We start from the raw sequence: 108,978 nt of genomic DNA, 5'->3' as shown, positions 1-108,978 counted from the left end.
GCCCATCGCCACGTTGGAGCGGGTGCTGGCCCAGGTGCGGCCCGACCTGGTGGTGGCCACCAGCGCACCGCGTGCCGAACGCGCGGCCTTCGTCGCGGCGCGACGACTGGGCGTGCCGGCGGTCTGCCTCGTCGACCTGTTCGCCGCCTACGAGATCGAGTGGCTGCGCGAGCCGGGCTTCGCCGACCGCATCTGCGTGCTGAACGACAGGGTGCGCGATCGCCTGCTGGCTGCAGGCCGCAGCGAGGAGGAGGTGACGGTCACCGGCAACCCGGCCTTCGACGGTCTGCTCGATCCGGCCGTGCGTGAACGCGGCGCCGCCCTGCGCAAGGCGCGCGGCTGGGAAGGCCGCCGGGTCTGGCTCTGGGCTTCGCAAGTCGAGCCCGAGAGCCACCCCTGCCAGCCCGGCCGTGGCGACCCGCTGCTGCCGCGGCGCATCGCGCAGGAGCTGCAGCGCATCGCGCAGGCGCGGCCCGGCATGGCGCTGGTGATCCGCCCCCACCCTTCCGAAGGCGAGTTGCGCATCGAACTGGCGCAGCGGCAGTGGCTGTCGCCCCGCGGCGAGAACCTGCACGAGCTGCTGCACGCCTGCGACGGCGTGGTCGTGCTGACCTCCACCGTGGGGCTGGAGGCCCGCATCGCCGGCTGCGCCCTGGTGCAGGTCACCGGCTCGCTGTACACGCCGGATGCGCCCTACCTGGCCTACGGCATCGCCGATGCGGCCGTGCCGCGGGAGGGCTTGGCCGCGGCCATCGATGCCGCGCCGCCACGGCGGCCGGCGGCCGACCAGGCGCCGGCCACGCCGCGCGTGCTGGAGGCGCTGGCGCCGTGGCTGTGACGGCGTCGGTCGAATTGACGCCGGGCGAGGCGATGGCCTGGTTCCAGGCCATGCCGTGCGGCCAGCGGCTGCGCAGCCTGTCGCCGGATTTCGGCCAGGCCGACACGCGCCGCGCGCCGGGCCTGGCCTGCGTGCACGTGGGCTTCGAACAAGGGACCTCCCGCTGGCTGCACACGCTGCACTTGCGGGAAGTGCCGGGCTTCGGCTGGGCGGCGATCTCGCCCTACGGCTACGGCGGGCCGCTCTGCAACAGCGACGAACCGGCCTTCGTCGAGAAAGCATGGAGCGCTTATCAAGCCTGGGCCCGCAACCGCTCGGTGCTGGGCGAGTTCTGCCGCTTCCACCCCGAGACGCAGCAGCAGCGCTACTTCCTGGGCGACGTGCGCGCCAACCGCGCGACCGTGAGCATCGACCTGCAGGTGCAACCGCTGGAGTCCCAGTTCAACACGCTGGCCCGCCGCAAGCTCAAGCGGGCCGCGCAGGTGCCGGTGCGCTGGTCGCGCGATGCGCAGGACTGGCGCACCTTCGGCGATTTCTACCGGCGCGCGATGGCGGCCATGGGCGCGCACGAGCGCTACCACTTCGGCGACGCCTACTTCGCGGCGATCGCCGCGCTCGAGGGCGTCGAGCTGTGCATCTGCGGCGAGGGCCGCGAGTGGCTTTCCGCTGGCGTCTACCTGTTCCAGCAGCCTGGCCCGCAGGACGCGGGGCCGGGCGGCACGCTGGAATACCACCTGGGCGCGAGCAGCGAGGCCGGCCACGCGACCGGCACCGCCTACCGGCTGCAGCACGCCGCCGCGCTGGAAGGGGCGGCGCGCGGCCTGGCCCACCTCTACCTGGGCGGCGGGACCAGCACCGACGACGACAACCCGCTGCTGTTCTACAAGCGCGCCTTCTCGCGCCGCGAGCGCACCTTCCACGTGGGCAACGCCGTGCACCACGAGGTGCTGTACGGGGCGTTCGCGCAGTCGCGCGGGTACCATCGCGACAGCGCGCCGCCCAACCTGCTGTTCGACTGAAAGAGAGCGTCCTGCCGCCATGGCCCTCGATCCCCGCTGGGAAGAGATCTTCCGCACCCGCGCCTGGGGCAAGTACCCGCCGGAAGAGTTCATCCGCTTCATGGCGGGCCACTTCTACCGGCACCCGGCCCGCCACGAGGTCCGCGTGTTCGAGGCGGGCTTCGGCACCGGCGCCAACCTCTGGTACGCGGCGCGCGAGGGTTTCAGCGTCTTCGGGCTCGAAGGCTCGCAGGCCGGGTGCGAGCTGGCCTGCGCGCGACTGGACGCCGAGGTCCCGGGCTGGCGCGACCACGGCGCGCAGCTGCGCTCGGGTGACATCTGCAAGCCGCTGCCCTGGGTGGCCGACAGCTTCGACGCGGTGCTCGACAGCGATGCCGCCACCTGCAACAGCCACGAGGAGGCGCGCGGCCTCTACCGCGAGCTGCACCGCATCGCCAGGCCGGGCGGGCGCCTCTACGTGCGCACGCCGGCCGCCGGCACCTGGGGCGAGGGCACGGGCACGCCGCACGGCCGCGGCCAGTGGCAGTGCGACCAGGGGCCGTTCGCCGGCACGGGGGTGGTCCGCTTCGCGACGGAAGACGACGTGCGGGACCTGCTCTCGGACTGGAAGATCGAGCAGCTCGAGGAAGTCTCGCGCTCCATGGGCAACCGGGCCCACGTGGTGCGCGAGTGGGTCGTCGACGCGGTCAAGGACTGAAAAGCGCCATGGCCGCAACCATCGCCACCATCTGCGCGCGCGGCGGCAGCAAGGGCCTGCCGGGCAAGAACCTGCGGCCGCTGGCCGGCAGGCCGCTGATCGTCCACACCATCGAACAGGCGCTCGCGTGCCGCGGCATCGGGGCCGTGTTCGTGTCGACCGACGACCAGGCCATCGCCGAGGTCGCGCGAGAGGCGGGGGCCCAGGTGCCGTACCTGCGTCCGGCGGAACTGGCCACCGACGAGGCGCCCAAGCTGCCGGCCATCGAGCACCTGGTGGCGCACCTGGAGCGCGGCGGCCTGGACGTGAAGACCGTCGTGGACCTGCAGCCGACCTCGCCGCTGCGCACGCCGCAGGACATCGAGTCCGCAATCGCAGGGCGTGGCGATGCCGACCTGGTGGTGAGCGTCACCGAGCCCTCGCACAACCCGTACTACACGCTGGCCGAGTCCGATGCACTGGGCCGGCTCCACCTGAGCAAGCCCGCCAACTTCGCGCGGCGCCAGGACGCGCCCGCGGTGTGGGGCCTGAATGGGGCGATCTACGTGTGGCGGCGCGCGGCGCTGCCGAAGGCCATCGCGCAGGGGTTCTGGAGCGTGGGCGTCCAGGCCTACGTGATGCCTCGTCGGCGCTCCATCGACATCGACGACATCGAGGACTTCGAGCTGGCTCAGTGGCTGATGCAGCGGATGCAAACGACGGGAGCACGCGATGGCAACTAGCGCGCACCGCACCTTCGTCATCGCCGAAGCCGGGGTGAACCACAACGGCGACCCCGCGATGGCCATCGCCTTGGCGGACGCCGCGCTGGCCGCCGGCGCCGACGCCGTCAAGTTCCAGACCTTCCGTGCCGAGGACGTGGTGAGCGCCTCCGCCCCGACGGCCGACTACCAGCGCACCAACACCGGCGCCACCAGCCAGTTCGACATGATCAAGGCGCTGGAGCTGGACGAGGAGGGCCACCGCCGCGTGGCGCGGCACTGCGAGCGCATCGGCATCGAGTTCTTCTCCACGCCGTTCTCGCCGCAGGCGGTGGACCTGCTGGTCGGGCTGGGCGTGCGGCGCATCAAGCTGCCCTCGGGCGAGATCACCAACCGGCCCCTGCTGCAGAAGGCGGCCGCCACCGGCCTGCCGCTGCTGCTGTCCACCGGCATGTCGACGCTGGACGAGGTCCGCACGGCGGTGGGCTGGATCGAGCAGGGATGGGCGTCGCGCGGCGCGCAGCCGTCCGCTTCGCCCGCGCTGGTGCTGCTGCATTGCACCTCGGCCTATCCGGCGCCGGCCGAGGCGCTGAACCTGCGCGGGACCGCGGCGCTGGCCGCGGCGTTCCCGGCATTGCCGGTCGGCTACTCGGACCACAGCCAGGGCATCGAGGCGGCGCTGGCCGCGGTGGCGCTTGGCGCCACGGTGATCGAGAAGCACCTCACGCTGGACAAGGCCCTGCCCGGGCCGGACCACCGGGCGTCGGCCGACCCGGCGGAGTTCGCCGCCATGGTCGCCGCGCTGCGGCGGCTCGAGCCCATGCTGGGCGATGGCATCAAGCGCCCGCACCCGGTCGAAGAGAACACACGTGCGGTGGCGCGCCGCAGCGTGGTCACCACGCGTCCCCTGCCGGCCGGCCACGTGCTGGCCGCGGACGACCTGGCCTTGCGCCGCCCGGGCACCGGCATCGCGCCGGACCGGATCGAGGCCCTGCCGGGCCGCCGGTTGCGCGAGGCGGTGGCCGGCGACGTGCCGCTGCAATGGTCGATGCTGGAGGAGGGCGCCTGATGCGCCGCATCGCCTACCTCACCGGCACCCGCGCCGACTTCGGGCTGATGGCGTCCACGCTCCGGCGCCTGCAGGCCACGCCCGGTGTCGAGGTCTCGGTCCTCGTCACCGGCATGCACCTGAGCCCGGCCTGCGGCGACACGGTGCGCGAGGTGCAGGCTTCGGGGCTGCCCATCGCCGCCAGCGTGCCGGTCAACATCGACGAGCGCACGCCCGAGGCCATGGCCACGTCCGTGGGCGTGGCCCTCGAGGGCCTGACACAGGCGCTGGCCGCGCACCGCCCGGACCTGCTGCTGGTGCTGGGCGACCGCGGCGAGATGCTGGCCGGCGCAATCGCGGCGCTGCACCTGGGCATCCCCATCGCTCACCTGCATGGCGGCGAGCGCTCGGGGACGGTGGACGAGCCGATCCGCCATGCCATCACCAAGCTGAGCCACCTGCACCTGGTCGCCAGCGAGGAGTCGCGCGAGCGGGTCGTGCGCATGGGCGAAGCGCCCGGACAGGTGCACGTGGTCGGCGCGCCCAGCCTGGACGACATCGTCGGCCGCGCCCCCGTGGACCGCGCGGCGCTCCTGCAGCGTCTCGGCCTGCCGGCCGGTGCGCGCTATGCGCTCGTGCTGTTCCATCCGGTCGTGCAGGAAGCCGAAGATGCCGGCCGGCAGACGCGCGCCTTGCTGCGGGCACTGGGCGACGAAGTGCTGTCGCAAGGCCTGCATGCGGTCTGGCTGGCGCCCAACGCCGATGCGGGCTCGGCCGCGATCGTCGACGAGATGCGGCAAGCGGGCGCGCAGCGGCTGCGTTGCATCACGCACCTGCCGCGGGGCGACTACCTCGATGCACTGCAAGGCGCGCAGCTGCTGCTGGGCAATTCTTCCTCCGGGATCATCGAGGCCGCCTCGTTCGGCACGCCGGTGGTGAACGTGGGCACGCGCCAGCGCCTGCGGCAGCGCAATGCCAACACGATCGACTGCGGCGCCGACGCGCCCGAGATCGCTTCCGCGCTGCGCCAGGCCCTGGCCCACGGACGCCACGAGCCCCGCAACGTTTACGGCGACGGCCACGCTGGCGAACGCATCGCCCACCTGCTGGCCACCTGCGCGCTGCCCCGCAGCCTGCTGGACAAGACCAATGCCTACTGACGCCGCCAGCCCCCTCGCGATGCGCCTGCGGGTGCCGCTGTCGCTGACCTGGAAGGACGCCGTGCAGCGCATGGACCGGGAAGGCGAGGGCATCCTGCTCGCGGTGGACGGGCAGGGCGCCCTACGGCGCACGGTCACCGACGGCGACCTGCGCAGGGCCCTGCTCGCTTCGGCGGCGCCGGGCTCGACGCTGGCGGACCTGCCCTCGAATCCGCCGATCAGCGTGGGCGAGGACGCCGATGCGACGGCCGTGCGCCAGCTGATGGAGCAGCACCGCATCAGCCACGTGCCGGTGGTCGATGCCCAGGGCCGTCCCGTGGACCTGATCCACAGCCGCGAGCTGGCCGGCCGCATCTGGCTGTCGTCGCCCCACCTGGGCGAGGAGGAAACGGTCTTCGTCGAGGAAGCGTTCCGCACCAACTGGATCGCGCCGCTCGGGCCCCACGTGGACGGCTTCGAGCGCGAGGTGGCGGCGTTCACGGGCGTGGGGCATGCGGCCGCGCTGAGTTCCGGCACGGCGGCAATCCACCTCGGGCTGCTGCTGCTGGGCGTGCAGCCGGGCGACACGGTGTTCTGCTCCTCGCTCACTTTCGTGGGCAGCTGCAATCCCATCCTGTACTGCGGCGCGCGGCCGGTGTTCATCGACAGCGAGCCGGGCAGCTGGAACATGTCGCCGGCGGCGCTGGAGCGCGCCTTCGAGTGGGCCCGGCGCGAGAACCGCATGCCGCGTTGCGTGGTCCTGGTGAACCTGTACGGCCAGAGCGCGGACATGGACGCGCTGCTGCCGATCTGCCGCCGCCACGGCGTGCCGGTGCTGGAGGACGCGGCCGAATCGCTGGGCGCGCGCTACAAGGACCGCGCCAGCGGCAGCTTCGGCGATGTCGGCGTGTTCTCCTTCAACGGCAACAAGATCATCACGACTTCCGGCGGCGGCATGCTGGTGTCCGACGACGCGGCGCTCATCGCGCGCGCCCGCAAGCTGGCCACGCAGGCGCGCGAGCCGGCGGCGCACTACGAGCACCGCGAGGTCGGCTTCAACTACCGGATGAGCAACGTGCTGGCGGGCATCGGCCGCGGCCAGCTCAAGGTGCTGCCGCAGCGCGTGCAGCGGCGCCGGGAGGTGTTCGAGACCTACCGGCAGGCCTTCGAGGGCGTGGACGGCCTGGCGTGGATGCCCGAGCCGGCCGGCTCGCTGTCGACGCGCTGGCTGACCTGCGGGGTGCTGCACGGTCCCGGCGCGCAGGCGCGGCGGGACGCCGTGCTGCGCCGGCTGGAGCGCCATGCGATCGAGGCCCGCCCGGTGTGGAAGCCCATGCACCTGCAGCCCCTGTACGCGCAGGCCCCGTACTTCGAGCACGAGCCGGGCACGGACGTTTCGGCCGGCCTCTTCGAGGCAGGCCTGTGCCTGCCCTCCGGTTCCAACCTGAGCGCCGCGCAGCTCGATCGGGTGGTCGACCACCTGCGGCACGCGCTGGCCGCCGGCGCTTCGGATGCACTGGCCTAGGCGCGCCGGCGCGGTGGCGCTGGACCTCGCGCTGGTGGCGCTGGCCTGGTGGGGCGCGTTCTGGCTGCGCTTCAACCTGGAGGTGCCCGACGAGTTCGCCACCCTGGCGCTGGAGGGCGCGGGGGTCTGCCTGCTGGCGTATGCCGCCGCCTTCGCGGCCACGCGCGTCTGGCGCCACGTCTGGAGCTACATCGGCTTGCCGGAGCTGCGGCAGCTGGTGCTGGGCATCGCACTGGGCGCCACCATGACCGCAGCGGTGGTGCTGGCGTTGCGCCTGCCGTACTTCCCACGGTCGGTCCTGCTGCTGCATCCCGTGCTGGCGCTGGTGCTGCTGGGCGCCGCCCGTGCGGGCTGGCGCACGCTGGTGGAGCGGCAGTTCGCCGCCGGCGGCGCGCGCCTGCTGATCGTGGGCACGCTGCAGGACGCGGCCGATGCGCTGCGGGCCCTGAAGGGCTCGCAGCAGTGGCTGCCGGTGGGCATCGTCAGCCCGGTCGCAGCCGAGGTGGGGCGCTCGATCCAGGACGTGACGGTGCTAGGCGGCCTCGACGCGATGGCTCGCGTCTGCGCCAGCGTGGAGGCCCGCACGGCGCTGGTGGCCAGTCCGCCGGGCTCGGCGGAGCGGCGGCAGGCGTTGCTGGGGGCCGCCGAGGCGCGCATCCCGCTGCTGACGCTGCCGCGCCCGGAGGAATGGCTCAAGGCGCAGGGCGCGGGGCCGCGCAAGGTCGAGCTGGAAGACCTGCTGGGCCGCGCGCCGGTGCAGCTGGACGTGGCCGGGCTGTCGGAGCTGATCTCCGGCCAGACGGTGCTGGTGACCGGCGCCGGCGGGTCCATCGGCGCCGAGCTGTGCCGGCAGATCGCGCGCTTCGGGGCCGCGAAGCTGGTGTGCGTCGACGTCTCGGAGTACGCGATCTACCAGCTCGAGCAGGCGCTGCGCGCCAGCCATCCGCAGCTGCAGGGGCTCTACTACACCGGCAACGTGCGCGAGCCGTTGCGGCTGTCGGCCATCGCGAAACGGCATCGCCCGGCCGTGGTGTTCCATGCCGCCGCGTACAAGCACGTGCCGCTGATGGAGCAGCTCAACGAGGTCGAGGCGCTGCGCACCAACGTGTGCGGAACGCTCAACGCCGCGCGGGTGGCCGGGGAATGCGGTGCGCGCCGCTTCGTGATGATCTCCACCGACAAGGCGGTGAATCCCACGAACGTCATGGGCGCGAGCAAGCGCCTGGCCGAGCTGATGGTGCAGGCGGTCGCGCGGCGCTATCCGCAGACGGGCTTCGTGTCCGTGCGCTTCGGCAACGTGCTGGGGTCCAGCGGCTCGGTGGTGCCGCTGTTCACGTCGCAGATCGCGCGCGGCGGCCCGGTGACCGTGACGCATCCGGAGATCGTGCGCTACTTCATGACGATCCCCGAGGCCGCGCAGCTGGTGCTGCAGGCCGGGCTGATGGGGCGGTCGGGCGAGATCTTCGTGCTGGACATGGGCGAGCCGGTGCGCATCGTGGAGCTGGCGCGGATGCTGATCCGGCTGTCGGGCCACACCGAGCAGGAGGTGCCCATCACCTACACGGGCCTGCGGCCCGGCGAGAAGCTGTACGAGGAACTGCTGGCCGACGACGAGACCACCGTGCCCACGCCGCATCCCAAGTTGAGAGTGGCCAAGTCGGGCGGCGCCCTGCCGGACGTGGAAGCGGTCGGGTGCTGGATCGAGGCGGCCGGTGCCGTGCCGGGGGAAGACGAGGTGCGGCAGTGGCTGCGGACGCAGGTGCCGGAGTACTCGCCGCCCGGGAGTCCGGTCGAAAGGGCCTAGGCCGAGATCCCGGTCTTCACCAGCACGTCGCTCACCAGCTCCAGCCGCACGAGTGGGTTGTCCAGCTCCATCAGGCGCTGCTTGAGCCCCACCGGCAGGGGCAGCAGCTCGCACCAGCGGTTGGCCACCCAGCCGCAATCGTCCAGCCGCCAGGGCTGGGCCACGGGCATCTGCTCCGGCGTCGGGGCGCGTTCCTGCAGCGAGTGAAGGACCTTGCCCAGCGCGGTGGAGGTGACCTGCAGGTCTTCGGGCACGGGGACCACCTTGTCGGCTTCCAGGCGCTCGACGTCGGCGATCCACAGGCCGTGCTTGAGCTGGTCGCTGGACCGGATGCGAAAGCGCTGCTGCCCGACCGCGCGCACCATCATCAGGCCCGGCCGTGGGTGCTCCATCGCCGCGATGGTGGCCAGCGTGCCGACGGTGGAGAAAGCTTCCTGGCCCGCGCCGGGTTGCCGCACTTCATGGCCCTGCGTGAGCGAGACCACGCCGAAGGGCGCGCCCGCCTTGTGGCAGCGGCCGATCATGTCGAGGTAGCGGACCTCGAAGATGCGCAGCGGCAGGAGCCCGCCCGGAAACAGCACGGTGCCCAGCGGGAACAGCGGAAGCGACTGCAGGGTGAGGACTGTGGCCAAGCAGAGGTACCGGAGTGACGCCGCTATCATCCCACGCGAACAACAAGGCGGGGTCGATGGCGCACGAAATCCTTTCTTTCCTGCTGGACGTGGTCGCCGGCCTGCTCGGCGGCGCCTTCCTGCTGCGCCTGTACATGCAGCACCAGCGCGTGCCGTTCGGCAACCCGATCGGCCGCTTCGTCTTCGCGGTCACCGACTGGCTGATCCTGCCGCTGCGCCGCGTGCTGCCCTCGGTGCGCCGCGTGGACACCGCGAGCCTGGTCGCGGCCTACCTGGTCCAGCTGGCGCAGTACTCGGTGCTGTGGGCCCTGTTCGGCGGGGGCGGCTACGGTGCGGTGCCGGTCGTCGCGCTGTTCGGCCTGCTGCAGCTGGCGGTGTCGGCGCTCACCGCGCTCTTGATCGTGTACGCGATCCTGTCCTGGGTGCAGGCCGATTCGCCGCTGGCCGACGTCATCGACCGGCTGTGCGCGCCGCTGCTGCGGCCCTTCCGCCGCCTGATCCCGCTGGTGGGGGGCATCGACCTGTCGCCGCTGGCCCTGCTGGTGCTGCTGCAGGTCGTGGCCATGGTGCTGCGCGCCGTGGCGCGCTCGGCGCTGGCTTTCTAGATCACCGCGTCGGCGGGCTGGCGCTGCAGCATCGCCAGCGTGTGCGCCACCTTCTGGCGCAACTCGCGGCGGTCGCAGATGAAGTCGACCGCGCCCTTCTGCTGCAGGAACTCGGCGCGCTGGAAGCCCTCGGGCAGGGTCACGCGAACGGTGGACTCGATCACGCGCGGGCCGGCGAAGCCGATCAGCGCCTTGGGCTCGGCGATGACCACGTCGCCCATGAAGGCGAAGCCGGCGCTCACGCCACCCATGGTGGGATCGGTCAGCACGCTGACGTAGGGCAGGCCCTTCTTGGCCAGGCGCGTGAGCGCGGCGTTGGTCTTGGCCATCTGCATGAGCGACAGCAGGCCTTCCTGCATGCGCGCTCCGCCGGTGGCGGTGAAGCACACGAAAGGCACCTTCTGCTCGATGGCGCTCTCGACGCCGCGGGAGAAGCGCTCACCCACCACGCTGCCCATGCTGCCGCCCATGAAGTCGAACTCGAAGGCGGCCGCGACCAGGCTGATGCCGTGCACCGCGCCGCCCATGACGACCAGCGCATCGGTCTCGCCGGTGTTCTCCAGCGCTTCCTTCAGCCTCTCGGGGTAGCGGCGGCTGTCCTTGAACTTGAGCGCGTCGACCGGCAGCACCTCCTGGCCGATCTCCCAGCGGCCTTCCGGGTCCAGGAAGCCGTTGAGGCGCGGGCGCGCGCCGATGCGGTGGTGGTGGCTGCAGCTGGGGCAGACGTTCTGGTTGTGCTCCAGGTCGGTCTTGTAGAGCACCGTCTCGCAGCTGGGGCACTTGACCCACAGGCCCTCGGGCACGCTGCGGCGCTCGGTCGGGTCGGTGGGTTGGATCTTGGGGGGCAGCAGTTTTTCGAGCCAGCTCATGCTTTGCGTTCCATCTGTGGGAAGGATTCTAGTGATCCAGGGCCTGGCGGATGCCGCGCAGGAAGGTGCCCACCTCGGCCGCCATGCGCTCGCGCGGCTGCTCCTCGATGAGCTGGATGAGCCGGGTGCCGATCACCACGGCGTCGGCCACGCGGCCGATGGCCTGCGCGGTGGCGGCATCGCGGATGCCGAAGCCCACGCCGACGGGGATCTTCACGTGCTCGCGGATGCGGGGCAGCATCTGTTCGACGGCTGCCGTGTCCAGGTGGCCGGCACCGGTCACGCCCTTGAGCGAGACGTAGTAGACGTAGCCGCTGGCGATCTCGGCCACCTGCTGCATGCGTTTGGCGGTGCTGGTGGGCGCGAGCAGGAAGATCAGGTCCAGGCCGGCCTTCTTCAGGTCGGCCGCGAACTGGGTGCATTCCTCCGGCGGGTAGTCGACGACCAGCACGCCGTCCACGCCCGCGGCGGCGGCGTCGCGGATGAAGGCGCCCGGGCCCTGCACCAGGTCGTAGCGCTCCACCGGGTTGGCATAGCCCATCAGGACCACCGGCGTCTGCGTGTCGCGCTCGCGGAAGGCGCGGACCATCGCGAGCACCTGCACCATGCCCACGCCCAGCGCCAGCGCCTTCTCGCCGGCCTTCTGGATCACGGGGCCGTCGGCCATCGGGTCGGAAAAAGGCACGCCCAGTTCGATGACGTCGGCGCCCGCTTCGACCATCGCGTGCATCAGTTCGGGCGTGATGTCGGCGAACGGGAAGCCGGCGGTGACGTAGGGGATGAGGGCCTTGCGCTTTTCCGAGGCGAGGCGGGCGAAGGTGGCGCAGATGCGGCTCATTTGCCGCCCTTCAGCTTCAGGCCGCGCATCGAGGGCCGGTCGTAGAAGTCCACGCCCGCCAGGTCGGCCACGGTACCGATGTCCTTGTCGCCGCGGCCGGAGAGGTTGACCAAGAGGTGCTGGTCGGGCCGCATCGTGGGCGCCAGCTTCATCGCGTACGCCACCGCATGGCTGGACTCGAGCGCCGGGATGATGCCTTCGGTGCGGCACAGGTAGTGGAAGGCTTCCAGCGCTTCCTGGTCGGTGATGCCGACGTACTCGGCCCGGCCGATGTCCTTGAGCCAGGAGTGCTCGGGGCCGACGCCGGGGTAATCCAGCCCGGCGCTCACGCTGTGGGTTTCGGTGATCTGGCCGTCGGCGTCCTGCAGGATGTAGGTGCGATTGCCGTGCAGCACACCCGGGCTGCCGCGCTGCAGCGAGGCGGAGTGCTTGCCGCTCTCCAGGCCTTCGCCGGCGGCCTCCACGCCGATCAGGCGCGTGGACTCGTGGGGGATGTAGGGATGGAAGATGCCCATCGCGTTGCTGCCGCCGCCGACGCAGGCGATCACGGCGTCGGGCTGGCGGCCCGCCATCTTCGGCATCTGCTCCAGGCATTCGTTGCCGATCACGCTCTGGAAGTCGCGCACCATCATCGGGTAGGGGTGCGGACCGGCCACGGTGCCGATAATGTAGAAGGTGTCCTCGACGTGGGTGACCCAGTCGCGCATCGCCTCGTTGAGCGCGTCCTTGAGCGTCCTGCTGCCGGACTCCACCGGCACCACGCGCGCACCCAGCAGGTTCATGCGGTAGACGTTGGGGCTCTGGCGCTTGACGTCGTCGCTGCCCATGTAGACCACGCACTCCAGCCCGTAACGGGCACAGATGGTGGCCGTGGCCACGCCGTGCTGGCCGGCGCCCGTCTCGGCGATCACGCGCGGCTTGCCCATGCGGCGCGCCAGCATGGCCTGGCCGATCACGTTGTTGATCTTGTGCGCGCCGGTGTGGTTGAGGTCCTCGCGCTTGAGGTAGACCTGCGCGCCGCCGAGCTCGCGGCTCATGCGTTGCGCGTGGTAGACGGGCGAGGGCCGGCCGACGAAGTGCGTCAGCTCGCTGCGGAATTCGGCCAGGAACTCCGGGTCGTGCTGCCAGCGCGCATAGGCCTCGCGCAGCTGGTCGATCGCGTGGGTCAGCGTCTCGCTGACGAAGCTGCCGCCGTAGGGGCCGAAGTGGCCGGACGGGTCAGGTTGTTGATAGGAGGGCATTGGGGGACCTTGCAAGAAGCACGTCGGCGGCGCGCACGGCCGCGACGAACTGATGGATCTTTTCGGGGTCCTTGACGCCGGGCTGGGAAGCTCCCCCCGCAGCTGACGCCTCGACCCCCGAGCTCACATCAACGGCCAGCGTCCTGCAACGCGGCCGCACTTGCACGATGCCATCGGTCACGTTTGCAGGCGTCAGTCCACCAGACAAGACGAGGTGAGCGTTGACGCTTGGTGGAAGCCGTGACCAATTGAATGCCTTGCCGCCGCCGCCGTAACCTTCGACGTGCGCGTCGAGAAGGAGGGCCCGGGCGTGTTCGTGGAGGGCCGCGAATTTTACCAAGTCGAACGGCTGGGCCTCGTCCAGCGGGATGCGGGCCGCGCGCATCCAGGGCCGGGCGCCGTTGCCGCTGGCGGCCAGGCACTGCCCGGGCGTCTCGTCGCCGTGGAACTGCAGCATCGCGTGGGGCACGAGCTCGCAGGCGGCGGCCACGTTGGCGGGCGTCTCGTTCACGAACAGCAGCACCGGCGACACGAAGGGCGGCAGGCGGCGCGCGAGTTCGGCTGCGCGCTGCGCGCTCACGTAACGGGCGCTCTTCGGATAGAGGACGAAGCCGACCGCGTCGGCGCCGGCCTGCACCGCGGCATCGACGTCCTGCTCACGGGTGAGGCCGCAGATCTTGATCCGCGTGCGGAGGTTCATCGGGTGCTGCGCGGCGCTCATGGCAACCAATCATACGCAGCGGTCCTTTGCGGCAGGCCCCAGCGGGCGTCGTAGACCGGGCCGAGGAAGTACAGGCCGTCGGGAGAAAAAGTCGGGGCCGCCGCGTCGCGGTCGCGCGCCGCCAGCACTTCGTCGATCCACTGCGGCGGGCGCTGGCCCTGGCCGACCACCAGCAGGCAGCCCAAGATGTTGCGGATCATGTGGTGCAGGAAGGCATTGGCCTCGAACTCGAAGCGCCAGTAGGGGCCGCGCCGCGCGATCTCGATGCGGCGCATGGTCTTGATTGGCGACCTGGCCTGGCAGGCCGAAGCGCGGAAAGAGGTGAAGTCGTGCTCGCCCAGCAGGCGCTGGGCGGCGTCCCGCAGGGCCGATTCATCGAGCGGGCGGAACACCCAGCCCGCTCGGCCGCTCTCCAGGCTGGGCCGCACCGGCGATTCGAGCAGGACGTAGGCGTAGCGGCGGGCGAGGGCGCTGGCGCGCGAGTGGAACTCATCGGGCACGGGCTGGGCCCACTGCACGGCGATGTCGGAAGGCAGGAAGCTGTTGGTGCCGCGCACCCAGGAGAACGATTCGCGCTGGACCTCGGTGTCGAAGTGGACGACCTGCATCAGGCCGTGCACGCCGGCATCGGTGCGGCCCGCACACACCGTGGACACGGGTCGTGCGGCGAACTGCGTAAGGGCGGCCTCCAGGTGGTCCTGGACGGTGCGGCCCGACGGCTGGCTCTGCCAGCCGTCGTAGCCTTGTCCCAGGTAGCTGATGCCGAGGGCCCACCTCACGGCCGGCCTTTGCGGGGCAGCGGGATCAGCCGATCTCCGCCAGGAACTTCTGCGCCTTGCTCTTCAGGTCACCGGACGCTTCGGCGATGACTTCCTGGGCCAGGCTGCGGGCGCCGTCGGCGTCGCCGATGGCGTTGAACTCCTGCGCCAGCGCGAGCTTGGTGGCCAGCGGGTCTTCGCCGTCGCCACCCAGGTCCAGCTCGAGGCCGGCCGTGCTCATGGAATCGCCGGCGTCAGTGGATGCTGGCGTGGCCGCTGCGGGAGCGGGGGATGCGCCGGGCAGGTCGAGCGAAAGCGAGCCGAGGTCGAACTCGATCATCCCCGAGTCGGCCGGTGCCGGCGCGGGCTTGGCGGGAGCGGACGTCGGAGCGGCAGGCGAAAGTCCGACCGGTTCGGTCCTCGTGAAGCTCAGGCTGTTGTCGGGGACCGACAGGGTCGGCGCATCGAGTCGGACCGCGTCCGGTGCGGCCGGGGTGGGCGCACTGGCGAAGTCCATGTCGAGGGAGGGCACGGCAGCGAAGCTGTCGGGCCCCAGCGTTGCGCCCGGGGCCGAGGTGGACGGGGCGCTGGGCGTGTCGTCCAGCGAGAAGTCCAGGTCCAGGTCCATGGCCGAGGCGCCGGTGTCCGGTGCTGCGGCCTCGGGAGCCTTGCGGGTGGCGGCCATCGCGGCCGAAGCGCCCACCGCTGCCGCAGCCGTGGCGGTGGCCGCAACGGCGCCGCCGCCGGACGGCTGGCCGCCAGGCTGGTACATCGGGTTGGTCGCGTCCAGTTCCAGGCCGAGTTCGCAGATGTGGGCCCACTCCGGACCTTCACCCCGCGTCAGGCTGAAGGCTTCGCCGGCGAGCTGCTCGAACGCCTTGGCGTCGCGGCGCTTGGCGTAGATCTCCAGCAGCTTGGAGTGGATGGCGATCCGCTGCGGATTGATGCGCAGCGCTTCCTTGAGGATCTCCTCGGCCTGCAGGTCGCGGCCGTAGGCCAGGTACACGTCGGCTTCGGCCACCGGGTCCACATCGCCGGCAGCGTCGAGCTGGCTGGGCGAGTACACCATCGAGGAGCCGGTCGGCGTGCCTTCGGCCGTGTCGACGCGCTGTCCGCCGCTGGCACCGAAGAACGAGTCGGGCTGCAGGCGGCTTTCCAGGAAGGAGCTGTCGATCTGCGCGGACTTGTGGCGCTGTCGCATCCGCCAGGCGCCGATGCCCAGCAGCAGGGCGAGCGCGCCGCCGAATGCGGCGGGGACGAGCGGGTTGGCCAGCAGCTCGTCGACCAGGCTGGGCTCTTCGATCGCAGGCGGCGGCGTGACCGGGCGCTTGGGCGCGGTGGCGGCAGCCGGCGCCGAGGCGGCAGCGGTGACGGGCGTTGCGACCGGGGTGTCCGTGGTCGGGGCCGAAGCCGGGCTGGACGGGGCGGCCGCCGCGGGTGCGGAGGCCGGAGCCGTGGGCGTGATGGCCGCGACCGGAGCGCTGGCGGGGGCAGCGGCGGCAGCGGGCGTGCTTGCGGCGGCCAGTGGCGCAGTGGCCACGGGCGCTGAGGCCGCGGCAGTGGCGGCCGGCGCGGCGGCGGTCGTCGCCGACGGCATCGTGATCGAGGGCAGGGCCGGGCCGGAAGCCGGCTTGGCCGGCGCGGCAGCGACGGACGGCGTTGGCGCGGAGGCTCCCGCCTTGGGAGCGATGGCCGCACCGGCGGGCACGGAACCGGTGAGCTTGTTCAGGTCGCTGAGGTTGCGGTTCAGCTCGGCGACGCGGTTCGCGGCGTCCTGGGACGCGCGGTTCTGCGCCACCTGGTCGGCGTTGGCGCGGCCCTGGACGCCGCCCTTGGACAGCGTGAGCTTGTCGGGTGCAGCGGCGGCGGGGCGCTTCTCGTCGAGCTGGGCCTGGACCCGGCCGGTCGCCTCGCGGCCAGTGCCGGCGGTAGGGGCCGTGGGCAGTCCTTCGGCCAGGCGACGGCGGAATTCGTTGAAGTCGCGGCTCTGCACGACCAGCGTCTGCCGGGCTTCGGCGGCCGGGATGGCCTCGGCCTGTTCGGCGGTCGGCAGGCTCAGGACCGAGCCGGCGCGCAGGCGGTTGACGTTGCCGCCGACGAAGGCGTCGGGATTGGCGCGCAGCAGCGCCAGCAGCATCTGGTCGAGCGAGACCGTGTTGGACTTGTTCGCGGCCGCGATGCGTCCGGCCGTCTCGCCGGACTGGACCGTGACCTGCTTGCCGTCGCCGGACACCGCCGGTGCGGCGGCTGCGGGGGTGGAAGTGCCGGAAGATGCGGCCGGCGCAGGTGCGGCGGTCGCAGGGGCAGCCGGCTGGGCCGCAGCCGCGGGAGCCGCCGGGCGCGTGCTGCGCTGGGGGGCCGCAGGCGTCGGCACGGCACTGCCCGAGCGGGCCGGCGAATTGGATGGCGTGACCTGCGCTGTCATCGGCGTCTGGCCCTGCCGCATGCCCGGCGGGTCGAACAGCATCGTGAAGTCACGCACGATGCGGCCGGAGGCCCAGTTGGTCTCCAGGATCAGGTCGACGAAGGGTTCGTTGACGGGGCGGTCGCTCGCCAGCCGCAGGTAGTAGCGGCCGTCGGGACGGCGCTGCAGGGAAACGTTGACGCCGGACAGGGCCGGGCTGAACTCCATCCCCGCGGCCCGGAAGGCGTCCGGCGATGCGACGCTGGCTTTCAGGCTGGCGACTTCATCGGCGGTGATCTCGGGAACGTCGATCTCCACCCGCAGCGGCTCGCCCAGGGCGGACTGGACCGTGACTCGGCCCAGCGCAAGCGCCTGCGCGGGGGTCGAGGGCAGGCTCAACAGCGCGGCAGCGGCCAGCGCGACGGCAGTGGCTTGCCACTGTCGTTTGTTCGTCGTTGTTGAGGCCCCCACTGCTCGGTCTGCAGGCAGTTTTGTTCTCTTCATGCGGACATTCGCCTTGAGACGGAAATAGCTAAAAGGACCATAACATCAATGTCTTAGGGTGACAAGCTGAGACAAGGCTTAACGTCCGGAGCCTCGATTGCACCTCAACAGGACCCACTGTCCTGTTGCCCCTCGACAACGAGCCGTAACGAGACGAAACGGCCCGGTTCAGTCCTTCTTCAGGCGTCCAGCAGGATGCGCAGCATGCGGCGCAGCGGCTCGGCGGCGCCCCAGAGCAGCTGGTCGCCGATGGTGAAAGCGCCGAGGTACTCGGGACCCATCGCCATCTTGCGCAGGCGACCCACCGGGATGCCCAGCGTGCCGGTTACCGCGACGGGCGTCAGGTCCTGCAGCGTCGCCTCGCGGGTGTTGGGCACCACCTTCACCCACTGGTTGTCGGCCGTGATCAGGGCCTCGATGTCCGCCAGCGGAACATCCTTCTTCAGCTTGAAGGTGAGGGCCTGGCTGTGGCAGCGCATGGCGCCCACGCGCACGCAGAAGCCGTCGACCGGCACGGCCGCGGTGTCGAAGCCAGCGCCCTGGCCGAGGATCTTGTTGGTCTCGGCGCCGGCCTTCCATTCCTCGCGAGAGACGCCGTTGCCCAGGTCCTTGTCGATCCAGGGGATGAGCGAGCCGCCCAGCGGCACGCCGAAGTTCTCCATCTCGGCAGCGGACATCGACTGCTGGCGACCGAGCACCTTGCGGTCGATCTCGAGGATGGCGGACTTGGGATCGTCCAGCAGGGCCTTGACCTCGGCGTTGATCGTGCCGAACTGGGTCAGCAGCTCACGCATGTGCTGCGCGCCGCCGCCCGAGGCGGCCTGGTACGTCATGCTGCTCATCCACTCGACGAGCCCGGCCTTGTAGAGCGCCCCGACGCCCATCAGCATGCAGCTGACGGTGCAGTTGCCGCCGATCCAGTTGCGGCCGCCCTTGCCCAGCGCGTTGCGGATGACTGGCAGGTTCACCGGGTCCAGGACGATGACCGAGTCGTCCTTCATGCGCAGCGTCGAGGCCGCGTCGATCCAGTGGCCGTTCCAGCCCGCCGCGCGCAGCTTGGGGAACACCTCGCTCGTGTAGTCGCCGCCCTGGGCGGTGATGACGATGTCGCACTTCTTCAGCGCCTCGATGTCGAACGCGTCCTGCAGGACGGTTTCGTTCTTGGCCTGGGCGGGCGCCTTGCCGCCGGCATTCGAGGTGGAGAAGAACATCGGCTCGATCAGGCCGAAGTCGCCTTCGGCCTGCATGCGGTCCATCAGGACCGAGCCGACCATGCCGCGCCAGCCGACCAGGCCGACGAGCGGTTGTTGTGCCTTGGAGAGTGCCATCGTCATACGCCTTTAGAGAAGAAGAATCCTGGTTCCCCCGGCTCGTCCGGCCGGGGGAGGCGCGCGACGAACCGGAGCTGGCTAGCCCTTGGTGGTTTTCTTGGTAATCGCGGCCACGACGGCATCGCCCATTTCGCGGGTGCCGACCTTCGTGGTGCCTTCGGAGTGGATGTCCGCGGTGCGCAGCCCCGACGCGAGCACGTGCTTCACCGCGGATTCGATCCGGGCGGCGGCTTCGGGCTGGTTCAGGGAGAAGCGGAGCATCATGGCGGCGGACAGGATTGTAGCCAAAGGGTTCGCGACGCCCTTGCCCGCGATGTCCGGCGCGCTGCCGTGACTGGGCTCGTACAGCCCCTGGTTGCCGGCGTTCAGGCTGGCCGACGGCAACATGCCGATCGAGCCGGTGAGCATGGCCGCTTCGTCCGAGAGGATGTCGCCGAACATGTTGCCGGTGACCACCACGTCGAAGAACTTGGGCTGCTTGACCAGCTGCATGGCGGCGTTGTCCACGTACATGTGGTCCAGCTTCACGTCGGGGTAGTCCTTGCCCACCTCGGTGACCACATCCTTCCACAGCTGGAACGTCTCCAGCACGTTGGCCTTGTCCACGCTGGTGAGGTGCTTGCCGCGCTTGCGGGCGGCCTGAAAGGCGACGTGGGCGATGCGCTCGATCTCCGGGCGCGAGTAGCGCATGGTGTCGAACGCTTCCTCGGCGCCGGGGAAGTGTCCATCGGGCGACGTGCGGCGGCCGCGCGGCTGGCCGAAATAGATGTCGCCGGTCAGCTCGCGGATGATGAGGATGTCCAGGCCGGCCACCAGCTCGGGCTTCAGGCTCGACGCGTGCGTGAGCTGCTCGTAGCAGATGGCGGGACGGAAGTTGGCGAACAGGCCCAGGTGCTTGCGCAGGCCCAGGATGGCCTGCTCGGGACGCAGCGCGCGCTCGAGCTTGTCGTACTTCCAGTCGCCCACCGCGCCGAACAGGATCGCGTCCGCCGCCTTGGCGAGCTTGAGCGTCGACTCCGGCAGCGGGTGGCCCTGCGCCTCGTACGCCGCGCCGCCGACCGGCGCCGTCTCCATCTCGAACTTCAGGTCCAGGACGCCCAGGACCTTGACCGCCTCGGCCACGATCTCGGTTCCGATGCCGTCGCCCGGCAGCACTGCGATCTTCATTGGGTTCCTATCCGTTCAGGGTGTGGGCCAGCCAGGGCTTGGTGGCCAGGCGCTCGGCCTCGAAGGCCTTGATCTTGTCCGTCTGCCGCAGCGTCAGGCCGATGTCGTCCAGGCCGTTGAGCAGGCAGTACTTGCGGAAGGGCTGCACGTCGAAGGCGATGGATTCGCCGCTGGGCGTGGTGACCACCTGCCGGTCCAGGTCGATCGTGAGTTCGTAGCCCGGGAACGCGTACACCTCGTCGAACAGCTTGGCCACCGTGGCCTCGGGCAGAACGATGGGCAGCAGCCCGTTCTTGAAGCTGTTGTTGAAGAAGATGTCGGCGAAGCTGGGTGCGATCAGCGGCCGGAAGCCGTACTGCTCCAGCGCCCACGGCGCGTGCTCGCGCGAGGAGCCGCAGCCGAAGTTCTTGCGCGCCAGCAAGACCGAGGCGCCCTTGTAGCGCGGCTGGTTCAGCACGAAGTCCGGGTTGGGCTTGCGGGTGTTGGGGTCCTGCCCGGGGTAGCCGGGATCGAGGTAGCGCCACTCGTCGAACAGGTTGGGGCCGAAGCCCGTCTTGCGGATCGACTTGAGGAACTGCTTGGGAATGATGGCGTCGGTGTCGACGTTCTCGCGGTCGATCGGGGCCACGATCCCCTTGTGCACGGTGAAGGGCTTCACGGGGGGGCTCCTTAGGCGAACTGGCGGACGTCGACGAAGTGGCCATGCACCGCGGCGGCGGCGGCCATCGCCGGGCTCACCAGGTGGGTGCGGCCGCCGGCGCCCTGCCGGCCTTCGAAGTTGCGGTTGCTGGTGGAGGCGCAGCGCTCGCCCGGCTCCAGCCGGTCGGCGTTCATGGCCAGGCACATGGAGCAGCCCGGCTCGCGCCAGTCGAAGCCCGCGGCCTTGAAGATCTCGTGCAGCCCCTCGCGCTCGGCCTGCTCCTTCACCACGCCGGACCCCGGAACCACCATCGCCAGCTTCACGTTGCCGGCCACCTTCTGGCCCAGCTTCTTGACCACGGCCGCGGCCTCGCGCATGTCCTCGATGCGGCTGTTGGTGCAGGAGCCGATGAACACCTTGTCCACGAAGATGTCGTTGATCGGCTTGCCCGGCTCCAGGCCCATGTAGGTGAGCGCGCGCTCGATGGCGCCGCGCCGGTTGGCGTCCTTCTCCTTGTCGGGGTCGGGCACGCGGCCGTCCACGCCCAGCACCATCTCGGGCGAGGTGCCCCAGGTGACCTGCGGAACGATCTGCGAAGCGTCGAGTTCCACCACGGCATCGAACTTCGCATCGGGGTCGGAGTGCAGGGTGCGCCAGTAGGCGACCGCCTGCTCCCACTCCACGCCGGTGGGCGCGAGCGGGCGGCCCCGGACGTATTCGATGGTCTTCTCGTCCACGGCGACCAGGCCGGCGCGCGCGCCGGCCTCGATGGCCATGTTGCAGACCGTCATGCGGCCTTCCATCGTCAGCGCGCGGATCGCCGAGCCGCCGAACTCGATGGTGTAGCCGGTGCCGCCGGCGGTGCCGATGCGGCCGATGATGGCCAGCACGATGTCCTTGGCCGTCACGCCGCGCCCGAGCTGGCCGTCGACGCGGACCAGCAGGTTCTTCGCCTTCTTGGCCAGCAGCGTCTGCGTGGCGAGCACGTGCTCCACCTCGCTGGTGCCGATGCCGTGGGCCAGCGCGCCGAAGGCGCCGTGGGTGGAGGTGTGCGAGTCGCCGCAGACCACCGTCATGCCGGGCAGGGTGGCGCCCTGCTCGGGGCCGATCACGTGCACGATGCCCTGGCGCTTGGACAGGAACGGGAAGTAGGCCGCGCTGCCGAACTCCGACATGTTGCGATCGAGCGTGGTGATCTGCTCCTTGCTGATCGGATCCTCGATGCCGTCGTAGCCGCGCTCCCAGCCCGTGGTGGGTGTGTTGTGGTCCGCGGTGGCGACCACCGAGCTGATGCGCCACACCTTGCGGCCGGTCTCGCGCAGGCCCTCGAAGGCCTGCGGGCTCGTCACCTCGTGCACCAGGTGGCGGTCGATGTAGAGGATGGCCGTGCCGTCTTCCTCGGTGTGGACGACGTGCTCGTCCCAGATCTTGTCGTAGAGGGTGCGTGCCATGGCGTGCTTTCCAGCTGAAGGATGGGATTTTATCGGCCCAGGGCTTACGCGTTCCTCCGTAAGGGTGCTGCGAACTGCAGGGCTACGCCCTTGCGCCGTCATGGCGCCTCGAGGCCCGCCAAGCAAAAAGGCCGCTTGCGCGGCCTTTGCGTTGCAGCCGGGCCAAAGCCCGGCCGGTGCGATTCAGCGCTGCGCGATCGGCTTGACGTCGCGCTTGGTGGCGCCCGTGAACAGCTGGCGCGGACGGCCGATCTTGTACTCGGGGTCGCCGATCATCTCGTTGAGCTGGGCGATCCAGCCCACCGTGCGGGCCAGCGCGAAGATGGCGGTGAACAGCGACACCGGGATGCCGATGGCGCGCTGCACGATGCCCGAGTAGAAGTCCACGTTCGGGTAGAGCTTGCGCGAGACGAAGTACTCGTCTTCCAGCGCGATCTTCTCCAGCGACATGGCCAGCTTGAACATGGGATCGTTCTCCAGCCCCAGCTCGTTCAGCACCTCGTGGCAGGTCTCGCGCATCAGCTTGGCGCGCGGGTCGTAGTTCTTGTACACGCGGTGGCCGAAGCCCATCAGCTTGATGCCGGAATTCTTGTCCTTCACCTGCTTGATGAACTCGCCGATCTTGTCGACGCCACCCGCGCGCTGGATGTCCTCCAGCATGTTCAGCGCCGCCTCGTTGGCGCCGCCGTGCGCCGGACCCCACAGGCAGGCCACGCCCGCGGCGATGGCCGCGAACGGGTTGGTGCCCGAGCTGCCGCACAGGCGCACGGTGGAGGTCGAGGCGTTCTGCTCGTGGTCGGCGTGCAGGATGAAGATGCGGTCCATCGCGCGCACCAGCACGTCGTTGGGCTCGTACTCCTCGCACGGCGTGGCGAACATCATGCGCATGAAGTTCGCGGTGTAGGACAGCGAGTTCTTCGGGTAGATGTAGGGCTGGCCGGCGGCGTACTTGTACGCCATGGACACCAGCGTGGGCATCTTGGCGATCAGGCGGATCGCCGAGATCTCGCGGTGCTCGGGGTTATTGATGTCCGTGCTGTCGTGATAGAAGGCCGACAGGGCGCCCACCAGGCCGGTCATCACCGCCATCGGGTGTGCGTCGCGGCGGAAGCCCCGCAGGAAGAACTGCATCTGCTCGTTGACCATCGTGTGGTTGGTCACGCGCGAGACGAACTCCTTCTTCTGCTTCTCGTCCGGCAGCTCGCCGTACAGCAGGAGGTGGCAGGTCTCCAGGAAGTCGCACTGGGTGGCCAGCTGCTCGATCGGGTAGCCGCGGTACAGCAGTTCGCCCTTGTCGCCGTCGATGTAGGTGATGGTCGACTGGCAGGAAGCCGTGGACATGAAACCCGGGTCGTACGTGAACATGCCGGTCTGCGCGTACAGCTTGCGAATGTCGATCACGTCCGGACCGATGCTGCCCTGGTAGACGGGCAGCTCGACGCTGGGGCTGCCGTTCGAGAACGACAGGGTGGCTTTGTTGTCGGCGGGTTTCATGCGGTTTCCTTGGAGATCAATCGGGGGGCGCCTCAGCGGCTGCGCAACAGCTCCACGAGCTGCTTCATCTCGGGGCGGTCCAGCTCGCCGGCGGGCTCTTGCCGGCGCATCAGCAGGTCCATCAGGTCATTGTCGGCCAGCTGCATCAGCTCCTCGAGCAGCTGGCCCTGCCGTGGGGTGAGCACGGCGCCGTGCCGGGCGAAGAAACGCTCGAGGAACAGGTCGTTCTCCAGCAGGCCGCGGCGGCAACGCCAGCGCAGCTTGCCGACCTCGTGCTCGTCGAGCGGGACTTCGCCCATCGCGGATCAGACGGCCCGACGGACCATCAGTTCCTTGATCTTGCCGATCGCCGCCGTCGGGTTCAGGCCCTTGGGGCACACGTCGGTGCAGTTCATGATCGTGTGGCAGCGGAACAGCCGGTACGGGTCTTCCAGGTTGTCCAGGCGCTCGGCGGTGGCCTGGTCGCGGCTGTCGGCGATGAAGCGGTAGGCCTGCAGCAGGCCGGCCGGGCCGACGAACTTGTCCGGGTTCCACCAGAAGCTGGGGCAGCTGGTCGAGCAGCTGGCGCACAGGATGCACTCGTACAGGCCGTCGAGCTCCTCGCGCTCCTCGGGCGACTGCAGGCGCTCCTTCTCGGGCGGGATGCTGTCGTTGACCAGGTAGGGCTTGATCGAGTGGTACTGCTTGAAGAAGTCGGTCATGTCCACGATCAGGTCGCGGACCACCGGCAGGCCGGGCAGGGGCTTCAGGACGATCGGGCCCTTCAGCGTGAGCATGTTGGTCAGGCAGGCCAGGCCGTTCTTGCCGTTGATGTTCATCGCGTCCGAGCCGCAAACGCCTTCGCGGCAGGAGCGCCGGAACGACAGCGTGGGGTCCTGCGCCTTGAGCTTCATCAGCGCGTCGAGCAGCATGCGCTCGTTGCCGTCGAGCGTGATCTCGACCGTCTGCATGTACGGCTTGGCGTCCTTGTCCGGGTCGTAGCGGTAGATCTGGAAAGTGCGGTTTTGCATGTCGTTCGAGGAATGTAGGAGCTTCGCGTCGCCGTGGAACTACGTAGGAGAGCCCGTCAGAAGGTGCGCACCTTGGGCGGCACGGAGTCGACGGTGAGCGGCTTGAGGTTGACCGGCTTGTAGGTCAGGCTGTTGCTGCTGCTGTGCCACAGGGTGTGCTTCATCCAGTTGGCATCGTCGCGGCCCAGCGGCGCCACCGGGTCGTCGGCCGGGCGCTCGTAGTCGCTGACCGTGTGGGCGCCGCGGCATTCCCTGCGGGCCGCGGCCGACACCATGGTGGCCTGGGCGCATTCGATCAGGTTCTCCACCTCCAGCGCTTCCACGCGGGCGGTGTTGAACACCATCGACTTGTCCTTCAGCGCGACCGCGCCGACGCGCTCGCGGATGGCGGCGATCTTGCGCACGCCCTCGTCCATGCTCGCCTGGGTGCGGAACACGCCGGCGTGCTGCTGCATCGCGGCGCGGATGTCGTTGGCCACGTCCTGCGCGTACTCGCCCGAGCCGACTGAGTCCAGGCGGGCCAGGCGCTCCAGCGTGAGGTCGGCCGCGCCCGAGGGCAGCGGCTTGTGCGACTGGTTGCCCTTGGCGAAATCGACGATGTGGTTGCCGGCCGCGCGGCCGAACACCAGCAGGTCCAGCAGCGAGTTGGTGCCCAGGCGGTTGGCGCCGTGCACGCTCACGCAGGAGCATTCGCCCACCGCATACAGGCCGTTGACCACCGCCGCGTGGCTGTCGGCGGTCTGCACCACCACCTGGCCGTGGACGTTGGTCGGGATGCCGCCCATCTGGTAGTGGATGGTGGGCACCACCGGGATCGGCTCCTTGGTGATGTCGACGTTGGCGAAGTTGACGCCGATCTCGTACACCGAGGGCAGCCGCTTGTGGATGGTGTCGGCCCCCAGGTGGTCGAGCTTGAGCAGCACGTAGTCCTTGTTGGGGCCGCAGCCGCGGCCTTCCTTGATCTCCTGGTCCATCGACCGGGAGACGAAGTCGCGCGGCGCCAGGTCCTTCAGCGTGGGCGCGTAGCGCTCCATGAAGCGCTCGCCGTTGCTGTTGAGCAGGATGGCGCCTTCACCGCGGCAGCCCTCGGTGAGCAGCACGCCCGCGCCGGCCACGCCGGTCGGGTGGAACTGCCAGAACTCCATGTCCTCCAGCGGGATGCCGGCGCGCGCCGCCATGCCCAGGCCGTCGCCGGTGTTGATGAAGGCGTTGGTGGAGGCCGCGAAGATGCGGCCGGCGCCGCCGGTGGCCAGCAGCGTGGTCTTGGCTTCCAGGATGTGCAGGTCGCCCGTCTCCATCTCCAGCGCGGTGACGCCCACCACGTCGCCGTCGGCGTCGCGGATCAGGTCCAGGGCCATCCACTCGACGAAGAAGCTGGTGCGGGCCTTCACGTTCTGCTGGTACAGCGTGTGCAGCATGGCGTGGCCGGTGCGGTCGGCCGCGGCGCAGGCGCGCTGCACCGGCTTCTCGCCGTAGTTGGCGGTGTGGCCGCCGAACGGGCGCTGGTAGATCGTGCCGTCGGGATTGCGGTCGAACGGCATGCCCATGTGCTCCAGGTCGTAGACGACCTTGGGCGCTTCGCGGCACATGAACTCGATCGCGTCCTGGTCGCCGAGCCAGTCGGAGCCCTTGACGGTGTCGTAGAAGTGGTAGTGCCAGTTGTCCTCGGACATGTTGCCCAGCGACGCGCCGATGCCGCCCTGGGCGGCCACGGTGTGCGAGCGGGTCGGGAAGACCTTGGAGAGCACGGCCACGTTCAGGCCGGCGCGCGCCAGCTGGAGCGAGGCGCGCATGCCGGAGCCGCCGGCGCCGACGATGACGACGTCGAAACGGCGCCGGGTGATGTTCTTGTTGCTGTATGCCACTTTGTCAGACCCTCCAGAGCACCTGGACGGCCCAGCCGGCGCAGCCGGTGAGCCAGACGATGACGAACACCTGCAGGACCAGGCGCATCCAGACCGGCTTGACGTAGTCCATGAGCACGTCGCGCATCCCGACCCAGACGTGCCAGAGCAGGCCCGCGATGACGGAGAAGGTCAGCACCTTCATCCACTGGCTGGCGAAGATGCCGGCCCACTGGTCGTAGCCGATCGGCCCGCGCGAGAAGATGAGCTGCGCCAGCACGATGACGGTGAACACCGCCATCAGGACGGCCGTCACGCGCTGGCTGAGCCAGTCGCGCATGCCGTAGTGCGCACCGACGACGGTGCGGCGGGATCCGTAGTTGACTGCCATGTTTCTTGTTCCCGGGGATCAGTAGACGCCGAACAGCTTCAGGCCGAGGACGACGGTGAGCGCGATGCTCAGCGCCAGCGTCACCTTGGCCGACAGGGTGCCGAACGCCTTGGTGGTGGCGGCGTGGCTCACGTCCATCCAGACGTGGCGCACGCCGGCGATGAAGTGGTGCAGGTAGGCCCAGATCAGCGACAGCGCGACCAGCTTGACGAACCAGCCGGGCACGAAGCCCAGCCCGGCGTTGAAGGCGGCGCGGAAACGCGCGAAGGAGAGTTCGGACGACACCGAGGTGTCGAACATCCAGATGATGAAGGGCAGCAGCACGAACATCAGCACGCCGCTGACGCGATGCAGGATGGAGACCCAGCCCGGCGCCGGCAGGCGGTAGGAGGGAAGGTCCCGAAACGCGTTGATGTTCCTGAATTCCGGCCGCTGCTTCTGGGCAACTGTCATGGGGGATGGGCTTTCTGGAGGTGGGGCGCGATGTGTCCGCAATTGCGCGGACAGCCCAAAATTCTATTGCAACGCAACAACCTGAAACCTCCACTCGGGAAACGCGGCGCGGTTTCCCGATGGGCGGGGCTCAGTTCAACTCGTTGCGGTAGTGCCGGTCGTCGGTGCGGTAGAGGCCGCGACGCAGCTCCATCGGCACGTCGTTGTACGTGTAGGCGATGCGCTCCACGCTCAACAGCGGCATCCCTGGCGCCACCTGCAGCAGCTGCGCCTGCTGCTCGTCGGCGGCGACGGCACGGATCTTCTCCTCGGCGCGCACCATGCGCACGCCGAACTCCAGCTCGAACATCGCGTAGGTCGGGCCCTGGAAGTCGGCCATCTGCTCGGCGGTGAGGCCCTTGAAGGCGACACCGGGCAGCCAGATGTCCTCCAGGATGGTGGGCACGCCGGCGAACGTGAGCACGCGCCGCACCTGCACCACCGCGTCGGAGGTGCGCAGGCCCAGCGCGCGCGCCACCTCGGCCGAGGCGCGGGTGCGGCGGCACTCCAGGATCGCGCGGTCGGCCGCGCCCTGCGGGTCGCGCTCGCCGCTGTCGGGCACCAGCCGCAGGAAGCGGTACTGCACGTGCTGCTCGGCATGCGTGGCCACGAAGGTGCCCTTGCCCTGGCGGCGCACCAGCAGGTTCTCGGCCGCCAGCTCGTCGATGGCCTTGCGCACCGTCCCCTGGCTGACACGAAAGCGCGCGGCCAGGTCCATCTCGCTGGGGATGGCCTCGCCCGGCTTCCATTCACCCCCCTGCAGGCTCTGCAGGATCAGCGCCTTGATCTGCTGGTAGAGCGGGCTGAACGAGGGCGCGGCCTGCACCGGCGCGGCGTCGGCCGCGGTGTCGTCGAAGGGGGGCAGGGCGGGCATGGGTCGTCAGCTTTCGGCAAGGCCCATCATATCTTATATAAGACATAAGACAAATTGACCGGCCACGTCCGGGCGGGTACACTCGCGCCCTGCTCCCGCCCGGGCCCTGCCCAACGGTTGCGCCGGTCCGAAGAGCCTCCGCCGCTCGCCTTCCGGCCCACGCGCTGCCCGCGCGACCCATCGCTTAACCCACTTTCGGAGAACCTCCATGAGCAAGAAGCCCGTTCGCGTCGCCGTCACAGGCGCCGCCGGCCAGATCGGTTACGCCCTGCTGTTCCGGATCGCCTCCGGCGAGATGCTGGGCAAGGACCAGCCGGTGATCCTGCAGCTGCTGGAGATCCCCGACGAGAAGGCCCAGAAGGCGCTCAAGGGCGTGATGATGGAGCTCGAGGACTGCGCCTTCCCGCTGCTGGCCGGCATGGAGGCCCACGGCGATCCCGCCACCGGCTTCAAGGACACCGACTACGCCCTGCTGGTCGGCGCCCGCCCGCGCGGCCCCGGCATGGAGCGTGCCGACCTGCTGGCCGCCAACGCCCAGATCTTCACGGCCCAGGGCAAGGCGCTGGACAAGGTCGCCAGCCGCAACGTCAAGGTGCTGGTGGTCGGCAACCCGGCCAACACCAACGCCTACATCGCGATGAAGAGCGCGCCCTCGCTGCCGCGCGAGAACTTCACCGCCATGCTCCGCCTGGACCACAACCGCGCGCTGTCGCAGGTCGCCGCCAAGACCGGCACCCGGGTCGGCGACATCGAGAAGCTGACGGTGTGGGGCAACCACTCGCCCACCATGTACGCCGACTACCGCTTCGCCACGGTGAACGGCAAGAACGTCAAGGACCTGATCAACGACCAGGTCTGGAACGCCGACGTGTTCCTGCCCACCGTGGGCAAGCGCGGCGCCGCCATCATCGAGGCGCGCGGCCTGTCCTCGGCCGCCTCGGCCGCCAACGCCGCCATCGACCACATGCGCGACTGGGCCCTGGGCTCCAACGGCAAGTGGGTCACCATGGGCGTGCCCTCCAACGGCGACTACGGCATCCCCAAGGACGTGATGTTCGGCTTCCCGGTCACCACGGCCAACGGCAAGTACGAGATCGTCAAGGGCCTCGAGATCGACGCCTTCAGCCAGGAACGCATCAACAAGACGCTCAAGGAGCTCCAGGAAGAGCAGGCCGGCGTCTCGCACCTGCTTTGAAGTCTTCCCCGGCCGCGCACCCGCGCGAAGTCCTGCTGGGCGCGCAGGCGCAGCAGACCGGCTCGCTGCCGGTCTGCGACCACTACAGCGGCGTCGAGTCGCGCATGCGCAAGAGCCTGCAGCTGCAGGCCGAGATGACGCGCGAGTTCGGCGCCTGCGTGTTCGACGTCACGCTCGACTGCGAGGACGGCGCGCCGGTCGGGGGCGAGGCGGAGCACGCGGCCCTGGTGACCGAGCTGGCGCTGGCCGCCGACCCGCAGGCCCGCGTCGCGGTCCGCGTCCACCCGGTCGACCATCCCGCCTTCGGGCAGGACGTGCAGGCCATCGTGGGCCGCGCCGGCTCGCGCCTGGCGCACGTGATGCTGCCCAAGGTGGAGTCGCTCGCCGACGTCGAGATGGCCTCGCGCGCGTTGGACGAGGCCCGTGCCCCGCACCTGCCGCTGCACGCGCTGATCGAGTCGCCCGCCGCGGTGCACCGCGCCTTCGAGATCGCGGCCCATCCCCGCATCCAGTCGCTCAGCTTCGGGCTGATGGACTTCGTCTCGGCGCACGGCGGCGCCATCCCCGAGCACGGCATGGGCGTGCAGGGCCAGTTCACCCACCCGCTGGTGGTGCGCGCCAAGCTGGAGATCGCCTCGGCCTGCCACGCGCACGGCAAGGTGCCTTCGCACAGCGTGATCACCGAGTTCCAGGACCGCGAAGCCATGCGCGCGGCCGCCCGCCGCGCCAGCGCGGAGTTCGGCTTCACCCGCATGTGGAGCATCCACCCCGACCAGATCCGTCCCATCCTGGAGGCGCTGGCGCCCAGCCAGGACGAGATCGCGCAGGCGGTGCGCATCATCGAGAAGGCCGAGCAGGCCGCCTGGGCGCCGATCAGCGTCGACGGCAAGCTGCACGACCGCGCCAGCTACCGCTTTTTCTGGCAGGTGCTCGAGCGCGCCCACCGCACCACGAGCCGCTTGCCGGCGCAAGCCCAGCGCTGGTTCGCCGGCGCGGGCGCATGACCCTTTGGAGACTTCCATGCGAGCCCCCCTGATGTCCGCCGCGGCGCTGTTGATCGCCGTGGCCCTGCCGGCGCAGGCGCAATCGACCGCGCCGGCCGAGAAGAAGCCGGCCCCCGCGGCCGCGGCCAAGCCGGCCGCCAAGCCCGCCGCCCAGGCGGCCTCCGGCGCCAAGCCGCGGCTGGCGCGGTCCGCCCAGAAGGCGGTCGAGGAGGTCACGCCCATCGACGACGACCCCAACGTCAAGCTCACCGACGCCGACCTCGAAGTGGCCAAGCAGGTGCACGTGGGCGACATCCCCTGCGAGCTGGGCGCCTCGGTCAAGGTCCGCGCGGCGCGCCGCGACGGGCTGTTCGTGGTCACCACCACCGGCTACCGCTTCCTGATGCACCCGGTGGAAAGCCGCACCGGCGCCATCCGCCTCGAAGACCCCAAGCGCGGCGCCATGTGGCTGCAGCTGGGCAACAAGTCCATGCTCATGAGCCAGAAGCTGGGCCGCCGCCTGGCCGACGAGTGCCAGAGCCCGCAGCAGCTCACCTTCGCCGAGGAGCTCAAGCGCAATCCGCGTCCCAGCATCCTGGACGCGCCGACGCCTGCCGCCGCTTCCGCCGCCGCGCAGCCGCCCGGCACGCCCGCTTCGGCGCCCGCTGCCCCGGCCGGTCCCGAGTCCGCCACCGTGACGTTCCCGGCCTCGGGGTCCGTCCCGGCCTCGCCCGCGTCCGCGCCGGCCACGAGCTCCGCACCGGGCTCCGCCAGGCCGGCCACCACCAATTGACGACCCACGCTCAAGAAGACGGAGAGAAACCCATGCTGCAAGCCTATGTGTCCCACGTGGCCGAACGCGCGGCCCTCGGCATCCCGCCGCTGCCGCTGACGGCCAAACAGACGGCCGAACTGGTCGAGCTGCTGAAGAACCCGTCGGCCTCGGAAGCCGACTTCCTGCTGGACCTGATCACCCATCGCGTGCCGGCCGGCGTGGACGACGCCGCCAAGGTCAAGGCCAGCTACCTGGCCGCCGTGGCGCATGGCACCGAGAAGTGCATGATCATCAGCCGGGCCAAGGCCACCGAGCTGCTGGGCACCATGCTGGGCGGCTACAACATCAGCCCGCTGATCGACCTGCTGGACGACGCCGAAGTCGGCACCGTCGCGGCCGCGGCGCTCAAGAAGACGCTGCTGATGTTCGACCAGTTCCACGACGTCAAGGAAAAGGCCGACAGGGGCAACGCCAACGCCAAGGCGGTCCTTCAGAGCTGGGCCGACGCCGAGTGGTTCACCTCGCGCCCCGAGGTGCCCCCCTCGATGACCCTCACGGTCTTCAAGGTCACCGGCGAGACCAACACCGACGACCTGTCGCCCGCGCCCGATGCGTGGAGCCGCCCCGACATCCCGCTGCACGCGCTGGCCATGCTGAAGAATCCGCGCCCGGGCATCGTGCCGGAAGAAGAGGGCAAGCGCGGCCCGATCAAGCTGCTGCAGGAACTCAAGGCCAAGGGCAACCTCATCGCCTACGTGGGCGACGTGGTGGGCACCGGCTCCTCGCGCAAGTCGGCCACCAACAGCGTGCTGTGGTGGACCGGCGAGGACATCCCGTTCGTGCCGAACAAGCGCTTCGGCGGCGTCTGCCTGGGCGGCAAGATCGCGCCGATCTTCTACAACACCATGGAAGACGCAGGCGCGCTGCCGATCGAGCTGGACGTCTCCAGCCTGGAGATGGGCGACACCATCGAGCTGCGCCCCTACGAGGGCAAGGCCCTGAAGAACGGCCAGGTGGTCGCGCAATTCAAGGTCAAGAGCGACGTGCTGTTCGACGAGGTGCGCGCCGGTGGCCGCATCCCGCTGATCGTCGGCCGCGGCCTGACGGCCAAGGCGCGCGAGGCGCTGGGCCTGCCCGCCTCCACGCTGTTCCGCCTGCCCCAGGCGCCCCAGGACACGGGCAAGGGCTTCACGCTGGCCCAGAAGATGGTCGGCCGCGCCTGCGGCATGCCGGAAGGCAGGGGCATCCGCCCCGGCACGTACTGCGAGCCGAAGATGACGTCGGTGGGGTCGCAGGACACCACCGGCCCGATGACGCGCGACGAGCTCAAGGACCTGGCCTGCCTGGGCTTCTCGGCCGACCTGGTGATGCAGTCGTTCTGCCACACCGCCGCGTACCCGAAGCCGGTGGACGTCAAGACCCACCACGAGCTGCCCGAGTTCATCTCCACCCGTGGCGGCGTGTCGCTGCGTCCCGGTGACGGCGTGATCCACAGCTGGCTCAACCGCTTCCTGCTGCCCGACACGGTGGGCACGGGCGGCGATTCGCACACGCGTTTCCCGATCGGCATCAGCTTCCCGGCCGGCTCCGGCCTGGTGGCCTTCGCCGCCGCCACCGGCGTGATGCCGCTGGACATGCCCGAGAGCGTGCTGGTGCGCTTCAAGGGCAAGATGCAGCCCGGCGTGACGCTGCGCGACCTGGTCAATGCGATCCCGCTGTACGCCATCAAGCAGGGCCTGCTGACGGTGGCCAAGGCCGGCAAGACGAACATCTTCTCGGGTCGCATCCTGGAGATCGAGGGCCTGCCCGACCTGAAGGTGGAACAGGCCTTCGAGCTGTCCGACGCCTCCGCCGAGCGCTCGGCCGCGGCCTGCACGGTGCACCTGAACAAGGAGCCCATCATGGAGTACATCCAGAGCAACATCACCCTGATGCGCTGGATGATCGCCAATGGCTACGCCGACGCCCGCACGCTGTCGCGCCGCATCGCCGCGCAGGAAGCCTGGCTGAAGGACCCCAAGCTGCTCCAGGCCGACGCCGACGCCGAGTACGCCGCCGTGATCGAGATCGACCTGGCCGAGATCGGCGAGCCCATCGTGGCCTGCCCGAACGACCCGGACGACGTCAAGACGCTGTCCGACGTGGCCGGCGCCAAGATCGACGAGGTGTTCATCGGCTCGTGCATGACCAACATCGGCCACTTCCGCGCGGCGTCCAAGCTGCTGGAAGGCAAGCGGGACATCCCGGTCAAGCTGTGGGTGGCCCCGCCGACCAAGATGGACCAGAAGCAGCTCACCGAGGAAGGGCACTACGGCGTGCTGGGCACCGCGGGCGCCCGCATGGAGATGCCCGGCTGCTCGCTGTGCATGGGCAACCAGGCGCAGGTGCGCGAGGGCGCGACGGTGATGTCCACCAGCACGCGCAACTTCCCCAACCGGCTGGGCAAGAACACCAACGTGTACCTGGGCTCGGCCGAACTGGCCGCCATTTGCTCGCGCCTGGGCCGCATCCCCAGCCGCGAGGAGTACATGGCCGACATGGGCGTGCTCAACGCCAGCGGCGACCAGATCTACCAGTACATGAACTTCGACCGGATCGAGGACTTCAGGAAGATGGCGGACACGGTGCCGGCGTAAAGCCAGCCGCGTCAGAAAAAACGGCCCTGCGGGGCCGTTTTTTTTCTTCTCCGTCATTCCCGCGGAGGCGGGAATCCAGGGCTTGCGCCTTCATCGAAGCGCCAGATGGAAGCACTGGATCCCCGCCTTCGCGGGGATGACGAGAGTGGAGGCGACTAGATCGCCACTTCCTTGTGCTCGCCCAGCTGGGGCCGCTCGCCGCTGATCGCGGCGGCGGTCATCTTGAGCAGCTGGGTCACCTTGCTCTCCTTCACGTCCCAGTACTCGGCATGGGTGACGTGCACCTCCACCAGCTCCAGGTCGGGGTCTTCCGCGCCGCCCGGGAACCAGGCCTTGGCGATGGTATTGAACAGCCGCTTCTTGGCGTCCAGGTCCTCGCTCACCACGGCGTGGCCGGTGATGGAGACGTAGATGTCCTTGTGGGTGTCCGAGTACGACACGTTGACGTTGCCGTCGGTGCGCAGGCGCTGGCCGACCTCGGAGCGGCGCGAGACGAAGAAGTACAGGATCGCCTTCTCGCCCAGCCCCTTGTTCTGAGTGGTCAGCGGATGCGCGTGCAGGCCGCCTTCGGGATGCCGGTGGGTCAGCATGCCGAAGCGGATGTCCTTGATCATTTCCCACAGGCGGTCGTGGGGGGTCTTGTCCTTGCTCATGGGGTCCTTCTGCTCGGGTGGCGTTGCGGCCAGTTTGGCCGCCGCGGCCCGGCCATCGCAGTCGGAACGGTCCGCAGACGGCTGTGCGCCGGCGCTGACAGCCCGCTGGCCCCCGGGGCCACCGGTTAGCATCTGCCGACCCTGGAACCCGAGGAAAAGCCAGAATGTTCAAGTCCTTCTTCCTGTCGCGCCAGTGGATGCACTGGTCGCTGGCCGGCACCGCGCTCATCCTGCTGGCCACCTGGTACCGGGTGCAGCTGGACGTGCGGATCAACGAGTGGTTCGGCACCTTCTACGACGTGGTGCAGAAGGCCCTGTCCAAGCCGGGCAGCATCACCATCGAGGAGTACTGGGACCAGCTGTCCACCTTCCTGCACATCGCGATGATCTTCGTGCTGGTGGCCGTGGTGCTCGATTTCTTCATCAAGCACTACGTCTTCCGCTGGCGCCAGGCGATGAACGACTACTACATGGCGCACTGGGACAAGCTGCGCCACATCGAGGGCGCGGCGCAGCGCGTGCAGGAGGACACGATGCGCTTCGCCTCCATCATGGAAGGCCTGGGCATCGAGTTCATGCGCAGCCTGATGGTGCTGTTCGCCTTCCTGCCCATCCTGGCCGGGCTGTCGGCCAAGGTCACCGAGCTGCCCTTCATCGGGCCGGTGCACTACTCGCTGGTGTGGGTGGCGATCGGCTTCGCGCTGGGCGGCACGCTGCTGCTGGCCCTGGTCGGCATCAAGCTGCCCGGCCTGCAGTTCCAGAACCAGCGGGTGGAGGCGGCCTACCGCAAGGAGCTGGTCTACGGCGAGGACCACCCCGACCGCGCGCAGCCGCCCGAGGTGGGGCGCCTGTTCGGCAATGTGCGTCGCAACTACTTCACCCTGTTCTTCCACTACCTGTACTTCGACGTGGCCAAGTGGTCCTACCTGCAGGTCGGCGTGCTGGTGCCCTACGTGGCGCTGGGCCCCACCCTGGTGGGCGGCGCGGTCACGCTGGGCGTGATGCAGCAGATCGTGCGCGCCTTCGGCCGGGTGGAAAGCGCCTTCCAGTTCCTGGTGCTCAGCTGGAGCACCATCGTGGAACTGATGTCGGTCTACAAGCGCCTGCGCGCCTTCGAGATGCAGATCCAGGCCGGCGGCCCGCCGGCGGACGCCGAGCCGCGGCCGGCCGCCGCGAGCTGAGGAACCGCCCCCGCTTCTAGAGGCCCGCGGCCACCCGCCGCAGGGCGTCGGCCGTCACCGCGTCCAGCGGGAAGAAGGTCTCCAGCGTCAGCTCCTGGACCGTCACGTCCACCGCCGTGCCGAAAACGGTGGTGGTGCTGATGAAGCTCAGGACCTGCCCGTCCAGCGTGCGGAAGCGCAGGGGCAGCGCCACGCCGACGTGCTCGCCTTCCAGCCGCGTGTCGTGCGCGTCCCCCGGCACGGGATAGGCCCGCAGTTCCTCCAGCAGCGAGGCGAGCGTCGCGTCGCCCGTGGCCTGCACCTGCTGGCGCAGGCGCTCGAACAGGTGGTCGCGCCACTGCCCCAGGTTCACGATGCGCGGCGCCAGGCCCTGCGGGTGCAGGCTGAGCCGCAGCACGTTCACCCGGCCCTGCACCAGCTGCGCGTCGGCGCCGGCCATCAGGTGCGGCAGCATGCGGTTGCCGGCCACCAGGTTCCAGTGGCGGTCCACCGCCAGCGCGGGGTTGGGTTCGTGGGCCCGCAGGATCAGCTCCACCGCCTCGCGCGCGGGCGACAGGGCGGGGTCGTCCAGCGGCCGCTCGCGGTACATCGGCGCATAGCCGGCCGCCACCAGCATGGCATTGCGCTCGCGCAACGGCACGTCCAGCCGTTCGGCCAGGCGCAGCACCATTTCGCGGCTGGGCAGGGCGCGCCCCGTCTCCACGAAGCTGAGGTGCCGGGTCGAGATCTCGGCCTCTTCGGCCAGTCCTTGCTGCGAGAGGCGGCGGTGCTGGCGCCAGTGGCGCAGGTGGGCGCCGAAGGGCTGCGGGGCGGCGTGGCGGGGGAGCGCGGCGATGGAGCTCATGCGCGAATGCTATGCGTTGCCGGCGTGGCTTCCATGACCTGGGACGTCATGGACGCTGCGCAACCGCGCGACCACGATGCGAAGCCTGTCCAACACCCCTAGTGAGCCTGCCATGACGACCTTCGCTTCTTCCCCCCGTTTCCTGCGCGCCGTGCTCTGGGCCGACGCGGCCTCCTGCCTGGCCACGGGCACGCTGCAGCTGGCCGCGCTCGATGCGCTGTCGCGCCTGTTCGGCCTGCCGCAGGGGCTGCTGCTGGACACCGGCGTGTTCCTGGTCGCCTATGCGCTGCTGGCGGCCTGGACCGCGACGCGCGAAGTGCCGCCGCGCAAGTGGGTGGCGCTGTTCGCCATCGGCAACGTCGCCTGGGCGATCGGCTGCGCCATCGCCGTCTTCACGCTGCAGCCCGCCACGCCGGGCATCGCCTGGATCGCCGTGCAGGCCGCCGCGGTGCTGGTGCTGGCCGACCTGCAGTGGATGGGTTTGCGGCGCGGCGCCGTGGGCGCCCGCGCGGCATTGGGCTGACGCCGGCAGGGCCCGGGGGCCTTCTTGTATGCTGTCCCACTCCCTTTTTTGCTACAGCTCCGAGAAAGCCTCCATGACCCGCGTCTTCAACTTCAGCCCCGGTCCCGCCACCCTGCCCGAAGCCGTCCTGCGCCAGGCCGCCGACGAGATGCTCGACTGGCACGGCAGCGGGATGTCGGTGATGGAGATGAGCCACCGCGGCAAGGAGTTCGTCGGCATCCACGCCGAAGCCGAGGCCACGCTGCGCGAGCTGATGGCCATCCCGACCAACTACAAGGTGCTGTTCATGCAGGGCGGCGCGATCGGCGAGAACGCCATCGTGCCGCTCAACCTGATCGGCCGCGGCGGCAGCGCCGACTACGTGGTCACCGGCGACTGGTCCAAGAAGTCCGTCAAGGAAGCCAGGAACTTCGGCAAGGTCAACATCGCCGCCACCGGCGAGGCCAGCCACTTCACCGCCATCCCCAGGCAGTCCGAGTGGAAGCTCGACCCCAAGGCCGCCTACGTCCACATCTGCTCCAACGAGACCATCGGCGGCGTCGAATACCACTGGACGCCCGACACCGGCAGCGTGCCGCTGGTGGCCGACATGTCCTCCAACATCCTTTCGCGGCCGATCGACGTCAGCCGCTACGGCCTGATCTACGCCGGCGCGCAGAAGAACATGGGGCCCTCGGGCGTCACCGTGGTCATCGTGCGCGACGACCTGCTCGGCCACGCCCTGCCCACCACGCCTTCGGCCTTCAACTACCAGCTGCAGGCCGAGAATGACTCCATGTACAACACGCCGCCCACCTACGCGATCTACATCGCCGGGCTGGTCTACAAGCACGTGAAGGCGCATGGCGGCCTGGCCGCGATGGAGGAGCACAACCGGTCCAAGGCCCGCATCCTGTACGACTACCTGGACGCCAGCAGCTTCTACCGCAACCCGGTGGCCAAGGAAGACCGCTCGCTGATGAACGTGCCCTTCAAGCTCAAGGACGATGCGCTGGACGAGGCCTTCCTCAAGGGCGCGCAGGCGCGCGGCATGATCCAGCTCAAGGGCCACCGCTCGGTGGGCGGCATGCGGGCGTCGATCTACAACGCCATGTCGGTCGAAGGCGTGAAGGCGCTGGTCGCCTACATGCAGGAATTCGAGAAGCAGCATGGCTAGCGCGCGCGGGCCGTTCCGGGTCCTGGTGCTCAATTCGGTCTCCGAGCTGGGCCTGCAGCGGCTGCCGGCCGGACGCTACGAGGTGGGCAAGGCCGTCACCGAGCCCGACGCCGTGCTGGTGCGCTCGGCCGACATGCACGGCATGGAGATCCCGGCCAGCGTGCAGGCGATCGCCCGCGCCGGCGCCGGCACCAACAACATTCCGGTCAAGGCGATGAGCCACCGCGGCGTGCCGGTGTTCAACGCGCCCGGCGCCAACGCCAACGCGGTCAAGGAACTGGTGCTCGCCGGCATGCTGATGGCCGCGCGCAACCTCTCGGGCGCGCTGCGCTTCGTCGACACGCTGGAAGCCTCGGCGCCCGACCTGGACGAGCAGGTGGAGAACGGCAAGAAGGCCTTCGCCGGCTTCGAGCTGGCCGGCCAGACGCTGGGCGTGATCGGCCTGGGCAAGGTCGGCTGCCTGGTGGCGCATGCCGCCATCCAGCTGGGGATGAACGTGCTCGGGCACGACCCGGAGATCACGGTCGACGCCGCCTGGAGCCTGCCCTCGCAGGTGCGCAAGGCGGCCAGCGTGGCCGAGGTGCTCAGGGGCGCGCAGTTCGTCTCCCTGCACGTGCCGCTGGTGGACGCCACGCGCCACCTGGTGAACGCCGACAACCTGCGGCTGATGAAGCCCGGCGCGGTGCTGCTCAATTTCTCGCGCGACGGCGTGGTCGATGCGGCCGCGGTGCTGCGGGCGCTGGACTCGGGGCCGCTGGGCCGCTACGTCTGCGACTTCCCGCACGGCACCATCCTGCGCCATCCCAAGGTGGTGGCGCTGCCGCACCTGGGCGCGTCCACCCGCGAGGCGGAGGACAACTGCGCGGTGATGGTGGCCGACCAGCTGCGCGACTACCTGGAACACGGCAACGTCGCCAACGCGGTCAACTTCCCCGCGGTGACCATGGCGCGCGAATCGAACTACCGGGTGGGCATCGCCAACGCCAACGTGCCGAACATGGTGGGCCAGATCTCCACCGCCATGGCGCAGGCAGGCCTGAACATCCACAACATGGTCAACAAGTCGCGCGGCGAGATGGCCTACACGCTGGTGGACGTGGACAGCCCGGTGGGCGAGGACGTGCTCTCGGCCATCCGCGCGATCGACGGCGTGCTCGCCGTGCGCTACCTGCCCGCCTGAGCGCACGGCCTCCACATTCGTCATCCCCGCGAAGGCGGGGATCCAGTGCTTGCGGCAGTCCGCGAAAGCGGACGCACTGAATTGCCGCCTCCGCGGGAATGACGGCAGGGGCGACGGCAACCCTGCCGCCCCCATGCTGCCGCGGCCGGCGGCACAATGCTTGCCCCGAGCAGGCCCTGCTCCACTCCCAAGAACTCATCACGGCAGGAGGACTCGATGCCCCACGCGTATGCCCACACCCTGAAGAGCTTCAAGTTCGGCCGCAAGACCGGCAGCTTCTACTCGCTGCCCGCGCTCGCGGAAGAGTTCCCCAAGGTCCGGCGCCTGCCGGTCTCCATGCGCATCGTGCTGGAGTCGGTGCTGCGCAACTGCGATGGCCTCAAGGTCACGGCCGAGCACGTGCGCGAGGTCGCCAACTGGTCGGCCACCGGGCCGCGCACCGAGGAGATCCCCTTCGTGGTGGCGCGGGTGGTGCTGCAGGACTTCACCGGCGTGCCCCTGCTGGCCGACCTGGCCGCGATGCGCAGCACTGCGGCGCGGCTGGGCCGCGACCCCAGCAGCATCGAGCCCCTGGTGCCCGTGGACCTGGTGGTGGACCACTCGGTCATGGTCGACCACTACGGCACCAAGGACGCGCTCGACCTCAACATGAAGCTGGAATTCCAGCGCAACCGCGAGCGCTACGAATTCATGAAGTGGGGCATGCAGGCCTTCAAGACCTTCGGCGTGGTGCCGCCGGGCTTCGGCATCGTCCACCAGGTCAACCTGGAGTACCTGGCGCGCGGCGTGCACAGCACCCCGCAGGGCGTGTACTACCCCGACTCGCTGGTGGGCACCGACAGCCACACCACCATGATCAACGGCGTGGGCGTTGTCGGCTGGGGCGTGGGCGGCATCGAGGCCGAGGCCGCCATGCTGGGCCAGCCGGTCTACATGCTCACGCCCGACGTGGTGGGCTTCGAGTTCACCGGCCGCATGCGCGAGGGCTGCACCGCCACCGACCTGGTGCTGCACGTCACCGAGCTGCTGCGCAAGCACAAGGTGGTGGGCAAGTTCGTCGAGTTCTTCGGCGAGGGCACCCGCACGCTGGCCGTGCCGGACCGCGCCACCATCGGCAACATGGCGCCCGAGTACGGCGCCACCATGGGCTTCTTCCCGGTGGACGAGAAGACCATCGAGTACTACCGCGGCACCGGCCGGACCAAGGACGAGATCGACGCGCTGGAAGCCTACTTCCGCGCCCAGGGCCTGTTCGGCATCCCGCTGGCGGGCGAGGTGGACTATTCGCAGGTGGTGAAGCTGGACCTGGGCGAGGTCACGCCCAGCCTGTCCGGGCCCAAGCGGCCGCAGGACCGCATCGAGCTGGGCAACGTATCGAGGCAGTTCACCACCCTGTTCAGCAAGTCGGCCACCGAGAACGGCTTCAACAAGCAGGCCGAGACGCTGCAGTCGCGCCACCTGCTGCACGCCGGCGGCGAGGTGCCCGACCCCAGGGTGCCGTCCAACCCGCCGCTGAAGCCGGCGGCGCTCGTGTCCGAGACCGAGATGGAATACAACAAGCCGACGCTGGCGTCGGCTCAGTCCGAGGCGCCGTCCGCGCCGGCCACGCCGCAGCAGATCACCATCGGCAACGGCGACATCCTGATCGCCGCCATCACCAGCTGCACCAACACCTCCAACCCCGGCGTGCTGCTGGCCGCCGGCCTGCTGGCCAAGAAGGCGGTGGAGGCGGGGCTGAAGGTGCAGCCGCACATCAAGACCTCGCTGGCGCCCGGCTCGCGCATCGTCACCGAGTACCTCACCAAGTCCGGGCTGCTGCCCTACCTGGAGCAGCTGGGCTTCAACGTCGCCGGCTACGGCTGCACCACCTGCATCGGCAACTCCGGCGACCTGGCGCCCGAGATCAACGAGGCGATCAGCAAGAGCGACCTGGTGTGCTGCGCCGTGCTCTCGGGCAACCGCAACTTCGAGGCGCGCATCCACCCCAACATCAAGGCCAACTTCCTGGCCAGCCCGCCGCTGGTGGTGGCGTACGCCATCGCCGGCACCGTGCTCACCGACCTGATGACCCAGCCGGTCGGCAAGGGCCATGGCGGCAAGGACGTGTGGCTGGGCGACATCTGGCCGTCGAGCGACGAGATCCACCGCCTGATGAAGCACGCCATGGACGGCGACGCCTACCGGCGCAACTACGAGAAGGTCAAGGCCGAGCCCGGCGAGCTGTGGAAGGGCATCCGCGGCGTCTCCGGCGAGACCTATGCCTGGCCGACCAGCACCTACATCGCCGAGCCGCCGCTGTTCACCACCTTCGATCCGCAGCCGCCGGCCAACGACCCGAAGCAGGACGTCGCGGTGCGCAACGCGCGGATCATGGCGCTGTTCGGCGACTCGATCACCACCGACCACATCTCGCCCGCCGGCTCCATCAAGGAGAGCTCGCCGGCCGGCAAGTGGCTGCTCGCGCACGGCGTGATGAAGCCGGACTTCAACAGCTACGGCGCGCGCCGCGGCAACCACGACGTGATGATGCGCGGCACCTTCGCCAACGTGCGCATCAAGAACCTGATGATCCCCGCGCTGGCGGACGGCTCGCGCGAGGAGGGCGGGCTCACGCTCCACCGCGACGCGCAGGGGCGCGCGGAGAAGATGTTCATCTTCGACGCCGCCATGAAGTACATGGACGAGGGCCGCCCGACGGTGATCTTCGCCGGCGAGGAGTACGGCACCGGCTCCTCGCGCGACTGGGCCGCCAAGGGCACGCAGCTGCTGGGCATCAAGGCCGTGGTGGCGCGCAGCTTCGAGCGCATCCACCGCAGCAACCTGGTGGGCATGGGCGTGCTGCCGCTGCAGTTCAAGGGCGCCGACAGCTGGCAGACGCTGGGGCTGGACGGCTCGGAGCTGGTCGACGTGATCCCCGACCCGACGCTGCGGCCGCAGAGCGACGCCAAGGTGGTGGTGCGCCGCACCGATGGCCGCACGCAGGAGGTCACCGTCACGCTGCGCATCGACACCGCCATCGAGGTGCAGTACTACCGGCACGGCGGCATCCTGCCGTTCGTGCTGCGGCAGCTCCTGGCCGCCTGAGCGCGCGCGCTAACGGGCGGCGGCCCGGGCCTTGGCGGCCTGGGCCAGGAACTTCATCGCGTACGCCGCCACCGGCGAGGGCGTGCGGCCTTCCAGGCTGACGATGCCCAGCGGCCAGTGCTGCCGCGGCAGGTCGGCCGGCACGACCTCGTGGATCTGCTTGCGGCGCAGGGGCTCGGCCAGCAGGTCCGCGTTGCCGATGACCACGGTGTCGCTGTCCAGCGCGATGCGCTGCAGCAGGTGGATGTCCGCGCATTCGACTGCCATCGGCAGCTTGCCGTCGGGCGCCACGCCCATCGCCTTGAACAGGCGGGCTGCCGTCTCGCGCGGCAAGGGGGTGCCCGCCAGGCCGAAGGGCAGCAGGTCGGCCGCGGGCAGGTTGCGGCGGCCGAGCAGCGGATGGCCCTGGCGCACGTACGCGCCCACCGGCACGCGGCCGATGCGCTCGATGCGGAACACGCCGTCGGCCGGCACGTCGGCCGTGTCGGCCACGAAGAAGTCCTGCTCCTCGCTGCGCACGGCGGCCATCAGGTGCTGCGGGCCGCCGACGTTCACGCAGACGGCCACGTCGGGATAACGCCGCCTCAGGTCGGCCAGCAGCGCCGGCACCAGCAGCGCCGCGGCGAAGGGCCCGCAGCCGAAGCCGAAGGTGCCGACCGCATGCTCGCGGTAGAGCGAGACGTCGCGTTCCAGGTTGCGGGTCTGCTGCAGCAGGCGGCGCGCCCGCTCGACCACGAAGGCGCCGGCGGGCGTGGCCTTGGCCTCCAGCGGCCCGCGGTCGAACAGCTTGAGGCCGAGCTCCGCCTCGGCGGCCTGGATGCTGCGGCTGAAGGCCGGCTGGCTCAGGTGCACCTTCTCCGCCGCGCGGCGAAAGCTGCCTTCGTCCGCCAGGACGACGAGGTGGTGGAGCCTTCGGATGTTCATGGATGCAGCGGGCGCATCGCCTTCGAGCGGTTAATGCATTGGACCCAATTTCTTCAAACTTGAATAATCAGCTCGTAAACTTCTGTTGCCCGCCCCTGGCGGGCTTTTGTTTGCCTTCCTGGACCCCCGCTTGACCCGCGACGACACCACCGACGAGGACTTCGCCTCCACCCTGGCCCTGGACCTGGGGGACGAGGACATGGTCTACCTGGCGGGCCCCGAGCCCGTCACGCGCATCGTGCGGGTGGCGCCGGCCCAGGTGCAGGGTTCGGCGATGGACGGGCTGTTCGCCGCACGCCGCCGCGTCCACGGGTCGGCCGGCGTGCCGGGCCTGAGCGGCGCGGTCCTGCACGTGGGCGGCTGGTTCGTGCTCTGGCAGGAGGGGCCGCAGGCCGCGGTGCAGGCGGCCCTGCAGCCTTCGCAGCGGCGGCAGCGTTACGGAACGCCCCGGCTCATCCACCGCAGCGTGGGGCCTCGCACACTGGCCGAGCCGCTCGCCCTGAGCATCACCCAGTGGCCGGAGAAGCCGGAGCGCTTCGCCGAGCGCATCGAGGCCATCGCCGCCGCGGCGCCCCAGCTGCAGCCGCAGCAGGTGTGGCGCGCGTTCAGCGAGCCGTGCACGCTGGCCGGCGCGCGGCCGCTGCTGATCCCGCAGCGCGTGGCGGTGCTGGCGTCGGACGGCCAGCGCTCCATCGAGGTCGCCCGCCGGCTCGCCGACCGGTTCGACCATCCCCTGGTGTACCGCCGCTTCGCCGGCGCGCGACCCGGCTCGAGAGACGTGGGCGCGGCCTACCTGGACCTGCCGCTTCCGGCGGCGCTGCTGCGCGTGCTGGCCGTCTCGCGGCGGGCGTTCGCGCACCCGCTGGTGCACGAGTCGCTGCGCCACGCGGGCCGCCTCACCCTGCTGGTGGGCACCCAGGAGACGCGCGCCATGGAACTGGCGGTGGGCGTGGCCGCCTTCCTGGGCCGTGCGGACCTGCGCCCGGCCATCGAGCTGGTGGCCGAGTCGCCCGACGTGGGCTCCTTCGTGGCGGGGTTCCTGCGCAATCGAACGGGTCTGGCCGTCTCCGAGGTCGAGGGCCGCCCGGGCGACGCCCAGCTGCTCGCGCTGCTCATGGGATCGCGCGCGGCCTGAAGTCGCGCACGCGCGGCACAATGCGCCGCGATGGCACACGACATCCTGGTGGCGGGCGGCGGCATCGCGGGGCTGGCCGCCGCGGTCGGCGCGCGCGCGGCGGGCTGGGAGGTGCGCGTGTTCGAGAAGGCCGCGGCCTTCACCGAGGCCGGTGCCGGCCTGCAGCTGGGACCCAATGCGACCCGCATCCTGCGCGAGTGGCGCCTGCTGGACCGCGCGGTGCTGCGGCCCTACGAGCCGCCGCGGCTGTCGGTGCGAGATGCGGTCGATGGCCGTGAGCTGGGCACCTTGCGCCTGGGCACCGCCGCTCGCGAGCGCTACGGGGCGCCCTACCTGACCCTGCACCGCGCCGACCTGCACGCGGCGCTGGTGGACGCCGCGGCCGAGGCCGGCGCCCACCTGCATGCCGGCGTCGCGATCGCCCGCGCGCGCGTCGACGGCGACCTGGCGCAGGCCGACCTCGACGGCGGCACCAGGGTCGAGGCCGACGCCCTGGCCGTGGCCGACGGCGTGTGGAGCGCGCTGCGCGGCCAACTGGTCGGCGACGGGCCGGCCCCCGCCAGCGGGCACGTGGCCTACCGCGCGATGCTGCCGATGGCCCAGGTGCCCGCCTCGCTGCGGCTGCCCGACGTGCAGGCCTGGCTGGGCCCGCGCATGCACCTGGTGCGCTACCCGGTGCGGGACGGCGAGGCGCTGAACATCGTCGCCTTCATCGAAGGCCGGGCCGAGGCTGGATGGGACCAGGCCGCGGGTGCCGACGCCTTGCGCTCCGTGGCGCGCGCATCCTGCGGCGAGTTGCAGGCGCTGGTGGAGGCGGTGCCGCACTGGCGCCTGTGGCCGGTGCACGACCGGCCGCCGCTGCGCAGCGAGGACGCGATGGCGCGCGGCCGCGCCGCCCTGCTCGGAGACGCGGCCCATCCGATGCGGCCCTACCTCGCGCAGGGCGCCGGCATGGCGCTGGAGGATGCCTTCGCGCTGCAGAAGGTGCTGGCCGCCTGCGACGGCCGCGTGCTCGACGTGGCGACCTGCCTGCGCCGCTACGCGCTGGACCGCTGGCAGCGCTGCGCCCGGGTGCAGGCGCGCTCGCGCCGCAACGGCTGGATCTTCCATGCGGATGGCGCACTGCGCTGGGCGCGCAACCTCTCGATGCGGGCCGCCGGCGAGCGGCTGCTGGACCTGCCGTGGCTGTACGGCGGGCGATGATGGCTCAGAGGTCCGTCCGCAGGCGCCAGATCTCCGGGAACAGCACCACGTCGAGCATCTTGCGCAGGTAGGACACGCCGCCGGTGCCGCCGGTGCCGCGCTTGAAGCCGATCACCCGTTCCACCGTGGTCACGTGGCGGAAACGCCAGAGGCGGAAAGCGTCCTCCAGGTCGGTGAGCTCCTCGCCCAGCTGGTACAGGTCCCACCAGCGACCGGTGTCGCGGTAGACCTGCAGCCAGGCCTGCTCCACCTGCGTGCTCTCCACGTAGGGCTGGGTCCAGTCGCGCTCGACGTACTCCGCCGGCACCGGCAGGCCGCGGCGGGCCAGCAGGCGCAGCGACTCGTCGTACAGCGACGGCGACTCGTACGCCGTGCGCACCCGGGCCAGCAGGTCGGGCCGGTGCTCGTGCGGCTTGAGCATGGCGGCGTTCTTGTTGCCCAGCGCGAACTCGATGCAGCGGTACTGCGCGCTCTGGAAACCGCTGGAGTTGGCCAGGTAGGGGCGGATCGCGCTGTACTCCGGCGGCGTCATGGTGGCCAGCACGTCCCAGGCGTGGACCAGCTGCTCCATGATGCGCGACACCCGCGCCAGCATCTTGAACGCGCTGCCCAGCTCGTCGCGCGCCACGCAGGCGATGGCGGCGTTCAGCTCGTGCAGCATCAGCTTCATCCACAGCTCGCTGGTCTGGTGCTGGATGATGAACAGCAGCTCGTTGTGGTCGGGTGAGCGCGGCTGCTGGGCGCTGAGGATCTTGTCCAGCTGCAGGTAGTCGCCGTAGCTCATCGAGCGGCTGAAATCCAGCTGCGCGCCCTCGGCGTGCACGATGTCTTCGGGCTTGGTGGGTTCGCTCATGTCACCGCCTGTGCGCGATTGAATTCCGGCCGGCGCCATTCGCCCGACTCCAGCACCTGGCGCAGGTGCTCGACCGCCTTCCACACGTCCTCGTACTCCAGGTACAGCGGCGTGAAGCCGAAGCGCAGGATGTCCGGCGCGCGGAAGTCGCCGATCACGCCGCGCGCGATCAGGGCCTGCACGATGGCGTAGGCGCCTTCCGCCCGGGCCAGGCACACCTGCGAGCCGCGCTGGGGGTGTTCACGCGGCGTGACGAGCGAAAGGCCCTGGCCTTCGCAGCGCTGTTCCACCAGCGTGATGAAGAGGTCGGTGAGCGCCAGCGACTTGGCCCGCAGCGCGGCCATGCCGCCCAGCGGGCGCGCCGCCTCCAGCGTGTCGAGCCCGCAGTCGAGCGCCACCATGCTCAGCACCGGCTGGGTGCCGCACAGGTAGCGTGCGATGCCGGGCGCGGGCCGGTATTCGGGCGTGAACTCGAAGGGCGCCGCGTGGCCCCACCAGCCGGCCAGCGGTTGCCAGAAGCGATCGGCGTGGCGCGGGTGGACCCACGCGAAGGCGGGCGCGCCGGGGCCGCCGTTGAGGTACTTGTAGCCGCAGCCGATCGCGAAGTCGGCGTCGGCCGCTCGCAGGTCGACAGGCACCGCGCCCGCGCTGTGCGCCAGGTCCCAGACGGCCAGCGTGCCGTGCCGGTGGGCGAGGGCGGTGAGGGCCGCCATGTCGTGCATGGCGCCGGTGCGGTAGTTCACGTGGGTGAGCATCAGCACCGCGACTTCGCCGGACCGCAGCTCGGCTTCGAGCTGCCCCGCCTCCACCAGCCGCAGCGACCAGCCGCGCTCCTCGCACAGCGCCTGCGCGATGTAGAGGTCGGTGGGGAAGTTGCTGCGCTCGCTGAGCACCACCTTGCGGCCGGGCGCGTCGGTGGACGCGATGCGGGCGGCGGCGCTCAGCACCTTGAACAGGTTGATGGAGGTGGTGTCGGTGGCGACCACTTCGCCTTCCTGCGCACCGATCCAGGTGGCGATGCGATCGCCGATGCGGCGCGGCATCTCGAACCAGCCGGCGGTGTTCCACGAGCGGATCAGGCCCTGGCCCCATTCCTGTTCCACGGCAGCCGCCACGCGCGCCGCGGCCGACTTGGGCATGGCGCCCAGCGAATTGCCATCCAGGTAGATCACGCCTTCGGGCAGCACGAAGAGGTCGCGCAGCTTGCGCAGGGGATCGCGCGCATCCAGCGCGCGGCAGTCTTGCAGGGTGGTCGTCATGGGCGTCGCAGGACCGCGCGCACCGGGGACGCGTCGGCCGTCATCAGTTTCAGGGGCAGGGCGATCAGCTCGTAATCGCCTTCGGGGACGTCGTCGAGCACCAGGTTCTCCAGCACGCGCAGGTCGCGGCGGCGGATCACCTGGTGGCTGGCCAGCGCCTTGCTGTCGGCCGGGTCGATGCTGGCGGTGTCGATACCGACCAGCCGCACGCCGGCGTCGGCGAGCCGCTCGATGGTCTCGGGCGCGAAGGCCGCGAGGTCGGGGTCGAAGCGGTCCAGCGGCACGCGCTGGTAGGTGCGCACCAGCACGCGCGGTGGCAGGTCGCCGACCGCGTGCGCCAGGTCTTGCCACTCGACCAGCGGGCGCTTGCCGATCGCGTGGATCACGCGGCAGCGGCCGAGGTAGGGCTCGAGGTCCAGGTGGCCCACCGAAGTCCCCGCCGGGTCGTAGTGCAGCGGCGCATCGGCGTGGGCGCCGATGTGCGGCGACAGGGTGAGGCTGCTCACGTTGACCGGGCAGCCGGGCGCGATCTGCGCGGCCCATTCCTGGCGGTAGGCGGTGTCGCCGGGGAACACGGGGGAACGCGCGTCGACCGGGGGAGAGATGTCCCAGAGGCGTTGCATGCGGCGGAGTGTGGACCGCCCGAAAACCGCGTGGTGTCGGTTAATGCCAACAGGCGGCGGATTTTGCGGAGGGGGTCAGAAGCCCTGCAGCGGCCGCAGGTTGTGGCGCGCGCGGGCCCGGGTGCAGGCGTCGCTGCCGGCTTCGAGTTCGCGGCAGGGATTGGGCCGCCATTCGTAGATGCCGCAAGCGGCTTTCTCGCCGACCTTGCCCGTCAGCGCGGCGCAGCGCGTGGGCAGGTGGTCGGTGCCGCGCATGCGCCAGGTGCTGCCGGTGACCTCGACCGCCAGCCCGGCGGGGACGGTGCCGCCCATCTCATCCAGTTCGTGGAGGGAAAAGTCGACGCGGAAGGCGGCGCAGCAGGCGCCGCAGCCGAGGCACGGGTGGGGCTCGGACATGCTGTCAACGCCGCGCGCGGCCGGGCCGTTGCGGCTGTGCTGTATGGAAATACAGCCTATCTTCAAAGGGAGGCATCATGGAACTTCAGACTGCGCGCAAGATTATCGGGACCTTGGCCCGGGGCATCCATCCGCTCACCGGCGAGGTGATGGCGGAGGACAGCCCGTATAGCGAATCCACCGTCGTCGATGCGTTGAACGTCGCGGCGCAAGCGCTCGAGGGCCGCGCCGGCAAGCCTCGTCGCGCCAAGGCGAATCCGCCGCCGAACACCGGCAAGGCGTGGAGTGGGGACGACGAGGAGCAGCTGCGCCTGGGCTTCCAGGCGGGGACGCCCACGAAGGACCTGGCCGCGGCGCTGGGGAGGACGCGGTGGGCGATCGAGTCGAGGCTGGTGAAGATGGGGTTGTTGACGTTGGGGGCGGTGCCTGCGGCGCAGTGAGGCCGCTGGGGGCGGTGGGGGGTCGCTGGCAGGGTCCAGGGACTCTCGTGCCGCGATTTCCCCCGCCGTGCCAGGCACCGCCTGCCGCGCGGGCGCACTGCCCAAGCGGCAACATGAGAAACCTCAGCTAGACACGCGCCCCAACAACAAATACTCCATCAGCGCCTTCTGCACATGCATCCGGTTCTCCGCCTCGTCCCACACCACCGACTGCGGCCCGTCGATCACCTCGGCGGCGACCTCCTCGCCGCGGTGCGCAGGCAGGCAGTGCATGAACAGGGCGTCCGGCCTGGCGGCCTTCATCATGTCCTCGTCCACGCACCAGTCGGCGAAGGCCTTGCGGCGCTCCTCGTTCTCGGACTCGTAGCCCATGCTGGTCCACACGTCGGTGGTGACCAGGTCGGCGCCGCGGCAGGCGTCCATCGGGTCCTTGAACACCTTGTAGCTCTCGCGGCTGCGCACGCCGGCGACGGCCTGGTCGACCTCGTAGCCGCTGGGCGTGGACAGGTGGACGGTGAAGCCCAGCAGGTCGGCCGCCTGCAGCCAGGTGTTGGCCATGTTGTTGCCGTCGCCCACCCACGCCACCGTCTTGCCCGCCAGGCGTGCCGGGTCCGGCATGCCCTCCGCATTCAGGCCCCGGTGCTCCAGGAAGGTGAAGATGTCCGCCAGGATCTGGCAGGGGTGGAACTCGTTGGTCAGGCCGTTGATGACCGGCACGCGCGAGTGCTCGGCGAAGCGCTCGATCTTGTCCTGCCCGAAGGTGCGGATCATCACCAGGTCCACCATGCGGCTGATCACCTTGGCGCTGTCCTCGATCGGCTCGGCCCGCCCGAGCTGGCTGTCGCCCGTGGTCAGGTGCACGACGCTCCCGCCCAGCTGGTACATGCCGGCCTCGAAGCTCACGCGCGTGCGCGTGGACGCCTTCTCGAAGATCATGGCCAGCGTCCGGTCGGCCAGCGGGTGGTACTTCTCGTAGGCCTTGAACTTGCGCTTGATGATCGCCGCGCGCTCGAACAGCCAGGCGTAGTCATCGGCCGTCAGGTCGCTGAACTGCAGGTAGTGCTGGAGCGGCATGGTCGGTATGGTCATTCCGCGAGGAACGCCTTGACCAGCGGCGCCAGGATGCCGACGCACTCGTCCGCATCGGCGCGGGTGAAGATCAGCGGCGGCAGCAGGCGCACCACCGTGTCGGCCGTCACGCTGATGAGCAGGCCCGCCTCGGCGGCACGGTTGACCAGCGCGCCGCAGGGCTTGTCCAGCTCCATGCCGAGCATCAGGCCCTGGCCGCGGATTTCCTTGAAGCCCTTCAGGCTGCCAAGTTCGCTGGTCAGCGCGGCGCGGAGGTAGTCGCCCACGGAGGCCGCGTTCTCCAGCAGGCCGTCCTCTTCCATGATGCGGATGGTCTCGACGCCGGCGCGCATCGCGAGCGGGTTGCCGCCGAAGGTCGTGCCGTGGTTGCCCGGCTGGAAGATGTTGGCGGCCTTGGGGCCGGCGACCACCGCGCCCACCGGCACGCCCGAGCCCAGGCCCTTGGCCAGCGGCATCACGTCCGGCACGATGCCGGCCCACTGGTGCGCGAACCACTTGCCGGTGCGGCCCATGCCGCACTGCACCTCGTCGATCATCAGCAGCCAGCCGCGCTGGTCGCACAGCTGGCGCACCTGCTTGAGGTAGTCCACGCGCATCGGGTTGATGCCGCCTTCGCCCTGGATGGTCTCGAAGAACACGGCCACCACGGCGGGGTTGCCCTCGGTCGCGGCCTTGAGCGCGTCGATGTCGTTGAGCGGCACGCGGATGAAGCCTTCGACCAGCGGGCCGAAGCCCTTCTGCACCTTCTCGTTGCCGGTGGCCGACAGGGTGGCGATGCTGCGGCCGTGGAAGGCTTTCTCGTAGACCACGATCTGCGGCCGCTCGATGCCCTTGTCATGGCCGAACTTGCGCGCCAGCTTGATCGCCGCTTCGTTGGCCTCCAGCCCGGTGCAGCAGAAGAACGCGTTCGTCAGGCCCGACAGCTCGGTCAGCTTGGCCGCGAGCCGCTCCTGGTTGGGCACGTGGTAGTAGTTGCTGCTGTGGATGATCTTGGCCAGCTGGTCCTGCAGGGCCGGGACGAGCTTGGGGTGGTTGTGGCCCAGCGTGTTCACGGCGATACCGGCCAGCGCGTCCAGGTAGGCCTTGCCGTTGACGTCCCAGACTCGCGAGCCCTGCCCATGCGACAACGCGATCGGCACGCGGCCGTAGGTGTTCATCGTGTGGGGCGAAGCCGCCTCGATCAGGGACATGAAGACTCTCCAGAAATGAAAATCGGCTCAACGCGTGAGCCGTTGAGGCCCGATTTTAGGCACAGGGGCCGGGCGCGCCGGTTGCCGATTCCGCATCACAGCCATGCACGGCGCCGCCCCGTGCCAGGGCCTTGGAACCCAGGCTTCAAGTCTTATATAAGATAGAATACTTGTGCGTTGCAGCAAGGGCGATCCCCGGCTGCGCGCACCCTTGCCGCCACTCTCCGAATGGTCTCTCCCCGCGCCAAAGAAGTCTTCATCCAGGGCATCACCCGGGACGGCCGCACCTTCCGGCCCAGCGACTGGGCCGAACGCCTGGCCGGGGTGATGAGCGCGTTCCGCCCCGGCGGCGCGACGCCCGGCAGCCACCTGAGCTATTCGCCGTGGTGCGTGCCGCGCGTGATGGAAGGCGTCAAGACCATCGTGGTCCACAGCGACCTGCGGGCGCACGATCCGATGGCCTGGGACTTCGTCATGAACTTCGCGCGGGACAACGACCTGAAGGTCGAGGAGCGGGAGATCGGGACGGGGACTGAAGGCGCAAGCTCTGGATTCCCGCCTCCGCGGGAATGACGGAGCGCGGTTTTTCCCGCACCAGCCCACAATGCAAAAAAGCCGTCTTTCGACGGCTTTTTGCTTTGCTGGCAGCGCACCCGGTTCAAACGGCGGGCTTCGCTGCGAAGCCCGGGCGGGTCACCTGATGAAGCTCAGGCGGCGGCTTGGGGGGCAGCCAGGGCCTTGACCTTGGCGGACAGGCGGCTCTTGTCGCGAGCAGCCTTGTTCTTGTGGAAGATGCCCTTGTCGGCGACGATGTCGACGATGCTCTGGGCCTTGGCGAAGAGGTCGGTGGCCTTGGCCTTGTCGCCGGCGGCGACGGCCTTCTCCACGTTCTTCACCGCGGTGCGGTACTTGGAGCGCAGCGAGGTGTTCGCGGCGTTGAGTTTGACGTCCTGGCGGGCGCGCTTGCGGCCCGACGCCAGGCGCGGGTTCTTCTTCTTGGGTTTGGCTGATGCCATGGTGTGATTCCTTCGGTGTCTGAGGATGTTGCCAGCAAAGCCCTCCATTGTAAGCTAAGTGCCCACTTGCCTCCAACCCGGCAGCTACACTCGAGCCGGTGAGCCTGTTCAAAGCCGCCTCCACCGTTTCGCTGCTGACCCTGGCCTCACGCGTGACAGGCCTCCTGCGCGACCTGCTGATGGCCGCGTTCTTCGGCGCCAGCGCCGTGACCGACGCCTTCAACGTCGCCTTCCGCATCCCCAACCTGTTCCGCCGGCTCTTCGCCGAGGGCGCGTTCAGCCAGGCCTTCGTGCCCTCGCTGGCGCACACCAAGGCGCAGCAGGGCGAGGAGGCGACCCGCCACCTGATCGACGCGGTGGCGACCGTGCTGGCGTGGGTGCTGCTGGCCAGCTGTGTGATCGGCGTGACCGCCGCGCCGGTGCTGGTCTGGGCCCTGGCCAGCGGCCTGGGCAAGGACCCGCATGCCTTCGAGGCCGCCGTGCTGATGACCCGCTGGATGTTCCCCTACATCGGCTTCATGTCGCTGGTGGCGCTGTCGGCGGGCATCCTCAACACCTGGAGGCGGTTCGCGGTGCCGGCCGCCACGCCGGTGCTGCTGAACATCGCCATGATCCTGGCGGCCTGGCTAGGCGCGCCTTACCTGCGCGACCGCGGCATCGAGCCGATCTACGCCATGGCCGGCGGCGTGATGCTGGGCGGGCTGCTGCAGCTGGGCGTGCAGGTGCCGGCGCTGGCGCGGCTCGGTTTGCTGCCGCGCATCGGCATCAGCGTCTCGCGCATCCGAGCGGCCTGGCAAGACCCCGGCATGCGCCACGTGCTCTCCCTCATGGGGCCTGCCCTGCTCGGGGTGAGCGTGGCCCAGATCTCGCTGCTCATCAACACGCAGATCGCCTCGCACCTGGCGTCCGGCAGCGTGACCTGGCTGTTCTATGCCGACCGCCTGATGGAATTCCCCACCGCGCTGCTCGGCGTGGCGCTGGGCGTGGTGCTGATGCCGCAACTGGCCGCCGCGCGTGGCGCCGGCGACGACGAGCGGTTTTCCGCGATGCTCGATTGGGGCCTGCGGCTGGTGCTGCTGCTGGCGGCGCCGGCTTCGGCGGCGCTGATGGTGTTCGCGCAGCCGCTGGTGGCCACGCTGTTCCACTACGGCGCGTTCCGCGACGCCGACGTGCTGCAGGTCGCGCTGGCGCTGGCCGGCTACGGCGTCGGGCTCCTGGGCCTGGTCGGCATCAAGGTGCTGGCGCCGGGCTTCTACGCCAGCCAGGACATGCGCACGCCGGTGCGCATCGCGATCGTCGTGCTGGTGCTCACCCAGCTGATGAACCTGGCGCTGGTGCCGCTGTTCAAGCACGCGGGGCTGGCCCTGTCGATCGGGCTGGGCGCGCTGCTCAACGCGGGCTGGCTGCTGGTCGGGCTGCGCCGCCGCGGCAGCTGGCGCCCGGCGCCGGGCTGGGGCCGCTTCCTGCTGCAGGTGATCGCGGCGACGGCGCTGCTCGCGGTGTTCCTGATGTGGGCCGGCTCGCAGTTCGCGTGGACCGAGATGCGTGCGCAGGCGTCGCTGCGCGTCGCGCTGCTCGCGGGCCTGCTCGCGGCCGCCGCGGGCATCTATTTCGGCGCGCTCTGGGCCGCCGGCGTCCAGCTAAGGCAGTTTGTCACGCGCTGAAGTGCAGCGCCGGGCCTCGCCTTGACGCTGGGGGGCCCGTCCATTACAACGGATGACACCATGGCGCTGAATTTCGAAGTCCCGACCCCGCTGGAGTACTTCCGTTCGCTGGTCCAGGACGACGACCATTTCCCCCTGCTGGAAACCGCCGCCAGCATCGCCCAGGACGAATACCCCGACCTCGACGTGCAGCAGGTGCTGGGCGACGTCGACCAGCTGCTCGCCCGCCTGAAGCGCCGCCTGCCGGCCGACGCCGCGCCGCTGCAGCGGCTGCGCGCGCTCAACCAGTTCTTCTTTCGCGACCTCTCGTTCGGCGGCAACGTCAACGACTACTGCGATCCGGACAACAGCTACCTCAACGTGGTGCTGCGCACGCGCCGCGGCATCCAGATCTCGCTGGCCGTGCTGTGGATCGAGCTGGCCCAGGGCCTGGGCCTGCACGCGCGCGGCGTGTGCTTCCCGGGCCACTTCATGGTCAAGGTCAACCTGCCCAAGGGCCAGGTGGTGATCGACCCGTTCACCGGCCAGTCGCTCTCGCGCGAGGAACTGTCCGAGCGCCTGGAGCCGTACAAGCGCCGCAGCGGCCTGGTGGACGACTTCGAGGTGCCGCTGGGCCTGTACCTGCAGGCCGCGCCGCCGCGCGACATCATCGCGCGCATGCTGCGCAACCTGAAGGAGATCCACCGCGCGCAGGAAGACTGGCAGCGGCTGATCGCCGTGCAGGACCGCCTGCTGGTGCTGCTGCCCGACGCCTGGGCCGAGTACCGCGACCGCGGCCTGGCGCACGCCGAACAGGGCCATGCGGCGCTCGCCGTGCTGGACCTGGAAACCTACCTCATCCACGCCCAGGATTCGCTGGACATCGACGCCATCGCGGACCGCGTGGCCGACCTGCGCCGCGCGCGAAACAGCGGCTAGCCGGGCGTTCCGCCGGGGCGGCGGCGCGCAATCTTCAAAGAGCGGATCAACCCCGGCAGGATCCGGGAAGAAGCGCCTTGTCCACCGTGGTGGCCGGCGTGAGGGACGGGCTGCCACACACCCACCTGAAGACCCGCTTGCCGCGGTCCGTGGTGGCCATGGGCGTCGTGGCGTCCACGAAAGGCACCCAGGTCAGGACCTTGTTGTCCGCGCGAAGGGGGTCGATGCCGGTCCCGACGGTGACGCTGATCGCGCCGGCGCCGTTGACGCCGATGGCCGCGACATAGCGGGACACGGCGGTCGACGATTCGCAGCCCCACCCCCCGGCGCCGGGGAGGACATCCCCCGTCATGAACACCTCGGTCACCGCGGTCCGGCAGCCGGAAGCGGCCAGCACGACTTCGGCCATCTTGCTTCGCCGGGCGTAGTCCTGGTACGAGGGCAGGGCCACCGCGGCCAGGATGCCGATGATCGCGACCACGACCATCAACTCGACCAGGGTGAAGCCTCGGTGGTACGTGCGGTTCATAGGCCCCTTCAGCAGTGGCTGGAGGGGCCATGCTGACGAGCGGCCGGGCCGGCGCCGACGACAAGAGTCACGAAGCTTCGTAGGGGTGTTCACCTACCCGAAGCCGCCGCCAGGGAGGAGGAGCCGCGACCTGTCCGGTTATCGGACCGGCGAAAAGCCCGCCGCTGGAGCGTCAGGCCGTCCGGGCCACCACCCGCACGCCGCAGGTGCGGTGCGGCGCGAAGCCGAGTTGCCTGTAAAGGTGCACCGCCCCCGAGTTGCTGCTCATCACGTGCAGGAACGGCGTCTCGCCGCGCCGCAGCTGGGTGGCCACCATGCGCTGCACCAGCCGGCGCGCCAGCCCTCGGCCCTGGAAGTCGGGGTGCGTGCAGATGGCGCTGACTTCGCGGAAGTCGCCGGCGCGCATGCGCTCGCCGGCCATGGCGACCAGCCGACCCTGCTCGAAGCAGCCCAGGTAGGCGCCCAGTTCCAGGTTGCGCGGCCCGAAAGGGCCGGGGCGGGTCAGGGTGGCCAGTTCCACCATCGCCGGCACGTGCCCGGCGCCGAGCGTGACGGCCTCCAGCGGCTCCTCCGGCAGCGCGCCGCCGCTCCACACCATCAGCTCCATGGTCGCTTCGAGTTCCACCCGCCAGCCGGCCGGCGGCTCGCCGCGCCAGTCGGGCGCGTAGAAGCGCTCGCCCGGTTCGCAGAAGGGCGCCAGTTCCTCCAGCCGGGGCCGCTGCGGATCGGCGAAAGCCAGCAGCGGCGGCAGGCCGGCCGAATAGCGCCGGACGTGGTCGGTGCCGACCGTGAGTTCGCGCTGCGTGCCCGCCAGCGCCTGCCAGAAGACGTTATCGAGCACCGCCATCGCGGCCGCGCTTACGCGATGACGACTGGCGCCCCGGCGCCGCGCTCGGCGATCACGCCGATCTCGTGAACCGATTCACCCTGCGCGCGCAGTGTCGCCGCGACCGCCTGCGCCTGCTGCGCACCCACCACGACCACCATGCCGATGCCGTTGTTGAAGGTGCGGTTCATCTCCTGGTCGGCGATGCCGGCGGTCTGCTGCAGCCAGGCGAACAGCTCGGTGCGGGGCCAACTGCCCGCCTTCAGGTGGGCGGCCGTGCCCTCGGGCAGCACGCGCGGGATGTTCTCCAGCAGGCCGCCGCCGGTGATGTGGGCCAGCGCCTTGATGCCGCCGCCCGCGGCCGGGTGCTGAGCCAGCGCGGCCAGCACCGGCTTGACGTACAGCCGCGTGGGGGCCATCACGGCTTCGCGGAACGGCTGGCCGTCCAGCGTGGCCGGCAGGGAGGCGCCCGCGCGCTCCAGGCATTTGCGCACCAGCGAGAAGCCGTTGGAGTGCACGCCGCTGGAGGCCAGCCCCAGCACCACGTCGCCCGGGGCCACCTCGCGGCCGGTGAGGATGGCGGATTTCTCCACCGCGCCGACGGCGAAACCGGCCAGGTCGTACTCGCCCGGCGGGTACATGCCGGGCATCTCGGCGGTCTCGCCGCCGATCAGCGCGCAGCCCGACAGCTCGCAGCCGCGGGCGATGCCGCCCACCACGCGGGCGGCGGTGTCCACATCGAGCTTGCCGCAGGCGAAGTAGTCCAGGAAGAACAGCGGCTCGGCGCCCTGCACCAGCACGTCGTTGACGCTCATGGCCACCAGGTCGATGCCCACGGTGTCGTGCATGCCCCACTCGAAGGTCAGCTTCAGCTTGGTGCCGACGCCGTCGGTGCCGCTCACCAGCACCGGCTCGCGGTAGCGCTTGGGCACCTCGAACAGCGCGCCGAAACCGCCGATGCCCGCCAGCACGCCTTCGCGCATCGTTTTCTTGGCCAGCGGCTTGATGCGCTCGACCAGCGCGTCGCCGGCATCGATGTCGACGCCGGCGTCTTTGTAGGAAAGGGGGGTCTGGCTCATGGGAGGAGGGCGGGAGGCTCGAGGGCGCCCGATAGAATTTGCAGGATTTTACCGGCGGCCCCTTCCTCCCCCACCGCCGCGCACGCCCCACCTCCATGCAATTCACCCCCACGCAGAAGCGAGCCGCCATCTGGGCGACCATCGCTTTGCTGGCATTGCTCGCCCTGCGGGCGCTCGGCCCGGTGCTCACCCCCTTCGTGGTGGGCGCCGTGCTGGCCTACGCGCTCACGCCCCTGGTGGACCGCCTGGACGAGGCCGGGCGCGGCCGCGTCCCGCGGGTGTTCTCGGTGGTGCTGGTGGAGCTGCTCTTCGTGCTGGTGCTGTTCTCCCTGTTCCTGCTGGTGGTGCCCATCCTGGTCAAGGAGATCCCGCTGATGCGCGAGCAGGTGCCGGTGCTGTTCCGCTGGCTGGACGAGAAGGTGCGGCCCTGGCTGGCGCAGTTCGGCATCAACGTCGCGCTGGACCTGGAAAGCCTCAAGTCCCAGGTGCTGCGCTACCTGAACACCAACTACGAGGACGCGGTGCTGCGCGTGCTGTCCTCGCTCAAGATCGGCGGCAGCGTGGTGTTCACGCTGCTGTTCAACGTGGTGCTGATCCCGGTGGCGCTGTTCTACCTGCTGCTGGACTGGGACCGCTTCGTGCACCGGGTGCTGGAGCTGGTGCCCCCGCGCATGCGGCCCGCGGTGGACTCCTTCACCCAGGAATCGGACCAGGTGCTGGGCCAGTACCTGCGCGGCCAGCTGCTGGTGATGATGACGATGGCCATCTTCTATTCCACCGGCCTGGGCCTGTTCGGGCTCGACCTGGCGCTGCCGATCGGCCTGTTCACCGGGCTGGCGATGTTCGTGCCCTACCTGGGCTTCGGCATCGGCCTGGTGATGGCGCTGCTGGCGGGGCTGCTGCAGTTCGCTTCGGCCAAGGCGCTGTTGATGGTGGCGGTGGTCTACGGCGCGGGGCAGGTGATCGAAGGCTTCTACATCACGCCGCGTTTCGTCGGCGAGCGAATCGGCCTGCACCCGCTGGCGGTGATCTTCGCGCTGCTGGCTTTCGCGCAGCTTTTCGGTTTCCTCGGCGTGCTGGTGGCGCTGCCCGCCAGCGCGGTGCTGCTGGTGGCGATCCGCCGCGTGCGCAACGGCTACATGGGCAGCCGGCTGTACCAGGGATGATGAAGCAGCTCCCCCTTCCCATCGGGTTGGCGCGCGCGCCGACCCTGGCCGCCTTCTTCGCCGGCCCCAACGAGCCGGCGCTCGCGCACCTGAAGCTGTGGGTGGGCAGCCCGACCCGCTCGCCCGTGCCCACCTACCTGTGGGGGCCGGCCGCCAGCGGCAAGACCCACCTGCTCAAGGCCGTGCGCGAGGCGCTGCGCGAGCAGGGCGCCACGGCCGGCTGGCTGGACGCCACGATGCTGGAGCCGCCGCCCTACGACGAGCGCTGGGCCGTGGTGCTGCTGGACGACGTTCACCTGTACACCGCGGTGCAGCAGCACGCTGCCTTCAGCTGGTTCGTCAGCGCCCAGTCCCTGCAGCGTGGCGTGCTGTCCGCCGGGCTGCTGCCACCGGTCCACCTGCAGCTGCGCGAGGACCTGCGCACGCGCCTGGGCTGGGGCCACGTGTACCAGCTGCAGCAGCTGTCCGAGCCGGAGCGCCGCTCGGTGCTGCGCCAGGCCGCGGACGAGCGCGGCGTGTTCCTGGGCGACGAGGTGATGGACTTCATGCTCACCCGCTTCTCGCGCGACCTGGGCAGCCTGATGCAGCTGCTCGAGCAGCTGGACGCCTACGCCCTGCAGACCCAGCGCGCCATCACCATCCCGCTCATCAAGTCCATGCTGGAGAACGAGTGACCCCCAAAACCAAGGTCGCGCTTTTCGACCTGGACCACACCCTGCTGCCGATCGATTCCGACTACAGCTGGGGCGTGTTCACCCAGGAGATCGGCTGGACCGACCCGGTGGACTTCCAGCGCCGCAACGACGAGTTCTACGAGCACTACAAGGCCGGCACGCTGGACGTGCACGCCTACGTGCGCTTCGCCACCGAGGCGATCCGCCTCAAGGGCCGCGAAGCCTCGCTGCAGGCCCGCGAGCGCTTCATGCGCGACGTGATCGGCCCCGCGCTGCGCCCCGAGGCGCTGGAGCTGGTGCGCGGCCACCAGCGGGCCGGCGACATCGTCGCCATCGTCACCGCCACCAACGAGTTCGTCACCGAGCCGATCGCGCGCGCCTTCGGCGTCGAGGCGCTCATCGCCGTGAAGCTGGCCCGCGACGGCGAGGGCTGGATCACCGGCGAGATCGACGGCGAACCCTCGCTGCGCGCGGGCAAGGTCACGCGCGTGGCCCAGTGGCTGGCCGCGCGGGGCCTGGACTGGGCCGGGGTGGAAACCACCTTCTATTCCGATTCGCCCAACGACCTTCCGCTGCTCGAGCACTGCGACCACCCCGTGGCCACCAATGCCGACGACACCCTGCGCCGCGTGGCCTTGCAGCGCGGCTGGCGCATACTGGACCTGTTCGCTTCCCACCCATGATCAAGAAATTCATCGACCGCCTGCTGGGCGCCGGCAGCGCGGGCCGCAAGCCGCGATTCGGCAAGCGCCAGGAGATCGGCCCGCAGGAACACGCCATCGACCCCACCCTGGTGGACGAGCGTGCCCTCAACGTGGTGCACACGCTCAAGGAGGCCGGCTTCCAGGCCTACATCGTGGGCGGCGCGGTGCGCGACCTGCTGCTGGGGCTGCGGCCCAAGGACTTCGACGTGGCGACCGACGCCACGCCGGAGCAGGTCAAGGGCCTGTTCCGCCGCGCCTTCATCATCGGCCGGCGCTTTCGCATCGTGCACGTGGTGTACGGGCGCGGGCGCGAGCACGAGGTGATCGAGGTCTCGACCTTCCGCGCCTACATGGACAACGCCGCGGCCGAGGCCGTGGCCGGCAACGAGAGGACCAGCAAGAGCGAGCTGGCCGGCATGAAGCACGCGGTGGACGCCAGCGGCCGGGTGCTGCGCGACAACGTCTGGGGCCCGCAGGAGGAAGACGCCACGCGGCGCGACTTCACCATCAATGCGATGTACTACGACCCGGAGACGCGCACCCTGGTCGACTACCACGGCGGCATGAAGGACGCGCGCAAGCTCACCCTGCGCATGATCGGCGACCCGGCCACGCGCTACCGCGAGGACCCGGTGCGCATCGTCCGCGCGGTGCGCTTCGTCGCCAAGCTCAGCCCGCTGGGCTTCAAGCTGGAGGCCAAGACCGGCTCGGCGCTCAAGCCCGCACTGTCGCTGCTGTCGGACGTGCCGCAGAGCCGCCTGTTCGACGAGATGCTCAAGCTGCTGCAGACCGGCCACTCGGTCGCCACCATCGAGCAGCTCAAGTCGCTGGGCCTGGCCACCGGCATCTACCCGCTGCTGGACCTGGTGGTCGAGCGCAGCGACCAGCCCTTCGTGCGCGCGGCGCTGCAGGACACCGACCGGCGCGTGGCCGAGGACAAGCCGGTCGCGCCCAGCTTCCTGCTGGCGTGCGTGCTGTGGTCGGACGTGCGCGAAGGCTGGGCGCAGCGGCTGGCGCGCAAGGAGCACCCGTTCCCGGCGCTGCAAAGCGCGATCGACGACGTGTTCGACTCGCGCATCGGCGACGTGTCCGGCCGCGGCAAGCTCGGCGCCGACATGCGCGAGATCTGGATGATGCAGCCGCGCTTCGAGAAGCGCATGGGCAACACGCCCTTCAGCCTGGTGGAGCAGCCGCGCTTTCGTGCCGGCTTCGACTTCATGCGCCTGCGCGCCGATGCCGGCGAGGTCGACGTGGTGCTGGCCGACTGGTGGCAGGAGTTCAGCCTGGCCAGCGACGCGGTGCGCGAAGACCTGGTCGTGCAGGTGCGAGAGGAGCAGCAGAAGGGCGCGCGCCGCGTGCGCGTGGTCAAGCCGCAGGAGAAGGCGTCGCCGGCCGAGCGTCCGGCCGCCGGCGCGCCGCTGCCGCCCGCGAATGCCGCGGCATCGGAGCCGTCCGAGTCCTCCGGATCCTCCGAGTCGTCTTCGGCCCAGGACGGCGGGACGTCGGACGCCCCCAAGAAGCGCCGACGCCGCCGTCGCAAGCCCACGGGCGGCGGCGGCCATGCGCCGGCCGGGGAAGCCGGCCCGCACCCTTCGGGCGGACCGGACTGAGCCCACGGCGGCCGTGGGTGCAGCGGCAGCGATGAGAGCCCCCGTCACCGCGTACGTCGCGCTCGGCGCCAACCTGGGCGATACGCAGCAGGCCGTCCGCGCCGCGATGGACCGGCTCGGCCAGTTGCCGCGATCGAAGGTGACGGCGCGGTCCTCGCTCTACCGGACCGCTCCGGTGGGAACCACCGGCCCCGACTTCATCAACGCCGTCGTGCGGCTCGACACCTCGCTGCCGGCGCCGGTCCTGCTGGACGCACTGCTGGCCCTCGAGCAGGCGGCTGGCCGCGAGAGGCCCTGGCCGAACGCGCCGCGCACGCTGGACCTGGACCTGCTGCTCTACGGCGACGCGCGCATCGCCAGCGCGCGGCTGACCGTGCCCCATCCGCGGATGAACGAGCGCGCCTTCGTGCTGGTGCCGCTGGCGGAGATCGCGCCCGGGCGCGTGCCACCGCAGGCGATCGCGGCCCTTACCTGCCAGGTCATTGCCCGCATTCCCTGAGTTGGCGAGCATGGAGCCGTCCCCAACGAAGGAGGTTCACATGACCGACACCGGACTGATCGCACTGGCCTGCGGGCTCATCATCGGCCTGGGCGCCATCGGCGCCTGCCTGGGCATAGGCACCATGGGCGGCCGCTTCATCGAGGGCGCGGTGCGCCAGCCCGAGATGATGGAACCGCTGCAGACCAAGATGTTCCTGCTGGCCGGCCTGATCGACGCCAACTTCCTGATCGGCGTCGGGGTGGCGATGATGTTCGTCTTCGCCAACCCCTTCGCGAAATGAAGGATCAGCGCGCGCCGCCGCGCTGGCGCGCGACGTCCAGTTCGCTGACCGGCGCGGCATTGTTGCCCCAGGACGTGCGCAGGTGCGTGAGCACCGCCGCCACGTCCGCGTCGTTCAGCAGCATCACGAAGGGCGGCATCCCGTACGGGCGCGGGTTGCCCGCCGTCGCCGGCGGGTAGCCGCCGCCCAGCACCATCTGCACCAGGTTGGCCGTCACCGCCAGGTTCACGGCGCGGTTGCCCGCCAGCGGCGGATAGGCGCCGGCGATGCCTTCGCCCCTGGCGCCGTGGCACTGCGCGCAGTGCTGCTCGTAGAGTTTCGCGCCGCGCCGGGCCACCAGCTCGTTCACGGGCGGGACCTCGGGCGCCGCGGCCGGTTCGGCCTGCGGCAGCGACTTCAGGAACACGCCCATGGCGAGCGCGTCGGAGTCGCTCAGGTGCTGCGTGCTGTACAGCACCACCTCGGCCATCGGGCCCAGCACGGTGCCCTGCGCGCTGACGCCCTCGCGCAAGAGGCGCGCGATGTCCTTGACGGCCCAGCGGGAGACGCCCGCCTCGGCGTCGGAGGCCAGGGAGGGCGCGTACCAGTTCTGCATCGGGATCAGGCCACCCGACAGATCCATCATGTCGCTGCTCGCGCCCAGCGCGTTGCGCGCCGTGTGGCAGGCGGCGCAATGGCCGAGGCCGCGCACCAGGTAGGCGCCGCGGTTCCACTGCGCCGACCGCTCGGCATCGGCTTCGTACTCGCCGGGCCGGAAAAACAGCGCGCGCCAGACGGCCAGCGCGGCCTGCGTGCTGTAGGGCCAGCGCAGCCCGTGCGGCGTGTTCTCGCGCGGCACCGCAGGCACGGTGCGCAGGTACGCGAACATCGCGTCGGCGTCGGCGCGCGTCACTTCCGTGTAGTTGGGATAGGGGAAGGCCGGGTAGAGCAGCCGGCCGTCGCGCGAGCGGCCGTGGTGCAGCGCGCGCCAGAAGTCGTCGGCCTTCCAGTCGCCCAGGCCGGTGCGCCGGTCGGGCGTGAGGTTGCTCGAATAGACGATGCCGAAAGGCGTGTCGATGGCGCGCCCGCCGGCCCAGGCCTCGCCGCCGCGGCCCGTGTGGCAGGCCATGCAGTTGCCCACGCGAACGAGGTAGGCCCCGCGCTCCACGGAGACCTGCGCCGCCGGGGTGTCCGCGACGTCCGGCTCGGCGAAGTTCACCCACCAGCCCCAGCCCGCGGCGGCGCCGAGCACCAGGACCCCGAGCAGCGCGAAGAGACTCTTCACGGACGCTGCCTTCCCGCCGGCAGGTTGGCGCTGCCGCAGGCGATGGCCGGCGCCTGCGCGAGCCGCTCGACGGCGCGCGGCTGCGCCGGCAGCGGCTGCGCGGCCAGCCAGCTGGACACCGCGGTCAGGTCCTCGGGCGAGAGGCCGCGCGCCACCTGCGCCATGCAGTCCGGCGCGTGTGCGCGGCGCTGGCCGGTGCGCCAGGCGCCCAGCTGCGCGTTCAGGTAGTCGCGCGAGAGGCCCAGCAGGCCGGGCGTGTTCGGCTGCACGCCGGTGAGCGCCTCGCCGTGGCAGCTGGCGCACGAAGGCAGATTCGCCGAAGGCTCGCCCTGCAGCGCGAGCACGCGACCGCGTTCGAGCACCGCCGGCGGGGCCTTGGACGCCGGCGGCTGCTCATAGGGCAGGTCCAGCCGCGCGAAGTGCTGCGAGACCTCCAGCAGGTAGGGCTCGGACAGCGGGTCCAGCAGGCGCGTCATCAGCCCGTAGTGCCGGCGGCCGTCGCGGAAATTGAGCAGCTGGTTGTAGAGGTAGCCGGCCGGCTTGCCGGCGATGCGCGGGTAGTAGCCGTCGGGCCCGGCGCGGCCCTGGGCCCCGTGGCAGATGCTGCACGCGAGCGTGCGCTGCGCCATGCTGTCCTCGAACGGCGCGGCCTTCTGCGCGGCGGCCGGCCCGACCAGGCCGGCCAGCAGCACCGAGTTGAAGAGCAAGGATTTCACGGGCCCGGATCATGCATCAAGCGCGCTGCGCGGCCGCGGCCCATGCGCCACCGTCCTACAGCCGGGGCAAGGCCGCGTTCCTAGAGTGGCCGGGAAGGACGTCTCCATGAACAAGCCCGATTCCGACAAGTCCGCCGACAAGCCTGCCGGCAAGCCCGCCTCCGCCCCCGACACCATGCCCCCGCACGAGCTGCCGCCGCGCGGCCAGGACGACGTGCCCGAGGGCAGCAACGCCACCATCCACCATCCGGACGACCAGGCGCAGCAGCATCCCGCGCGCGAGGACCGCAAGCCGCGCGGCCCCTACGTCACCGGCAACACGTGAGGCCGGCCGCCTCACTCCAGCACGATGTCGGCCGCCGGGTGCGCCACGCAGGGCAGCACCCAGCCTTCGCGCCTTTCCTCCGCGAGCACGCCGGGCCAGTCGATCCTGTAGCGCACCTCGCCCGAGAGCATCCGCTGCATGCAGGTGCGGCAGGTGCCGTTCCGGCACGAGCTGGCCATCGGCCAGCCCGCGGCCTCGGCCGATCGCATCAGCGGCTGGTCCTCGGGCGCGTCGAACGTGGGGCCGCCCACCCCCAGCGTCACCCGCCACACCGCCACTGCCCCGTGATCCTGCTCGTCCATCGGCGATCATCATAGGCATCCACACCACCCACCTCCCCGGAACAAGACCATGGCCTCGAGCTTCTTCGCGCTGCTGGACGACATCGCCACCATCCTGGACGACGTCTCGCTGCTGACCAAGGTCGCGGCCAAGAAGACGGCCGGCGTACTGGGCGACGACCTGGCGCTCAACGCGCAGCAGGTGTCGGGCGTGGCGGCCGACCGCGAGCTGCCGGTGGTGTGGGCGGTGGCCAAGGGCTCGGCCCTGAACAAGTTGATCCTGCTGCCCGCCGCGCTGGCCATCAGCGCGATCGCGCCCTGGGCGGTGCTGCCGCTGCTGATGGTGGGCGGCGCCTACCTGTGCTTCGAGGGCTTCGAGAAGGTCGCGCACCGCTTCCTGCACAAGGACGAGGACCACGCCCGCGTGAAGGCGCTGGAGCGCACGCTGGCCGATCCCGCGGTGGACGTGCTGGCGCTGGAGAAGGAAAAGATCAAGGGCGCCGTGCGCACCGACTTCATCCTCTCGGCCGAGATCATCGTGATCGCGCTGGGCACCGTGGCCGACGCGCCGCTGCCCACGCGGGTGGCGGTGCTGGTGGGCATCGCGGTGCTGATGACGGTGGGGGTCTACGGCCTGGTGGCCGGCATCGTGAAGCTCGACGACCTGGGCTTGTGGATGGCCCGCAGCGGCGCCGCGGCCCGGCGCGCCGTCGGCAACGCCATCCTGCGCATCGCGCCCCTGTTGATGAAGGCGCTCTCGCTGGCCGGCACCGCGGCGATGTTCCTGGTGGGCGGCAGCATCCTCACGCACGGCGTGCCGCCGCTGGAGCACGCGGTGGAACACGCGGCCGAGGGCCTGCCGGGCATCGCCGCGGCGCTGCTGCCGCTGCTGGCCCACGCGGTGGTCGGCATCGCCGCCGGTGCGGCGGTGATGGGCGGCGTGGCGCTTGCGCGCCGCACGTTCGGCCGCCGCGCCGCGGCTTGAACGCGTCCTACAGGGCCCGGGGGCCGGGGCTGGCGCGCTCGGCTCCGCGCCTGCCTTAGCGTTGCGCGCCATGGAACTCCCCGACTGGATCGACCTGCTGCAGTGGCCCGCCATGGCGGCCAGCCTCCTGGCCGCCTGGCTGGTGGCCTCCAACCTCAAGGCGCGGCGCAACGTCGGCTTCTGGGTGTTCCTGGGCAGCAACGTGCTGTGGGGCCTCTGGGGTTGGCACGATGGCGCCTGGGCGTTGATCGCGCTGCAGGTGGCGCTGGCGGCGCTGAACATCCGTGGCGTCTCCAAGACCGAGCCCCCGGAGCACCAGCAGGCCAAGGCGTAGGCGTCGTCCTACCTCGGCGTGCGGCGCCGACCCATGTCGAGCTGTGGCTCATCCGGCCATGATGGGTTCCAGGGCGGAAGGACTGCCCGGAGGGGGAGACACCATGGCGCGACTGCTGCAACACCTGCTGGCCTCGTTCGATCACGACGCGCAAGATGCGCGCGATCGCACCGCCAATTCCTTGATGGACGACGATCTCGCGCTCGGCTGCGAGTGCGCCAACCCCGCGCTGCAATTCGAATCCTGGGAGCCTGCCGCGGCCGTTCCCATGGGCCCAGCGCCGAGCTACTGAAGCAGCAAATCGTGACAGTGGCGGTCCTACAGGCCCTGCCGTTCTAAACCCACTTCGAGGCTCGTGCAGGGGGACCAATCTTCGGTCCAGCCGGCGCCAACAACTTGCCGGCGCCTTTCCCATCCGAACCCCTCGTGGGCAGTTGAATTAAGGAGCATAGACATGATCAAGAGCACCCTCACCACGGTCGCGGCCGCGGCCGTCCTGGCCTTCGGTAGTTACGCCATGGCCCAGAGCGCCGGCGCCGGCGGCGGCACCAGCGCGAGCGGCGGCTCGGCGGCCAGCGGCACCAGCAGCGCGGGCGGCTCCGGCGCGGCTGCGGGCGGCGCGAGCCCCTCGACCCCGGCAACCCCGTCCACCGGCACGATGGGCGCCTCCGGCTCGAGCAGCACGCCCAGCTCCAGCAGCTCCAGCGCGTCGCCCAGCACGGCCGCCCCGAGCGCCAGCGGCTCCACCGGCAGCTCCAGCTCCTCGGCCAGCACGCCGAGCAGCAGCGGCAGCACGATGGGCGCCAGCGGCTCGACCGCCACCCCGCCGGCCTCGGGCTCCGCCGCTTCCAGCACGCCGCCTTCGACCAGCAGCTCGTCGTCTTCCGCGGCACCCAGCGGCAGCGGCAGCACCATGGGCGCCAGCGGCTCGTCGAGCAGCGCCACGAGCGACGCGAGCGGCAGCCGTGCGGCCCGCGCCGACCGCAACTAAGCGGCTCGCCCGCCACACCCCAGGAGGCGGGCCCGCGGGCCCGCCTTTTTCATTGAGACAATCCGATCCGCATGCGATTTCCCCGGTCCCCCTCATCGGAACCCACCCCGGAGCCTGAGCCGCGCGCGAAACCGCGCAATGCCTGGCGTGCCGCGCTGGTGGCCGCTCTTTTGTGCGGATCGGCCGGCGTCGGCTGGTGGTGGGGCCAGGCCCAGGCGCCGCAGGCCGTACCCAAGTCCGGGCCGCAGCTCAAGTCCGCGCCGCACCTGCCGCGCTTCGCCTCCTTTGCCGGCGAGCAGCCCAGCCCCGGCGTGCGCCACGTGGCCGACTGGGCCCTGGACTCCGGCGATGCCGGTGGCCGCTCGTTCGTCATCATCGACAAGCAGCAGGCACGAGTCTGGCTGTTCGATCCCCAGGGCGCGCTGGTCGCGCAGACTCCTGCCCTGATCGGCGCCGCCGTCGGCGACGACTCCGTGCCCGGCATCGGCGAGAAGCCGCTGTCGGAAATCCAGCACGAGGAAAAGACCACCCCGGCCGGCCGCTTCGTGGCCGAACCCGGCGTCAACACCCAGGGCGAGGACATCGTCTGGGTCTCGTACGACCTGGCGGTGTCCATGCACCGGGTGCGCGCCAAGGTGAAGGCCGAGCGCCGCCTCGAGCGCCTGGCCTCCGAGGATCCGGACGACAACCGCATCTCCTTCGGCTGCATCAACCTGCCCGTGGCCTTCTACGAAGGCTCGCTGCTGCCGGCCGTGCGTGGCACCGGGGCGGTGGTCTACGTGCTGCCCGAAACCCGCTCGCCGCAGCAGCAATTCGGCTCCTACGACGTCGCATCCCGCTGGCGCGGCACGCGCACCGCACCCGCGTGAAATTGCGCACGGGCCCGCGCCGGAACCCATCCATCACCTGACTCCCGAGGCTCGCGGCCACAGGTCGCCGCTAGCATTGCCCCAAGCTGAGCCGCCGCCAGGACGGCTCGATCACAAAGCCCGCCCGCAGGCGGGAAACGGGGACTCGGATGCAATGGAAGAGCAGGGCCGCGGCGCTGTGCGCGGCCATGGTCGTCGCGTGCACCGCCACGGCGGGCCGGCTGGATGCGGACTTCGAGAGGCAGCAGCCGTCGCCGGATGCGCGCGAAGTCGCGCAGTGGGTCGGTGAAACCGACGACGCCGCCGGCCGGCCCTACCTCATCGTCGACAAGAAGGCGGCCCGGCTGTTCGTGTTCGAAGGCAGCGGGCGCCTCCTGGCCGCCACGCCGGTGCTGCTCGGCTCGGCGCTGGGCGACGACAGCATGCCGGGCGTGGGCGAGCGGGCGCAGACCGGCGAGCTCACGGCCGAAGACCGCACCACGCCGGCGGGGCGCTACCTCACCCAGCCCGGGCGCAACCTCGACGGCGAGCGCGTGGTCTGGCTCGACTACGGCGCGGCCCTGGCGCTGCACCGGCTGCGGCCCGGCCGGGGCCACCAGGTGCGATCCGCCCGGCTGGAGTCGTCGCAGCCGCACGAGCGCCGCGTGTCGCTGGGCTGCGTGGTGGTGCCGACGGCTTTCTACCTGGACGTGATCGAGCCGCTCCTGGGCTCGCGCCGCGGCGTGGTGTACGTGCTGCCGGAGACGCAGCCGGCTCGCGAGCTGTTCCTGCAGCTTTGACCGCAGGCAAGACGGAAAAAAGCCGGGCAGCGCCCGGCTTTTTGCTTTCAGCGACGGCGACCCGTCAGATCGACTGCCAGTGGTTCTCGGCCACCACGCAGCCGCTGATGCGCCAGCTGCTGTCAGGCTGCCGCTCGAGCGCGAACAGGGCCAGCCAGGACTTGTCGTTGCCGTCCTTGATCTCGACCAGCTGCAGCACGCTGCCGTCTTCTTCTTCGGGCTTGTGGAAGTTCACGATCGCGGGCCGGTACACCATCGGGTAGGCGCCGCGCACCATCGCCAGGAAGCGGTTGGAACTGCCGATCGCGGCGCGCACCGCCGGGGTGGCGGTCTCGAAGGCCTTGTCGGCATCGTCGAGCGCCAGTGCCGACAGCTGGGCGACGATCACCTCCCGCACCCGGGTCGCTTCCGGCTCCGCCAGCGGCCCGGCGGCGGCACGCACGTGGGCACTGAGGGCCGCCAGCGCCATGGCGATCAGCGCGAGGAATCGAACGGAGTGCCGGTTCATTTTGGAGCTCCCGCGAGGTGGGTCGGTCCATCCAGCGTAGGCAGCGCCGACCCCGGCGCCTGTAGGCGGAACACGCCGCGGACGGTGCGCCAACGCAATCACCGCGCGTGGGCGCTTCGGACGCGGCAGGGGGAGGGGAGGCGGGCGCGTCGCGCAACCGGACGCGACGGCAGTCGGGGAGGCCAAGGCAATGGCCCACCGTGGCCGCTGGACAATGTTCGTTCGTTTCGCTTTCGATAGCGGAAGACCGATACCTGTCTCGTGGCGCGGCACCCGGCGGGCACATGCGCAGTGTGGTGAGCGCGGCCCGCGCGGGCCGCAGGCAGGCTGCCCGTGGTCCTGTAGGCGCGCGTCCGGACCCGCCGTCCGTGCGCCGGCTCACCGGGCCGTGCTGGCGCCGCGCTTCATGCGCTCGACGATGGTCTCGCGCGTGCTGCGGATCTCGGAGGCGAACGGGTTGGCCGGGTCGGCCGCGGCCTGCTCGATGAGCGCCAGGGCCTCGCGCTGCTGGCCCTGGTCGGACAGCAGCTGCGCCAGGTTGTTGGCGACGATGGCCGAGTTCGGGTGGCGCCGCCGCGCCTCGCGCAGCACGGCGGTCGCCTGCGGCAGCGACCCGCGCGCATGCAGCTGGTTGGCCAGGCCGATGGCCGAGGCCAGGTTCTCGGGCCAGCGGCGCAGCGCGGTCGCGAAGGCCGTCATCACCCTCTCGCCGTCGGCCACGCGGGCCAGCGCGAGCACGGCGCTGACCCAGGCGTCCTCGGTGGCGGTGGCCGGGATGCGGTCGGGCGGCGTGGCCACCATGGCCCAGTAGCCGCTCTTCATCCAGGTGCGCTCGAAGGCGGTGAAGGGCATCTCCAGCCGCTTGGTGGTGCCCGATCGCAGGTAGATCGTGCCGCTCGGGTAGTCGAAGCCGTTGACCACCGCGTAGTGCCACTGCTGCGCCAGCGTGCCCACGTCCTGCAGCACCAGCACGGGATTGCCGGCGGCCACCTCGCGCAGCAGGTCGCCGTAGCGCGGCGCGATGACGTACGAGACGCGGCCGTGGCGGCGCGCGGCCGCCAGCATCTCCAGCTGCAGGCTGCCGCGGCGCGCCGGCACGTAGACCTGCGAGACCAGCGGCTCGGGCGTGATGGGCACGCCGCTGAAGGCCAGAACGGTCGCGAGCGCGGCCGGGCCGCACTGGTAGTCGTCCTGGGGGAAGAAAGGGACCGCCTCGATCTCGTGCGTCTGCGGCACGCCCGAGGGCCAGCCGCTGCGCAGGGCCACGGTCTGCGGCACCATCTGCGCGCAGCCCGCCGCGGCGAGCGCGAGCACGAGGGCCAGCGCGGCTCGCCACGCCCGGAACGGAGCAAAAAACGGAGCCCGCGCAAGGCGGGCTTCGGAGCGTCGCATGCCGGTCATCCGGCTCCGTGCATCAACGGCGGAACATGAAATACCAGACCGCAGCCGCGATCACCAGCACGGCGAGCAGCGTGCCGCCGTCGGCACCCGCGGGAGCCTGGCGGATGTCGGAGGCGAGTTGCGTGACCTCCTGGTCGTTCATCGCGGCCACGCGATCGCGTGCCTGGCGCGGGTCCACGCCCAGGGCCTCGAGCTGCGAAGAGGTCTCCGCGCGGGCCAGCACTTCGAGCACCATCGAACGGTCGGTCTGCGCCGTACCGGGGGTGGCCTGCTCCGCACCGATCATGCCGGCGCCGGCGGTCTGGAACGACAGCGCGAGCATCGACACCACCAGGCCACGGCAAGTCATCTTCTTCAGGTTCATCTTCGGGCTCCTTGTACGCGGTTGTGAAAGGGAACGCCGGCTCGCGTCGTCCGGCGCGAAATCAATATACGCGTGGTGCGCGACCTTGTGTTGAGCCCCCGGTCACGGTTGAGCACGCAGCACCCCCGCACGCGGCGGTGGGCGCGCACTGCGAGCGCCGCCCTGCTCCTACGCGAGGCCCTGGCGGCCCGCGCTACGGTGACACCCATGCGAAAGATCTTCCTCGCGCTCATCGCCTCCGCCGCGCTCTCCGGCTGCGCCAGCAGCGCCCCGCGCAGCCTGGGTGCATCCGAGCAAGGTGGCCGCGCCACGGACGGAGCCGCCGCCTTCATGGGCTACCACGGCCCGGTGTGGCGGGGCAACGGCCCCGCCGACTGATCAGGTCACTCGTCGTCCCCGCCGCCGAGCACGCCGCCCAGCAGCCCACCCGCCCCGAGGCCGCCCAGCACCGAGCCCTCTTCGCGCGAGCCGCCCCGTTGCGGCGCCGCGGCGAACACGCGCGAAGCCAGCCGCGAGAACGGCAGGCTTTGCAGCCAGATCGTGCCCGGCCCGGCCAGCCTGGCGAAGAACAGCCCCTCGCCGCCGAACAGCGCCGTCTTGATCTTGCCCACGTACTGGATCTCGAAGCTGCAGCCGGGCGTGTAGGCGACCACGCAGCCGGTATCCACCAGCAGGGTCTGGCCGGCCTGCAGCTCGCGCCGCACCACGGTGCCACCGGCGTGCACGAAAGCCAGGCCGTCGCCGTCGAGCTTCTGCATGATGAAGCCCTCGCCGCCGAAGAAGCCCGTCGACAGCCGCTGCTGCAGCGCGATCCCCAGCGACACGCCGCGCGCGGCGCACAGGAAGGCATCCTTCTGGCAGATCAGCGTGCCGCCGAGCTGGCGCAGGTCCATCGGCAGGATCTTGCCGGGGTAGGGCGCGGCGAACGCCACGCGCTGCTTGCCGGCCGAGTTGTTGCTGTAGACCGTGGTGAACAGCGACTCACCCGTCACCAGCCGCTTGCCCGCGCCCATCAGCTTGCCGAAGAAGCCGCCCTGCTGCGCGCTGCCGTCGCCGAACACCGTGTCCATCGCGATGCCGGCGTCCATGAACATCATGCTGCCGGCCTCGCCGATGGCCGCCTCGCCCGGGTCGAGCTCCACCTCGACGAACTGCATTTCCGCGCCGCGGATCTCGTAGTCGATCACGTCCATGGCCATGGCCTCGCCTCCATTGCAGGTTGAAGGCGGGCATCCTACCCAAGGACCGTGCGACAGGCAGCAGCACGCGGCGCTACAGCGCGCCGGTCTCGAACCGGGGGAGCGGCGGGCTACTCGACTTCGGTCGAGGTCGTGTCGCGGCGGATGGTGTCGCGGTCGCGGTGCTGGTGGCGGTCGAGCTTGCCCAGCGTGTGGTCCAGGAGGTTGATCAGCTTCTGGGTCGCGCCGCGGAAGGCTTCGTCCTGCGACGGCGCATCGTGCGAGGCCGCCACCATGTCGTAGCCGGCGATGCGCGCCTCCAGCGTGCAGCGCTTGTCCGGCCCGCCCCGCTTGCTGTTGTTGTCCCTCAGTTGCACCTCGACGCGGTTGACGTCCTGGCGGAAGCGTGACAGCGATTCGTTGAGGTATTCGTTGGCCCAGCGCTCCAGGCTGTCCTTGTTCTCGATGCCGTTGCTGGTGTTCACCTGAACCTGCATGTGCATGTTCCTTTCACGCTTGTGTTGCGGCCAGTTTGGCGACGCAGCCGTGCGAGGGGTGTAGGACAATGGCGGCCCCTTCCTTCAGACGACCCTTCCGCCTCGCATGAGCCTGCTCGACACCATCGAAATCGAGACCGCACCGCAGCCCCAGTCCTGCGTCATCTGGCTGCATGGCCTGGGCGCCGACGGCAACGATTTCGTGCCGATCGTCGAGCAGATGCGGCTCGAGGGCGCCGGGCCGATCCGCTTCGTCTTCCCGCATGCGCCGGTGATGCCGGTGACCATCAACAACGGCTACCGGATGCGTGCCTGGTACGACATCCTGGGCACCGAGTTGACCAAGCGCGAGGACGAGGCCGGGCTGCGGGCCTCGCTGGCCGCGGTCGAGGCGCTGCTGGCGCGGGAGAAGTCGCGCGGTATTGCCGCTTCGCGCATCGTGCTGGCCGGCTTCTCGCAGGGCAGCGCGATGGCATTGCTCACGGGGCTTCGCCACGCCGAGCGCCTGGCTGGCATCGTGGGCCTGTCGGGCTACCTGCCGCTGGCGGCCAGCATCGAGGCCGAGCGCAGCGCGGCCAATGCGCTCACGCCCGTCTTCATGGCGCACGGCAGCTACGACAACGTGGTGGTGCCCGATCGCGGGCGCGAATCCTGCGCATTGCTGCGCGGCCTGGGCTACGACGTGAGTTGGCACGAGTACCCGATGGCGCACTCGGTCTGCATGGAGGAGGTCCAGGACCTCGATGCCTGGCTGGCGAAGGTGCTGGCGCGCGACTGATTTCGCGCGAGGGGCGGGGGTCCGCGTCCTGCGACGCGCTCAGACCTCGCCGCCGAACCGCTTGGCCAGGTTGGCCAGGTACTTCTCGACCAGCTTCTCGAACTCGCCCTCGACCACGGGCGCGACCACCATCTTCATCAGGCCGGGCAGGGGCACGTTGATCTCGCCCTCGATGTTGAGCGCGAGGTGGGTGGACTTCCTGTTGTCGGTGATCTTCCAGTCGCCGCCCACCAGGGCGTTGCCCACGCCCGGCACCGGCTTCCAGGTGACCGTGCCCTTGGCCTTGCTGCTGGTGTACTTGCTGGCGTAGACGGTCTGGATGTTCACCTGCGCGGTGCCCACCTTCTCCATCTCCCACTTGTAGACGCCGTCGCCCAGGTCGGTGAGCTTGTCCACCTTGGGAAAGAACGCCACCGACGTCGGAACGTCCGACAGCACCTCGAACACCTCGGCGGCCTTGGCCTTGACCTCGAGCTCGTAGCCCATGCGGATGGGAACGCTGATCGCCATGGTGTCTCCTGTCGTGCTTTCGTCGGGCGATTCTGCCACCGGGGTGGCAGGCGATCGATCAGGCGCGGGCGCGGGCGCGGGCCAGCGCGCCGTCGGCCGCCTGCACCAGCGTGTCGACGGCAGTACCGGCGCCGCTGCTGGACAGCTGCAGGCCCTGGCGGTAGTAGCGGGCGAACACCTTGCGGGCGTTGGCGGCGTTGCGGCGCGTCTCGGCCGACAGGCGGGGACGGGCCTGCTCGAAGGCGATGTCCCAGCGCTCGGCCGCGAAGCGGCCCAGGCGCTCGCCGCCGGCGCGGTACGCGTCGATGGCGCCGTGGGCGGTGACACCGAAGGCTTCGACGACCTGGGCGGCGGTGGTGGTGATGTTGTCGTTCATTGTTGGACCTCGTCAGGAAGAGATGGCCCATTGTCCGAATCGGCCGTAGAGCCGGACACCTAACCGCGCCGTTTTTCCTAGGGGCCGGTCCCTAGCCTCGTCTCGAATCCCCACCGGCCCGCAGTTGCACGACCAGGAAATCGACGACACGCTCGAAGGGGTCGAAGCCGAACGCCTGCGCCACCGACGGCCGCAGGTTGGAGTTGGCGTTGACGTCGTAGAAGACGCGCCGGCCGTCCGGCGTTTCCAGGTACTCGATCCCGCCGACGTCCAGGCGCGCCGCGCGCACGATGCGCAGCGCCGTGTCGACGGCTTCGCGGGGCACCTCGGGATACGGGTGGAACTCCACCGGCGGCGCGTCCTCCTGCTGCGGCGTGACCTCGCAGACGCCCTCGCCATCGTCCGGGTTGCAGACCGGTGACGGGCACAGGTTGAAGCGGCCATGCGTCTTCACGCGCATCGCGTACAGCAGCTCGCCGCCCAGGAACTCCATGCGCACGATGCCCTGCTCCGGGTCATGGGGCAGGTACTCCTGCAGCAGGAACAGGTTGTCCGGCAGCCACACCGAGGGATCGCGCCGGAAGATCTCCTCGACCTGCCCGATCGAATCCACCACCTGGATGCGGGCGCCGCTGCCGCCCTGGTCGGGCTTGAGCACGGCGGGCCAGGTGATCCGGTCCGCATGGCGGCGCAGGGCAGCGGGGTCGTTGAAGGTGATGGACCTCGGCGTGTCGATGCCCAGGGCCTGCAGCAGGGCCGCCTGCATGCTCTTGCTCAGTTCGAGCGCGAAGACGTCGGCGCCGTTCAGGACGCGGGCCCCGAGCTGCTCCAGCGTGCGCAGGTAGGCCAGGGCCAGCGGCACCGCCCGCGTGTTGCCGCGCAGGTAGGCGCTGGGGCTGGCCTGGTTGAAGTACAGCTTCGCCGCGGGCCGCTCGACGTTGTCGAACGCGGCGCTCGTGACGTCGAACGGCGCGTACGCCACGCCGCGCTTGTCGAGCGCGCAGAAGAGCGGCTTCTGCCATTCGGGATGCTCGTGGAGGACGACCAGCTCTGGAGAACTCATGGCGACGAATGTACGGAAAGTGCGAAAGCCTTGCCGCGCCGCAGGTGCCGCACGTCGAGAACCTCCGCCGTCCTACAGCCCAGATGCATGGGAAGTCCGACCATGAGCTTCGATGCACGCACTGGTCATTCGCCTAGGGAGCTCCACAGGATGAGGCCGAGCGAGCCGCAAGACACGCTGGGCCCCTTCCAGCTGCTCCGCATCGTCGGGAGCGACGCGAACGGGACCGTGTACGAAGCTTTCGATCCGGTCCTCGAGGAACGGCTGACGCTCAGGACGTTCCCCGCGCTCACCCCGCGCGGCGCCGACCGGCTCACGGACCTGCGCACCAGCGTCCGGGCGGGCGACGGGCCCCAGCACCCCAACATCGTCGCGGTGCACGAGTGCGGATGGGACGAGGGGACGCCCTTCGTCGCCATGGATTACGTCGAGGGCGAAAGCCTGGCGCAGTACCTGGCGCGCGTGGGCCGGCTCCCGGTGTTCCAGGGACTGGCGCTGGCCTCGCAGCTGCTGTCCGCCCTGGAGTACGCCCACGGCCAGGGCCTGGTGCACGGCTCGATCGACCCGCAGCACCTGCTGGTCAACCGCAGCGGGCGCTTGAAGATCACCGGCTTCGGCTGGGCCGACCTCGAAGCGGACGGCACCTGCCGGCACTCTCCTTTCGACGTGCCGCCCTACAGCGCGCCGGAGCAGATCGTGGGCGAACCGGTGGACCACCGCGCGGACCTCTACTCGGCCGCGGTCGTGGTCTACGAGCTGATGACCGGTTCGGTGCCGTTCCGGTCAGGCCGGGACGTGGCGGCCGCACTTGAGGTGGCTGGACCGATGTGGCCGGCCCGCGCGGCGCGACCGGACCTGCCGATCGGGCTGGATGCCGTCTTCCAGCGGGCCCTGGCGCAGGAGCCCGGAACGCGCTACCAGGAGGCCGCCGCATTCCAGTCCGCCCTGGAGGCGGCGATCGGCACGCCGACCTGGGTTCGCTCTGTCCGGCCTGCCGCTGGGGGCCGCGCGAGGCCGCACGCCCGCCGGCACCGGATCCGCCTTGCGGCGGGATGGCTGGGTGGGACGGGGTGCGCGGCGGCTGTCGTGCTGGCCGTGGTCGTGCTCGGCAGCGGTCCGACGCGTGTCGACGCTCCTGCAGCCCTCGTCGCGACGCAACTGCAGCAGCAACAACAGCAGCCGCTGGTGGTCGTTGCATCGAGCATGCAGCCCCCCGTGCTCGCGCCTGTCGTGGAGCAGGTCGAGCCCGCGGCTGTCGCGCAGCCTGCGCAGGTAGAGCTCGAACCCGAACCGGCGCCGGAGCCGGCGCCCCGGGTCCGGAGCGAACCGCGATCGACGGTGAAAAGCAAGGTTGCCACCGCATCCCCTCCACACGGCGCGCCGGACCGCCAGCGCACGGCGCTTCGCTCGCGCCCGTCCCAACCCGAATCGCCCGCCTCCAGTTGCAGCAACGAACTGGCCTTCGCGCGCGAGCTCTGCACGGCCTTCCAGTGCGCGACGGCGGAGTTCCGCAGGCACCCGGTCTGCGTGCGGATGCATGCGCAGGCCTATGCCCGCAACCGCCTCGCGGAGCCCCGCGAAGGGCCCTGATCGAGGGCCCACGCATGGGCTGCCCTACCCCGAAACCGCGATTCCCGGCGCGCTGCAGGCTTTGCCCAAAGGTGTTACCGTCGGCGCCCTGTTCCCGAGGGCAAGACCGATTTCCATGAGCCGACTGCAAGACGCCCTGAACCAGATCGCCACCGAGCGGCTCCGGGGCATCCGGCGCGGCATCGAGAAGGAAAGCCTGCGGGCGGCCGCCACCGGCGCGCTGGCGCTCACCCCGCATCCGGCCGCGCTGGGCTCGGCCCTGACGCACCCGAACATCACCACCGACTACAGCGAATCCCAGCTGGAGCTGATCACCGGCGTGCACGCCACGCCCGAGACCTGCCTGGAGGAGCTGCTGCGCATCCACCAGTACACGGTGCGCGCGCTCGGCGACGAGATGCTGTGGGTGTCCAGCATGCCGTGCAACCTGCCGGCCGACGAAACCATCCCGATCGGGCGCTACGGCTCGTCCAACGTCGGGCGCGCCAAGAGCGTCTACCGCATGGGCCTGGCGCACCGCTACGGCCGGCGCATGCAGACCATCTCGGGCATCCACTACAACTGGTCGATGCCGGGCGTGGGCAGCGACCAGTACTTCGCGCTCATCCGCAACTTCCGCCGCCACGCCTTCCTGCTGCTGTACCTGTTCGGCGCGTCGCCGGCCGTATGTTCGTCCTTCGTGGCCGGCCGCCAGCACGACCTGCAGCCGCTGGGCGAGGGCACCATGTACATGCCCTACGGGACTTCGCTGCGCATGGGCCGCCTGGGTTACCAGAGCGATGCGCAGGCCAGCCTGGCCGTCAGCTACAACGGGCTGGACGGCTACGCGGCCTCGCTGCAGGAGGCGCTGACCCGGCCGTATCCGGCGTACGAGGCCATCGGCATCGTCAACCCGGGCGGCGAATACAACCAGCTGGCCACCAGCCTGCTGCAGATCGAGAACGAGTTCTACGGGACCATCCGTCCCAAGCGCGTGATCCTGCCCGGCGAGCGGCCGCTGCATGCGCTGCGCGACCGCGGCGTCGAATACGTCGAGGTGCGGCTGCTCGACCTGGACCCCTTCGTGCCCGTGGGCATCAAGGCGACCACGCTGCGCTTCCTGGACGTCTTCCTGCTTCACTGCCTGCTGGCCGACAGCCCGCCGGACACGCCGGCCGAGATCGCGCAGATCGGGCGCAACCAGCACCGCACCGCCGCTTTCGGCCGCCAGCCCGGCCTGCGCCTGGAGCGCGGCCGCGGCGACATCGCGCTGGCCGAATGGGGCGCCGAGCTGCTCGACGCCTTCGGTCCGGCCGCCGCCGCGCTGGACGCCGTGCACGGCACCAGCGACCACGGCGATGCGGTGCGCGCCGCCCGCTCCATGCTGGACGCGCCGACCATGCTGCCCTCGGCCCGCGTGCTCGAAGTGATGGGTCGCGACCACGGCAATTCCTTCACCGCGTTCACCCGCGCGCAGTCGGTGCAGACGCACCAGAAGCTGCTGTCGCTGCCGTTCAGCACCGCGCAGCAGGCACGCTTCGACGCGCTGAGCCAGCAGTCGATGCAGGAGCAGCGCGACATCGAGGCGCGCGACTCCATGCCGTTCGAGACCTACCGCCAGCAGTACGTTTCGCCGGAGCGCCTGGGCCTGACCCGGACGGCTGTAGCCCCCGCCCTGGCCGCCGTTTAGGCGCGTTTTAGCGGCATTTGTGCTGCTTTTGCTCACAAATTTTTGCCGTCGCGTTGCTCAGCGGGTCCACTGACGGGCCACAGTCGCGTTGGGAGGTTCCCATCCCCTGGAGGAAGCGATGAAACAACGCAACAACAAGGTTCTGTGCATGGGCCTGCTGACGGCCCTGGCCCTGGGCTTCGGCAGCCCGGCCGCCATGGCGGAGAAGCCCGACTGGGCCGGCGGTGGTGGCGGGCACAAGCACAAGGGCAAGGACCACGACGACGATCACGGTGGCAAGCACGCCCACAAGCACAAGCACAAGAAGGAGCACCGCGAGGCGCGCGTCGGCCGCTACTTCGACGATGACGACCGCCGTGCCGTGCGCGTGTACTACGTCGAGCATTACGGCGGCGCCAAGGGCTGCCCGCCCGGCCTGGCCAAGAAGAACAACGGCTGCATGCCCCCGGGGCATGCCAAGAAGTACCACGTGGGCCAGCCGCTGCCGACGGCGGTCGTCTACTACCCGGTGCCGCAGCCGGTGCTGGTGCAGCTGCCGCCGGCGCCCGTGGGCCACAAGTACGTGCGGGTCGCGGCCGACATCCTGCTGATCGCGGTGGGCACCTCGATGGTGGTCGACGCGGTCACCGACCTGAGCAGGCTCTGATGCCCGAAGCCGCCGCGTGCAACGCGCGGCGGCGTTTTCACAGCGGCCCGGGCAGGGCCTTCAGGCCGATCCAGGCCGCCAAGGTCACCGCGGCGATCGGCACGCTGAGGGCGCTGGGCACGTAGAACAGCATGGACAGCACCGGCGATTCCAGCAGGATCTCCACCACGCCGCCCAGGCCGTAGCAGAACAGCCCCCACCACATCCAACGGCGCAGGTAGAGCGGCAGCCAGCGGGCCTGTTCGCGGTTGTGGCGCCAGGCGGCCGCGCGCTCGAACAGGGTGCCGCGGGTGACGTCCTTGAACAGCCAGCCGAAGAAGAAGTACCGGTACAGGAGGGTGCGGAATTGAGGTTCTTGCACGATGCGAGCCGCGCGGACGGCTAGCCAGTGTTTTTCAGGCCGACGGCTGAAGCTGTAGGAGCCCGCCGACCGCTGTCGTGGGGCGTGGACGCGCCGCCGCCGGCCGGCAGCCCGGCTGTTGGGATTGGCGCCGAGGGGACAGAACACAGAGGCACAGAGGCACAGAGGGGGAAGAAAAAAAATTGAGAAGGGCCTCCCTTCAAAAGATTTCTGTCTTCCCTCTGTGCCTCTGTGCCTCTGTGTTCTGTCCTCCCCCTTTCACAACGTAGCGAACATCGCCAGCAGCCCCGCGACCACCAGCGCGAGCCCCAGGCTTTCCCGCGGCGCGAGCTTCTCCCGCAGGAAGCGGTGCGACACCAGGTAGCTGAACACCACCTCGGCCAGACCCAGCGTGCGCACGTTGGCCGCGGTGGTCAACGCGAAGGCGGTGAACCAGCCGATCGACGCCAGCGCCCCCATCGCGCCCGCTGCGGTGGACACGCGCCAGGCCGACACGATGGCGCGCAGCGACTCGCGCGAGCGCCAGGCCAGCCAGCCGCCGAGCAGCAGCGTCTGCACCGCCTGCGCGCACAGCACGCCCCAGGCTCCCGCCATCCAGGGTGAAGCTTCCGGCAAGGCCAGGGCCGCGCCGCGGTAACCCACCGCGGACAGCGCGAAGCCCGCGCCCGAGGCCAGGCCCCAGAGCGCCGCGCCGCCGGTCCAGTCGACCGCCGCCGATCCCTTCACCGGCATCGACAGCAGCACCACGCCGGCCGTGGCCAGGCCGATCGCCAGCAGCGTGGCCCAGCCCGGCAGTTCGCGCAGGAACAGAGTGGCGAACAGCGCGACCTGCAGCGCGTCGGTCTTGGAGAAGGCCACGCCGACGACGAAGCTGCGCTGCTTCATCGCGGCCAGCAGGAAGGCGGTGGCGGCCAGCTGGCTCACCGCCCCCAGCAGCAGCCAGCCGGCCCAGCCCAGGGTGAAGTGCGGCACCGGCGAGGCGGTGCCCGGCAGCGCGTGCAGCAGCAGCACCCAGGCGGCGGCGAACGGCAGGCCGTAGAGGAAACGCGCCAGGGTCGCGCCCAGCGTGCCGGCCTGCGCGACCAGCGAGCGCTGGGCCGCGTTGCGCGCGGTCTGCGCCAGCGCCGCCCACAGGACGATCGGGATCCAGAGCCAGGGCAGGGCGGCGGCGGTCGTGCTCACGCGGCATTGTCGCCGCGGCGGCCGCCTGGCTCAGCCGGTGCAGGCCTCGCCTTCGCCGCGCCGGAACGCGGTGCCGCGCGCCAGGGCGAGCGGGCCATCGCCCTCCTTCACCGTCAGCTCGTCGCCCTGCTTTTCCAGCACCAGCGCGCCCACGCGGGTGGACTGCGTGCGCAGCACGTTGCCTTCCATGGTGCCGGCGATGGTGCGGCTGCGGCCCTTGCGCAGCAGCTCGCCTTCCACCGCCTGGTGCTTCTGCGTCAGCCGCAGGCTGAAGTCGCGCAGCGGACCGGTGCCGCACCACAGGCCCTGGACCTGCGCCGGCACCGTCCACAGGTGCACCTGGCTGGTCTTGACCAGGCCGACCTTCTTGTCCGGCACCTCCAGCACCGAAGTGCGGTCGGGCTTCCAGTCGCCCAGGTCCCAGTCGTGCGACACCACGCGGGTGCCGGGCTTGAGCGCCAGCAGGGCCGGGCGCAGCTGCATGTTCACCTCGGGCAGCAGGTACATGGTGACCACGGTGGCGGGCGCCAGGTCGGTCTTGAACAGGTCCTGCTCGGCGAACTTCACGCGGTCCGCCACGCCGGCCTCCTGGGCCGAGCGGCGGCTGGACTCGACCAGCTGCGGCACGATCTCCACGCCCAGGCCGCTGGCGCCGAAGCGCCGCGCCGCCGTGATGACGATGCGGCCGTCGCCGGAGCCGAGGTCGATCACGTGGTCCCGGGGGCCGACGCCGGCCAGGCGCAGCATCTCGAGGGTGACGTTGTCGGGGGAGGTGATGAAGGGCACTTCCTCGCCGGATTGCGCCCGGGCGCCGGCGCCCAGGCACAGGGCGAGCAGCAGGGTGGAAAGGGTGCGGCGTTGCATGGCGCGCACCTTAGCAGGCCTCGCGCCGGCTGAGCGCCGCAGCGGCCCGGGCGGCGGTCGGCGGGACGCGGTCCCGCGTTGTCCTACAGGCCGGCTTTCCCCGCACCGACAGACGACCGCGCAAGCGCACCTAGAGTCAGCCCACGCCCGCACGCGCGGTGCGCCGGGCGCACGACCAGGAGCAAGCTATGGCATCTTCGAAGTCCCCCAGGATGAGCGGCAGCAAGAGCCCTGGAAGCAGCGGCAGCCGGGGCAGCCGCGGCCAGGCCAACACCGGCAGCATGGCCGGCCGCGCCGAGGCCGGCGGCAAGGGCGCCAAGATGAGCAGCCCCAAGGCCAAGGCGCCGGCCGACCGCCCCATGAGCACCCCCAAGGGCAGCAAGAGCAAGTGATCGCCAACCCCGCGCAGGCGGGGATCGCGCTTGACCCGTCATCCCCGCGAAGGCGGGGATCAGGAAGCCCGGCACAGCCGGGCTTTTTCGTGGCCACCGAGGCTTGCTTCACGATCCTGTGGTGCCGGGCGGCCTCCGGGGCGCCGCCGCGACAGCCCCGACCCCGGCGTCCCCGACAATGGGGCCAATGTCCGCCGCCCCGTCCCTGCTCGCCAATCCGTCCAACTTCCGCGACCTCGCCGCCAACGTGCGCAGCGTGCCGGTGCGGCGCAACGTGCTGTTCCGCTCCGACCACCTGGGCGCGCTGAACGAGGACGACGCGTCGCAGATCCTGGCCCTGGGCATCGGCCGCGTGCTGGACTTCCGCGGGGTCGACGAGCGCGCTTCCGCGGCCTGCTGCCTGCCCGGGGTGCAGGTGCACTCGCTGGCCATCGAGCCGACCATCGTGCAGGTGCTCACCGACCTCACCGAGAGCGGCCACCGCCTGACCGAGGCCGACGTGGTCGCCCACATGAAGGACACCTACCGCGGCTTCGTGCGCACCAGCGCGCACCGCTTCGCCGAGTTCTTCAACCACCTGCTCGAATCCGATTCGCCGACGGTGTTCCATTGCACCGCGGGCAAGGACCGCACCGGCTTCGCCGCGGCGCTGGTGCTGCATGCGCTGGGCGCGACGCACGAGGAGGTGATGCAGGACTACCTGCTCACCAACGAGCGGCTCAAGCCCCCGTCCTCCTTCTGGAGTGCGCTCGACCCTCGCGCGGCGAAGGTGCTGTGGGGCGTGCAGCCCGGGTTCCTGGAGGCCGCCTTCGAGGCGATCGACCAGGACTACGGCGGCCTCGAGGCTTTCCTGCGCGAAGGCCTGCGCCTGGGCCCGCAGGAGCGCGCGCGCCTGAACGCCCTGTACCGGCGCTGAAACGCACGCCAAGCCCGGCCGTTTTCCTACTCCATCGGCCAAACGGCACCGACACGGGTGCGCATGCCCATGGGCGCACCATGGCATGCAACAAGCCGGCAAAGCTTTCGAAAACGCCGGCGAAGGGAGTCGCCATGGCACTTCATCGACCGACCGCGCAGCAGCGCGCAGGGACTTCGGGTCCGCAAGGGGAGGAGGCGCCATGGGCAGGATGTACGCACCGTTGATCGCCGTCCCGGCGCTGGGCGCCGCGCTGTACGGCGCCGCCATCGCCTGGCTTTACTTCCGCCAGGAAAGGCTGCTGTTCGAGCCCGATCCCCTGCCGGCCGACCAGCCCCTCTTCACCGACCCCGACGTGCGCGAGTTCACGGTGGAAGTGCCCGGCGCGCGCCTGTCGGTCGCGCAGCTCAAGCTGCCCGACCCGCGCGGCGTGGTGTTCTACCTGCACGGCAACTCGGCCAACCTGCGGCGCTGGTTCGTGGGCCTGGACGCCTTCCGCGAGCTGAACTTCGACGTGGTCATGATGGACTACCGCGGCTACGGCAAGAGCACCGGCCGCATCGAGAGCGAGGCGCAATTGCGCGCCGACGTCCGTGCGGTGTGGAACGAAGTGGCCACCGCTTACGAAGGGCGCCGCATCGTGGTCTCGGGCCAGTCGCTGGGCACCGCGCTGGCCGCCGGCCTGTCGTCCGAGCTGTGCGAGGCCGGCTGCCCGCCCGACCTCACGCTGCTGATCTCGCCTTACAGCAGCATGCGCGCGCTGGCCGACGAACGCTACCCGTGGGTGCCCAGCCGCGTGCTGCGCTACCCGCTGCCCACCGCGGACCTGGTGGCCAAGTGCAAGGGGCCGGTGATGCTGGTGCACGGCGACCGCGACGAGCTGATCGGCCACCATCACAGCGAGGCGATCCGCAAGGTGCTGCCGCAATGCCAGCTGCTGCTGGTGGAAGGCGCGGGGCATGGCGACGTGCACGAACACCCCTCCTTCCGCCAGGGCATCGCGTCGGCGCTGATCGGCCTGGCCGGCCTGGCCGTGGCCCCGGTTTCCTACGCGCCGTCCGGAGCGGGACCTACAGCAGCGGTGCCCTGAGCCGCGGAGCATGAGGAGGTTTGCAGGAGACCTCCATGCCCGACCCGAAACGCTCCCCCGACGACTCGAACTCCGCCGGTGATGGCCCCGGCAAGGTGGGCGTGACCAGCGACCGCCAGCCGGACCTCGTCGCGCCCAGCGGCGTCAACGAACGTGACCACGGCGCCGCCGACGACAAGCCCATGGGCGGCGGCGCGGTGAACCTGGACGACGACGACGAACTCCATCCGCGCGGCAACACCACCCGCACCCAGGGCACCTGGTCCGCGCAGGGCGGTGACTCCGGCGACATCGGCAAGTCCCCCGGCCCCGGCCTGTCGGACCGCAACGGTCCGAGCGACCCCGACGCCAAGAAGGGCTAGCCTCCGGGCGCACCCCGGCGGATGCCCCACCACGCTCCCCTGATCGCCACGCTGGTGGGCAGCCTCTGCCTGGCCTTCGTGCTGGGTGCCCTCGCGCATCGGCTGCGCCTGCCGCCGCTGGCGGGCTACCTGCTGGCCGGCGTGGCGCTCGGCCCGCACACACCCGGTTTCGTCGCCGACCAGGCGCTGGCCAACGAGCTGGCCGAGATCGGCGTGATCCTGCTCATGTTCGGCGTGGGCCTGCACTTTTCGCTCAAGGACCTGCTGGCGGTGCGCCGCGTCGCCGTGCCCGGGGCGCTGGTGCAGATCGCCGTCGCCACCGCGCTGGGCTGGGCGCTCGGGCGCTCGTTCGGCTGGTCCGATCCGGCGTCGCTGGTGTTCGGGCTGTCGCTGTCGGTGGCCAGCACCGTGGTCCTGCTGCGGGCGCTGCAGCAGCAGCGCCTGCTGGACACCGACCGCGGGCATATCGCCATCGGCTGGCTCATCGTCGAGGACCTGGTGATGGTGATCGCGCTGGTGCTGCTGCCGGTGCTGGCCGAGTCGGTCCAGGGCGGCGACGTGTCGGCGCTCGACCTGGTGCTCGAGCTGGGCTGGACGCTGGTCAAGGTCGCCGCGTTCGTGGCCGTGATGCTGGTCGTCGGGCGCCGGCTGCTGCCCTGGGTGATGGACCGCATCGCGCGCGGCGGGTCCAAGGAGCTGTTCCGGCTGGCGGTGCTGGCGATCGCCCTGGGCGTGGCGTTCGGCTCGGCCTGGATGTTCGACGTGTCGTTCGCGCTCGGCGCCTTCTTCGCCGGCATGGTGCTGGGCGAGTCGGAGCTGAGCACCGAGGCCGCCGACGAGACGGTGCCGCTGCGCGACGCCTTCGCCGTGCTGTTCTTCGTCTCCATCGGCATGCTGCTGGACCCGGCGATCCTGGTGGAGCAGCCCTGGGCGGTGCTGGCCACCTTCCTCATCATCGTGCTGGGCAAGTCGCTGGCGGCCTTCCTGATCGTGCGGCTGTTCCGCCATCCCTCGGCCACCGCCTTGACGATCTCGGCCAGCCTGGCGCAGATCGGCGAGTTCTCCTTCATCCTGGCGGGCCTGGGCGTGTCGCTGCAACTGCTGCCCGAGGAAGGGCGCGACCTGATCCTGGCCGGCGCGATCCTGTCCATCCTGTGCAACCCGCTGATCTTCGTGGCGCTGACACGGCTTTCCGACCGCACCGACAACCGCGCGGCACGCCGGCGCCGCCGCGAGGAGACGGCCCGCGCCGACAACGCGCTCTCCCACCTGAAGGGCCACACCGTGCTGATCGGCCACGGCCGCGTGGGCGAGCGGGTGGCGGCCATGCTGGTCGAGCAGGGCGCGCCGCTGGTCGTCATCGAGGACCGGCTCGACCGCGTGCGCGAGTTGCGCGAGCAGGGCCTGGAGGTGCTGTGCGGCAGCGGCGTGAACATCGCGCTGCTCGAGGATGCCAACGTGGCGCAGGCGGCCCAGCTGGTGGTGACCACCGCCGATCCCTACGAGGCCGGCGAGGTGATCCGCCGCGCGCGCCGGCTCAACCCGGGGATCGCCGTCACCGCCCGCGCCCACACCGGCGGCGCGGTCGAGTACCTCGATTCGCGCGGCGCCGACCACGTGATCATGGGCGAGCACGAGATCGCGCGCGGCATGGCCGACTGGGTGCTGTTCCGGTACCGCGGCAACGGCGACGGGCCGGGTCCGGCGCGCTCTGCCCGCCGTCCTACAGCACCGGCAGAGGCACGCTGACAGGGGCAGGGAAGGCGTCTTGCCTAGAGTCGTGACTGCATCACGAGCAGGAGTTTCCATGGACCCGGAGCAGAAACCGGCCGCCGGCGGCGAGCCGCAGCCGCGGCGCATCCCCAACACCGACATGCAGCCCGAGGACGCGGGCACCGCCGAGAGCGGCAACGAGGACGAAGGCCGCGCCAACGCGGCCGAAACCGACCGCCAGCAGGGCGGCAAGACCGAGCAGGAGAGCGGCGACCGCCGCTGAGCACAGGGGAGCGCCATCATGAGCGACAGGAAGCAGGACGCGCTGGAGCTGCTGGATGCCGACCACCGCGCGGTGCGCCAGCTGTTCCAGGACTACCGCGAGCTGGCGGCCAATGACGCGCCGGAAGCGCGTCGCAAGGCGCTGGCCGAGCAGATCTGCATGGAACTGACCATCCACGCCAAGCTCGAGGAAGAACTCTTCTATCCGCCGGTGCGCGAAGCCATCCGCGACGACGACCTGATGGACGAGGCCGAGGTCGAGCACGCCAGCGCCAAGGACCTGATCGTGCAGATCCTGTCGATGGACCCGCACGAGGAGCTGTACGACGCCAAGGTCACCGTGCTGGGCGAGTACATCGAGCACCACGTGCGCGAGGAGCGCGAGGAGATGTTCCCCAAGGCGCGCCGCAGCGGTGTCGACCTGCAGCGGCTGGGCGAACTGCTGCGCGAGCGCAAGCACGAGCTGCAGGCCGTGCCCGAGGCGCTGCGCGAGGAACTGCTGGCTTCGATGATGGCCTGAGCCTCTGCCTTGGGCGCGGGCCAGCCCGAGCCTGTCCTACAGGGTTCAACAGTCGGGGACGACAGCTACGTGGCTGGGCAGACCTAGAGTGGTTGGCAGGCAGCACGGGGCTGCCATTTCTTCGTCCCCCCTGACACCAACCAAGGAGTACCAGATGAACGCTTCCCAACTCTCCCGCGGCACGGCCCTTGCCCTCATCGCCGCCGCGACGTTGTCGCTGGCGGCCTGCGGCAAGGAAGGCGGCAGCACGGCCGGTGGCGGCGCGCAGCCGGGGTCCGGCAGCGCGGCCGGCTCCGGCAGCTCCAGCACCTCGCCGAGCACCGCGGGAAGCTCCGGTTCGTCCGGTGGCTCCACCACGATGGGCGGCTCGGCTTCCAGCTCGCCGAGCTCCTCGGGCGGCAGCAGCGGCGGCTCGGGCAGCAGCTCCGGCAGCAGCGGTTCGATGGGCTCGTCCAGCTCGTCGGGCTCGACCGGCACGGCCACCCGCTAAATGGCTCTCAGCGTCATCGCACTCGCGGTCGTCGCGGCCGCGGCCTTGTCGGCCTGCGATCGCGGTGCCGGCACCGGGCCTTCGGGCAGCGAGGGCGTGAGCGGCGCGACCGGGCGCGGCACCGGCGAGGCCGGCAGCCGCAGCCAGTCGACGGCGCCGGGGACCGGCCTCCATGGCGGTCTGGGGGCGAGCCAGGGGCAGACCGCGATGGGCGCGGGTCCCGCGGCGAGCGCCGCCACGCAGGGCAGCCGCAACACCACGTCGGACTCGTCGGTCGGGCGGCGCTGAAAGCCGCAGACGTCGAAACGAAAAGGGCCCCTTCGGGGCCCTTTCCTCATTTCATCCCTTGGCCACGGGCCGGCGCGGGTCGCCGCACCACTCGCTCCAGCTGCCGGCGAAGAGGCCGGAAGGTGCGAAGCCGGCCAGTTCCATCGCGATCAGGTTGGGCACGGCGCTCACGCCGCTGCCGCAGTGGTGCACGACCGTCGCCGGATCGCGGCCCTGCAGCAGTTCGTCGAATTCAGCCCGCAGTTGCTGCGGCGGCTTGAAGCGGCCCTGCTCGTCCACGCTGTCGACGGCGGGCCGGTTCAGCGCGCCGGGGATGTGGCCGGCCACCGGATCCAGCGGCTCGACTTCGCCGCGGTACCGCGCCGCGGCCCGGGCGTCGACCAGCGTGTGCCGCCCGGCGGTCAATCCCTCTGCGACCTCCTGGACGCTCACCAGCCGGCGCAGCGGCCGGCCCAGCTGGAAGTTGGACTGGAAGTGACCCGGCTCCGTGCGGTCCGTGACCTCGCCGCCGGCCGCCTGCCAGGCCTGCAGGCCGCCGTCGAGCACCGCCACCGCGTCGTGGCCGGCCCACTTGAGCATCCACCAGAGGCGGCCGCTGTAGTTGGACTTCTGCCGGTCGTAGACGACCGCCTGCATGTCGTTGGCGAAGCCCACGCTGCTCAGCCACATGCCGAACTTCTCGCGGCTGGGCAGCGGATGGCGGCCGCCGGAAGCGGCGTCGGCGTGCGGATGGTGCGTGCCGTCGGGGTTGACCACGCCCTCGTCGGACAGCGCGGTGTCCAGGTGCGCATACACCGCACCGGGGATGTGGGCCTGCCGGTACTGCTCCTCGCCGGCGGCCGGGTTCTTCAGTTCGAAGCTGCAGTCGAACACCATCAGCCGCGCGCCCGAGGCGCGCAGCTCGAGCAGCTGCTCGGCGGAAATCAGGGGGGTGTACATGCTCAGTGCTCCTCCGCGGGCGAATTGGGCGCGGCGCGCTCGCGCAGCACGGTGGCGGCGACGCCGCTGGCGACGATCAGGCCCATGCCCAGCCAGCCGGTCGGCGTGATCGCCTCATCGAACAGCAGCAGGCCGTATGCGGCGCCGAACACCAGTCCCGAGTATTGCAAATTGGCCACCACCAGCGTGGCGCCGTGGCTGTAAGCGCGTGTCATGCACCACTGGCCGAGCGAGGCGAGCAGGCCCACCGGCAACAGCCAGAGTGCATGGGCCCAGTCCCAGTCGGACACACCGGTCAGGGCCATGCCCGCGCCGCCGGCCAGCGCCGAGCCGACCGCGAAATAGAAGACCGTGCGCGACTCGGGCTCGCCCAGCCGGCCCAGCGCCATCACCTGCAGGTACGCGAAGGCGGCCGTGATGCCCGAGAGCAGGCCCACCACGCCGGCCAGCGCCTGGTCCTGCGCGATGGTGGGGCGCAGCATCAGCACCACGCCGGCGAAGCCGGCGAGCACCGCCAGCGCCAGCGGGCCCTGGCGCGGCGCGCCGCCCCTCGGGTTCCACGCCAGCAGGGCGCCGCCGACCAGGAACGCGGCGATCCACACGCTGCTCAGGTAGTTGAGCGTCATCGCGGTGGCCAGCGGCAGGCCGGCGATCGCGTAGAACCAGGCGCCCAGCGACAGCACGCCGATCATGCTGCGCCAGGCGTGCATGCCGGGGTAGGCGGTGCGCAGCGACACGCGCTGCTGCCGCGCGACCAGCCACATGAACAGCATGCCCAGCAGCCCGCGGTAGAACACCAGCTCGGCGGCGCTGAACCAGGCGCCCGCCACCTTCACGCACACCGCCATGGTGGCGAAGAACAGCGACGCCAGGACCATCCACAGCGCCTGCATCAGCGCGCCATGGTCGGGTGAAATGCGAAGAAACAGAACACAGAGGCACAGAGGCACGGAGGAAGAAAAGTTTCCTTGAAGGATTTCCTCATCTTCCCTCTGTGCCTCCGTGCCTCTGTGTTCTGTTCCCCCGGCAGGACAACGATCACACCTGCCGCGGCCCGCTCATGCTGCGGCGGTACCACTCGTGGAAGTGCTGCATGCCGTCTTCCATCGGGCTCTGGTAGGGGCCGACCTGGTTCTCGCCGCGCTGCATCAGCGCGCGGCGGCCGGCGTCCATGCGCAGCGCGATCTCGTCGTCCTCGTGGCAGGTCTCCATGTAGGCGGCCTGCTGCGCCTCGACGAATTCGCGCTCGAAGGCGGCGATCTCCTCGGGGTAGAAGAACGACACCATGTTGAGCGTCTTCTGCGGCGAGACCGGATGCAGCGTGGACACGGTGAGCACGTGCGGGTACCACTCGACCATGATGTGCGGGTAGTAGGTCAGCCAGATCGCGCCGTACTTGGGCGGCTCGCCCTGGCGCCAGGCCAGCAGCTCCTTGTGCCAGCGCTCGTAGACCGGGCTGCCGGCCTTGCCCAGTCGGTTGGCCACGCCCACGGTCTGCACCGAGTAGTGGTCGCGGAACTCCCAGCGCAGGTCCTCGCAGGTCACGAAGTTGCCCAGCCCCGGGTGGAACGGGCCGACGTGGTAGTCCTCCAGGTAGACCTCGATGAAGGTCTTCCAGTTGTAGTTGCACTCGTGCAGCTCGACGCGGTCCAGGACCATGCCGGAGAAATCGAGGTCGGGCGCCACGCGCATGTGGGCCAGGTCGCTGACGATGTCGCGGCCCGTGTCCTCGAACAGCAGGCCGTTCCACTCGCGCAGCTTCCAGCGGTCCAGGTCCAGGCAGGGGTCCTGCGCGAAATGCGGCGCGCCCAGCAGCGTGCCGGCGGCCTGCCCGTGGCCGCCGCTGTAGGTCCAGCGGTGCAAGGGGCACACGATGTTGCCTCCCGAGCCCGCGCCGCCCGCGAGCGAGCCGCGCCCGCGCAGGATCACCGCCTGCCGGTGGCGGCAGACGTTGGAGACCAGCTCGACGCCCGAGGGCGTGCGCAGCAGCGCGCGGCCTTCGCCCTCGTGGGGGAGGGCGTGGTAATCACCGACCTGTGGGACCGAGAGCGCATGCCCCACGTAGCGGGGGCCGCGCCGGAACAGGGTTTCGGTTTCGCGTGTGAACAGCGCCTCGTCGAAGTAACTGGATACGGGTAACTGGCTTGTGGCCTGCTGGAGCTGAAGACTTAAATCAGACATTTCACCTGACCTAGAGACTCCCCCTATGAAGGGGCAGGTAAGCGCTTGATCTTGGGGACGTGGGCGCGAAGGGGACGGGGATTGTACCCCTGGGGTTTACATGGAGCCCCCGCGCCTAGAATCCAGCCTTTTCCCCCGAGAAAAGCAATGTCCAAGGACCCCTTCAAGCCGCCGGCGAGCTACGAGGCCGCCCTGGAAGAGCTGGAGCAGCTGGTCCAGGTGATCGAGTCCGGACAGCTGCCGCTGGAGCAGCTGCTCGCCGGCTACCAGCGCGGCGCCGAGCTGCTGAACTTCTGCCGCGGCAAGCTCGAGGCGGTGGAGCACCAGATCAAGGTGCTGGACGAAGGCGCGCTCAAGCCGTGGACGCCGCAGTGACCGCAGCGACCTTCGATCTTCCGCGCTGGAGCGGCGAGCGCCTGGCCCGCGTCGAACAGGCGCTGTCCGACTGGGTCGCGGCCGATGCGCCCGCCGGCCTGGGCGAAGCCATGCGCTACGCCGTGCTCGATGGCGGCAAGCGGCTGCGGCCGCTCCTGGTGCTGGCGGCGGCCGAGTCCGTGCAAGGCAACGCGCAGGCCGCGTTGCGCGCCGCATGCGCGGTCGAACTGATCCACGCCTACTCGCTGGTCCACGACGACATGCCCTGCATGGACAACGACGTGCTGCGCCGGGGCAAGCCCACCGTGCACGTGCAGTTCGGGCAGGCGCGCGCGCTCCTGGCCGGCGACGCGCTGCAGGCGCTGGCCTTCGAGTTGCTCGCGCCGGCGGACGAGGGCATCCCCGCCACCGTGCAGGCCACGCTGTGCCGGCTGCTCGCGCAGTCGGCCGGCTGCCAGGGCATGGCGGGCGGGCAGGCGATCGACCTGGCCAGCGTCGCCCGTTCGCTGACCGAGGACGAACTGCGCCGGATGCACCGGCTCAAGACCGGCGCGCTGCTGCAGGCCAGCGTGATGATGGGCGCGGCCTGCGGCGCGCCCGACGACCGCGCGCGGCGTGCGCTGTCCGCCTACGGCGCCGCGCTCGGCCTGGCCTTCCAGGTGGTCGACGACATCCTGGACGTCACCGCCGATTCGCAGACGCTGGGCAAGACCGCGGGCAAGGACGCCCAGCAGGACAAACCCACCTACGTGTCCCTGCTCGGGCTGGAGCGCTCGCGCGAACACGCGCGCGAGCTGCTGGCCCAGGCCCTCGAGGCGCTGGACGACAGCGGCCTGGCGGACGTGCGCGCGCTGCGCGCGCTGGCCCGCATGGTCGTGGAACGCGAGAACTGAACTTCATGGCATTGCTGGAAACCATCCATTCCCCCGCCGACCTGCGCCGGCTGCCGCGCCAGCAGCTGCCGCAGCTGGCCGACGAACTGCGCGCCTTCGTGCTCGAGAGCGTCTCCAGGACCGGCGGGCACCTCAGCTCCAACCTGGGCACGGTCGAACTGACCATCGCGCTGCACTACGTCTTCAACACGCCGCACGACCGGCTGGTGTGGGACGTGGGGCACCAGACCTATCCGCACAAGATCCTCACCGGCCGGCGCGATCGCATGTCCACGCTGCGCCAGCTGGGCGGCCTCTCGGGCTTCCCGCAGCGCGCGGAGAGCGAGTACGACACCTTCGGCACCGCGCATTCGTCCACCAGCATCTCCGCCGCGCTCGGCATGGCGCTGGGCGCCAAACGCAAGGGCGAGGACCGCAAGTCGGTGGCCATCATCGGCGACGGCGCCATGAGCGCGGGCATGGCCTTCGAGGCCCTGAACAACGCCGGCGTGTGCGACTGCGACCTGCTGGTGATCCTGAACGACAACGACATGTCGATCAGCCCGCCGGTGGGCGCGCTCAACCGCTACCTGGCGCAGCTCATGAGCGGCCAGTTCTACGCCGCGGCCAAGAACGTGGGCAAGAACGTGCTCAAGGTGGCGCCGCCGCTGTTCGAGCTGGCCAAGCGCCTGGAGGAGCAGGCCAAGGGCATGGTGGTGCCGGCCACGCTGTTCGAGAAGTTCGGCTTCAACTACATCGGCCCGATCGACGGCCACGACCTGGCCTCGCTGGTGCCCACGCTGGAGAACATCCGCCACCTGCGCGGCCCGCAGTTCCTGCACGTGGTCACCAAGAAGGGCCAGGGCTACAAGCTCGCGGAGGCCGACCCGGTGGCCTACCACGGGCCCGGCAAGTTCGATCCCAAGGTGGGCATCACCGCGCCGGCCACGCCGCCCAAGCAGACCTTCACCCAGGTGTTCGGCCAGTGGCTGTGCGACATGGCGGCGCAGGACACGCGGCTGATGGGCATCACGCCGGCGATGCGCGAGGGCTCGGGCCTGGTGGAATTCGAGAAGCGCTTCCCCGACCGCTACTTCGACGTGGGCATCGCCGAACAGCACGCGGTCACCTTCGCCGCCGGCCTGGCCTGCGAAGGGCTCAAGCCGGTGGTGGCGATCTACTCCACCTTCCTGCAGCGCGGCTACGACCAGTTGATCCACGACGTGGCGCTGCAGAACCTGCCGGTGGTGTTCGCGCTCGATCGCGCGGGCCTGGTGGGCGCCGATGGCGCCACCCATGCCGGCGCGTATGACATCGCCTACCTGCGCTGCATCCCGAACATGGGCGTGGCCTGCCCGGCCGACGAGAACGAGTGCCGCCAGCTGCTGACGACCGCGTTCGGCCAGGACCATCCGGTGGCGGTGCGCTATCCGCGCGGCGCCGGCGCCGGCGTGGCCGTGCAACCGGGGCTGGAGCCGCTGCCCTTCGGCAAGGGCGAGGTGCGGCGCGAGCGCGCCGACGCCTCGCGCCGGGGCGTGGCCATCCTGGCCTTCGGCACGCTGCTGCATCCGGCGCTGCAGGCGGCCGAGCGGCTCGATGCCACCGTGGTCAACATGCGCTGGGCCAAGCCGCTGGACACCGAGCTGCTGCTGCGCATCGCGCAGGAGCACGACGGGCTGGTGACGCTGGAGGAGGGCTGCATCGCCGGCGGCGCCGGCAGCGCGGTGGCCGAGGCCCTGCATGCGGCCGACATCCGCACGCCGCTGCTGCAACTGGGCCTGCCCGACGTCTTCATCGAGCATGGCGACCCGGCCAAGCTGCTGGCGCTGCAAGGGCTGGATGCGAGCGGCATCGAGGCTTCGGTGCGCGATCGCTTCGACGACCTGGTGGCGCGCGCGTCGCCCTCGCTGAAGGTGGTGGGCTGAGCGTGCAGAGCGGCTTCGACGCGGGCCGTTTTCCCTCGAGGCTGAAGCTTTCCTGACGCTTCGTGTTCGCACGAAAGTGTTCGTGGTTCTTCTCAAGGGAAAACCCCTGAGTACCTAAGTGTGGTCCTTCCTAGAATGGCGGCGACATTCGTTGTTCATCCGTTATTCGTATAGAGGAGACCACCCCATGGATCGTCGTTCAATCATCAAGAGCGCAGGCATCGCCGGCGTCCTGGCCGCGGGCGTGGCCCCGGCCGTGCATGCGCAGGCGGCGATCCGCTGGCGCCTGGCCTCGAGCTTCCCCAAGTCGCTCGACACCATCTTCGGCGCGGCCGAAGTCTTCTCCAACAAGATCAAGGCCATGTCCGGCGGCAAGTTCGAGGTCTCGGTCCACGCGGCTGGCGAACTGATGCCCGCCTTCGGCGTGGTCGACGGCGTGCAGCAGGGCACGGTGGAGTGCGCGCACACGGCGCCGTACTACTTCTTCGGCAAGGACGAGACCTTCGCCCTGGGCTGCGCCATCCCCTTCGGCCTCAACAGCCGCCAGATGACGGCCTGGATGTACGAGGGCAACGGCCTGAAGCTGATGCGCGAGTTCTACGCCAAGTTCAGCATGATCAACTTCCCCGGCGGCAACACCGGCGCCCAGATGGGCGGCTGGTACCGCAAGGAGATCAAGAGCCTGGCCGACGTGAAGGGTCTGAAGATCCGCATCGGCGGCTTCGGCGGCAAGGTGCTCGAGCGCATCGGCGGCGTGCCGCAGAACATCCCCGGCGGCGAGATCTACCAGGCGCTGGAGAAGGGCACCATCGACGCGGCCGAGTGGGTGGGCCCGTACGACGACCAGAAGCTGGGCTTCAACAAGGTCGCGCCGTTCTACTACTACCCCGGCTGGTGGGAAGGCGGTCCGCAGCTGGACTTCTTCATCAACCAGAAGGCCTTCGACGCCCTGAGTCCCGAGAACAAGGCCATCGTCGAAGCCGCCGCCGCCGAAGCGCACGTGACCATGCAGGCCCGCTACGACGGCCGCAACCCGGCGGCGCTCAAGCAGCTGGTGGGCGCCGGCACCAAGCTGCGCCCCTTCCCCAACGACGTGATGAACGCCGCGTTCAAGGCCGCCAACGACCTGTACGAGGAACTCAACACCAAGAACGAGAGCTGGAAGAAGATCTACGCCGACTACAACAAGTTCCGCGCCGACCAGAACCTCTGGTTCCGCTTCACCGAGATGGGCTTCGACCGCTTCATGCAGTCGCAAAAGCTCTGATCGAGGCGATCTCCAGGAAAGCCGGGCACCGCCCGGCTTTTTTCATTGCGCTGACGGCTTTCTGACGCCGCCGCGTCGCACGTCAGTGCCTTGCAAGCCTCACGGCGAGGCCGCTCGGATGATCGCCGCGCGCCCGGGACGCGACCCGTCCGGCGCCCTACATCCGACACAAGCAAGGAGATTGACCATGGACCGCCGTTCCCTCATCAAGCACGCCGGCATCGCCGGGGTGCTCGCCGCCGGTGCCGCCCCCGCGGTGCACGCACAGGCCGCGCTGCGCTGGCGCCTCGCCTCGAGCTTCCCCAAGTCGCTCGACACCATCTACGGCGCCGCCGAAGTGTTCGCGAGCAAGGTCAAGGCCCTGTCCGGCGGCAAGTTCGACATCTCCGTGCATGCGGCCGGCGAGCTGATGCCGGCCTTCGGCGTGGTCGACGGCGTGCAGAACGCCACCGTCGAAGCGGCACACACCGCCCCGTACTACTTCTTCGGCAAGGACGAGACCTTCGCCATCGGCGGCGCCATCCCCTTCGGCCTGAACAGCCGCCAGATGTCGGCCTGGACCTTCGAGGGCAACGGCCTGAAGCTGATGCGCGAGTTCTATGCCAGGTTCAACATGATCAGCTTTCCCTGCGGCAACACCGGCGCGCAGATGGGCGGCTGGATGCGCAAGGAGATCAAGAGCGTCGCCGACCTGAAGGGCCTGAAGTTCCGCATCGGCGGCTTCGCCGGCAAGGTGCTCGAGCGCATGGGCGGCGTGCCGCAGAACATCCCCGGCGGCGAGATCTACCAGGCGCTGGAGAAGGGCACCATCGACGCGGCCGAGTGGATCGGCCCCTACGACGACCAGAAGCTAGGCTTCAACAAGGTCGCGCCGTTCTACTACTACCCCGGCTGGTGGGAAGGCGGCCTGCAGCTGGACCTGTACATCAACCAGAAGGCCTACGACGCGCTGAACGCGGAGCAGAAGGCCATCGTCGAATGCGCCGCCGCCTTCGCGCACGTGGAGACGCAGGCCAAGTACGACGTGAAGAACCCGCAGGCGCTCAAGCAGCTGGTGGGCTCGGGCGCCAAGCTGCGTCCCTTCCCGGCCGACGTGATGGCGCAGGCCTTCAAGGAGTCGATGGCCCTGTACGACGAGCTGAGCGCCAAGAACGAGAACTGGAAGAAGGTGTACGGCGACTACACCAAGTTCCGCGCCGACCAGAACCTGTGGTTCCGCTTCACCGAGGCCACGTTCGACCGCTTCATGCAGAGCCAGAAGCTGTAAAGGCAGAGCCAGCAGACATGAAGCTGTAGCCCGAAGGGCCGCAACCTCATGCGCAAGCCGCACGGAAGTGCGGCTTTTTTCATGTCCTCGCAGGGCAGCATGAATACGCGGGTTGCAACCGCTGACAGCCTACTGAAAGGGTTCGGGCAGCGCCCAGCCCATCATCGCGCGCGCTTCCCACCCAACAACAGGAGTACCCATCCAATGGATCGTCGTTCCATCCTCAAGCACGGCGGCGTCGCGGCCGTGCTGGCCGCCGGCGCCGCGCCCGCGGTCCATGCCCAGGCGGCAGTGCGCTGGCGCCTGGCCTCCAGCTTCCCGAAGTCGCTCGACACGATCTTCGGCAGCGCCGCCACCTTCGCCAACACGGTCAAGGCCCTGTCGGGCGGCAAGTTCGAGATCTCGATCCACGCCGCCGGCGAGCTGATGCCCGCCTTCGGCAACGTGGACGCGCTGCAGCAGGGCAACCTGGAGATGGCGCAGACCGCGCCGTACTACTTCACCGGCAAGGACCCGATCTTCGCCTTCGGCTGCGCCGTGCCCTTCGGGCTGACCGCGCGCCAGATGGACGCCTGGATGGAACACGGCAACGGCCGCAAGCTGCTGGACGAGTTCTACGCCAAGTACAACATGAAGAGCTTCAGCGCGGGCAACACCGGCACCCAGATGGGCGGCTGGTACCGCAAGGAGATCAAAACCGTCGCCGACCTCAAGGGCCTGAAGATGCGCCTGGGTGGCGGCCTGTTCGGCGAGACCATGGCCAAGCTGGGCGTGGTGGCGCAGAACATGCCGGCCGGCGAGGTCTACCAGGCGCTGGAGCGCGGCACGCTGGACGCCACCGAGTTCGTCGGCCCGTACGACGACGAGAAGCTGGGCTTCAACAAGGTGGCCCCGTTCTACTACTACCCCGGCTGGTGGGAAGGCGGCGCCGAGCTGGAGTTCTTCGTCAACACCAAGGCCTTCGAGGGCCTGTCGGCCGAGAACAAGGCGATCGTGGATGCGGCCACCAAGGTCGCGGCCCGCGACATGACGGCCAAGTACGACGCGCTGAACCCGACCGCGCTCAAGCGCCTGGTCGCGGCCAAGACGCAGCTCAAGCCGTTCTCCAAGGAGATCATGGACGCCGGCTTCAAGGCCGCCATGGAAGTCTTCGCCGAGCACGAAGGCAAGTCGGCCGACTTCAAGAAGATCCACCAGGACATGCGCGCCTTCCAGCGCGACCAGCTCCTGTGGACCCGCTTCTCCGAGTACCGCTACGACAACTACATGACGGGGGTCAAACTCTGAAATCGCTGCGCGATTTCAGAGTTGCTTCCTAGTCAGTTGAACGAGGACCGGCGAAGCCGGATCCTCGCTCAAAGGGCGTCCGCGCTGCATGCTATTCCGCGCGGACCCGAATCAAAGAGGCCCCTCGCGGGGCCTCTTTGCATTTAGATTCGGCGCATGGACCACCATGTGCCACTGATTGCGACCATTGCCGCCGCGCTAGGTCTGGCCTTGCTGCTCGGCTTCGTCGCCGCGCGCGCCAAGCTTCCGGCGCTGGTCGGCTACCTCGTGGCGGGCGTGCTGATCGGTCCGTACACGCCCGGCTTCGTGGCCGACACCGCGCTGGCCTCGCAGCTGGCCGAGATCGGGGTGATGCTGCTGATGTTCGGCGTCGGCCTGCACTTCTCGCTGGGCGACCTGATGGCGGTGCGCAAGGTCGCGGTGCCGGGCGCCGTCGTGCAGATGGCGGCGGCCACCGCCATGGGCGGCGGCATGGCGCTGTGGTGGGGCTGGAGCCCGGCGGCGGCCCTGGTGTTCGGCATCTCGCTGTCGGTGGCCAGCACCGTCGTGCTGCTGCGGGCCCTGGAGAACCTGGGCATCCTGGAGACCTTCAACGGCCGCATCGCGGTCGGCTGGCTGGTGGTGGAAGACCTCGCCATGGTGCTCGTGCTGGTGCTGCTGCCGCCGGTGGCCGAGGCGCTCGGCGGCACCGCTGGCACCAGCGCGCAGGACCTCTGGCGCAGCATCGGCAAGACGCTGGTGCAGGTGAGCCTGTTCGTCGCGCTGATGCTGATCGTGGGCCGCCGGCTGTTCCCCTGGCTTCTCTGGCAGGTGCAGAAGGTGGGCTCGCGCGAGCTGTTCACGCTGTGCGTGGTGGCGGCCGCGGTCAGCATCGCCTGGGGCGCCACCAAGATCTTCGGCGTCTCCTTCGCGCTGGGCGCCTTCTTCGCCGGCATGGTGCTGCGCGAGTCGCAGTTCAGCCACCGCGCGGCCGAGGAGACCCTGCCGCTGCGCGACGCCTTCGCGGTGCTGTTCTTCGTCTCGGTGGGCATGCTGTTCAACCCGGTGGTGCTGGTGGAGCAGCCGCTGCGGGTGATGGCGGTGGTGGCCATCATCGTGCTGGGCAAGTCGGTCGCGGCGGCGCTGCTGGTGCTGCTGCTGCGCTATCCGCTGAACACGGCGCTGGCCGTCTCGGCCAGCCTGGCGCAGATCGGCGAGTTCTCCTTCATCCTGGTCGGCCTGGGCGCCGCCCTGAAGGTGATGCCGCCCGAGGCGCAGAGCCTGGTGGTGGCCGGCGCGCTGATCTCCATCGCGGTCAATCCCTTCGTCTTCAAGGCGATCGGCCCGCTGCAGCGCTGGCTGCTGGAGCGCTCGCAGCTGGCGCGCGACCTGAACGCGCGCGACGACCCGCTGGCCGAGCTGCCGATGACCACCGAGGAGAAGTACCTGGCGCGCCAGGTGGTGCTGGTGGGCTACGGCCGCGTCGGCCGCCACGTGGCGATGGCGCTGCGCGACGCCGGCGTGCCCTTCGTCGTCGCCGATCAGAACCGCGAGGTGGTCGAACGCCTGCGGGCCGAAGGCGTGCCGGCCGTGGTGGGGGATGCGGCCCAGCCCGAGGTACTGGTGCAGGCCCACGTGGCCCGGGCGGCGATGCTGGTGGTCGCCACCCCCGACACCCTGGGCGTGCGCCAGATGGCGCGCAATGCGCGCCTGCTCAACGCGAACATCGAGATCGTGGTGCGCAGCCACAACGAGGCCGAGGCCGCGCTGCTGGAGAAAGAGGTGGCGGGCAAGGTGTTCATCGGCGAGCGGGAACTGGCCCGCGCGATGACCGACCATGTGATGGCGCGCTGCACCCAGGTCTGAGGAAGCCGGGGCGCCCGGCAGCGCTCAGCCGAAGTTGCGGAAGGCCCGCAGTTCCGCCACCAGCCGTTCGCTCTCGGCGAGCAGCTGGCGGTCGGCCACGTAGAAGACGGCGAACTTGCCGCCCAGCGTGCGCACGTACAGGCGCGGGGCGACCAGCCATTCCAGCCCGCGCACCCGGATGAGCTTGCCGAAGGCCAGTTCACGCAGTTCCATGCGCTTGGTCCACACCCAGGTCTGGCGCAGTTCGTCCGCGCCGATGCGGGTGACGCTGCGAACCACCGCCCACCAGGTCCAGGCCATCATGACCAGGGCCGCGGCGAACCACGCGTGGTTGACGCTGAACTGCGCCCCCAGCCGGCCTTGCAGCCACAGGCGCGCGGCCCAGCCGATGCAGCCGGCCACCAGCACGGTGGCCAGCAGCTTGAACGGCAGCGAGAACGCGGTGCCCTCGACGGCGGGCTCGCGCGAGGGCACGAAGCGGAAGGGCGGCGGGCCGAGCGGCCCGGCCAGCGGCGTGTTCACTTATTTCTTGTTGAACAGCTCGTCGAGCTTCTTCTGCTCGTCGGCGGCGTCATTGGCCGGCGGCTGCAGCGGATCGGCGGCCGGCGCGTTGGGGTCGCCCGCCGGCTGCTCGACCGGCATCTCGATCTTGACCTTGTCCAGGTCGACCTTCTCCTCGCGGTCGAGGAACACGGTGACCGACTGCGGCACGAAGATCACGAAGGCCACCAGCGCCATCTGCATGAGCACCCAGGGGATCGCACCCAGGTAGATGTCGCGCGACAGCACGGGCTTGATGATCCGCTTTTCCTTGTAGAGCGTGTCGGCGATGCCGCGCAGGTAGAACAGCGCGAAGCCGAAAGGTGGATGCATGAACGATGTCTGCATGTTCACGCACAGCATCACCCCGAACCAGATGAGCGCCACGTTGGCGGCGGCCTGCGCGTCGCCGTTGGCGAAGTCCATGAACAGCGGTGCCAGCACCTTGGCGGCCACCGGCGCCAGCATCGGCAGGATGATGAACGCGATCTCGAAGAAGTCGAGGAAGAACGCCAGGAAGAAGACGAACAGGTTCACCACGATGAGGAAGCCCACCGCGCCGCCCGGCAGGTCGGACAGCAGGTGCTCGACCCACTTGGCCCCGTCGACGCCCTGGAACACCATGGAGAACACGCGCGAGCCGATCAGGATGAACACCACCATGGCCGTCAGGCGCATGGTGCCCATCATGGCTTCCCACAGCAGCGCCCAGGACAGGCGGCGGTGGATGGCGGCCAGCACCAGCGCGCCGACCACGCCCATGGCGCCCGCTTCGGTGGGCGTGGCGATGGCCGTGCTCATGAACGGCAGGCCGCCCATCGAACCCAGCACCGCGAAGATCAGCACGGCCGAGGGGATGATGCCGCGCAGGCACTTGAGCCACAGCTGCGCGCCCGACATCGTGCGCGCTTCCTTGGGGATGCCCGGCACGTGCTGCGGCTTGAACAGGCCCAGCGCGAACGTGTAGACCGCGAAGATCAGCACCTGCAGGATCGAAGGACCCCAGGCGCCCTTGTACATGTCGCCCACCGAGCGGCCCAGCTGGTCGGCCATCACCACCAGCACCAGCGAAGGCGGCACCAGCTGCGTGATGGTGCCCGAGGCGGCCAGCACGCCGGTGGCGTAGCGCATGTTGTAGCCGTAGCGGATCATCACCGGCAGCGAGATCAGCGCCATGGCGATCACCTGGCCGGCCACGGTGCCCGTGATGGCGCCCAGGATGAAGCCGACGATGATGACCGAGTAACCCAGGCCGCCGCGCACGGTGCCGAACAGCTGGCCCATCGAGTCGAGCATGTCCTCGGCCAGCCCGCACTTCTCCAGGATGGCGCCCATGAAGGTGAAGAACGGGATCGCCAGCAGCAGGTCGTTGGACAGGATGCCGAACACGTTGAGCGGCAGGTTGCCCATGAAGCTGGCGGGGAACCAGCCCATCTCGATGGCGAAGAAGCCGCACGCCAGGCCGAGGGCGCCCAGCGAGAACGCCACCGGGAAGCCGATCAGCATCACGAGCACCAGACCGGCGAACATGATCGGCGCGAAGTTTTCCATCTGCATGGTGAGTCCCGTCGTTGTCGTTGTGGAGGCCAGCGCGGTGCTTACTGCACCGGCGCCTCGTAGTGCGTGTCCATCTCGTACTGGCCCCTGAGGTAGTACACGCGCTTGACGATCTCGGCCAGGCCCTGCAACACCATCAGCGCGAAGCCGACGGGCAGCATCAGCATGGCCGGCCAGCGGATCAGGCCGCCCGCGTTGCTGGACATCTCGCCGGTGAGGTACATCTTCACCAGCAGCGGCCACGACAGCCACGCCAGCAGCGCCATCACCGGCAGCAGGAAGAAGACGAGGCCGAACAGGTCGATGTAGACCGGCCCGCGGCCCTTCAGGCGCCCGTAGACCAGGTCCACGCGCACGTGCTCGTTGACCTTGAGCACCATCGGCGCGCCGAGCATCACGATGCCGGCGAACAGGTACCACTGGATCTCGAGCCAGGCGTTGGAGCTGATGGAGAGGCCGTAGCGGATGAAGGCGTTGCCGGCGGAGATCAATGCGGTGAGCAGCACCGCCACCGCGGCGATGCGGCCGATGCGCACGCTGATCCAGTCCATGGCCAGGGCGAGTTTCAGCAGGACAGGCACGGCTTGTCTCCGTTTAAGGGAAAGGGATTCGCCCCGGTCGGGCAGAGAAAACCTAAATGCTAAATCGTGAGCACTGAGAGAACCCTGACGCCGCGGCGCGGGTTTACCCGACTCATCCATCCAGGTCGCAAGGGCGCGAATAATAAGCGATGGTCTCCGGCCCCACCGCCGCCGATGCACCGCACGATGCCCGGCTCGTGCGGACGGGTTCGGCCGACCTCCTGTCGCTCGCGCTGATGGACGCACGCAACCAGACGCTGCAGCTGCTGGCGCGCTACGAGGATGCGATGGCGCGCGGACTGCGCGTGCCGATGGAGCCGCAGCTCGAACTTCCCCACTGGATCGCGGGCCACCTGGCCTGGTTCGCCGAGTACTGGATCGGCCGCAACCCGCGCCGCGGGCTGGGCCCGCGCTGCCCGGCCGACGCGCCGCGGCTGGGCTCGATCGAGCCCATGGCCGACCGCTGGTACCACCCGGTGCTGTCGCCGCACGACACGCGCTGGGACATGCCGCTGCCCGCGCTCGGCGAGGTCCGCGCCTACCTGATGGAGACGCTGGAGCGCACGCTCGAGCAGATGGAGCATGCGATCGACGACGACGGACTGTTCTTCTTCCGGGTCGCGCTGCTGCACGAGGACCTGCGTGGCGAGCAGCTGGTGCGCCAGGCGCAGGCCATCGGGCTGGCGATGCCGTTCGCGGCCCCGCCGGCGATGGTGCGGCGCGAGGCCATCGGGCTGCCGGCCTGCCGCTGGCCGCTGGGTTCGGAGCGCGGCGGCTTCGTGTTCGACGTGGAGCAGTGGGCGCACGAGGTCGACGTGCCCGAGTTCGAGATCGACGCGCAGCCGGTCGACTGGGGCCAGTTCGTGGAGTTCGTCGACGACGGCGGCTACGACCGCGAGGAGCTGTGGCATCCGCAGGGCTGGCAGTGGCTCGAACAGCTCGCGCAGGAGGAGGGGCGGCGCGGACCGCGCTACGTCGACCAGATCGGCGTGGCCAGCGGCGCGGTGATGCAGACGCTGTTCGGCCGCGCGACGCGCATGGCTTCGCAGCAGCCGGTGATGCACGTGAGCTGGTGGGAGGCCGACGCCTGGGCGCGCTGGAGCGGCCGGCGGCTGCCCACCGAGGTCGAATGGGAGGTGGCGGCGCACCGGGCTGCGGGGCGCGGCTTCCGCTGGGGCGACGTGCAGGAATGGACCGCGGGCACGCTGCGGCCGTGGCCGGGCTTCGAGCCGCACGCGTGGACGCGGCACACGGAGTTCGAGGCCGAGCCGCTGTTCGGCCACGCCCGCGTGCTGCGCGGCGCCAGCTTCGCCACCCGTGCGCGGCTGAAGTCGCCCAAGGCGAGGAGCTTCGCGCTGCCCGAGCGCGACGATGGCTTCACCGGCTTTCGCACCTGCGCGATCTGACCCTCCCGTCATTCCCGCGGAGGCGGGAATCCAGAGCTTGCGATTCCTTGCGGCGCTGCGCACCGTCCGACAGTGCGGGGGCGGGGCGGCCTACAGCCGCTGGGCTTGCCGCCGCCTAAGGTTGCCGCCATGTCCGCTCCCGCCAGCACCCGCGCCGTCTGGAAAGGCGCCATCAGCTTCGGGCTGGTGCACATTCCGGTCGTGCTCTACGGCGCGACGGCCGAGACCCGGCCCAAGTTCAACCTGATCGATCCCACCAGCATGAGCCCGGTGGGCAACAAGCAGGTGAGCAAGACCACCGGCGAGGCCGTGCAGCGCGAGGAGCTGGTCAAGGGCATCCAGGTCGAGGAAGGCCAGTACGTGGTGCTCAGCAAGGAAGAGATCCGCAACGCCCTGCCGCGGACCACCCAGACCATCGAGATCGAGGCCTTCGTCGACGTGTCGGAGATCCCCGCCACCTTCTTCAGCAAGCCCTACTACGTGGCGCCCGGCGCGCGCGGGCTCAAGCCCTATGCACTGCTGCGCGACGTGCTGCGCAAGAGCGGAAAGGTCGGCGTGGCCAAGGTCGTGATCTCGACCAAGCAGCACCTGGCCGCGCTGATGCCTTCCGGCGACGGCCTGGTGCTGGACCTGCTGCGCTGGGCCGACGAAGTGCGCGAGGCCCCCACCTCGGTGCTCGGCGACGCGACGTCGATCAAGGTGAGCGAGCGCGAGCTCAAGATGGCCGAGCAGCTGGTGGAGGACATGGCCGCGGCCTGGAGCCCCGACCTGTTCCACGACGAGTTCAAGGAAAAGCTGCAGCAGCTGGTGCAGGCCAAGGCCGCCGCCGGCGATGTGGCCACGCTGCAGCCCTTGCCGGGCGAGGAAGCGCCTTCGCAGAGCGCCGAGGTGATCGACCTCACCGACCTGCTGCGGCGCAGCCTGCAGGGCAAGGCCTCGGCGCCCGCGCCAGCCGCGGCGCCCTCGCGTCGCGCGGCGGCGGTGGCCGCGGCGAACGACGAGGAAGAGGTGGCCCCGCGCAAGCGCGCCGCCGCCACCAAGAGCCCCCCGAAGGCCCGCGCCACGGCCGCGGTCAAGCCCGCGACGCGCAAGCGCTGAACTTCGCGAGGGACCGGGAGCACTGGATTCCCGCCTTCGCGGGAATGACGGGCATCGAGTCGTCCCCGCACGCGGAATCCGTCGTCCCCGCACGCGAAATCCGGTCGTCCCGCTCTTTTCTCCGTCATCCCCGCGAAGGCGGGGATCCAGTGCTTTCCTTCGCCTTCCGGAACTTCCACCAGGGCAGCTGCCGGCTGAGGCTCAGCACCTCTCCGCTGCGCAGCGCCTCGTAGCCGGGCAGGGTCCCCAGCCGCTGCTGCCACTCGCGGCTGGCCAGCACCTCGCGCAGCACCCGCGCCGCCGGCTGCTCCAGCACCGACCGCAGGCAGACCAGGTAGTAGTCCTCCTCCATCAGCGGCACGAAGTCCAGTCCGCGGCCCCGCGCCGCTGCCTCGATGACGATGCCCGCGTCCGCACTGCCCGAAGCCACCGCCTCCGCCACCGCGCCGTGCGAGGGCTCGATGCGGTCCCAGCCCTGGATCTGCCCGCCTTCGATGCCGGCACCGGCCAGCAGGTCCTCGGTGAGCACCCGCGTGCCGGTGCCCAGCGCGCGGTTCACGAAGCGCGCGCGCCGCGCCACCAGGTCCTGCAGCCCGGCGATGCCCAGCGGATTGCCCCGCGCCACCACCAGCCCCTGCAGGCGCCGCGCGAAGCCGATGATCTTGTGCTCCCCCGGCCGCAGCAGCGGCTGGTAGGTGCGCTGCGCCCGCGAGCCGGGTGCCGGCTGCGGCGGCGTGTGGAAGCCGGCGAGGGTGCAGCGCCCTTCATTGAGCGCGGCGATCGCATCCACGCTGCCCATGAAGCGGATGTCCAGGTGCAGCCGCGCGGTGGCCGCGGCGTGGTCGCGCAGCAGCACCAGCGCGTCGTCGTGGCTGGCGTGCAGCGTGAGCACGTGGGTGGCGTCGTCGAAGGCGACCGCGAAGGCCCGCTCCAGGTCGGCATGCAGCGAATCGATCTGCGGCGCCAGCCGGGCCTGGGCCTGGCGCTCGGCCCACAGCAGCTTGTCGCCGAACTCGGTCAGCCGCGCCGGCTGGCCCTTGTCCCAGACGATCAGGCCGCGGCCCAGCTCGGTCTCCCAGCGTTTGAGCTCGCCCCACACGTGGCGGTACGACTGTCCCAGCGACTTGGCGGCGCCGGAGATGGAGCCCTGCTCGCGCACCGCCTGGAGCAGCTCGATCAGCGGGTTGCGGATGGCGGCGCCGGCCGGGCGGCGGCCGGTGAGCGAGTACGAGAGTTCGACCTTGTGCATGCGCGCGGCGAGTATGCGCTATGCATATCGCTTCATAAGTGAAGAACTGATGGCCGGGGACGGTGCGTGCGCCTAGCATGCGCGCCGATGCACAGCTTTTCCGACAGCCTGCTCCTGGCCCTGGGCCTGGTGCTCACGCCCGATCCCACCCTGGCCTCCATCGTGATGCGGTCGCTGGCGGTGAGCGCCACCGCCTGCGCGCTGGCCTGCGGCTTCGGCATCGCGCTGGGCGCCTGGCTGGGCGTGGCGCGCTTTGGCGGCCGCGCGGCGCTGATGGCGGTGCTCAACACCTCGCTGGCCGTGCCCTCGGTGGTGGTCGGCCTGGTGGTCTACCTGCTGCTCTCGCGGTCGGGGCCGCTGGGGTTCCTGGGCTGGCTGTTCTCCTTCCCGGCCATGGTGCTGGCGCAGGCGATCCTGGTGCTGCCCGTGGCCGCGGCGCTCACGCGCCAGGTGGTCGAGGACGCCGACGTGCAGCACGGCGAGCAGCTCGCCTCGATGGGCGCGCGGCCGCTGCTGCGCAGCCTGCTGCTGGCCTGGGACGAGCGCTACGCGCTGCTCACCGTGCTGATCGCCTGCTTCGGCCGCGCGATCTCCGAAGTGGGCGCGGTGATGATCGTCGGCGGCAACATCGACGGCTTCACCCGCGTGATGACGACCGCCATCGCGCTGGAGACCAGCAAGGGCGACCTGCCGCTGGCCCTGGGGCTGGGCATCGTGCTGCTGGCCGTGGTGCTGGGCCTGAACGCGGTGGTGGTGGGGCTGCGGCGCTGGCGGCTGGCGCGCGGCGATGCGCCCTTGCCGGCCGCCGGGGTGGCGGCATGAGCCCCGCCCGGCCGCCCGAAGGGGCTCGCACCGCAATGCGCAGCACGGAGGTTTCCCGATGACGCGAATGGTCGCTCTCGACGCGGGGACCGCGCTCCGCGTGGCGGAATCGCCCGAAACGACCGCCGTGGTGCGCCTGAAGGGCGTTGACGTGGCGTTCGGCCGCCTGGCGGCGCTGCAGGGCGTGGACCTGCGCATCGGCGCCGGCGAGCGCGTCGCCCTGATCGGCGCCAACGGCAGCGGCAAGAGCACGCTCCTGCGCGTGCTGCACGGCCTGGTCGCGCCCAAGCGGGGCACCGTGCTGCGCGACGGCGGCGCGCGCCAGGCCATGGTCTTCCAGCGGCCCTTCATGCTGCGCACCAGCGCGATGAACAACGTGGCGCTCGCGCTCTGGCTGCGCGGCGTGCGGTGGCGCGAGGCGCGCGAGCGGGCCCTGCTGGCGCTCGGCCGCGTGGGCCTGGGCGAAGCGGCGCTGCGCAATGCGCGCGTGCTGTCCGGCGGGCAGCAGCAGCGGCTGGCGCTCGCGCGGGCCTGGGCGCTGCAGCCCAAGGTGCTGCTGCTGGACGAGCCCACCGCCAGCCTGGACCCGCACGCCAAGCGCGAGGTCGAGATGCTGATGGCGGAATTCGCCGAGGCCGGCATGACGCTGGTCTTCGCGAGCCACAACCTCGGCCAGGTCAAGCGCCTGGCCACCCGGGTGGTCTACCTGGAGCACGGCCGGGTGCTGGTCGATGCGCCGGTGGAAGTGTTCTTCGACCGCACGCGCCTGCCTGACCTGTCGCGCGAGGCGGACCTGTTCGTCAAGGGAGAAACCGCATGATCCGATCCGCCCGACGCGCGCTCGCCACTGCCCTGTTGGCGTGCGCCGCCGGCGCCGTCTCCGCCCAGTCCATCACGATGGCCTCGACCACCTCCACCGAGCAGTCGGGCCTGTTCGGCCACCTGCTGCCGGCGTTCAAGCAGGCCAGTGGCCTGGACGTGAAGGTGGTTGCCGTCGGCACCGGCCAGGCGATCGACATGGCCCGCCGCGGCGATGCCGACGTGCTGTTCGTCCACGACCAGGCGGCCGAGGAGAAGTTCGTCGCCGAGGGCTTCGCTCCGCGCCGCTACCCGGTCATGTACAACGACTTCGTGCTGGTCGGCCCCAAGGGCGATCCGGCCGGCACCAGGGGCAAGGACATCGTCGAAGGCCTGAAGAAGGTGGCGGCGGCCAACGCGCCGTTCATCTCGCGCGGCGACAAGAGCGGCACGCATGCGGCGGAGCTGCGCTACTGGAACCAGGCCGGGGCCGCCAACGCCAAGGGAGCGGGCTTCAAGGAGTGTGGCTGCGGCATGGGGCCGGCGCTGAACATCGCCTCTTCGTCCAGCGGCTACGCGCTGACCGACCGGGGCACCTGGCTGTCGTTCAGGAACCGCGGCGACCTGGCGGTGCTGGTCGAGGGCGACCGGCGCCTCTTCAACCAGTACGGCGTGATGGCCGTGAGCGCCCGGAAGCACCCCCACTTGAAGCAGGCCGAGGCGCAGAAGTTCGTCGACTGGGTCGTGTCGCCCGAGGGGCAGCGGGCGATCGCGTCGTACAGGGTGGGCGGGGAGCAGTTGTTCTTTCCGAATGCGGCGGCTCAGTAGCCGGTGGCACGCCTTTTTAGGCACCGCCTGCCGCGTGAGGGCAGGGTGCGGGTGCCAGCGGGTTCAACACGTCATCCCCGCGCAGGCGGGGATCCAGGGCTTCCGGCAGTCCGCTGAAGGCGGACGCACTTGTATCTTTCGGGTCCGGCTTCCTTTTTTTGGCAAGGCTCGTGCAGCCTGATACGCACTAGGGTCCCGAACCCGTAATCCAGCAGATTGCGCACGAGCCA

At 70.2% G+C, this 108,978-nt stretch carries 115 protein-coding genes (1 of these 115 only partly in view); 62 read left to right on the top strand and 53 right to left on the bottom strand.

What is annotated here, in order from left to right:
- The 8 genes in view from ASG30_RS19045 to ASG30_RS19010 are tightly spaced (at most 19 nt apart) and all read left to right on the top strand, a layout consistent with a single transcriptional unit that may run on beyond the window.
- Window positions 1-838, top strand: partial view of a hypothetical protein gene (locus tag ASG30_RS19045; RefSeq protein WP_055900567.1) — the 3' portion only. The gene continues 356 nt to the left of window position 1, outside the view; only the last 838 of its 1,194 coding nucleotides appear in the window; its start codon lies beyond the left edge, outside the window; the stop codon is at window positions 836-838.
- Window positions 829-1,857, top strand: coding sequence for a hypothetical protein (locus ASG30_RS22810; RefSeq protein ID WP_162243756.1), 1,029 nt, complete (start codon window positions 829-831; stop codon window positions 1,855-1,857). The genes ASG30_RS19045 and ASG30_RS22810 overlap by 10 nt, the downstream gene beginning before the upstream one ends.
- Window positions 1,858-1,876: 19 nt before the next feature.
- The gene (locus tag ASG30_RS22805) at window positions 1,877-2,554 is read left to right on the top strand and encodes a class I SAM-dependent methyltransferase (RefSeq protein WP_055900562.1); all 678 of its coding nucleotides are present in this window, start codon (window positions 1,877-1,879) and stop codon (window positions 2,552-2,554) included.
- A gap of 8 nt (window positions 2,555-2,562) precedes the next feature.
- Entirely contained in the window at window positions 2,563-3,276 is a 714-nt protein-coding gene (locus ASG30_RS19030; RefSeq protein ID WP_055900558.1) for an acylneuraminate cytidylyltransferase family protein, read from the top strand.
- Window positions 3,266-4,324 carry an N-acetylneuraminate synthase gene (gene neuB, locus ASG30_RS19025; protein WP_055900554.1) on the top strand — a complete coding sequence of 353 codons (1,059 nt, stop codon included), beginning with the start codon at window positions 3,266-3,268 and terminating at the stop codon, window positions 4,322-4,324. The genes ASG30_RS19030 and neuB overlap by 11 nt, the downstream gene beginning before the upstream one ends.
- A complete protein-coding gene (gene neuC, locus ASG30_RS19020; RefSeq protein WP_055900552.1) occupies window positions 4,324-5,463 on the top strand; it encodes a UDP-N-acetylglucosamine 2-epimerase in 1,140 nt (379 codons plus the stop codon). Before neuB ends, neuC begins: the two co-directional genes overlap by 1 nt.
- Window positions 5,453-6,967 (top strand): DegT/DnrJ/EryC1/StrS family aminotransferase, encoded by a 1,515-nt coding sequence (locus ASG30_RS19015; protein ID WP_327212938.1) that lies wholly within the window; start codon window positions 5,453-5,455, stop codon window positions 6,965-6,967. The genes neuC and ASG30_RS19015 overlap by 11 nt, the downstream gene beginning before the upstream one ends.
- Window positions 6,954-8,771, top strand: coding sequence for a polysaccharide biosynthesis protein (locus ASG30_RS19010; RefSeq protein WP_055900545.1), 1,818 nt, complete (start codon window positions 6,954-6,956; stop codon window positions 8,769-8,771). Before ASG30_RS19015 ends, ASG30_RS19010 begins: the two co-directional genes overlap by 14 nt.
- On the opposite strand, the gene ASG30_RS19005 is transcribed toward ASG30_RS19010, so the two are convergent.
- Complete coding sequence (locus ASG30_RS19005; protein WP_156385623.1) at window positions 8,768-9,403, bottom strand: LON peptidase substrate-binding domain-containing protein; 636 nt, start codon at window positions 9,401-9,403, stop codon at window positions 8,768-8,770. The genes ASG30_RS19010 and ASG30_RS19005 overlap by 4 nt on opposite strands.
- A gap of 56 nt (window positions 9,404-9,459) precedes the next feature.
- Between ASG30_RS19005 and ASG30_RS19000 the strand changes: the two genes are divergently transcribed.
- Complete coding sequence (locus ASG30_RS19000) at window positions 9,460-10,008, top strand: YggT family protein (RefSeq protein WP_055900538.1); 549 nt, start codon at window positions 9,460-9,462, stop codon at window positions 10,006-10,008.
- Here ASG30_RS19000 and accD read toward each other — a convergent pair.
- The 17 genes from accD to ASG30_RS18915 form a co-directional block, all read right to left on the bottom strand.
- On the bottom strand, window positions 10,005-10,877 hold the full coding sequence (gene accD / locus ASG30_RS18995; protein ID WP_055900535.1) for an acetyl-CoA carboxylase, carboxyltransferase subunit beta: 873 nt from the start codon (window positions 10,875-10,877) through the stop codon (window positions 10,005-10,007). The genes ASG30_RS19000 and accD overlap by 4 nt on opposite strands.
- A 28-nt stretch (window positions 10,878-10,905) precedes the next feature.
- A complete protein-coding gene (trpA, locus tag ASG30_RS18990) occupies window positions 10,906-11,715 on the bottom strand; it encodes a tryptophan synthase subunit alpha (protein WP_055900533.1) in 810 nt (269 codons plus the stop codon).
- A complete protein-coding gene (gene trpB / locus ASG30_RS18985) occupies window positions 11,712-12,956 on the bottom strand; it encodes a tryptophan synthase subunit beta (protein WP_055900530.1) in 1,245 nt (414 codons plus the stop codon). The genes trpA and trpB overlap by 4 nt, the downstream gene beginning before the upstream one ends.
- Window positions 12,934-13,677: a phosphoribosylanthranilate isomerase gene (locus ASG30_RS18980; protein WP_055900527.1), complete on the bottom strand. Its 744-nt coding sequence runs from the start codon at window positions 13,675-13,677 to the stop codon at window positions 12,934-12,936. The genes trpB and ASG30_RS18980 overlap by 23 nt, the downstream gene beginning before the upstream one ends.
- Window positions 13,674-14,456, bottom strand: a complete 783-nt coding sequence (gene truA, locus ASG30_RS18975; protein WP_055900525.1) for a tRNA pseudouridine(38-40) synthase TruA — start codon at window positions 14,454-14,456, stop codon at window positions 13,674-13,676. Before truA ends, ASG30_RS18980 begins: the two co-directional genes overlap by 4 nt.
- A 25-nt stretch (window positions 14,457-14,481) precedes the next feature.
- Window positions 14,482-17,238, bottom strand: coding sequence for a FimV/HubP family polar landmark protein (locus ASG30_RS18970; protein WP_327212937.1), 2,757 nt, complete (start codon window positions 17,236-17,238; stop codon window positions 14,482-14,484).
- Between the two features lie 284 nt (window positions 17,239-17,522).
- Window positions 17,523-18,671 (bottom strand): aspartate-semialdehyde dehydrogenase, encoded by a 1,149-nt coding sequence (gene asd / locus ASG30_RS18965; RefSeq protein WP_055901158.1) that lies wholly within the window; start codon window positions 18,669-18,671, stop codon window positions 17,523-17,525.
- 81 nt (window positions 18,672-18,752) lie between these two features.
- Complete coding sequence (gene leuB / locus ASG30_RS18960) at window positions 18,753-19,841, bottom strand: 3-isopropylmalate dehydrogenase (protein WP_055900518.1); 1,089 nt, start codon at window positions 19,839-19,841, stop codon at window positions 18,753-18,755.
- A gap of 7 nt (window positions 19,842-19,848) precedes the next feature.
- Complete coding sequence (gene leuD / locus ASG30_RS18955; protein ID WP_055900515.1) at window positions 19,849-20,499, bottom strand: 3-isopropylmalate dehydratase small subunit; 651 nt, start codon at window positions 20,497-20,499, stop codon at window positions 19,849-19,851.
- An 11-nt stretch (window positions 20,500-20,510) separates the two neighbouring features.
- On the bottom strand, window positions 20,511-21,932 hold the full coding sequence (gene leuC, locus ASG30_RS18950) for a 3-isopropylmalate dehydratase large subunit (protein ID WP_055900511.1): 1,422 nt from the start codon (window positions 21,930-21,932) through the stop codon (window positions 20,511-20,513).
- A gap of 183 nt (window positions 21,933-22,115) precedes the next feature.
- The gene (gene gltA / locus ASG30_RS18945; protein ID WP_055900508.1) at window positions 22,116-23,426 is read right to left on the bottom strand and encodes a citrate synthase; all 1,311 of its coding nucleotides are present in this window, start codon (window positions 23,424-23,426) and stop codon (window positions 22,116-22,118) included.
- Between the two features lie 32 nt (window positions 23,427-23,458).
- Entirely contained in the window at window positions 23,459-23,725 is a 267-nt protein-coding gene (locus ASG30_RS18940) for an FAD assembly factor SdhE (RefSeq protein ID WP_055900505.1), read from the bottom strand.
- Between the two features lie 6 nt (window positions 23,726-23,731).
- Window positions 23,732-24,436, bottom strand: coding sequence for a succinate dehydrogenase iron-sulfur subunit (locus ASG30_RS18935; RefSeq protein WP_055900500.1), 705 nt, complete (start codon window positions 24,434-24,436; stop codon window positions 23,732-23,734).
- 56 nt (window positions 24,437-24,492) lie between these two features.
- A complete protein-coding gene (gene sdhA / locus ASG30_RS18930) occupies window positions 24,493-26,229 on the bottom strand; it encodes a succinate dehydrogenase flavoprotein subunit (protein ID WP_442965696.1) in 1,737 nt (578 codons plus the stop codon).
- Window positions 26,230-26,305: 76 nt separating this feature from the next.
- Window positions 26,306-26,671: a succinate dehydrogenase, hydrophobic membrane anchor protein gene (sdhD, locus tag ASG30_RS18925; protein WP_055900494.1), complete on the bottom strand. Its 366-nt coding sequence runs from the start codon at window positions 26,669-26,671 to the stop codon at window positions 26,306-26,308.
- Between the two features lie 18 nt (window positions 26,672-26,689).
- The gene (gene sdhC, locus ASG30_RS18920; protein WP_055900491.1) at window positions 26,690-27,124 is read right to left on the bottom strand and encodes a succinate dehydrogenase, cytochrome b556 subunit; all 435 of its coding nucleotides are present in this window, start codon (window positions 27,122-27,124) and stop codon (window positions 26,690-26,692) included.
- 130 nt (window positions 27,125-27,254) lie between these two features.
- Entirely contained in the window at window positions 27,255-28,037 is a 783-nt protein-coding gene (locus ASG30_RS18915) for a GntR family transcriptional regulator (RefSeq protein ID WP_055900488.1), read from the bottom strand.
- Between the two features lie 208 nt (window positions 28,038-28,245).
- On the opposite strand from ASG30_RS18915, the gene ASG30_RS18910 reads away from it, so the two are divergent.
- Genes ASG30_RS18910 through ASG30_RS18895 form a run of 4 tightly spaced genes read left to right on the top strand, consistent with a single transcriptional unit; the run spans window position 28,246 to window position 33,626 of the window.
- On the top strand, window positions 28,246-29,232 hold the full coding sequence (locus ASG30_RS18910; RefSeq protein WP_055900486.1) for a malate dehydrogenase: 987 nt from the start codon (window positions 28,246-28,248) through the stop codon (window positions 29,230-29,232).
- A complete protein-coding gene (locus ASG30_RS18905) occupies window positions 29,229-30,236 on the top strand; it encodes an HpcH/HpaI aldolase/citrate lyase family protein (RefSeq protein ID WP_055900483.1) in 1,008 nt (335 codons plus the stop codon). Before ASG30_RS18910 ends, ASG30_RS18905 begins: the two co-directional genes overlap by 4 nt.
- Before the next feature lie 16 nt (window positions 30,237-30,252).
- Window positions 30,253-31,008, top strand: coding sequence for a hypothetical protein (locus ASG30_RS18900; protein ID WP_327212936.1), 756 nt, complete (start codon window positions 30,253-30,255; stop codon window positions 31,006-31,008).
- A gap of 32 nt (window positions 31,009-31,040) precedes the next feature.
- Window positions 31,041-33,626, top strand: coding sequence for a bifunctional aconitate hydratase 2/2-methylisocitrate dehydratase (locus ASG30_RS18895; protein ID WP_055900481.1), 2,586 nt, complete (start codon window positions 31,041-31,043; stop codon window positions 33,624-33,626).
- 155 nt (window positions 33,627-33,781) lie between these two features.
- On the opposite strand, the gene ASG30_RS18890 is transcribed toward ASG30_RS18895, so the two are convergent.
- Window positions 33,782-34,279, bottom strand: coding sequence for a pyridoxamine 5'-phosphate oxidase family protein (locus ASG30_RS18890; protein ID WP_055900478.1), 498 nt, complete (start codon window positions 34,277-34,279; stop codon window positions 33,782-33,784).
- Window positions 34,280-34,443: 164 nt separating this feature from the next.
- On the opposite strand from ASG30_RS18890, the gene sbmA reads away from it, so the two are divergent.
- A complete protein-coding gene (gene sbmA / locus ASG30_RS18885; RefSeq protein ID WP_055900475.1) occupies window positions 34,444-35,460 on the top strand; it encodes a peptide antibiotic transporter SbmA in 1,017 nt (338 codons plus the stop codon).
- A gap of 16 nt (window positions 35,461-35,476) precedes the next feature.
- Here sbmA and ASG30_RS18880 read toward each other — a convergent pair whose 3' ends face one another.
- Window positions 35,477-36,304 (bottom strand): helix-turn-helix domain-containing protein, encoded by an 828-nt coding sequence (locus ASG30_RS18880; RefSeq protein ID WP_055900472.1) that lies wholly within the window; start codon window positions 36,302-36,304, stop codon window positions 35,477-35,479.
- A gap of 112 nt (window positions 36,305-36,416) precedes the next feature.
- On the opposite strand from ASG30_RS18880, the gene ASG30_RS18875 reads away from it, so the two are divergent.
- From ASG30_RS18875 to acnA, 4 genes are all read left to right on the top strand, one after another.
- Window positions 36,417-36,827: a hypothetical protein gene (locus ASG30_RS18875; protein WP_055900469.1), complete on the top strand. Its 411-nt coding sequence runs from the start codon at window positions 36,417-36,419 to the stop codon at window positions 36,825-36,827.
- A gap of 73 nt (window positions 36,828-36,900) precedes the next feature.
- The gene (gene serC, locus ASG30_RS18870; RefSeq protein WP_055900466.1) at window positions 36,901-37,983 is read left to right on the top strand and encodes a 3-phosphoserine/phosphohydroxythreonine transaminase; all 1,083 of its coding nucleotides are present in this window, start codon (window positions 36,901-36,903) and stop codon (window positions 37,981-37,983) included.
- The gene (locus tag ASG30_RS18865; RefSeq protein ID WP_055900463.1) at window positions 37,976-39,163 is read left to right on the top strand and encodes a phosphoglycerate dehydrogenase; all 1,188 of its coding nucleotides are present in this window, start codon (window positions 37,976-37,978) and stop codon (window positions 39,161-39,163) included. The genes serC and ASG30_RS18865 overlap by 8 nt, the downstream gene beginning before the upstream one ends.
- A 216-nt stretch (window positions 39,164-39,379) precedes the next feature.
- Window positions 39,380-42,247, top strand: a complete 2,868-nt coding sequence (acnA, locus tag ASG30_RS18860; RefSeq protein WP_055900460.1) for an aconitate hydratase — start codon at window positions 39,380-39,382, stop codon at window positions 42,245-42,247.
- 9 nt (window positions 42,248-42,256) lie between these two features.
- Here acnA and ASG30_RS18855 read toward each other — a convergent pair whose 3' ends face one another.
- The gene (locus tag ASG30_RS18855; protein ID WP_055900458.1) at window positions 42,257-43,171 is read right to left on the bottom strand and encodes a LysR family transcriptional regulator; all 915 of its coding nucleotides are present in this window, start codon (window positions 43,169-43,171) and stop codon (window positions 42,257-42,259) included.
- Between the two features lie 130 nt (window positions 43,172-43,301).
- On the opposite strand from ASG30_RS18855, the gene ASG30_RS18850 reads away from it, so the two are divergent.
- Window positions 43,302-44,306, top strand: coding sequence for a hypothetical protein (locus ASG30_RS18850; protein WP_055900455.1), 1,005 nt, complete (start codon window positions 43,302-43,304; stop codon window positions 44,304-44,306).
- A gap of 30 nt (window positions 44,307-44,336) precedes the next feature.
- Window positions 44,337-45,509 carry an FAD-dependent monooxygenase gene (locus tag ASG30_RS18845; RefSeq protein ID WP_055900452.1) on the top strand — a complete coding sequence of 391 codons (1,173 nt, stop codon included), beginning with the start codon at window positions 44,337-44,339 and terminating at the stop codon, window positions 45,507-45,509.
- 4 nt (window positions 45,510-45,513) lie between these two features.
- Here the strand turns inward: ASG30_RS18845 and kynA are convergent, their stop codons facing one another.
- The 4 genes from kynA to ASG30_RS18825 form a co-directional block, all read right to left on the bottom strand.
- A complete protein-coding gene (gene kynA / locus ASG30_RS18840) occupies window positions 45,514-46,362 on the bottom strand; it encodes a tryptophan 2,3-dioxygenase (protein ID WP_200947330.1) in 849 nt (282 codons plus the stop codon).
- Window positions 46,359-47,621: a kynureninase gene (gene kynU, locus ASG30_RS18835; protein WP_055900446.1), complete on the bottom strand. Its 1,263-nt coding sequence runs from the start codon at window positions 47,619-47,621 to the stop codon at window positions 46,359-46,361. Before kynU ends, kynA begins: the two co-directional genes overlap by 4 nt.
- Window positions 47,618-48,244, bottom strand: a complete 627-nt coding sequence (gene kynB, locus ASG30_RS18830) for an arylformamidase (RefSeq protein WP_055900444.1) — start codon at window positions 48,242-48,244, stop codon at window positions 47,618-47,620. Before kynB ends, kynU begins: the two co-directional genes overlap by 4 nt.
- A gap of 75 nt (window positions 48,245-48,319) precedes the next feature.
- Window positions 48,320-48,640, bottom strand: coding sequence for a YkgJ family cysteine cluster protein (locus ASG30_RS18825; protein ID WP_055900441.1), 321 nt, complete (start codon window positions 48,638-48,640; stop codon window positions 48,320-48,322).
- Window positions 48,641-48,717: 77 nt separating this feature from the next.
- Between ASG30_RS18825 and ASG30_RS18820 the strand changes: the two genes are divergently transcribed.
- Window positions 48,718-49,080: a hypothetical protein gene (locus ASG30_RS18820; protein ID WP_055900438.1), complete on the top strand. Its 363-nt coding sequence runs from the start codon at window positions 48,718-48,720 to the stop codon at window positions 49,078-49,080.
- A 123-nt stretch (window positions 49,081-49,203) separates the two neighbouring features.
- On the opposite strand, the gene argF is transcribed toward ASG30_RS18820, so the two are convergent.
- Together argF and ASG30_RS18810 are read right to left on the bottom strand one after the other, a co-directional pair.
- A complete protein-coding gene (argF, locus tag ASG30_RS18815; protein ID WP_235579842.1) occupies window positions 49,204-50,154 on the bottom strand; it encodes an ornithine carbamoyltransferase in 951 nt (316 codons plus the stop codon).
- Window positions 50,155-50,165: 11 nt separating this feature from the next.
- Window positions 50,166-51,359, bottom strand: a complete 1,194-nt coding sequence (locus ASG30_RS18810) for an aspartate aminotransferase family protein (RefSeq protein ID WP_055900432.1) — start codon at window positions 51,357-51,359, stop codon at window positions 50,166-50,168.
- 228 nt (window positions 51,360-51,587) lie between these two features.
- Here ASG30_RS18810 and ASG30_RS18805 point away from each other — a divergent pair, with 228 nt between their 5' ends.
- Window positions 51,588-51,932, top strand: a complete 345-nt coding sequence (locus ASG30_RS18805; RefSeq protein WP_055900429.1) for a DUF3579 domain-containing protein — start codon at window positions 51,588-51,590, stop codon at window positions 51,930-51,932.
- A 134-nt stretch (window positions 51,933-52,066) separates the two neighbouring features.
- Here the strand turns inward: ASG30_RS18805 and rpsT are convergent, their stop codons facing one another.
- A complete protein-coding gene (gene rpsT, locus ASG30_RS18800) occupies window positions 52,067-52,375 on the bottom strand; it encodes a 30S ribosomal protein S20 (RefSeq protein ID WP_055900426.1) in 309 nt (102 codons plus the stop codon).
- A 98-nt stretch (window positions 52,376-52,473) separates the two neighbouring features.
- Between rpsT and murJ the strand changes: the two genes are divergently transcribed.
- Complete coding sequence (murJ, locus tag ASG30_RS18795; protein ID WP_055900423.1) at window positions 52,474-54,039, top strand: murein biosynthesis integral membrane protein MurJ; 1,566 nt, start codon at window positions 52,474-52,476, stop codon at window positions 54,037-54,039.
- A 60-nt stretch (window positions 54,040-54,099) separates the two neighbouring features.
- Window positions 54,100-54,957 carry a SirB1 family protein gene (locus ASG30_RS18790; RefSeq protein WP_055900420.1) on the top strand — a complete coding sequence of 286 codons (858 nt, stop codon included), beginning with the start codon at window positions 54,100-54,102 and terminating at the stop codon, window positions 54,955-54,957.
- Window positions 54,958-55,003: 46 nt separating this feature from the next.
- Here the strand turns inward: ASG30_RS18790 and ASG30_RS18785 are convergent, their stop codons facing one another.
- The 3 genes from ASG30_RS18785 to purM all read right to left on the bottom strand — a co-directional run bounded on the left by ASG30_RS18785 (window position 55,004) and on the right by purM (window position 57,391).
- Entirely contained in the window at window positions 55,004-55,486 is a 483-nt protein-coding gene (locus ASG30_RS18785; protein WP_055900417.1) for a pilin, read from the bottom strand.
- A 172-nt stretch (window positions 55,487-55,658) separates the two neighbouring features.
- Window positions 55,659-56,333: a GNAT family N-acetyltransferase gene (locus ASG30_RS18780; RefSeq protein ID WP_055900415.1), complete on the bottom strand. Its 675-nt coding sequence runs from the start codon at window positions 56,331-56,333 to the stop codon at window positions 55,659-55,661.
- A gap of 11 nt (window positions 56,334-56,344) precedes the next feature.
- On the bottom strand, window positions 56,345-57,391 hold the full coding sequence (gene purM, locus ASG30_RS18775; protein WP_055900412.1) for a phosphoribosylformylglycinamidine cyclo-ligase: 1,047 nt from the start codon (window positions 57,389-57,391) through the stop codon (window positions 56,345-56,347).
- A gap of 95 nt (window positions 57,392-57,486) precedes the next feature.
- On the opposite strand from purM, the gene ASG30_RS18770 reads away from it, so the two are divergent.
- Genes ASG30_RS18770 through atpE form a run of 6 tightly spaced genes read left to right on the top strand, consistent with a single transcriptional unit; the run spans window position 57,487 to window position 62,327 of the window.
- The gene (locus ASG30_RS18770) at window positions 57,487-58,557 is read left to right on the top strand and encodes an AI-2E family transporter (protein WP_055900409.1); all 1,071 of its coding nucleotides are present in this window, start codon (window positions 57,487-57,489) and stop codon (window positions 58,555-58,557) included.
- Window positions 58,557-59,231 carry a DnaA regulatory inactivator Hda gene (gene hda, locus ASG30_RS18765; protein WP_055900406.1) on the top strand — a complete coding sequence of 225 codons (675 nt, stop codon included), beginning with the start codon at window positions 58,557-58,559 and terminating at the stop codon, window positions 59,229-59,231. The genes ASG30_RS18770 and hda overlap by 1 nt, the downstream gene beginning before the upstream one ends.
- Window positions 59,228-59,914, top strand: a complete 687-nt coding sequence (locus tag ASG30_RS18760) for an HAD family hydrolase (RefSeq protein WP_055900402.1) — start codon at window positions 59,228-59,230, stop codon at window positions 59,912-59,914. Before hda ends, ASG30_RS18760 begins: the two co-directional genes overlap by 4 nt.
- Window positions 59,911-61,545: a polynucleotide adenylyltransferase PcnB gene (gene pcnB / locus ASG30_RS18755; protein ID WP_055900399.1), complete on the top strand. Its 1,635-nt coding sequence runs from the start codon at window positions 59,911-59,913 to the stop codon at window positions 61,543-61,545. The genes ASG30_RS18760 and pcnB overlap by 4 nt, the downstream gene beginning before the upstream one ends.
- Window positions 61,546-61,576: 31 nt before the next feature.
- Entirely contained in the window at window positions 61,577-62,044 is a 468-nt protein-coding gene (gene folK / locus ASG30_RS18750; RefSeq protein WP_055900397.1) for a 2-amino-4-hydroxy-6-hydroxymethyldihydropteridine diphosphokinase, read from the top strand.
- 40 nt (window positions 62,045-62,084) lie between these two features.
- On the top strand, window positions 62,085-62,327 hold the full coding sequence (gene atpE, locus ASG30_RS18745; RefSeq protein ID WP_055900394.1) for a F0F1 ATP synthase subunit C: 243 nt from the start codon (window positions 62,085-62,087) through the stop codon (window positions 62,325-62,327).
- A 4-nt stretch (window positions 62,328-62,331) separates the two neighbouring features.
- Here atpE and ASG30_RS18740 read toward each other — a convergent pair whose 3' ends face one another.
- Together ASG30_RS18740 and ASG30_RS18735 are read right to left on the bottom strand one after the other, a co-directional pair.
- Window positions 62,332-63,591, bottom strand: coding sequence for a cytochrome c (locus ASG30_RS18740; RefSeq protein ID WP_055900391.1), 1,260 nt, complete (start codon window positions 63,589-63,591; stop codon window positions 62,332-62,334).
- On the bottom strand, window positions 63,588-64,307 hold the full coding sequence (locus ASG30_RS18735) for a c-type cytochrome (RefSeq protein WP_055900388.1): 720 nt from the start codon (window positions 64,305-64,307) through the stop codon (window positions 63,588-63,590). The genes ASG30_RS18740 and ASG30_RS18735 overlap by 4 nt, the downstream gene beginning before the upstream one ends.
- Window positions 64,308-64,413: 106 nt before the next feature.
- Between ASG30_RS18735 and ASG30_RS18730 the strand changes: the two genes are divergently transcribed.
- Window positions 64,414-64,632, top strand: coding sequence for a hypothetical protein (locus ASG30_RS18730; RefSeq protein ID WP_055900383.1), 219 nt, complete (start codon window positions 64,414-64,416; stop codon window positions 64,630-64,632).
- Between the two features lie 11 nt (window positions 64,633-64,643).
- Here the strand turns inward: ASG30_RS18730 and ASG30_RS18725 are convergent, their stop codons facing one another.
- Window positions 64,644-64,934, bottom strand: coding sequence for a 2Fe-2S iron-sulfur cluster-binding protein (locus ASG30_RS18725; RefSeq protein WP_082522201.1), 291 nt, complete (start codon window positions 64,932-64,934; stop codon window positions 64,644-64,646).
- 49 nt (window positions 64,935-64,983) lie between these two features.
- Between ASG30_RS18725 and ASG30_RS18720 the strand changes: the two genes are divergently transcribed.
- The 3 genes from ASG30_RS18720 (at window position 64,984) to ASG30_RS18710 (ending at window position 66,524) form a co-directional block, all read left to right on the top strand.
- Complete coding sequence (locus ASG30_RS18720) at window positions 64,984-65,898, top strand: DUF808 domain-containing protein (protein ID WP_055900380.1); 915 nt, start codon at window positions 64,984-64,986, stop codon at window positions 65,896-65,898.
- Window positions 65,899-65,968: 70 nt separating this feature from the next.
- A complete protein-coding gene (locus ASG30_RS18715) occupies window positions 65,969-66,232 on the top strand; it encodes a hypothetical protein (protein ID WP_055900376.1) in 264 nt (87 codons plus the stop codon).
- Window positions 66,233-66,335: 103 nt separating this feature from the next.
- A complete protein-coding gene (locus tag ASG30_RS18710; RefSeq protein ID WP_055900373.1) occupies window positions 66,336-66,524 on the top strand; it encodes a hypothetical protein in 189 nt (62 codons plus the stop codon).
- Window positions 66,525-66,742: 218 nt separating this feature from the next.
- On the opposite strand, the gene ASG30_RS18705 is transcribed toward ASG30_RS18710, so the two are convergent.
- The gene (locus ASG30_RS18705) at window positions 66,743-67,219 is read right to left on the bottom strand and encodes a hypothetical protein (protein ID WP_156385622.1); all 477 of its coding nucleotides are present in this window, start codon (window positions 67,217-67,219) and stop codon (window positions 66,743-66,745) included.
- A 162-nt stretch (window positions 67,220-67,381) separates the two neighbouring features.
- Between ASG30_RS18705 and ASG30_RS18700 the strand changes: the two genes are divergently transcribed.
- Both ASG30_RS18700 and ASG30_RS18695 read left to right on the top strand, forming a co-directional pair.
- Window positions 67,382-68,092: a hypothetical protein gene (locus ASG30_RS18700; protein WP_055900368.1), complete on the top strand. Its 711-nt coding sequence runs from the start codon at window positions 67,382-67,384 to the stop codon at window positions 68,090-68,092.
- Window positions 68,093-68,241: 149 nt separating this feature from the next.
- Entirely contained in the window at window positions 68,242-68,871 is a 630-nt protein-coding gene (locus tag ASG30_RS18695) for a L,D-transpeptidase (protein WP_055900365.1), read from the top strand.
- A 64-nt stretch (window positions 68,872-68,935) separates the two neighbouring features.
- Here ASG30_RS18695 and ASG30_RS18690 read toward each other — a convergent pair whose 3' ends face one another.
- The 3 genes from ASG30_RS18690 to ASG30_RS18680 all read right to left on the bottom strand — a co-directional run bounded on the left by ASG30_RS18690 (window position 68,936) and on the right by ASG30_RS18680 (window position 71,144).
- Window positions 68,936-69,379 carry a DUF4864 domain-containing protein gene (locus ASG30_RS18690; RefSeq protein WP_055900362.1) on the bottom strand — a complete coding sequence of 148 codons (444 nt, stop codon included), beginning with the start codon at window positions 69,377-69,379 and terminating at the stop codon, window positions 68,936-68,938.
- Between the two features lie 378 nt (window positions 69,380-69,757).
- On the bottom strand, window positions 69,758-70,693 hold the full coding sequence (locus tag ASG30_RS18685; protein WP_055900358.1) for a PA2778 family cysteine peptidase: 936 nt from the start codon (window positions 70,691-70,693) through the stop codon (window positions 69,758-69,760).
- A gap of 100 nt (window positions 70,694-70,793) precedes the next feature.
- On the bottom strand, window positions 70,794-71,144 hold the full coding sequence (locus tag ASG30_RS18680; RefSeq protein ID WP_055900354.1) for a PA2779 family protein: 351 nt from the start codon (window positions 71,142-71,144) through the stop codon (window positions 70,794-70,796).
- A 207-nt stretch (window positions 71,145-71,351) separates the two neighbouring features.
- On the opposite strand from ASG30_RS18680, the gene ASG30_RS22700 reads away from it, so the two are divergent.
- Window positions 71,352-71,522 carry a lipoprotein gene (locus ASG30_RS22700; protein ID WP_156385620.1) on the top strand — a complete coding sequence of 57 codons (171 nt, stop codon included), beginning with the start codon at window positions 71,352-71,354 and terminating at the stop codon, window positions 71,520-71,522.
- A gap of 5 nt (window positions 71,523-71,527) precedes the next feature.
- Here ASG30_RS22700 and ASG30_RS18675 read toward each other — a convergent pair whose 3' ends face one another.
- Together ASG30_RS18675 and ASG30_RS18670 are read right to left on the bottom strand one after the other, a co-directional pair.
- The gene (locus ASG30_RS18675) at window positions 71,528-72,343 is read right to left on the bottom strand and encodes a TIGR00266 family protein (RefSeq protein WP_055900349.1); all 816 of its coding nucleotides are present in this window, start codon (window positions 72,341-72,343) and stop codon (window positions 71,528-71,530) included.
- Window positions 72,344-72,453: 110 nt separating this feature from the next.
- Window positions 72,454-72,819: an HPF/RaiA family ribosome-associated protein gene (locus ASG30_RS18670; RefSeq protein WP_055900346.1), complete on the bottom strand. Its 366-nt coding sequence runs from the start codon at window positions 72,817-72,819 to the stop codon at window positions 72,454-72,456.
- Window positions 72,820-72,925: 106 nt separating this feature from the next.
- Here ASG30_RS18670 and ASG30_RS18665 point away from each other — a divergent pair, with 106 nt between their 5' ends.
- Window positions 72,926-73,597, top strand: a complete 672-nt coding sequence (locus tag ASG30_RS18665; RefSeq protein ID WP_055900343.1) for an alpha/beta hydrolase — start codon at window positions 72,926-72,928, stop codon at window positions 73,595-73,597.
- Between the two features lie 39 nt (window positions 73,598-73,636).
- Here ASG30_RS18665 and ASG30_RS18660 read toward each other — a convergent pair whose 3' ends face one another.
- From ASG30_RS18660 to ASG30_RS18650, 3 genes are all read right to left on the bottom strand, one after another.
- Window positions 73,637-74,107: an SRPBCC family protein gene (locus ASG30_RS18660; protein WP_055900340.1), complete on the bottom strand. Its 471-nt coding sequence runs from the start codon at window positions 74,105-74,107 to the stop codon at window positions 73,637-73,639.
- Window positions 74,108-74,165: 58 nt separating this feature from the next.
- Window positions 74,166-74,483, bottom strand: coding sequence for a hypothetical protein (locus ASG30_RS18655; protein WP_055900335.1), 318 nt, complete (start codon window positions 74,481-74,483; stop codon window positions 74,166-74,168).
- A gap of 91 nt (window positions 74,484-74,574) precedes the next feature.
- Window positions 74,575-75,546: an ATP-grasp domain-containing protein gene (locus tag ASG30_RS18650; protein ID WP_055900333.1), complete on the bottom strand. Its 972-nt coding sequence runs from the start codon at window positions 75,544-75,546 to the stop codon at window positions 74,575-74,577.
- Between the two features lie 150 nt (window positions 75,547-75,696).
- Between ASG30_RS18650 and ASG30_RS18645 the strand changes: the two genes are divergently transcribed.
- The 3 genes from ASG30_RS18645 to ASG30_RS18635 all read left to right on the top strand — a co-directional run bounded on the left by ASG30_RS18645 (window position 75,697) and on the right by ASG30_RS18635 (window position 79,451).
- Window positions 75,697-77,136: a serine/threonine-protein kinase gene (locus tag ASG30_RS18645; protein WP_055900330.1), complete on the top strand. Its 1,440-nt coding sequence runs from the start codon at window positions 75,697-75,699 to the stop codon at window positions 77,134-77,136.
- A gap of 115 nt (window positions 77,137-77,251) precedes the next feature.
- Complete coding sequence (gshA, locus tag ASG30_RS18640; protein WP_055900328.1) at window positions 77,252-78,805, top strand: glutamate--cysteine ligase; 1,554 nt, start codon at window positions 77,252-77,254, stop codon at window positions 78,803-78,805.
- Window positions 78,806-78,923: 118 nt separating this feature from the next.
- Window positions 78,924-79,451, top strand: a complete 528-nt coding sequence (locus ASG30_RS18635) for a hypothetical protein (protein WP_055900325.1) — start codon at window positions 78,924-78,926, stop codon at window positions 79,449-79,451.
- A 37-nt stretch (window positions 79,452-79,488) separates the two neighbouring features.
- Here ASG30_RS18635 and ASG30_RS18630 read toward each other — a convergent pair whose 3' ends face one another.
- From ASG30_RS18630 to ASG30_RS18620, 3 genes are all read right to left on the bottom strand, one after another.
- On the bottom strand, window positions 79,489-79,812 hold the full coding sequence (locus tag ASG30_RS18630; protein WP_055900322.1) for a hypothetical protein: 324 nt from the start codon (window positions 79,810-79,812) through the stop codon (window positions 79,489-79,491).
- 258 nt (window positions 79,813-80,070) lie between these two features.
- Window positions 80,071-80,994, bottom strand: a complete 924-nt coding sequence (locus tag ASG30_RS18625) for a DMT family transporter (protein ID WP_055900319.1) — start codon at window positions 80,992-80,994, stop codon at window positions 80,071-80,073.
- A 30-nt stretch (window positions 80,995-81,024) separates the two neighbouring features.
- The gene (locus ASG30_RS18620; protein ID WP_055900316.1) at window positions 81,025-81,858 is read right to left on the bottom strand and encodes an SAM-dependent methyltransferase; all 834 of its coding nucleotides are present in this window, start codon (window positions 81,856-81,858) and stop codon (window positions 81,025-81,027) included.
- A gap of 188 nt (window positions 81,859-82,046) precedes the next feature.
- On the opposite strand from ASG30_RS18620, the gene ASG30_RS18615 reads away from it, so the two are divergent.
- From ASG30_RS18615 to ASG30_RS18575, 9 genes are all read left to right on the top strand, one after another.
- Window positions 82,047-82,250, top strand: a complete 204-nt coding sequence (locus ASG30_RS18615; RefSeq protein WP_156385619.1) for a hypothetical protein — start codon at window positions 82,047-82,049, stop codon at window positions 82,248-82,250.
- 187 nt (window positions 82,251-82,437) lie between these two features.
- On the top strand, window positions 82,438-83,166 hold the full coding sequence (locus ASG30_RS18610) for a tyrosine-protein phosphatase (protein WP_055900311.1): 729 nt from the start codon (window positions 82,438-82,440) through the stop codon (window positions 83,164-83,166).
- Between the two features lie 211 nt (window positions 83,167-83,377).
- On the top strand, window positions 83,378-84,256 hold the full coding sequence (locus tag ASG30_RS18605; RefSeq protein WP_235579841.1) for an alpha/beta hydrolase: 879 nt from the start codon (window positions 83,378-83,380) through the stop codon (window positions 84,254-84,256).
- Between the two features lie 35 nt (window positions 84,257-84,291).
- Complete coding sequence (locus ASG30_RS18600; RefSeq protein ID WP_055900307.1) at window positions 84,292-84,618, top strand: hypothetical protein; 327 nt, start codon at window positions 84,292-84,294, stop codon at window positions 84,616-84,618.
- Between the two features lie 21 nt (window positions 84,619-84,639).
- Complete coding sequence (gene ybaL / locus ASG30_RS18595; protein ID WP_082522198.1) at window positions 84,640-86,367, top strand: YbaL family putative K(+) efflux transporter; 1,728 nt, start codon at window positions 84,640-84,642, stop codon at window positions 86,365-86,367.
- A 58-nt stretch (window positions 86,368-86,425) separates the two neighbouring features.
- Window positions 86,426-86,614, top strand: coding sequence for a hypothetical protein (locus ASG30_RS18590; protein ID WP_055900304.1), 189 nt, complete (start codon window positions 86,426-86,428; stop codon window positions 86,612-86,614).
- Between the two features lie 18 nt (window positions 86,615-86,632).
- Window positions 86,633-87,133, top strand: coding sequence for a hemerythrin domain-containing protein (locus tag ASG30_RS18585; RefSeq protein ID WP_055900301.1), 501 nt, complete (start codon window positions 86,633-86,635; stop codon window positions 87,131-87,133).
- Window positions 87,134-87,287: 154 nt separating this feature from the next.
- A complete protein-coding gene (locus ASG30_RS22695; protein WP_156385618.1) occupies window positions 87,288-87,623 on the top strand; it encodes a hypothetical protein in 336 nt (111 codons plus the stop codon).
- Window positions 87,624-87,911 carry a hypothetical protein gene (locus tag ASG30_RS18575; RefSeq protein ID WP_055900295.1) on the top strand — a complete coding sequence of 96 codons (288 nt, stop codon included), beginning with the start codon at window positions 87,624-87,626 and terminating at the stop codon, window positions 87,909-87,911.
- A 51-nt stretch (window positions 87,912-87,962) separates the two neighbouring features.
- Here ASG30_RS18575 and ASG30_RS18570 read toward each other — a convergent pair whose 3' ends face one another.
- The 3 genes from ASG30_RS18570 to ASG30_RS18560 all read right to left on the bottom strand — a co-directional run bounded on the left by ASG30_RS18570 (window position 87,963) and on the right by ASG30_RS18560 (window position 91,031).
- Window positions 87,963-88,850, bottom strand: coding sequence for a sulfurtransferase (locus ASG30_RS18570; protein WP_055900292.1), 888 nt, complete (start codon window positions 88,848-88,850; stop codon window positions 87,963-87,965).
- A 2-nt stretch (window positions 88,851-88,852) separates the two neighbouring features.
- The gene (locus ASG30_RS18565) at window positions 88,853-89,743 is read right to left on the bottom strand and encodes a DMT family transporter (RefSeq protein WP_082522197.1); all 891 of its coding nucleotides are present in this window, start codon (window positions 89,741-89,743) and stop codon (window positions 88,853-88,855) included.
- 145 nt (window positions 89,744-89,888) lie between these two features.
- Complete coding sequence (locus ASG30_RS18560; protein ID WP_055900289.1) at window positions 89,889-91,031, bottom strand: aromatic ring-hydroxylating oxygenase subunit alpha; 1,143 nt, start codon at window positions 91,029-91,031, stop codon at window positions 89,889-89,891.
- Between the two features lie 147 nt (window positions 91,032-91,178).
- Here ASG30_RS18560 and ASG30_RS18555 point away from each other — a divergent pair, with 147 nt between their 5' ends.
- The 7 genes from ASG30_RS18555 (at window position 91,179) to ybaL (ASG30_RS18525) (ending at window position 99,869) form a co-directional block, all read left to right on the top strand.
- Window positions 91,179-91,406, top strand: a complete 228-nt coding sequence (locus tag ASG30_RS18555; protein ID WP_055900286.1) for an exodeoxyribonuclease VII small subunit — start codon at window positions 91,179-91,181, stop codon at window positions 91,404-91,406.
- The gene (locus tag ASG30_RS18550; RefSeq protein ID WP_055900282.1) at window positions 91,391-92,299 is read left to right on the top strand and encodes a polyprenyl synthetase family protein; all 909 of its coding nucleotides are present in this window, start codon (window positions 91,391-91,393) and stop codon (window positions 92,297-92,299) included. Before ASG30_RS18555 ends, ASG30_RS18550 begins: the two co-directional genes overlap by 16 nt.
- Before the next feature lie 5 nt (window positions 92,300-92,304).
- Entirely contained in the window at window positions 92,305-94,203 is a 1,899-nt protein-coding gene (gene dxs, locus ASG30_RS18545) for a 1-deoxy-D-xylulose-5-phosphate synthase (protein ID WP_055900279.1), read from the top strand.
- Window positions 94,204-94,390: 187 nt separating this feature from the next.
- The gene (locus tag ASG30_RS18540; RefSeq protein ID WP_055900276.1) at window positions 94,391-95,470 is read left to right on the top strand and encodes a TRAP transporter substrate-binding protein; all 1,080 of its coding nucleotides are present in this window, start codon (window positions 94,391-94,393) and stop codon (window positions 95,468-95,470) included.
- A gap of 187 nt (window positions 95,471-95,657) precedes the next feature.
- Window positions 95,658-96,737 carry a TRAP transporter substrate-binding protein gene (locus ASG30_RS18535; protein ID WP_055900273.1) on the top strand — a complete coding sequence of 360 codons (1,080 nt, stop codon included), beginning with the start codon at window positions 95,658-95,660 and terminating at the stop codon, window positions 96,735-96,737.
- Window positions 96,738-96,941: 204 nt separating this feature from the next.
- Window positions 96,942-98,024, top strand: a complete 1,083-nt coding sequence (locus tag ASG30_RS18530) for a TRAP transporter substrate-binding protein (protein ID WP_055900270.1) — start codon at window positions 96,942-96,944, stop codon at window positions 98,022-98,024.
- A gap of 156 nt (window positions 98,025-98,180) precedes the next feature.
- Window positions 98,181-99,869, top strand: a complete 1,689-nt coding sequence (ybaL, locus tag ASG30_RS18525; RefSeq protein WP_055900267.1) for a YbaL family putative K(+) efflux transporter — start codon at window positions 98,181-98,183, stop codon at window positions 99,867-99,869.
- Window positions 99,870-99,893: 24 nt separating this feature from the next.
- Here the strand turns inward: ybaL (ASG30_RS18525) and ASG30_RS18520 are convergent, their stop codons facing one another.
- Genes ASG30_RS18520 through ASG30_RS18510 form a run of 3 tightly spaced genes read right to left on the bottom strand, consistent with a single transcriptional unit; the run spans window position 99,894 to window position 102,547 of the window.
- Complete coding sequence (locus ASG30_RS18520) at window positions 99,894-100,391, bottom strand: hypothetical protein (protein WP_055900264.1); 498 nt, start codon at window positions 100,389-100,391, stop codon at window positions 99,894-99,896.
- Window positions 100,392-101,966: a TRAP transporter large permease gene (locus ASG30_RS18515; RefSeq protein ID WP_055900261.1), complete on the bottom strand. Its 1,575-nt coding sequence runs from the start codon at window positions 101,964-101,966 to the stop codon at window positions 100,392-100,394.
- 41 nt (window positions 101,967-102,007) lie between these two features.
- Window positions 102,008-102,547: a TRAP transporter small permease subunit gene (locus tag ASG30_RS18510; RefSeq protein ID WP_156385616.1), complete on the bottom strand. Its 540-nt coding sequence runs from the start codon at window positions 102,545-102,547 to the stop codon at window positions 102,008-102,010.
- 149 nt (window positions 102,548-102,696) lie between these two features.
- On the opposite strand from ASG30_RS18510, the gene ASG30_RS18505 reads away from it, so the two are divergent.
- Window positions 102,697-103,953, top strand: a complete 1,257-nt coding sequence (locus tag ASG30_RS18505) for an SUMF1/EgtB/PvdO family nonheme iron enzyme (RefSeq protein ID WP_055900258.1) — start codon at window positions 102,697-102,699, stop codon at window positions 103,951-103,953.
- 129 nt (window positions 103,954-104,082) lie between these two features.
- Complete coding sequence (gene ku, locus ASG30_RS18500; RefSeq protein WP_055900255.1) at window positions 104,083-105,051, top strand: non-homologous end joining protein Ku; 969 nt, start codon at window positions 104,083-104,085, stop codon at window positions 105,049-105,051.
- 124 nt (window positions 105,052-105,175) lie between these two features.
- Here ku and ASG30_RS18495 read toward each other — a convergent pair whose 3' ends face one another.
- Window positions 105,176-106,300, bottom strand: coding sequence for a substrate-binding domain-containing protein (locus tag ASG30_RS18495; protein ID WP_055900253.1), 1,125 nt, complete (start codon window positions 106,298-106,300; stop codon window positions 105,176-105,178).
- Window positions 106,301-106,387: 87 nt separating this feature from the next.
- Here ASG30_RS18495 and ASG30_RS18490 point away from each other — a divergent pair, with 87 nt between their 5' ends.
- From ASG30_RS18490 to ASG30_RS18480, 3 genes are all read left to right on the top strand, one after another.
- Entirely contained in the window at window positions 106,388-107,122 is a 735-nt protein-coding gene (locus tag ASG30_RS18490; protein WP_055900250.1) for an ABC transporter permease, read from the top strand.
- Between the two features lie 67 nt (window positions 107,123-107,189).
- Window positions 107,190-107,942 carry an ABC transporter ATP-binding protein gene (locus ASG30_RS18485; RefSeq protein WP_055900247.1) on the top strand — a complete coding sequence of 251 codons (753 nt, stop codon included), beginning with the start codon at window positions 107,190-107,192 and terminating at the stop codon, window positions 107,940-107,942.
- Complete coding sequence (locus ASG30_RS18480) at window positions 107,939-108,748, top strand: substrate-binding domain-containing protein (protein ID WP_055900244.1); 810 nt, start codon at window positions 107,939-107,941, stop codon at window positions 108,746-108,748. Before ASG30_RS18485 ends, ASG30_RS18480 begins: the two co-directional genes overlap by 4 nt.
- Window positions 108,749-108,978: the final 230 nt, after the last annotated feature.

The organism is Ramlibacter sp. Leaf400 (assembly GCF_001424545.1).
GTDB lineage: Bacteria > Pseudomonadota > Gammaproteobacteria > Burkholderiales > Burkholderiaceae_C > Ramlibacter.
Note: the sequence above shows the minus strand (reverse complement) of the source record. Positions and strands in the feature narration are given on the sequence as shown.

Coding starts and splice junctions, on each gene's coding strand:
- ASG30_RS18790 (WP_055900420.1), top strand. CDS start 54,100: ATGGCGCTGAATTTCGAAGTCCCGACCCCGCTGGAGTACTTCCGTTCG.
- ASG30_RS18725 (WP_082522201.1), bottom strand. CDS start 64,934: ATGGACGAGCAGGATCACGGGGCAGTGGCGGTGTGGCGGGTGACGCTG.
- leuB (WP_055900518.1), bottom strand. CDS start 19,841: ATGAAGATCGCAGTGCTGCCGGGCGACGGCATCGGAACCGAGATCGTG.
- ASG30_RS18585 (WP_055900301.1), top strand. CDS start 86,633: ATGAGCGACAGGAAGCAGGACGCGCTGGAGCTGCTGGATGCCGACCAC.
- ASG30_RS19010 (WP_055900545.1), top strand. CDS start 6,954: ATGCACTGGCCTAGGCGCGCCGGCGCGGTGGCGCTGGACCTCGCGCTG.
- sdhA (WP_442965696.1), bottom strand. CDS start 26,229: ATGCGCGCCTCGCTCCAGCTGGCGCGCGCCGGCCTGAACGTGGCCGTG.
- ASG30_RS18605 (WP_235579841.1), top strand. CDS start 83,378: ATGTACGCACCGTTGATCGCCGTCCCGGCGCTGGGCGCCGCGCTGTAC.
- ASG30_RS18690 (WP_055900362.1), bottom strand. CDS start 69,379: ATGAACCGGCACTCCGTTCGATTCCTCGCGCTGATCGCCATGGCGCTG.
- ASG30_RS18720 (WP_055900380.1), top strand. CDS start 64,984: ATGGCCTCGAGCTTCTTCGCGCTGCTGGACGACATCGCCACCATCCTG.
- dxs (WP_055900279.1), top strand. CDS start 92,305: ATGGCATTGCTGGAAACCATCCATTCCCCCGCCGACCTGCGCCGGCTG.
- rpsT (WP_055900426.1), bottom strand. CDS start 52,375: ATGGCATCAGCCAAACCCAAGAAGAAGAACCCGCGCCTGGCGTCGGGC.
- ASG30_RS18785 (WP_055900417.1), bottom strand. CDS start 55,486: ATGAACCGCACGTACCACCGAGGCTTCACCCTGGTCGAGTTGATGGTC.
- ASG30_RS22695 (WP_156385618.1), top strand. CDS start 87,288: ATGAACGCTTCCCAACTCTCCCGCGGCACGGCCCTTGCCCTCATCGCC.
- ASG30_RS18495 (WP_055900253.1), bottom strand. CDS start 106,300: ATGCACAAGGTCGAACTCTCGTACTCGCTCACCGGCCGCCGCCCGGCC.
- ASG30_RS18875 (WP_055900469.1), top strand. CDS start 36,417: ATGACGACCTTCGCTTCTTCCCCCCGTTTCCTGCGCGCCGTGCTCTGG.
- ASG30_RS18820 (WP_055900438.1), top strand. CDS start 48,718: ATGGAACTTCAGACTGCGCGCAAGATTATCGGGACCTTGGCCCGGGGC.
- ASG30_RS18480 (WP_055900244.1), top strand. CDS start 107,939: ATGATCCGATCCGCCCGACGCGCGCTCGCCACTGCCCTGTTGGCGTGC.
- ASG30_RS18645 (WP_055900330.1), top strand. CDS start 75,697: ATGAGGCCGAGCGAGCCGCAAGACACGCTGGGCCCCTTCCAGCTGCTC.
- ASG30_RS18915 (WP_055900488.1), bottom strand. CDS start 28,037: ATGCCCGCCCTGCCCCCCTTCGACGACACCGCGGCCGACGCCGCGCCG.
- ASG30_RS18660 (WP_055900340.1), bottom strand. CDS start 74,107: ATGGCGATCAGCGTTCCCATCCGCATGGGCTACGAGCTCGAGGTCAAG.
- leuC (WP_055900511.1), bottom strand. CDS start 21,932: ATGGCACGCACCCTCTACGACAAGATCTGGGACGAGCACGTCGTCCAC.
- hda (WP_055900406.1), top strand. CDS start 58,557: ATGAAGCAGCTCCCCCTTCCCATCGGGTTGGCGCGCGCGCCGACCCTG.
- ASG30_RS18665 (WP_055900343.1), top strand. CDS start 72,926: ATGAGCCTGCTCGACACCATCGAAATCGAGACCGCACCGCAGCCCCAG.
- pcnB (WP_055900399.1), top strand. CDS start 59,911: ATGATCAAGAAATTCATCGACCGCCTGCTGGGCGCCGGCAGCGCGGGC.
- ASG30_RS18575 (WP_055900295.1), top strand. CDS start 87,624: ATGGCTCTCAGCGTCATCGCACTCGCGGTCGTCGCGGCCGCGGCCTTG.
- ASG30_RS18650 (WP_055900333.1), bottom strand. CDS start 75,546: ATGAGTTCTCCAGAGCTGGTCGTCCTCCACGAGCATCCCGAATGGCAG.
- ASG30_RS19000 (WP_055900538.1), top strand. CDS start 9,460: ATGGCGCACGAAATCCTTTCTTTCCTGCTGGACGTGGTCGCCGGCCTG.
- sdhD (WP_055900494.1), bottom strand. CDS start 26,671: ATGGCAGTCAACTACGGATCCCGCCGCACCGTCGTCGGTGCGCACTAC.
- accD (WP_055900535.1), bottom strand. CDS start 10,877: ATGAGCTGGCTCGAAAAACTGCTGCCCCCCAAGATCCAACCCACCGAC.
- ASG30_RS18695 (WP_055900365.1), top strand. CDS start 68,242: ATGCAATGGAAGAGCAGGGCCGCGGCGCTGTGCGCGGCCATGGTCGTC.
- argF (WP_235579842.1), bottom strand. CDS start 50,154: ATGCCGCTCCAGCACTACCTGCAGTTCAGCGACCTGACGGCCGATGAC.
- ASG30_RS18730 (WP_055900383.1), top strand. CDS start 64,414: ATGAACAAGCCCGATTCCGACAAGTCCGCCGACAAGCCTGCCGGCAAG.
- ASG30_RS18895 (WP_055900481.1), top strand. CDS start 31,041: ATGCTGCAAGCCTATGTGTCCCACGTGGCCGAACGCGCGGCCCTCGGC.
- acnA (WP_055900460.1), top strand. CDS start 39,380: ATGCCCCACGCGTATGCCCACACCCTGAAGAGCTTCAAGTTCGGCCGC.
- ku (WP_055900255.1), top strand. CDS start 104,083: ATGTCCGCTCCCGCCAGCACCCGCGCCGTCTGGAAAGGCGCCATCAGC.
- ASG30_RS18535 (WP_055900273.1), top strand. CDS start 95,658: ATGGACCGCCGTTCCCTCATCAAGCACGCCGGCATCGCCGGGGTGCTC.
- ASG30_RS18890 (WP_055900478.1), bottom strand. CDS start 34,279: ATGAGCAAGGACAAGACCCCCCACGACCGCCTGTGGGAAATGATCAAG.
- ASG30_RS18715 (WP_055900376.1), top strand. CDS start 65,969: ATGGAACTCCCCGACTGGATCGACCTGCTGCAGTGGCCCGCCATGGCG.
- ASG30_RS18670 (WP_055900346.1), bottom strand. CDS start 72,819: ATGCAGGTTCAGGTGAACACCAGCAACGGCATCGAGAACAAGGACAGC.
- ASG30_RS18855 (WP_055900458.1), bottom strand. CDS start 43,171: ATGAACATCCGAAGGCTCCACCACCTCGTCGTCCTGGCGGACGAAGGC.
- ASG30_RS18590 (WP_055900304.1), top strand. CDS start 86,426: ATGGACCCGGAGCAGAAACCGGCCGCCGGCGGCGAGCCGCAGCCGCGG.
- ASG30_RS18615 (WP_156385619.1), top strand. CDS start 82,047: ATGGCATCTTCGAAGTCCCCCAGGATGAGCGGCAGCAAGAGCCCTGGA.
- ASG30_RS22700 (WP_156385620.1), top strand. CDS start 71,352: ATGCGAAAGATCTTCCTCGCGCTCATCGCCTCCGCCGCGCTCTCCGGC.
- ASG30_RS18555 (WP_055900286.1), top strand. CDS start 91,179: ATGTCCAAGGACCCCTTCAAGCCGCCGGCGAGCTACGAGGCCGCCCTG.
- neuB (WP_055900554.1), top strand. CDS start 3,266: ATGGCAACTAGCGCGCACCGCACCTTCGTCATCGCCGAAGCCGGGGTG.
- trpB (WP_055900530.1), bottom strand. CDS start 12,956: ATGCCCTCCTATCAACAACCTGACCCGTCCGGCCACTTCGGCCCCTAC.
- ASG30_RS18865 (WP_055900463.1), top strand. CDS start 37,976: ATGGCTAGCGCGCGCGGGCCGTTCCGGGTCCTGGTGCTCAATTCGGTC.
- sdhC (WP_055900491.1), bottom strand. CDS start 27,124: ATGACAGTTGCCCAGAAGCAGCGGCCGGAATTCAGGAACATCAACGCG.
- kynA (WP_200947330.1), bottom strand. CDS start 46,362: ATGAGCGAACCCACCAAGCCCGAAGACATCGTGCACGCCGAGGGCGCG.
- ASG30_RS18680 (WP_055900354.1), bottom strand. CDS start 71,144: ATGAACCTGAAGAAGATGACTTGCCGTGGCCTGGTGGTGTCGATGCTC.
- ASG30_RS18530 (WP_055900270.1), top strand. CDS start 96,942: ATGGATCGTCGTTCCATCCTCAAGCACGGCGGCGTCGCGGCCGTGCTG.
- ASG30_RS18770 (WP_055900409.1), top strand. CDS start 57,487: ATGCAATTCACCCCCACGCAGAAGCGAGCCGCCATCTGGGCGACCATC.
- ASG30_RS18805 (WP_055900429.1), top strand. CDS start 51,588: ATGGTCTCTCCCCGCGCCAAAGAAGTCTTCATCCAGGGCATCACCCGG.
- ASG30_RS18900 (WP_327212936.1), top strand. CDS start 30,253: ATGCGAGCCCCCCTGATGTCCGCCGCGGCGCTGTTGATCGCCGTGGCC.
- ASG30_RS18540 (WP_055900276.1), top strand. CDS start 94,391: ATGGATCGTCGTTCAATCATCAAGAGCGCAGGCATCGCCGGCGTCCTG.
- ASG30_RS18940 (WP_055900505.1), bottom strand. CDS start 23,725: ATGGGCGAAGTCCCGCTCGACGAGCACGAGGTCGGCAAGCTGCGCTGG.
- ASG30_RS18880 (WP_055900472.1), bottom strand. CDS start 36,304: ATGAGCTCCATCGCCGCGCTCCCCCGCCACGCCGCCCCGCAGCCCTTC.
- ASG30_RS19030 (WP_055900558.1), top strand. CDS start 2,563: ATGGCCGCAACCATCGCCACCATCTGCGCGCGCGGCGGCAGCAAGGGC.
- ASG30_RS18515 (WP_055900261.1), bottom strand. CDS start 101,966: ATGCAGATGGAAAACTTCGCGCCGATCATGTTCGCCGGTCTGGTGCTC.
- kynB (WP_055900444.1), bottom strand. CDS start 48,244: ATGCAACGCCTCTGGGACATCTCTCCCCCGGTCGACGCGCGTTCCCCC.
- ASG30_RS18600 (WP_055900307.1), top strand. CDS start 84,292: ATGCCCGACCCGAAACGCTCCCCCGACGACTCGAACTCCGCCGGTGAT.
- serC (WP_055900466.1), top strand. CDS start 36,901: ATGACCCGCGTCTTCAACTTCAGCCCCGGTCCCGCCACCCTGCCCGAA.
- gshA (WP_055900328.1), top strand. CDS start 77,252: ATGAGCCGACTGCAAGACGCCCTGAACCAGATCGCCACCGAGCGGCTC.
- ASG30_RS22805 (WP_055900562.1), top strand. CDS start 1,877: ATGGCCCTCGATCCCCGCTGGGAAGAGATCTTCCGCACCCGCGCCTGG.
- kynU (WP_055900446.1), bottom strand. CDS start 47,621: ATGACGACCACCCTGCAAGACTGCCGCGCGCTGGATGCGCGCGATCCC.
- ASG30_RS18490 (WP_055900250.1), top strand. CDS start 106,388: ATGCACAGCTTTTCCGACAGCCTGCTCCTGGCCCTGGGCCTGGTGCTC.
- ybaL (WP_055900267.1), top strand. CDS start 98,181: ATGGACCACCATGTGCCACTGATTGCGACCATTGCCGCCGCGCTAGGT.
- purM (WP_055900412.1), bottom strand. CDS start 57,391: ATGAGCCAGACCCCCCTTTCCTACAAAGACGCCGGCGTCGACATCGAT.
- ASG30_RS18655 (WP_055900335.1), bottom strand. CDS start 74,483: ATGAACGACAACATCACCACCACCGCCGCCCAGGTCGTCGAAGCCTTC.
- ASG30_RS18620 (WP_055900316.1), bottom strand. CDS start 81,858: ATGCAACGCCGCACCCTTTCCACCCTGCTGCTCGCCCTGTGCCTGGGC.
- ASG30_RS18710 (WP_055900373.1), top strand. CDS start 66,336: ATGGCGCGACTGCTGCAACACCTGCTGGCCTCGTTCGATCACGACGCG.
- ASG30_RS18980 (WP_055900527.1), bottom strand. CDS start 13,677: ATGAGCGCCGCGCAGCACCCGATGAACCTCCGCACGCGGATCAAGATC.
- folK (WP_055900397.1), top strand. CDS start 61,577: ATGAGAGCCCCCGTCACCGCGTACGTCGCGCTCGGCGCCAACCTGGGC.
- atpE (WP_055900394.1), top strand. CDS start 62,085: ATGACCGACACCGGACTGATCGCACTGGCCTGCGGGCTCATCATCGGC.
- ASG30_RS18565 (WP_082522197.1), bottom strand. CDS start 89,743: ATGCAGGCGCTGTGGATGGTCCTGGCGTCGCTGTTCTTCGCCACCATG.
- ASG30_RS18485 (WP_055900247.1), top strand. CDS start 107,190: ATGGTCGCTCTCGACGCGGGGACCGCGCTCCGCGTGGCGGAATCGCCC.
- ASG30_RS18505 (WP_055900258.1), top strand. CDS start 102,697: ATGGTCTCCGGCCCCACCGCCGCCGATGCACCGCACGATGCCCGGCTC.
- asd (WP_055901158.1), bottom strand. CDS start 18,671: ATGGCACTCTCCAAGGCACAACAACCGCTCGTCGGCCTGGTCGGCTGG.
- ASG30_RS18570 (WP_055900292.1), bottom strand. CDS start 88,850: ATGTACACCCCCCTGATTTCCGCCGAGCAGCTGCTCGAGCTGCGCGCC.
- ASG30_RS18825 (WP_055900441.1), bottom strand. CDS start 48,640: ATGTCCGAGCCCCACCCGTGCCTCGGCTGCGGCGCCTGCTGCGCCGCC.
- ybaL (WP_082522198.1), top strand. CDS start 84,640: ATGCCCCACCACGCTCCCCTGATCGCCACGCTGGTGGGCAGCCTCTGC.
- ASG30_RS18910 (WP_055900486.1), top strand. CDS start 28,246: ATGAGCAAGAAGCCCGTTCGCGTCGCCGTCACAGGCGCCGCCGGCCAG.
- gltA (WP_055900508.1), bottom strand. CDS start 23,426: ATGAAACCCGCCGACAACAAAGCCACCCTGTCGTTCTCGAACGGCAGC.
- ASG30_RS18560 (WP_055900289.1), bottom strand. CDS start 91,031: ATGTCTGATTTAAGTCTTCAGCTCCAGCAGGCCACAAGCCAGTTACCC.
- ASG30_RS18610 (WP_055900311.1), top strand. CDS start 82,438: ATGTCCGCCGCCCCGTCCCTGCTCGCCAATCCGTCCAACTTCCGCGAC.
- ASG30_RS18845 (WP_055900452.1), top strand. CDS start 44,337: ATGGCACACGACATCCTGGTGGCGGGCGGCGGCATCGCGGGGCTGGCC.
- trpA (WP_055900533.1), bottom strand. CDS start 11,715: ATGAGCCGCATCTGCGCCACCTTCGCCCGCCTCGCCTCGGAAAAGCGC.
- ASG30_RS18780 (WP_055900415.1), bottom strand. CDS start 56,333: ATGGCGGTGCTCGATAACGTCTTCTGGCAGGCGCTGGCGGGCACGCAG.
- sbmA (WP_055900475.1), top strand. CDS start 34,444: ATGTTCAAGTCCTTCTTCCTGTCGCGCCAGTGGATGCACTGGTCGCTG.
- ASG30_RS18675 (WP_055900349.1), bottom strand. CDS start 72,343: ATGGCCATGGACGTGATCGACTACGAGATCCGCGGCGCGGAAATGCAG.
- ASG30_RS18635 (WP_055900325.1), top strand. CDS start 78,924: ATGAAACAACGCAACAACAAGGTTCTGTGCATGGGCCTGCTGACGGCC.
- ASG30_RS19015 (WP_327212938.1), top strand. CDS start 5,453: ATGCCTACTGACGCCGCCAGCCCCCTCGCGATGCGCCTGCGGGTGCCG.
- neuC (WP_055900552.1), top strand. CDS start 4,324: ATGCGCCGCATCGCCTACCTCACCGGCACCCGCGCCGACTTCGGGCTG.
- ASG30_RS18810 (WP_055900432.1), bottom strand. CDS start 51,359: ATGTCCCTGATCGAGGCGGCTTCGCCCCACACGATGAACACCTACGGC.
- ASG30_RS18935 (WP_055900500.1), bottom strand. CDS start 24,436: ATGCAAAACCGCACTTTCCAGATCTACCGCTACGACCCGGACAAGGAC.